Raw genomic sequence first — 114,548 nt, 5'->3', positions numbered from 1 at the left:
CCGAGTGTCCTGGCGCTCGATCGCAGGCGCATTCGCCGGCGGTTCGACGAGAGATTCACAGCTGCATCGATGGCTCAAGCTTACGTTGCGCTTTACGAGCGCGTTCCTGCCGCAACCGGCCGCTTGCCGGCCTCGCGCAGCGACGAAATCCGGCCCGTCCACGAGACCCTCGTCAACTGACGCAGTGGCACTTGCCACTTCAAGCGCCTAACATAGTGGTCCGGCGCGGTCTGTTTTTGAACGGAGTTTTGAGATGGCAATTGCGCCATCGCGGCAGCCGGATCATCCGCCTGAGCACGAGCCTGAGCAAATCCACGCTGAGGCCGATAGTTCGCCGCGAGCCCACGAAACGCTGAAGCACGACGATGCCTTCGTCGTCGTCGATACGCACGGCGATATCGGCGCGTTTGGCAATCACGGAGATGGCTTCTTTTTCAACGACACGCGCTACCTGTCGCGCCTTGAGCTGCTGATAGCGAGGCGCCCGCCGTTGCTCCTCGGTTCGACGCTCGACAGGAAGGACCTTCAGCTCTGCTCCGACCTCACGAATACCGATGTCTACTCGAACGGTTCGCTATGGCTTCATAAAGACGTCGTCCACGTTTTCAGAACGACATACGTCCGTGACGCAAGTCTGCGACAGCGGCTCGTTCTCACGAACCACTCGAATATTGATCTTTACCTGCCGGTATCGGTCTTCTTTGATTGCGATTTCTTGGACATCTTTGAAGTGCGCGGTATGCGCCGCGAGAAGCGCGGAACGGTTCACCGAGCTGTGGATTCCTCAGATTCCGTCAGCTTCAGCTATACGGGGCTCGATCGCATCGTTCGGAAAACGTCGGTTCATATAGACCCCGAGCCCCAATCACTGAGAGAGACGTCTGCATTCTTTCGGCTTCACATCCCGGCGAAGCAGTCGCGACGCATTTACGTGACCGCCTTGGCCGAAGGCGATCGCCTAAGCCCGCCGTGCTCTTACATTAAGGGATTGCACGATGCGTACCTGCGCCTGCGCCGGTCGGAATTGCAGGCGACGAGCATCGAGGTTTCACATCCCGATCTCAACCACGTGCTGAAGCGCTCGATGGCGGATCTGCGATTGCTGATCACGGAAACCGCCGACGGCCCTTATCCTTATGCGGGAACGCCTTGGTATTCGACGACCTTCGGTCGGGACGCGTTGATAACGGCGCTTCAGGTGCTATGGCTCGACCCGTCCATCGCTCGCGGCGTGCTTCGCCGGCTCGCCCGTTTTCAGGCAAGTGAGCACGATGCGGCAGCCGACGCTCAGCCCGGAAAAATTCTCCACGAAATGCGCAACGGCGAAATGGCGGCGCTGCGCGAAATTCCGTTTGGCCTCTATTACGGCAGCGTCGATTCTACCCCGCTCTTCGTTGTCTTGGCCGGAGCCTACGTTGCGGCGACTGACGACAAGGATTTCCTCCGCGAAATTTGGCCGGCAATCCTCAGGGCTCTCGAATGGATCAACGGCCCTGGCGATCCGGACGGCGACGGGTTCGTCGAATATGCACGCGAGACCGAAGATGGATTGTCGAACCAGGGATGGAAAGACAGTCACGATTCGATCTTCAACAAGGATGGAAGCCTCGCAGAGGGTCCGCTCGCGCTGGTCGAAGTTCAAGGCTACGTGTACGAGGCGAAGATTGTTGCTGCGCGCATGGCCTCTATGCTTGGCGATGATGTATTGAGCCGCCGCCTGAAGGCCGAAGCTGTCGATCTCCAAAGAAAATTCGAGGAGAAGTTTTGGTCCCCAGACATCGGCATGTACGCGCTTGCGCTGGATGGGCGCAAAAATCGTGTCGACGTCCGATCGAGCAACGCCGGTCACGTTCTGAGCTCCGGCATCGCCAGTTCGGACCGGGCATCGCGCGTCATCAAGCAAATGTTGGACGCGACCTTCTTCTCTGGCTGGGGCATCAGAACGATCGCGACCACCGAAGCCAGATACAACCCGATGTCCTATCACAACGGGTCGATCTGGCCGCACGACAACGCGATGATCGGTGCAGGTTTCGCGCGCTACGGAAAGTCGGAGCAGCTCGAATCCGTATTTAACGGGCTGCTCGATGCGGCCCTCAACATGTCGCAAGCCAGACTTCCGGAGTTGTTCTGCGGTTTTCGGCGCCGGGCTGGACGCGCTCCCATTCTTTACCCGGTGGCATGCTCGCCGCAAGCTTGGGCGAGCGGCTCGATGCCGTATCTCTTGGGGTCGTTGCTGGGCATCGAAATCGACGGCGCTTCCCGGACCGTAACGCTGAACTCTCCTCATTTGCCGGAGAGAGCAGGTGAGATAACGGTGCGGAATATGCGCGCCGGCGAAGGGGCCGCCGATTTTGTCTTGCGACGGGAAAACGGGGCTGTGAAAATCGATATCACGAAGTGTAGCGGCGGCGCGAAAGTCGTCTTGGCATGAATCCGCTATCAGCGACTGCTGGCCTTACGCCGCCGCCGATTTGAGACGCCGCACCTCGAGATCAACGAGGGATTTGTAGGCGCCGGCCTTGCTGATCAAGGTCTCGGGCGTATCGTCCTGCACCACCTTGCCGTTCTGAATGACGACGATGCGGTCGAAATTCCTCAGCGTCGAAAGACGGTGCGCAATGGCAATTACCGTTCTTCCCTTCATCAGCGTCGTGAGCGCTTCTCTGATCAGCTCCTCTGAATGACTGTCGAGCGCGGACGTCGCCTCGTCGAGAAGAAGTATCGGCGCGTTCTTCAAGAATGCGCGCGCGATCGCAACGCGTTGCCGTTGTCCGCCAGAGAGTTTCGCGCCCCGGTCGCCGACAATCGTGTCGAGACCGGCAGGCAGCTGCTCGATGAAGTTCTCGCACCGCGCCATCCGCGCCGCTTCCATAACCTCGTCGTCACGCGCGCCCGGCCGCCCATAGCGAATGTTCTCTCTCAGCGTACGATGGAAGAGGCTCACGTCTTGAGGGACGACGGCAATGGCTTTTCGGAGAGCGTCGTCTGGCAACAACGCGCCGACTTCGCCATCAATCAGAATTGCGCCGGATTGAACGTCATAAAATCTCTGGATGAGCGAAAAGATCGTCGATTTCCCCGCACCCGACGGCCCGACGATACCAACTCGCATTCCAGGATCGATCTTGAGGTTCAACGACGAGAAAACTTGCTTGCCATCAGGATAGGAGAAGCCGACATCGCGGAACTCCACCGCTCCGCGCGCCGCTGCCACACGCTTTGCGGACGAAACAAGGGGAAGCGCGTGCGGAGTCAGGAGCGTCCGCAAAGCTTCCGAAAAGCGCGCCAAGTGCTGCGTAACATCGACGAGGGCGACGGCCAGATCGCGCGTAGCGCTCAAAATGGAAATGCCGAGCGTGGAGACGAGCACAACGTCGCCGGCGGTCGCCTCGCCTCGCTGCCAAAGAACGATCGACCAAGCGAGAACGCAGCACGTCAGCACTGCCGTCGCGATAGCGTGAAAAATTCGGAGCCGTTCGAGGAAATATAAACTTTCCTTCCGTGCTCGCACCTCCCGGCTGATGACGCCCCCGAGACGGCGATGCTCGCTGCGCATACGCCCGAAAGCCTTCACCACCGAAATATTCGAAATGACGTCGATCATGTCTCCATCGACGTTTGCGGCTTCGCGCGCATAGGCGTGGTGAAGCGGCGTGCCGCGAGCCGCCCAGTAGAACATGAAGACGACAATGACCCCGACAACGCCGGTCAACGTCAATGCCATCGCGACGCTGACGGTCATGAGATAAATGATGGCGACGACAGTCGCGACGAGCGGAGGCATGGCATTGAACGTAACCATGGTCTCGGTCGTGTAGAGCGCGTTTGCGGTGGCTGTGATCCGGCTCGTGAGAGCGCCAGGCGCCTGCCCATGAAAAAAGCTCGGAGCATGTCCGGTCAGATGCCGGAAGAGCTTTCGCCGGACGCGCCCGGAAACGCCGGTAAAGGTCGAGTGACCGATCCACGCCGCGAGGCGCCACGACAGATTATCGGCGGCGATGAAGCCGATGACCATCGCAAAGGCGACCCAAACAGCTCCGTGTTGTGATGGATTTGATAATGCGTCGACCAGCTTCTTCAGGCCGTACTGCGTCGACACGGAAAATGTGACGGCCGCGATGACCGACGCCAGTATTGCGATATGGCTCCAGCGGTAGCTGCCAAGGATTGCAATGATGAAACGGTATGGGTGCTTTGCAAAAGCCGACAAGTCGCTGGTCAAGATGCGCTTCCCTCAAGACTCTGGGCATTTTAATTTGGCGGGCTTGAACTTCGGCCTCAGTTCGCAACGTTCCCGGAAGACGCGGTCGAGCGCCAATTTTAAAAGCTACGTATTTTATTCAACTCTGCAGATGCGGCTATCGAACGTCGCGGGGCTGCGACTGGTTAACCCAGCCTGAGACTGCTGATCATTACGAACATACTCATCCGAAAACCCACTCCGGCTTCTCGTCCGGAACTGTGATTTGGCTCCTAAGTTCCTATGTGAAGATGGGGCGAATAGGATTGAAGTATGATGACGAAATTTTTAATCGCGCTCTCATCCGGCTTGATCGTCGGTATGTCGTCAGCTGCGTTCGCGCAGAGCACGACAGCACCCGTAGGCGCAACGGCGACGACCAGCGCGACGAGCAGCCCGCTGACCCCGACGATTGCCAACCCGCTGCTCACGAACAACGCCACGACCTCGCAATCGAGTTCGCAGCTGCCATCGTTTCTTGTGCAATCCCCCCTCGAGAGGATCAGAATAGATCCGACCGCGCCGAGTTCACTCAGTCTCGTGATCGGCCCCACGAATTCCAACACCGCAGTGCTCAATGGCGACGTGATAACGTCATCGACGCCGCCCGCAACCGGACTCGCACTCAATGCTTTTGTGACTCAGTCAGGACTATCGGCCCCGCCCGCTCCCTCGGCGACTTCTCCGAGCTTCTACCCATCGCCACTTGCTGTACCGGCCTCTACGGCGGCCTTTCTATCGCGGTTTCCTGGCGGTTTGACGGGGATCGGGGTAACCACCGGCAGCGCTTTGCCGCCGGGCGCTAACCCAACCGGGGCGTCTAGCACTCCTGGCGCAACGTCGACCCGAAGCTCAATTGGAATCGGGAGATCATCGAGCCGAAGCTCGGGCCGTTAGCAGATTGCTTCGGCTGGGACATCTCCGCTGACGCCTGCGTTCGTTCGCCGCAAGAAATAGGTTTGAACGCTGTGTTCGGGAACAACCAACCTCAGGCGTTGTTCTTGATCGGCGAGGGGCCAAGGCTCCAAACTTTTGAGGAAAAGCGACCGCGATATTTTCCGCGGGGTTTCTGCATTCACAGAGGAATCGGTGCATGAAGTTGAGCGAATTCACGCGGCGCGCACGTGCGTCCCGGTTGGACAAGAAGGCGAAATATGAGGAGGCCTTTGAGCGGGCTCGCCGCGATTTGAAATTGTCCGAAGGTACGGCGCTATGGTCGCGTCCGGCGACTCATCATACTTTCATAAGAAGCAGTTCTGATGGAGCCGATGGCACAACGTACAGGAAGCGCTGATCTTCCGCTGCATGGCGGCCATGTGCCCGCGTGGCTCTCGGCCCGGATGGCTTCGCTCGGCGCCGTGATCTGCGAGGCGATCGTACAGGAATATGGGCGAGACGAATTACTGAGCCGTCTCGCCCATCCTTTTTGGTTCCAGTCGTTCGGTGCCGTCATGGGCATGGACTGGCATTCATCCGGCGTGACAACCACAGTCATCGGAGCATTGAAGCGCGGGCTTGAACCCGTGCAGGACGAGCTCGGCATCTACGTTTGTGGCGGTCGGGGTAAGCATTCGCGGCGCACGCCGGAGGAATTGAGAGCAATCGGTGAACACGTCGGCATCGATGCCGACGCGCTGACCAAAGCAAGCCGTCTCGTCGCCAAGGTCGACAGCGCGGCCGTTCAGGATGGCTTCGATCTTTATCTCCACGGCTTCTTCGTCACCCGCGAAGGTAACTGGACCGTCGTCCAACAAGGCATGAACACGGATAAGGGACAGGCTCGCCGCTACCATTGGTTTTCCAAATCGCGATCGAACTTCATTGATGAGCCCCATGCCGCAATAGATGGCCCAGCACAGGGTGAAATCGTCAACCTGACCGATCGGCGGGCGAACGCGTCGCGATCGGCACAACTCGACCTGCTATCGACATTAGGGCCGGATAAAGGATAAAATAGTCGCCGAGCTGTTGGACGAGCTGTTGGAGCAGTCGAAGCCCGAACCATCCGAGCAGCTGTCGCTGCCGCATCTCGAGATGCCTGCTCATCACGACGTGCGATCGAGTGACGTCTTCATCCGCCGCCTGCACGGAACGCTGGCTGCCGCTGCCGAGCAAGGTCCTACAGATTTTCCTGACCTGCTCCTGATACCCGGAGTAGGCGCAAGAACCGTTCAATCGCTTGCCATGGTCGCCGAAGTCGTGCACGGCGCGCCGTATCGGTTTCAGGATCCCGCACGATTTTCACTCGCGCACGGCGGCAAGGACAGCCATCCCTATCCGGTTGCAACAAGCGTCTACGACGAAACGATTAAAGTCCTGAAGTCCGCAGTCCAAAAAGCCAAGCTTGGAAATAGCGAAACGCTCGCCGCGCTGAAGAGGCTCGATGATCAGGCAAGAATGCTGGAACGCACGGCCAACGGCCCACTATTCGAAACACATATCGCCCTCGAACGAGCAGCCTCGCCGTCTCTCGGCGGCCGCTCCGTTTTCGGTTGGGAAGGTGTTACGGCGCCGATGACCAAGGCTGGCGGAGCGCGCTAGCTTTTCGGCCGGACTTCAAGACTCGCGATGAGTATTTTCAATCCCGGTTCCCGGACCTTTTTGACCGCATCTTCTTGCGAAAACCACACGCGCGTTCGCTGGTCCTGCTCGCGCCACCGCTTCCGTTCTTTCTTCACCCACAGAACGTAGCAGGTGACGGTGAGGACGCGAATGTGTTCGACCGTTTTCTTCCGGTAGCGATAGCTGCCGACCGGGACGCGGGAGATCTTGCCCGTTACGCCCGCCTCCTGTTTGGCCTCCCGCGCAGCCGCGTCGGGATCGCTCAGCCGCTTCGATGGCCAACCTTTCGGAATGACCCACCGTCCCGTTTCTCTGGAAGATATGAGAAGGATCTCGAAACCGCCGCGCGACTTGCGGACCGGAAGAGCTCCAACCTGTAGAATTGTCATAAATTGTCGTCCATTCCAGCAGACAGGCGATGGCGCCCATATCACCGATTTGACGGAACGGGGCTTTAACGCGTTTCCGGAACCTTCCTCCCACGGGCCCTGTTATTTTGCCAGAGTATCGCTAGAGGAAAATCCATAATGGCTCTCTATACCGATCCCCAAACGGGTCAGCGCCGGGAAGTCGACGATCTTTCGCGCCCCACTACGAGTTCGTCGCTTGGGATCGTTGCACTCTTGATCGTGCTGGCGCTCATCAGCTGGTATTTCTTCGGCCGCGTCAGTCCGACTGTCGATACGACCAATACCGGCGCGTCCACGGTTACCGCCCCCATTCCGTCGCCTCCGTTGCCGAAGGCAAGCCCGACACAGCCGGCTCCATCGCCGAACCCCGGTCCTTAAGAGCGAAAACCAGGGTATGACTGTGGCCCGGTTGCTATCCGGGCCGTCTTTATGAACTAGCGCAACCGGTATTGTGCAACGTCGGACTATTTCGATTTGGATTGTTCGGATTTTGCTTTTTCTGACAGCTTCTCGACGAGATCTTTATCGATAAGGGGCGGTCTGCGATCGATGGGCCGCACAGGTTCGTCCTCCGTGCGATCGACCGCTATCGGATCGCTACCGGGGAAGGTTTCCTTCAAAGCTTCATTCAGCTCTTTGTCCACTTGAGCCTTCGGCTTCTCGTTACTCATTGAGGTTTTCTCCAAGCGCCCACCACCAGCCGATGCGTGGCAGATTAGGCTCCATCTGACCGAACGTTCTAGTCAAAGCAGCAGTTCCGATACGGCGAACGGCCGATTAAGAATAGAAATTCGAGCGCGAGCTGAGAAAAACCGATAAACACAGCACTGAATTTAACGGTCGGAGACCGAAATGAACAGACTGCTGCAAAACCAAGGCTTCAGGATTCACTTGACGGCCTACGTGATCGTCAATGTGATCCTTATAATCATAAATCTGATGAACCCCGAGACGATCTGGTTCTACTGGGTGCTTCTCGGCTGGGGCATCGGTCTTTTGGCGCACGGCTATGCGGTGTGGCGAGCCCCGTCTCGCCCTGTGAGGCCCGTGCGGCCCATACGTCATTGACCATACGAAGCGAGCCCTGACGATCGCAGCGAGTGCTTCGCAAGCCTCCGGCGAGAGATGATCCTGCATGCGCGCATGGCAAGAGATCGGTACGTCCGATCTCTTGCACGCGGCGATATCACAAATGAAATGCAAGCTTTCCGCTTAAGACGGAATTGAGTTTCCTAACCTCCCATTGTGGCTATGAGCTAAGTTCTCCAGCCCAAGCGTTAGTGCTTGAGCCCGAACTTCTGCCGCCGCAGGGAAGGCTATGACACTAGCACATGCGCATATGCTTCGCGGTTCTGTTCATTCGCTAGCCGCCACGTTCGCCATCGCATTTTTTGCAGCTCCCGTCCTTGCGCAAATGCCGACCGGTCCGCCGGTCGTCGGATATACGATTGCCGAAAAGAAGCCGGTCACGCAGGTCGAGGAATTCATCGGCCGCATCGAAGCGGTGAACACGGTCAACGTTGTTGCCCGCGTCACGGGACAGCTGGAAGAGACGACCTTCGTCGAAGGGGCCGAGGTAAAAAAAGGTGACGTTCTTTATCGGCTCGAACGCCCGCCTTTTGAGGCGCTCGTTCAAAACGCACAAGCGGCCGTAAATCAATATAAGGCGCTCCTTCGCAACGCCGTGCTGACCACGGGGCGCGCCAAGTCCCTGCTGTCCGGGCCAGCCGGCCAACAAGCGAGTGTCGACAGCGCAATCGCGCAGCAGCACGCCTATGAAGCTCAGATTCTCGGTGCCGAGGCGCAGCTCAAGACTGCAGAAATCAATCTCGGCTACACGACGATCACCGCGCCGATCGACGGCAAGATCGGCCGCACGGCCGTCAACGTTGGCAACATCGTCGGGCCGAATTCCGGAACGCTCACGAAGATCGTGAGCCAGGACCCGATGTACGTCGTCTTTCCGGTGCCCGCTCCGACGCTTATGGAGCTGCGAAAAATGTACTTGCCGAAAGGCGGCTTCAAAGCGGTCGTTCTGCGCATCCGCTTACCCGACGGCTCGCTGTATCCCCAGAAGGGCAAGCTCGACTTCGTCGATCCAACGGTCGCGACCAGCACCGATACGGTCCTGGTGCGAGGCGAGATTCCCAATCCGCTCGCAAAGCCCGCGAAGCCGGGGGAAATTACGATCCGCCCGCTCATCGACGGTGAATTCATCACCGCGCTCATCGAAGGCGTGGAGCCAGTCATCGCGTTGGCGATCCCGCGGTCCGCCGTCCTGGCGGACCAGCAGGGCGACTATGTGTACGTGATCAACCCGGACGACGTCGTAACGCAACGCCGGATTCAACTCGGTCAGTCGACGCCGGCCTTGGCGATGGTGTCGACCGGACTGAGTGAAGGCGAAAGGGTCGTTACAGAAGGAATCCAGCGAGTCCGGCCGGATATCAAAGTGGTGCCGCAACCGGCCGGTTCCGACCCGACCAAATCCCACGGTCAATAATAATGTTCTCAGCCATCTTCATTGATAGGCCCCGCTTAGCGATTGTCATTGCTCTCATTATTACGATCGCCGGTCTGCTCGCGCTCTCGCAGATTCCCGTCGAGCAGTTTCCAAACCTCGTCCCGCCACAGGTCCAAGTGTCGACGACATTTCCGGGCGCCTCGGCCATCGTGGTTGAATCCTCCGTCGCCCAGCCTCTCGAAGCGCAGGTGATCGGCGTCGACAAGATGCTCTATATGAAGTCGAATAGCGCCAACGATGGCAGCTACGGTCTCACCGTGTCGTTCGAGTTGGGAACCGATCCCGACATCAATACGGTCAACGTCAACAATCGTGTACAGGCAGCTCTTTCGAGACTTCCCCAAGAAGTCCAACACCAGGGCATCACGACGCAAAAGCGATCGTCGGCAATCTTGCAGTACGTTTTTCTTTACTCCGATAACGGCAAGAAAGATCCGCTATTCATAACGAACTACGCGACGATCAATGTTCTTGATCGCTTGTCCCGCATCGATGGTGTCGGCCAAGCGAGCCTCTCCGGTGCGCAGAAATACTCGATGCGCATTTGGTTCAACGCGCAACGCCTCACCAACCTGGGGCTTCAACCGTCCGATGTCGTTGCGGCTGTTCAGGCGCAAAACGTGCAAGCGCCGATTGGACGTATCGGCGCACAGCCCGCCTTGCCGGATCAGCAGTTTCAAATGAACCTGCAGACGCAGGGAAGGCTCGCGACTCCCGAGCAATTTGGCAATATCGTCATTCGTTCAAATCCCGACGGCTCGTTGCTTCGCATACGCGACGTAGCCCGAACGGAGATGGGCGCTCAAAGCCTCGACACTCACAGCCGCTTGAACGGCAAGCCCGCCGTTTCGATAGCCATTTATCTCTCTCCCGGCGCCAACGCGGTGAGGACGTCGGCGAGCGTCGCCAAAGCACTGGATGAGCTGTCCACGAGATTCCCCGAAGGGCTTAAAACGCGCATCGTCTATGATAGCTCGACATTTGTCGGCGATACGATCCACGAAGTCATTCGTACGATTTTCGAAGGCTTTGTTTTGGTTATCCTCGTCGTCTACCTCTTCCTCGGAAGTCTGCGCGCGACGATCATTCCGGCGGTCGCCATTCCAGTCAGCCTGGTCGGCGCCTTCGCCGTCATGGTTGCGATGGGCTATTCGGCGAACACCGTCTCGCTTCTCGCGCTCGTTCTGGCCATTGGCATCGTCATCGACGATGCGATCGTGGTCGTCGAAAACGTTGAGCGCGTGATGGAAGAGGAGCCGGAAATCTCGCCGGTTGAAGCAACTAAGAAAGCGATGCGGCAGATCACGGGGCCGGTGATCGCCATCACGCTCGTGCTGCTTTCGGTGTTCGTTCCCATCGCCTTCATTCCGGGCCTGACTGGCGAACTCTTCCGTCAGTTCGCAGTAACGATTTCGGCGGCAATGCTGATTTCTGCATTGAACGCTCTGACCCTTTCGCCCGCGCTATGCGCGCTCTTTCTCCGGCCTCAGGAGAAGCGCGGCGTGATGGGATACGTCCTCAGATGGATTGACCGCGTGCGGGGCGGATATGGATTGATAGTCCGGCGGTTGGTCCGCGTATCCTTCCTGAGCGTAATAGCGATCATCGCGTGTGGCGTCGGAATATTGCTGATGTCGAAAATCACGCCGACCGGATTCATCCCCGAGGAGGACCAGGGCGCATTCTTCATTTCGGTTCAGTTGCCGGATGGCGCATCCGTCAATCGCACGACCGGCGTCGTCGAGCAGGTCGAAGATGTCTTGAGGGGAATGCCCCAGATCAAAGACATGATCGCAATCATCGGCTTCTCGATCCTGGACAGCGGCGCGCAGCCGAATTCCGCCTTTATGGTTGCCCGTCTGAAGCCATTTGCCGAACGCACGGCCCCGGGGGATTCCGCCCAGGCCTTGATCGCCAAGGTGACGGAAGCCGTGCAACGGATCAGCACCGCGCAAATCTCCGCATTCAATGTGCCGCCCATCGTCGGCCTGTCGACGACCGGTGGTTTCCAGTATCAGCTCGAGAATCTCGAAGGGGCAAGTCCCGAGGCAATGGGCAGCGTCATGCAGGGGTTGATCGCCGCTGCAAATCAGAACCCGGATTTGCGGCGCGTGTTCTCGACGTTCACCGCGTCCAATCCCTCGATCTACCTGGATATCGATCGCGCGAAGGCGCAGGCTTTGGGCTTGGAGATCGCCAGCATCTTCTCAGCCCTCCAATCGACCCTCGGCGGCACCTACATCAACGATTTCAATCTTTACGGACGCACCTGGCAGGTCAACCTTCAGGGCGAGGCAGCCGATCGCAGCAAGATAGATGCGATTTGGAAAATTTACGTTCGCAACAACACCGGCCAGATGGTGCCACTGCGTTCCGTCGCAAACATATCGACAGTCCTCGGGCCCCAGACAATCACCCGCTACAACAACTATCGCTCGATAACGATCAATGGCTCGCCGGCGCCCGGCGTCTCTTCGGGCACCGCGCTGCAGGCGATGACGGAGATTTCGGCGAAGACCCTGCCGCCCGGTTATGGCTTCGAATGGACCGGGACTGCCTATCAGGAGCATGAATCGCAAGAGCAGACCGGCATAATCCTAGGTCTCGCGGTCCTGTTCGCGTTCCTCTTCCTCGTCGGGCTCTATGAAAGCTGGATGATCCCGATTCCAGTTCTCCTTTCGGTTACAGTCGGCGTTCTGGGCTCATACGTTGGAATTAAGCTCGCAGGACTGTCGCTCGACATCTACGCGCAGATCGGGCTCGTCGTTCTCATCGCGCTCGCCGCGAAGAACGGTATCCTGATCGTCGAATTCGCGAAGGAGCGCCGGGATGAGGGTCTGTCGATTCACGAAGCGGCCATCCTCGGCTCCGAGATGCGGTTTCGCGCCGTCATCATGACGTCCATCGCATTCATCCTTGGCCTGCTTCCGCTCGTCATCGCGACCGGGGCGGCAATGATAAGCAGACGCGCCGTGGGAACGCCTGTCTTCGCCGGCATGCTCGCCGCCAGCCTCATCGGAATTTTCATAATCCCGATGCTGTATGTCGTGTTCCAGACGATCCGCGAACGCGCCAAAACCTATTTCGGGCATGGCTCGGCCGACAAGAGCCATCCGGCTGGCTGAGCCCGGGGATGGCAGCGGTCGAGTGGAGGGAAGGCATGAGGGCGAAATCGCGCAGATTTGCCGTTGACGACGGTGTGGTAATCCCACGGCGGCCGGGCTAGAAGCGCCCTATGAATTCCTCTTCCTCAAAAAGCGCAGGGGTCGCCGCTGCGGCCCCGTCCAATGTGGGCTCTGAAGGATCGGTCAGGCCCACGCCGACCCTCGCGGAAGGCTTCGTGCTGCTCGACAACAGCACAAGCCTGGACGCCGTATCGAAGCTCTTCGAGAAGCCGATCGAGATCATTCGCGCCGACGCTCCAGAAGACGTCGAAGCGGCGCTTGCGGCCCTTCAGGCCGGCATTGCCCGAGGCCTGCACGCGGCCGGGTTTTTCTCTTACGAGCTCGGATATCTGCTTGAACCGAGGCTGACGCACCTTCTCCCGGCGCAGCGCAAGGTGCCCCTCTTCTGGTTCGGCCTATACACCGCGCCCCGCGAAATGACGGGCGCCGAGGTCCAGGGCTGGCTGACGCGAGAGGCGATCGGCAATCCGACGCTGGGCGAGCTGGCTCATAGCTGGGATAGCGTCTCGTATTTGAAGCGCTTCGAAGAAGTTCAAAAGAACATCCGAAGTGGCGACATCTACCAGCTCAACCTCACCTTCAAAGCGAAGTTCAATCTCGAAGGCTCGCCGCTCGCCCTCTACCGCGACCTGCGCCTGAAACAGCGCGTCGCTTATGCGGGGCTCGTCGATACGGGCGACGTCACGATCCTCTCCGCGTCGCCGGAGCTCTTCATCGATCTCCATGATCGCCTCATTGAAACTCGGCCGATGAAGGGAACCGCGCCTCGTGCCGGCACGCCCGAAGGCGAGGCGGAAGTGCGCCAGGGACTTTCGACCGACGTTAAAAACCGCGCCGAAAACTTGATGATCGTCGATTTGATGCGCAATGACTTGGGCCGGATCGCCGACCTCGGATCCGTAAGCGTGACGGATCTCTTCACGATCGAGACATTCAAGACCCTTCATCAGATGACATCGGGCGTTCGCGCACATCTGAAGGACGGCGTCGGCATCACCGACATTCTGAAGGCTATCTTTCCGCCGGGTTCCATCACCGGCGCTCCGAAGATCAGGGCGATGGAGCTGATCCGCGAACTCGAAACCGAAGCTCGCGGCGTCTATTGCGGCGCCATCGGAAATTTCTCGCCGGACGGTTCGGCGCAATTCAACGTCGTGATCCGCACGGCTGTGATCGATCGCAAGGGCGCCGGCGAAATGGGCATAGGCTCAGGCATTGTTGCGGATTCCGACGGGCCGAAAGAATATGCCGAGTGCTTGCTCAAGATGAAGTTTCTGACCGACCCCGTTCGCCGCTTCGAGCTGATCGAAACGATGGTCTACGTGCCGGGCGACGGCGTGTGGCTCAGGGGCTATCACCTCGCACGGCTGGCCGCATCGGCGGCTTATTTCGGATTTGCCTACGACGCGACGAAGGTGCGCGACGCAATCGATGCAGCAATCGCGGAACAGCCCGATAACCGGCTGCGCGTAAGGCTCCTTCTCGATGAGGATGGGGCAGTCTCGGCAACCGCAACTCCCCAGCCGGAAACCGCGGCCGATGCCGTCATGCGCTACGTCATCTCCGACACGCGCTTGAACAGTGGCGATTTGTTTCTCTACCACAAGACCACGCGTCGAGAGCTCTATGACCGGGAATGGAAGCACTATTCCGATACGCTCGGCGCCGATGAAGTCATCTACCTCAACGAGAACGGCGAGCTCACGGAAGGCAGCCGCACTACGATCTTCATCGAAAGGGATGGCAAGCTCGTAACGCCACGCCTCGCCGCGGGTCTTTTGCCCGGAACGCTTCGGGCGGCGCTTATCGATGAGGGGAGGGCCGTCGAGGCCCCGCTGAGGATTGAGGATATCAACTCGGCACGCGCGATCTACCTCGGAAACTCGGTGCGCGGACTTGTTCGCGCCGAGCCTCTTGTGCCTCGCCTATCGGGCGACCACAGGCACCAGGACTGATCCTTTGTCGGCGCCGTTATCGACGGGCCATTGCGAGACGGGGCTTACCGTCTTCACGGAATTCTTCGTCTCGTGATGAGAAGCAACGGCGATCGCCGCGAGAGCCGCAAGCGTCAACGCAACAGCAGTCACGATGGCTTTCGATGAAAGCCGCGCGCGCCGTGCAAAGACTTGAGGAATCTCTTTCGTCATGCCTTGACCGATACTCAGCAGCATGACGTGGCTCTAGTCCGCCGGATGCCGCGCGACACCAGCGCACATCGTGAACAGACGGTCTCATAAAGAAGAAAAATTGCTTCAAACCCTCAGTGAACGGTGATCGATTTCGGCGCGCTCTTACATCCCTCGGACCATGCAACCGAGCATAAGGATCGCGTACGAAGTGAGCATCGCCCAGGATTCGTTTCCGGTCAGCCAAGGGATCTCTGCACCGAAGAATTTCGACATCAAAACAATCACCGTCAGGATTACTGAAAGCATAAAAGTTACAATACCTGGCGCCTTCAATCCCATGTCGTGCACTCCCTCCTCGGCTCTAAATCGAACGCGCATGTGTCTGCCCCCCTTGGTCTCATGGGTTCACAATCGCGAATCTTTATAGCAGGCGTCGCTGCGCCTTGAGACCGGCCTCCGGCGATTGCATGTGGAAAGCTTCGAGCGGTGCCGATTTGCCTAGGTGCGGCCAGCCGATGCGCCACCGGGCACCCGCCTCGGACGGAGCAGCCGGGCGAACCAGGCGAGCAGGATCAAGCCGGCGATGCCGGCGCCCGCGACCGCTTGCGGATGCTTGTCCCACAGCAACAGCGGCGCGACACGGCCATCCCAGACGAGCTTCAGATCATCCCCCAGCACCTTGGTGGAATAGCCTGACGATGGCGCGAGCATCATGTCGGCCGCGGCGCCCTGATCGCTGCTTGCTAAAATGCGTTCGCGAACGTGTCGCGAGGCGAGGATTTGCATTTTGGCGGGATCAGCCGAGACGGCCCGCAAAACCTTCTCACGCGGGCCCGGCTTCAATCCTGAGAGGTAACCCGCCAGCGCCCGAAGCTCGTCTTCCGAAAGTGACCTGAGCAGGCTGTCGAGATCGCTCGAGTTGAGCGTGAACAGCATCTCGCGCGCCGCGGGAGGTACGCTCGCGATCCTGATGATCGCAATCCGGTCGTTGAGAGCGAGGATGCGGTCGAGCGAAGCCCGGGTGAGGTCCTTCGGCGACATTCGCTTATGCAACTCGTAGTCGGTTACGCTCCCGAGGCGATCGCCGGCAAGCGCCGTCCAGTCGAGGCCTGCGCCGACCGATTTCAAGTCGCGCGCGATGTCGAGGCCCTTATCGGGCATCAGGTGTACGGCGCTGTTGAGTGAACCGTCCTGAAGACGCTGCAGGATCGACGGCTCGCCTTCTGACGCGACGAGGATCGACACCACCTCATCGAGCCGCGGCAAGGCGTCGGGCTTCACGCCGTCGAGGAATTTCCGGAATTCGCCATTCTCGTCCGCGATCCGAAGCACGAGCGCGTGCGCCCGCCGGAACGTCTGCCAAACGTTGATGACGTTATCGGCTGCCGCGTTCGCGATCGCCGCCACGTGTTCGTTCATCTGCTCTTTGAGAGTATTGGCAAGTTCTTCGCGAACCTTGTCCTTCGTCGCCGGAGCCTTCATTTCGGTGGCGATGATCGGCAACACGCCGTTGCGGAAGTCCCAGAGGTCTTTCGCGATCAGGACCAGGCCGACGCCGCCCGCCACGACCGACACGAGTCGCGAAAGAACGCTGCCGACGATGCGCTGGCCGACGCGCTGGGCGAGATTTGCAAGCTGCCGGCGTACGATCAGGATCGTTGCGCCAGCAAGTCCACCGCTCGTTTCCTTCAGCACCGAACCTGCCCCGACGCCGCCCGATCCTTTGTTCGGATCGACCACGACGCCTTTGCTGGCGTCGCTGGCAAGAGCATCCGCGACGGCGCTTCCGTAGCGCGGACCGACATAGGCTTTGAGGCAATCGAGCAGCGGGCCCGTTGCGTCCGAGCTTGCGAATTCGATGGACTTGCCGACTTCCGCGGCGACGCCGGACGCCAGATCCTCGATGCCGGTCTTGACCGCGTCCGAACGATACACGCGCTCGGCGACCATCGTGGCGAGCTGCTGGGACTTTTCACTGTTGGCGAGGGACTGGAGCCGGTCGGACCAGCTCGTCTCGTTCGTTATCTCCGCGACCGCGATATCGACGCGGCTGTCGATGATCTGGTCGAGATTCCTTTGCCGCCATTGATCCGCGACTAACGCATTGTAGTCGATGGTCTTTGTGCCGTTCGAGATGGCGTCTGTCGCGATAGCGATCACGGCGGCCTTCAAAGCCCCGTCGTCCTTTGCCTGACAGGCCTCATAGTCCGCACGGCTGATCGGGTCTGCAACGGCGATCGGCAGAGGTAGCTGACACAACACCAAAGCCGCGGCTGTCAGCAGCGAAACGGGCAGGCGCAAGGAAACAGTCACTTCAACTCAGTCCCCGGCAGGTCCTACCGGTGGGCTTCCGCGGGACGCGGCCGGTAACGCCAGTTTAAGTATAAAGCATCGTTTCCGCGGGAACAGTGTCTAGAAGCTTTGGGTTGGTCGATAATCGTCCGATGCGGACCCCATTTCCTATTTTCGCGCCCAAAACGCGATCTGGGATGAGCCTGTGACGCGAGGAACTGAAATGAATCAAAGTGTCTGCCAAAAAGTCGCCATTTCGATGCTGCAATGCAGCAACTTCGAGCGGCAAACCGCGGCGCGGCATGAAGTCCACCTTAACCAATCGTCAGTAACCTGACGTCAAAACCTATGGTGTTTTCAGCAACTTCGTAATACCTTCACAAACAAAATCTCAACTGCGGGTATATGCAAAAAAGCTCAAATCTGCGGCGACGCGACAAAGTTGCGTTGGCATCTGAAGCTGCTGCGTCGTAATTAGCGTTCCACAGGGTAATAACGAGTTCAACGTAGGTAATGAAAAACCAAGAAAAATTTCAGCCTCCTCGCGGAAGCGTTTACATTCCCGGTGGGAAGTCGGGGGTTTTGTTGGTCCATTCTCTCGGCGGTTCACCGCTTGAGATGAAGGCCGTTGCGCATGCGCTCTCCCGCAAGGGATTGACGGTTTATTGTCCGGTTGTTCCTGGACTGACGTTTGGCACCGACGTCTCCGGCCTTTCGACGTGGCAGGACTGGTACAAGTCGGTCTCGGACGCTTTCGATCATTTACGCAGCGTATGTGACAACGTCATCATCGGCGGCGCTTCGGCTGGTTCTATCTTGGCTCTGCGGCTCGCGGCCTACCGTCAAGACCAAGCCTGCGGCGTGATGCTTTATGCACCGACGCTTGCTGTTAATGGCTGGGCCATTCCGAAAGCCATCAAGCTTTTCCACCTCGTCACCGACAAGTGGACCGCACGCCTTTTCAAATTCCGCACACCGGCACCTTACGGCATCAAGGATGAGCGCGTACGCAACTTCGCTCTCGATTCGATGCGCGGCAGCGATAACATGCCGGCCGACATCACCGAGCGTGGTGGCGGCACCGTCTACGAATTCTTCTGCCTCGTGCGCAATGTCCGGCCGATGCTGCCGCTCGTGAAGCTGCACACGCTGATCTTCCATCCGCGCCACGACGACCAGAGCGACATCAAGAATACGATGGCACTCCAGCGCCAGCTCGGCGGCATGGTTGAAGTTTCAGTTCTCGACGATAGCTATCACTTGGTCACGCTTGACCGTCAGCGCGGCTATGTCGTTGACCGGACAACGGAATTCGTTGACCGCCTGTTGGCACGCCAGGCCGACAAGGTCGTGGTTCAGAAGCCCGCTTCGACTAATTCGAAGCAGCTGGGGGCGGCTGAGTAGCCGCCTCTTTTACGGCAGCCTTTTTCTTATGTGGCGCAGTCGCGACGTTGGCGCCTCCGAGTTTGGAGGCGTCTGACGCGGACTTCGTCGTCTTCTTCGCAGTGCCTGCCGCCTGCTTTTTCGCATCGCCCTGCTTCACTTGGGTCGGCGCGGCTGCGGCATCAGGAGCGCACGATGGCAAATCTGCCGGTGCTCGCGTCCAGATGAACGATTTGCCTAGAAAACGCATTCCCTTGTAGCCCGTCACCTTGAGGGTGTCGCCGTCGACGAGATCCAAGGCAACATCGTAGGATTTGCCTTCCTTCGGATCGTAAACCCAGCCGTTGTCGAACCCCCCGCCCGACAGCTGCTCGAGGTTGCCCAAAACCGGCAAGCCGCAAATCGGGCGCGTGCGCCGCGAAGCATCGGGATTATATCTGTCGATCTTGGGTTGGCCGTCGGCGGCCATCGGCTCTTGAAGCCAATAGATCTTTCCGCAGAGCGTTGTCGGAGTGCAGATCTCGATCTTGACCGCACCCTTGCCGGTGTCGTCGTACCAGACGCCGACTTCTTTGGGATCAGCCGCCGCCGCAGTCGGGCGGTTGGCGAAACCGAGTAAGCAAGCTGCGGCGACCAGAGCAACGCCTGAACAATTCGCAATGTTCAAATTACGCATGACAATAAACCGCAGATAGAATTTCAACTTCAGTACTCCTATGCCCTGAAAACGGCAAAACATTGGAACTTATTTGTTAATCCGTTGCTAAGGCTTTAGGAGAAAGCCTTTTCCGTCGGCAATTAACCCCGGTGGCATGGTTCGAGGCGGAACGTGACGCGGATCGTTTTCGCGTTTCACTGTGGTCGCGACGAGACAATAGAGCTATATGACCCTGCATGAGGCGCGCCGGTATTGATGCGGAGCTCGCGCCTGTTGCAGGCCCTAAGGCCCAATAGAAACATTCTGAGAGATCCGGCAGATACATGGTTTTTACTCTCGCGCTTCGTAACTTGTTGCACGATCGCGTTCGCTTGGCGGTAACGCTTATCGGAATTCTTTTCTCCATCGTTCTTGTGGCAGTGCAACTCGGTTTGTACCTCGGGTCGAGCCGGATGATCACGGCCAACATTGCCCGCTCCAACGCCGATCTCATCGTAACGACCTTCGGCGCCAAAAGCTTTGAGGACGGCGGGCTCCTTTTGGGCGATCGCGAACGCCACCAAGCCTTGGCGACGCCCGGCGTAGAAAGCGTCGTGCCTCTCGTCGTCGCTTTTGCAGAATGGCGGAAGCCTGAGGGCGGTTCCTCGCGCGTGGTCCTCGTTGGCGCCGATGCCGACGATCAGGGCCTCCTTCCGTGGGGCCTCATTCAAGGGACAGTCGAGGACATCAAAGCGCCTGACGCCATCGCCGTCGATAGCACCTATTTGAGCGAACTCGGCGTCAACGGCATCGGTGACACCGCGCAGGCGGCTGGTGGCCGCGTCAAGATCCGAGCGCTGACGGAAGGTATCCGCTCCTTCACCCAATCGCCGTATGCTTACACGACGCTTAACCGTGCTCGTCAGTTGCTCGGCGCCGATGATGACAAGTCGACGTTCCTTCTCGTGAAGCTTGCCCCGGGAGCGAACATCACGGAAGTTCAGAACGATCTCGCGAAGCGTCTCGATTCAGCTGACGTGTTGACCAAGGATGAATTCGAAAGCCGCAGCCTCAAGCAGTGGCTGTTCCGCACGGGTGCGGGCTTGGCCCTCATCGGCGGCGCTATCCTCGGCAGTCTTGTCGGCACGGTGATTGTCGCGCAGACGCTGTATTCGAGCACGAAAGACCATATTCACGAATTTGCCACGCTGCGCGCGCTCGGATCGTCCAGAGGCTATATCTATAAGGTGATCTTGGCTCAGGCCGGGTTGAGCGCGATCATGGGTTACGTGCTCGGCATGATAATCGCCTTAATAATACTCTACCTCAGTAGGAATTCGTCGTTGCCGCTGGTGATGACGCCGGGATTGGCATTCTGGCTTTTCGCACTGACGCTCTTCATGTGCGCGATCTCGGCGCTTTCGGCCATCGTCAAGGTCACGAAGATAGATCCGGCTACGGTGTTTGCGCGATGACAACGACTCCCGTCATGCAGGCGGACAATATCGTCAAGGAGCTTGGCTCAGGTGCTGGCCTGGTGGTCGCCGTTAAAGGCGTATCGCTGGAACTGGTCCCCGGCGAGCTGACACTCCTGATGGGGCCCTCGGGCTCCGGCAAGACGACGCTTCTGTCGATCCTCGGCGGCATCATGAAACCGACATCGGGATCCCTCCGCATCGCGGATACGGTGATCGACGGTCTCTCCGCCGAAGATCTGGCCAAAGTGCGGCGCGAGCACCTCGGTTTCATCTTCCAGTCCTACAATCTGTTCCCGACGCTGAACGCCATCGAAAACGTTCGCATTGCGCTCGACGTCAGGGGCATCAAGGGCTTCGCTGCCACGAGCCGCTCGGAAGAGGTTTTGCGTGAAGTGGGTCTCGGCCATCGGCTGACCAACTATCCCCGCAACCTCTCGGGCGGCGAACAGCAGCGCGTTGCCGTTGCCCGCGCCATCGCAAGTTCACCGTCGATCGTGCTCGCTGACGAGCCGACCGCCGCTCTGGACAGCGAGAATGGCCACGCGGTGATGGCTCTCCTATCTCGCATCGCCAAGGAACAACATCGCAGCGTGCTTGCCGTAACGCACGACCCGCGAACCTTGGGTTACGCCGATCGCGTCATACGCATCGAAGACGGCAGAATCGTCGGCGAAGAGCGCCGGCCGGAAGGCATAGATGCCCCCGAAATCACGGATTTGACGAAGAGGCGAAAGCTGCATGCTTAAGAAGATTGATCCCACCGTCTCAGCCATTGTGGTTGCTGCGGCCATAGCGCTGTCAGGTGGCTTTGCATTTAATACGCTGACGAAGAGCGAAACGCTTTTCTCCAGCGTCGCGGGCTCGGCACATGCCGACACCACGGCTCCGGCTGCGCAATGGGCGGCATCCGCCACCGCGCGCGTCGAGCCGAAGGATGGTGAAGTCCGCATAGCGAGCGAAGTCGGCGGCAAGATTGCCGAAGTCCTAGCCAACACGAACGACCAGGTAAAGGCCGGCGATCTGCTGATCCGTCTCGACGACGCAGACTATTACAACAAGATTGCCGCCGCCTCCGCCGAAGCGAGCGTTCGCGAACGTGAACGCGGTGAGGAAGCGGCAACCGGTCCGGCACTCGATCGACGCAACGCCGAGGATGCAGTCTCTAAAGCGCAGCGTGGCGTTTTCGCCGCCCATGAGGCTTTCGACGCAGCATTCCGCGCTTCGAAAACCGACAAGGGCAATGCCGAAGCAGTCGACAAGGCCCGCAAGGATCTGGTTGCCAAGCAAGACGCGTTGACGGCTGCGAAGGCGAAGCTCGCGCAGGTCAATGCTCAGGCAAACATGCCGCTGCAGCAGCGTCTGGAATCATCGCTGGCTCTCGCCCGTTCCGATCTGACCTCTGCCGAACTCGCCCTCGAGCGCACGCGCATCCGCGCCCCCGCCGACGGCACCATTCTGAATGTTTTGGGACGCGTCGGCGAAACCGCCGTACCCTCGCCGGAGAGCTCCGTCGTCGTCTTTGGCGACATGTCGAGCCTTCGCCTTCGCGCAGAAGTCGAAGAGCGCGATGCCGCAAGAGTTCATGTCGGCCAGCGCGTCGTCGTGAAGGCCGATGCCTTCCCCGACAAGACGTTCGAAGGCACCGTTACGTCGATCTCGCAGTCGTTGGCTGCTCCCCGGATCGCGACCCGTGGCCCCCGCCGTCCAAATGACGTTGAAGTCGTCGAAGTGATGGTCTCCCTCGACGATCATCCGCCGCTCTTCACCGGCATGCGCGTCGACACGTTCTTCAAGCTCGACAATCAAGCTGCGAACGCATCGGCCAGCACGGCGAAAGCCAACTAACAGTTTAGCCTGACAGCAAAAAGGGCGTCCGCGGTTCTCGCGGGCGCCCTTTTTCTTTGTGTAGCCGTTCGACCGAGCAACAGAGGTTAAGCGGCCGCCTGCCGCGCCGTCGCATCGATCTGCGCTGTTAACTTCGGATCAAGCCTGAGCGCGTTCGCGAGTGACGCCAAAAACCGCTCTTCGGCTGGTGAATTGTCTGCAACGGCAATGCGAGCCGCAATGTAAAGCTGGACAGCTTCCTGAGGTGTGCTGACGGATTGCGCCAGCTCTTCGATGGTTGGCGGATCATTGAGCTCGCTCGCCAGGAACGCTTCGGCCTCGCCGTCGAGGCCTGCCTGCTTGATCCCGCCCATGATCCTCTCTTGCTCGCTGGGGTCTATGCGCCCATCGGCAAAGGCGGCTGCGATCATTGCCTGAAGATAATGGACCGCAGCATCGTTCGTCATCGCAGCCGGCTCGAAGCCCGATCCCGCGGGAGGCGGTTCGGGTGACATCACGGCCTGCGGTGCGCCGGTCTTGTCTGCTGAATCGTCGCCGGTGAGAAGCGGCTTGCCCGCCTCGTAGTTCTGAAGGGCCTTGTAGGCCAAACCCCCGAGCATCGCGAGCGCGCCAAGCTTCGCTGAACTTGCCGCCACCGACCGGCCAGTGCGTGTTCCAAGCAGAAGACCGCCGAGCCCGCCGGCAGCTGCGCTGGATGCATAAGGGTTGTTTTGAATGAGGTCTTTGAGTTTGCCGAGCAGCTGACCCGTTTGCGGGTCGGAGGTTAGCCGCCCGAGAGCATCGCTTGCACCGGTTTCTTGCCCGATCCGTGCTGAACCTTCTTTGACGCCTTGTGTGGCCTGCGCGAGAACTCGCCCCAGAATATCGCCGATGCCGCCGCTCGCTGACACCGAGCCTCCGGCTTGCCCAAGCTTGTCCCTGATCTGACTGAGGATGGCTCCAAGATCGGCGCCGGCATCTCCCGATTGAGTTCCGGTTTGAGCTGGCGCGTCTCCGGGTGATCGAGGCTGGCCCTGCGATAGGCTCCGGCTGATCTGGTTCAGGATATCGCCAACCCCGCCGCTTCCGCCAGGCGCGCTCTGAGTTCCGCCTTGGGGAGTGGTTCCGCTTCCCGCACTCCGGAGAATTTCATTCAAAATATCTCCAATGCTGCTGCCGCCGTTTGGCTGCTGCGTTGGAGTTGATGTCGATGTCGATGTCGATGGTCCCGCGGGCGCTGCGCCGCGAACAACAGCTTCAAGCAACGATTTGGCGTCGAACATATCGGGGGTTCCTTCAGTTGCGGCCGCTGGCTGAAAGGTAGGCACGCACCCTGTCGTCGACAATCCGATGCCGGTACTTTCCTCCCGAATTTATTCCGCCGCGAGAGGCATTGGACGATGGCCCTGCTCGCTCTGATGGCCAGGGGTCCCGGGCGGGGTCCCAGGCGAGCCGTGCGCCGGCTTGGTTTCGTCATCCGGCTCGTCCGTCGGACCGATGAAGCGCCCGAAAATGCGCTGCATCAGCTTGCCGAGGTCATCCATGACGGTGAAGAACGACGGCACGAACACCAGCGACAGCATCGTCGAAACCAAGAGGCCGCCGATCACCGCGATCGCCATAGGCGCACGGAATTCGCCGCCGTCTCCGAGAGCGAACGCGCTGGGAAGCATGCCGGCGGCCATGGCGAGCGTCGTCATGATGATGGGACGCGCCCGTTTGCGGCCAGCATCGATGATCGCCACGCCGCGGTCCACTCCCGCAGCGATCTCCTCGATTGCGAAGTCGACGAGCATGATCGCATTTTTCGTCACGATGCCCATGAGCATCAATAGGCCGATATAAACCGGCATGCTGATCGGATTATTGGTGACGAGCAAGCCCAACGCCACGCCGCCGAACGACAGCGGCAACGACAGCAAGATAGTGATAGGCTGGAAGACGCTGCCGAACAGCAGGAGCAGCAGCCCGAGCACGATCAGAATGCCCGTTCCCATCGCCGTGATGAAACCGTCGGCGACTTCGTCCTGAACTTCGGCATCGCCTGATGGCTGCAACGTTACCGATGCGGGCAGCTTCAGCTCATTGACGACATCGAGAAACTTTTCGCGGGCCGTGCTCAGGGCGACGCCGCGATCGAGATCGACACCGACGACGGCGCGCCGCAACCGGTCGTAGCGTTCGACGGACGCCGGTCCGCGCCCGAATTCGACTGTCGCGACAGCTGTCAACGGGATCGCTTTGCCGGCCGCGTTTGTCACGCGCAACTGCTCGATCTGTTTCAGATCGGTGCGCGTGTTTTCTTCAAGCTGCACGCGGATGGGAATTTGCCGGTCGCCGACCGTAAACTTTGCGAGGTTGAAACCAGCGTCCCCGATCGTCGCGACGCGAATGGCCTCTGCGATCTGATCGGGCGCCACGCCGAGGCGAGCGGCTTCGTCGAGGCGCGGGACGATCCGGATCTCCGGCCGTTCCGTCGAACCGGACGCAGCAACATTGCGGAAGCCCGGAACACTGCGCAACGCCGTCTCCACCTTGCCGATTGCAAGATTGAGATCTTCGCCGCTGCGCGACAGCATCGAGAACGACAGCTCCCGTTCGCCGCGCTCATTGACGTACCAGGCGCGCGTATCGGGAACGTCCGAAATCTTCGCGGCGATGATGGCCTTGAGCTGTTTCTGCGTGAGCTTGCGCTGTGTCTTTGGAACGAGCTTCACGAAAAGCGCCGCGCGGCGAATTTCGAGTTGGCCCGTCGGGCTCGTCCCGCCAAGCACGAACACTTGGCTGACTTCCGGAATGGTCCTCAGCGATTTGACGAGTTGGTCTGTCTTGTCTCGCGTTTCGTTCAGCTGCGTCCCCGGCGGAAGTTCAACTGCAACGACGACGCGAGACGTATCTTCGTCCGGCAAAAAGCCGGTGGGAAGCAGCGTTGTCGCGTAGATCGAAGCGGAGAACAACGCTACGCCCGATAGAAGCGTCAGGTAGCGCCAACGAAGCGTTGCCGAAAGAAAGCGGGTGTAGGCGCGCATGATTGCGCCGTCCACATGCGGTTTCTCTGGAATGGGCCGCAAGAGATATGCGGCCATCATTGGCGTGATGAGGCGCGCGACCAACAGCGAAATGAGCACCGCGACCGCGACGGTCATGCCGAACTGCTTGAAGTATTGTCCGGCAATGCCGCCCATGAACGACACGGGCGCGAAAATCGCGACGATCGTCAGCGTGATGGCGATGACGGCAAGACCGATTTCGTCCGCGGCTTCGAGCGCCGCACGATAAGGGGATTTGCCCATGTGCATATGGCGCACGATATTCTCGATCTCGACGATCGCGTCGTCAACGAGAATGCCGGTTGCGAGCGTTATGCCGAGCAGGCTGACGAGGTTGAGCGAAAAGCCGAGAGAGCTCATTGCCCAGAACGTCGGGATCGCGGCGAGCGGCAGCGCAACGGCCGCAATCGCCGTCGCCCGCCAATTGCGCAAAAAGACGAGCACGACGAGAACCGCCAGCACGGCGCCCTCGATCAGCGTTTCCATCGCCGCGATATAGTTGCCGCGCGTATATGCGACCGCGTCGTCGATCTTTGTTAGCTTGACGTCGGGATACTCCGCTTCGAGCGCCTTCAGAGAAGCGTTGACGGCATCGGAAACCGAAAGGTCGCTCGTTCCCTTCGTGCGGAAGATCGAGAACGAGACGACGGGTTGGCCATTCAGGCGGCCAAACGACCGCTGTTCGCTGGCGTCGTCAATGACGCGGCCGAGATCGCGAAGACGAACCTCGCGGCCTCCGGCAAGAATGATTTTTCCGTCGGCGAAGGCTTCGACCTCGCGCGCGCCGGCAAGCGTCCGGATCGCTTGTTCCTGGCTGCCGACTTCCCCGCGGCCGGATCCGAGATCGACGTTCGTCGAGCGGACTTGGGCATTCACCTGTGCCGCCGTTATGCCATAGGCAAGAAGCTTATCGGGATCGAGATTGACGCGAATTTCTCTGTCGACACCGCCGTAACGCTCGACGCGTCCCACGCCCTTCGTCGCCTGCAGCCTCCGCTTTATGACATCGTCGACGTGCCACGAAAGCTCTTCGAGCGTCATGCCAGGCGACGTCGCCGCAAACGACAGGATCGCTTGTCCTTCGACATCGATGCGCTCGATGACGGGCTCGTCGATGGTGCGTGGCAGATCGGCTCGAATTTTCGCAATCGCGTCTTTGACGTCGTTCAAAGCCCGGTCGGTATTTGTTTCGAGGCGGAATTCCAGGACAGTCGCCGACAAGCCGTCGGTCAGCGTTGACGTGATGTGTTTGACGCCCGTGATGTTCGCCACGGAGTCTTCGATGACTTTCGTCACCTGCGTTTCGAGTTCCGCAGGTGCGGCGCCCGACTGCGTGACCTTCACCGAAACGATCGGCACGTCGATGTTCGGAAAGCGCGTCACGGGCAGCGACTTGAAGCTCAGGACGCCGAGCAGCATCAGGACTGCGAAGAGCACGATGGCAGGGACGGGCCGGCGGATCGACCAGGCTGAGACGTTGATGCGCATTACTTCGCCTCGCTCAGCCGCGGCTCGGGAATAACGGGACGCACGACGTCACCGTCGCGAAGGAATGTCCCGGCTCTCGTCACCACCAGATCGCCCTCGTTGACGCCCTTCTTGATCTCGACGCGATCGCCCGCGATCAGGCCCACCGTGACGGAGTGCTTTTGAACCTTGTCGTCCTTGACGACCTGCACGGACGCGAGACCCTGATCGAATGTCACTGCGGAAGAAGGCACGGCAAGGCCGCGGCTCCGCGCTGTTTCTATCCGCCCGCGCGCATAGGAGCCGATTCGCAGCGAGGGATTGTCGCCGAGGAAAATCTTGACTCGGCCGAGCCGCGTAGCCTTGTCGACTTCGGGCGAGACGAGGCGAACCTTCCCTTCGAAGTCGCCGTTCTGCGGCACCGTCACCACAGCCTTTTGCCCGACTTTGACCCTCTTCAACTCTGTCTCGACGATCTCGGCGTCGAGTTCGATCTCGCCGTTCTGGATGATGCGAAACATCGGCTCGCCGGCCGTCGAAGCCATCGCACCGATGCGCGCCATGCGCCGGCTGATGACGCCGTCCGCAGGTGCCGTCACTTCGGTATTGTTCCGCCGCCACATGAGTTCGCGGCGCTGGGCCTCGACTTGCGCCTTCTCGGCTTTCGCCGCCGTCAACCCATCGCGCGCCGCAATGAGCTGCGCCGCTGTTGTGTGCGCAGCACTCTCGCGCTGGTCGTAGGTGGCGCCCGAAAGATAGCCGGACTGCTTCAGCGGCACCGCACGGTCGAACTGCGCGGCGGCCTCCTTCGACTGCGCTTCGAATTGCACGATTTGGCTTTCGGCCTGCGCGATCGCAGCGTCCGAGCGCGCGAGATTGGCGTCGTTTTGTGCGAGCTGCGCATCGAGCTGCTCCGCGACGAGGCGGGCGAGAACCTGACCCTTTTTGACTTTATCGCCCTCGTCCGCGAGAAGCTCGAGAACCCGCAAACCCTCGACCTCGGGAGAAACGAGGATCTCTTCACGCGGCACGAGCGAGCCAGAAACTGCGGCCGTCTCGACGAAATTGTCGATGCCGACCTTCGAGACGGTGATTGTCGGAGCCGCGACCGGCTTCGCCGCTTCGAGCCTTTCGGCCTGCACAGCGGCTGCGTGTTTTTTCTCGAGGTAGACGTAGCCCCCGCCAGCCACAGCGCTTGCAGCGAGAAGGCCGAAGAAAAACGTTCTCATATTCATCGGCGCGCCTCGCGTGCGGAAACTTTCGAATGGGAAGGCTTCGGCTCCACTGGATTGAGCAATGTGCCGATGAGGTCGATCATGACTGGGAGGACGGCGCGCATGTCTGCCGTCGGATGGATGGCGCGGCGCCAGAACATGCCGTCGCCGATGACATTGAAAACCTTGACCAGTGTCTGGATGTCAGTCCGTGGCGCGATGCGCCCCTCTTCTTGGAGACGGCGAAACAACGCTTCGAAGTTGTCGGAACAGAATTGGTCGACGCTCATGAAGATTTCGGCGATGCGCGGATTGCGCGTCGCCTCGATACCCATCTCGATGACGAACCGCTGCTTCTCGGCGCCCTCGTCGATGAAGTAGTGCTGACCGATGGCGTTGAGAGCCTCGAGGAAGTCCGGCGCGGTGGCGAGCGAAGCGAAACGTTCGGCAAATTCCGCGCGGTCGCGCTCACAGAGCCCCGCGATCAGCGCTTCCTTGCTATCGAAATAAACGTAGAGCGCGCCTGGGCTGACGCCTGCTTCCCGGCAGATCGTCTGCATCGTGGTGGCGTGAAATCCGCCACGAGCAAAGCACGTGAGAGCCGCGTCGAGAATGTGCTCTCGTCGGGCGCGCTGTGTGTCTGGTTTGAGCTTCGGCATCGCGGCGATGGTCCGTGGGTGATCTACGATAAAAACGAACGAGCGTTCCGTTTGTTGGAGGATTGCGGAAAGGTCAAGGCGAACAGGTGTTCGTTTTGTAAAATTTTTAGGGTGATCCCACGGGGCCACGGGGTCGGTGCAGCAGCAACCTGATGCTCCCGCGAGCAAAAATGCGTGGTTGGTCAGCCGGGCCAAGGCAGAAACATCGTCTCTGCAAAAAAGAGGAGCAGTAGGTCCCGCAGCCCACCGCTCCTCTCTCAACCGCCCGAGCCTACGGCCGGGCGGATTCCGCAATCTCGCGATATCGATAGCGCTCTGCAGGCGGCGGCCAAACGGCCCCGCGCAATCGCTGAAATCGATTATGTGATCGAAGAAGTACTTCGCCTCATATGGGCGCGCCTCTAAACGGTAATCCGAACATCGCAAACGGCAATGAAATGCGCAGGCATTGAGTAATTTCGTTCGTCATCGGTATCGCGGGCCCTCGGTGATCGGCAGTGCAATCAACATGGGCGCGTCTAATCCCCCATCTTATAGCGCACTTCCAGGAAGCCCAATTCTTAAATCGCTAAAATGTTTCCCGATAAGCGTTGATTGAATGGAATCCGCGGCGAGGTGAGATTGAAATGCCTCACGTGATCAGGGTGCGCAGGGCTTTCCTGTAAAAATGCACAACGTTCCCGCTGGCCCGGTCAGACAGCGTTCTTCCGTATCTTGAGCGCGCGCCCAATTTGCGAAGTTCGGCCCAAGTTCTGGAATTGCGCGAACCTTTGCACGCCAGTTCGCTCGGGCCTTCGTTTTCGCGAGCCAGACGTAACGGGCTTCTTCGCCTCGCGCGACAACCGGCGAAGAAGCGCAGCTGCCCGCGAGAACCGATATTGGAAAGGCGGCGAGTAGAAAAAGCAAAGCGAGCATCTGAGCCGAGATCCTCGCCAGAGACGTATTCATTTTGTTTATCCCCGAAGATTGCTCCGCCGCTTTGTAATCAATCCATATGACACGGCTCAGTATTGAAAAAGCACATTGACGGTTCCATAGGCCGAGGGATTTTTCGCCGCCCAATTCTCGACCCTCCAAAGCCCGCCTCCGGCTGCTGAAATCTCGCCGCCGCTCCATTCGTAACGCGTGAACAGGCCGGCCCGTCCATTCCAGGCGCCGTCGCCCGTTTCGACATTCTTGTCATAGCGAAGCTCGGGTCCGATCGATAGCTTCGGCGAAACACGCCAGCCGGACCGCCACTGAGACGCGGACTCGTTCCTCGCTGTCGAATAGCTGAGGTCGAGCGATGTCCATGAATCCGCGCTGAGTGTGAGCCAGAATTCGAGCGCGCCTTTGGCGCCGTAACGGGTACCGTCATCGCTGTTATCCGGATCGCTCTTGAGATGATCCTTCGAAGACATCGCAGCACCCGCGAACGCTTTCGCGGTCAGCCGGCCCAACTGCAGATAGTATCCAAGAAGAACCTCGGCGTAGGAATGTCCGACTTGGTAGTGCTTCCGGCTGCGCTCGTCTTCACCGCAAATGTCGTTCGAGGTCGCGTCACCGCAATTCGTGTGCGACTGGATGCTGTCGTAGCCGTACCGGCCATACCCTCCGCCCAGGCGAAGACGCCATCCGTCGCTGTAGATATCCGGGCTGCCGAGGGCGAAAGTCATTCCCGAATAGGCGAGCCACTGATCGCGAGCCACGTCGAACCCGCCGTAAGCTTCTCGCCAGCCGTATTTCTCCTGGACCCAGTCAGTAGGTGGATCACTCGATTGCGCTGAAGCGGCGCTGGCAGCGAAAATCTGTGAGGCCGCGATGACCAGGTTGGCCACAACGGAGAGCAGGCCCGACCGGCACTCCCCCAGACGCAACATTGACGCCGACGCTCTTACAAACGCTTGTATTAACCAAGTTGAACATAACGCTGGATGAAATGAAGAGCGTCAAGAAGAACGCAAGATGAACCAAGCAAAGTTCTTAAGTTCAATTAGAGATAAGTGAAGTTTACGATTGTATAACTATGGTTGTGTAGCGTGTAATTTTCAGCCTACGGACATTTCTCAACTCGATTGCATTTGATCTGAGTCATCGAACTGCAGTGAAGGCAGCGTACAATCCTTAGCGGATCGTAGAGATGCAATTGCTGCCCTTGAATGAATTACCAGAGCACGCATCTGTGAACTGCGGCCCTCGGGCTGCCGTGGTACTGACCCACAATTAGCGCAAGTCAGAGTTATTGGCGCAGAAGCTTTAAAAAGTTGGCCGTCAAAGGCCGCAGCATATTTTGTGTCTGGGAGGACGCAGCAATGGCATATGAAGAGGGCACGCGTACGACGAATACTTCGCTATACTATCCGCTCTATCAGCAAGCCTTTGAATGGGCCGACAGTACATCGATGTTCTGGCAGCCTTTTCTGAAAGCTGCTGGCCGCACGCAGCTTGAGGTCGCGAGCTTGCATGCGCGTCAAGCCCAGGCGTTTGTCCATTGGGCACATCGAATGATGCAGCCGGCGACACCGGTCGACGTTTTCAGTGCGCATGCTCATTTTTGGGCGACGGTCACCGGGCAATACATCGAGACCGTCCCGCGCGTCGCGGCGGCGGTTGAGAAAGCTGCCGAGGCCGTCACGCCGAAGGTGCTGCCCTTGCCGGCCAAGCCGGCTCGGGACGGTTTGATACTTCTGGATCGGCAGCCTTCCGGCGGAACGCCCGAGCGCAGGGTCGCCTGACGTCTGCGTCAGTCAACCGAGACCTACCGATGTAGAGGCCGATTGGTTCGCCAATCGGCCTTCGTCATTTGAGCTCGATCAACGCGTCGCCAAAGCCTTTTAGCGAAATGGGGATGCCGATGCCCGCTTCCTCGGTCTGGAAAATGATGAAGATCGCGGTCTTCCCCGTCTTCAGCTGCTCGACGAGGGAGTCCTCGACAACGACCTGGGCATAGCACGCGAAGCTGTGGCACCGGAGAAATGGTGCATGACCGACATCCTTGTCGTCGATCTTGAGGCCCAGTCCCGGCGGCAGCAGCACGCCGAGCGGCGCAAAAACCCTGAGTACCCGCGTTCCGTTCGAGAATTTCTGGAAGTAGACGGTGAGGCCGATGTTGTTCTTGTCTTCGGCTGTCACGCTCTGAACAAGGGCGCAGATCGGATTCTTGGAACCCGGTGGCGGATCTTTGCAGACGACCTGCCAGTCGCCGTGCTGCGACTTGACCGTTCCCTCCGGCGCATCGACGGCGAACGCTTTGTCCGGCAAGGCAAGCCCGCCCACCAGTTGTGCAATTGCGAGAAGGCCGGCGATCGCGCCCACGATCGGCATCCGGTTAGCGATCATTTTGCGCAAATGAATTGCCGGAGGGCCCCAGAAGCCCGTTTTATGCAGTGACAATCGATGATCCTTGCTTTCGCGGGCGGCGCCCAATTGATAAAGCGACGAAGGAAGAGCGCGCTTCGTCGTCTAGGAATCCGGCCGAATTCTGTCGCGAAAAATCACGCCACTCACCAGGGAGGATGATCGATTCGCCGATTCGGCACAGCTGTTTCGCGAAGAAATGACGCAGAAAGCTTGACTTGAGGCGCGTGAAGAGATTGTGCTCTGTATCAACCCGCCTTAACAAAACGATGAGGCATTCGGTCCGCGACGTCGGCGGGCCATTTCCCAGTGCGCAACTGGGCAATAAAGAACGGGAATGACACGCCGGCCCGGGGTGTCAGGTAAATCTGGGAGGCTGTCGGTCCAGGGGGATCTGAACCGACGAATTGGGAGCGAAGGAATGTCGAATAGGATGTTTGGCGCGGTTGCCATTATGGCGGCCGCGTGTTTGGCAGTTGGCCTTGGTGGGTTGGCCCCAGCGTTGGCCGGGCTCGGGCAGCCCACGGATGGTGAGCTCGGTCTGCAGCTTCCTGCGACCCCGATCATGGGCCAGATCTTCGACCTCTTTCATGTCATCAATACGATCATCACGGTCATCGTTTTGTTCGTTCTCGTGTTGATGGTTTACGTGATGTATCGCTTCAACGAGAAGCGTAACCCCACCCCATCCAGAACCTCGCACAACACGATGCTTGAGGTTGCCTGGACGATCCTTCCGATCCTGATCCTCGTTGGTATTTCGATCCCCTCCTTCCACCTGCTCTTCAATCAATACAATTTTCCCAAGCCCGATCTGACGATCAAGGCAACCGGCAACGCCTGGTTCTGGGAGCATGAGTATGTCGATGACAAGGTGACGATCACCTCGAACATGGTCAACGACGAGGACGTGCTGCGGGCGAAAATCGGCGACGAGGCTTACGACAAGCAGTTCGGCTCGCTCGAAGGCGCCGCACTCCACAACGCTCTCTATCAAGCTTCGCTTCCGATCTGGAACGAAGAGAAGAAGCTCCGGCGCTTGGCGGTCGATCAAGAGATCGCAGTGCCGGTCAATAAGGTGGTCGACGTTCTGGTCACGTCTAACGACGTCATCCATTCCTGGACGATCCCTTCGTTTGGCGTAAAGATGCAGGCCGTTCCGGGTCGCGTCGCGGCTGTTTGGTTCAAGGCGACGAAGGTCGGCTCCTACCACGGCCAGTGCGCGGTGCTATGCGGTAAGCTCCACTCGGCCATGCCGATCGCCGTTCGCGTTGTCGATCAGCCGGTCTATGATGCATGGATGGCGGCGCTGAAAGCCAAGGACAAGAAGAAGGCGCAGCAGATCCTTGATGCGGACACTGCGAGCAAGGCTGAGATTCAGTCGGTAGCTCAAGCGCAGTAACGGCGGTTCATTGATGGCCGGGCAATAGCCCGGCAGATCTGACGCTCAAGAAAAAAAGATCAGACAAAACTTCCGGGACAAGGGCTCTACGAAATGGGAAGCACGGCATACGCAGAAGGCGACGGGCACGATCACGCCCCGCCATTTTTTAAACGCTGGTTCTTTTCGACGAACCACAAGGATATCGGCACCCTCTACCTGTTGTTCGCGATCTTCGCGGGCTGCATCGGCTTGTTCCTGTCGGTGATGATGCGACTGGAACTTCAGGAGCCGGGCCTGCAGTATTTCGCCAACGAAGGCATCTATAACGTCTTCGTCACGGGTCACGGTTTGATCATGGTCTTCTTCATGGTCATGCCCGCGATGATCGGCGGCTTCGGCAACTGGTTCGTGCCGTTGATGATCGGTGCGCCTGACATGGCGTTCCCGCGCATGAACAACATCTCGTTCTGGCTGTTGCCGGCGGCGTTCGCGCTTCTGCTTATTTCGTTGTTCGTGCCGGGCACTGCAGACGCCGATGGCGTCGGCGCAGGCTGGATCCTGGTCGCTCCGTTGTCGGGCAGAATCGGTCACCCCGGTCCCGCGGTCGATTTCGGTATCCTGGCGCTCCATCTTGCTGGCGCGTCGTCGATCCTCGGCGCCATCAACTTCATCACGACGATCTTCAACATGCGTGCCCCGGGCATGACGCTGCATAAGATGCCGCTGTTCGCCTGGTCGGTGCTCGTGACTGCGTTCCTGCTGCTTCTGTCGCTGCCGGTTCTGGCCGGCGCCATCACGATGCTGCTGACGGACCGCAACTTCGGTACGACCTTCTACGATCCGGCAGGTGGCGGCGATCCTCTTCTCTACGCTCACCTCTTCTGGTTCTTCGGCCACCCGGAAGTTTACATTCTCATCCTGCCCGGCTTCGGCATGATCAGCCACATCGTGTCCACGTTCTCGCGGAAGCCGATCTTCGGTTACCTCGGAATGGCGTACGCGATGGTCGCTATCGGCCTCGTCGGCTTCATCGTCTGGGCCCACCACATGTATACGGCGGGTCTGAGCGTCGATACGCAGGCCTACTTCATGTTCGCAACGATGGTCATCGCGGTGCCGACCGGCATCAAGGTGTTCTCGTGGATCGCAACGATGTGGGGCGGCTCGCTTCAGTTCCGCGTGCCCATGCTCTGGGCGCTGGGATTCATCTTCCTCTTCACCGTCGGCGGCGTGACGGGCGTGATGTGCGCTAACGCGGGCATCGATCGTTCGCTGCACAACACGTATTACGTCGTGGCGCACTTCCACTACGTGCTGTCACTCGGCGCCGTGTTCTCGATCTTCGCGGGCTGGTACTACTGGTTCCCGAAGATGTCCGGCTACATGTACAATGAGACGCTCGGCAAGATTCACTTCTGGCTGACGTTCATCGGCGCCAACGTGCTGTTCTTCCCGCAGCACTTCCTTGGTCTGTCGGGCATGCAGCGCCACTACGCCGATTATCCCGAGGCTTTCGCCTACTGGAACCGCATCTCGTCTTACGGCTCGTACATCACGACGCTTGGCGTGGTCGTCTTCCTGTTCGGGATGTTCTACGCCTACTTCATCCGTAAGGAAAAAGCGGCGGCGAACCCGTGGGGCGTCGGAGCGACAACCCTGGAATGGACGCTGTCGTCACCGCCACCGTTCCATTCTTATGAAACGCTGCCGCGGATCGCCGCGACGGACCATCACTGACGATAAATGGGTGAGCGACGGGGCGAGGCATCAGCCCCGTCGCCATCCGGTTACGAAGCTAAATTTCTAAGACGGCGCCCGCGATATGAGCATTCAAAGTGAAGTCGGCCAAGCAGACCTGACGCTGGAACCCAGCGTTAGCGATTTCATCCAGCTGATGAAGCCGCGGGTGATGACGCTTGTCGTGTTTACGGCACTTGCCGCAATGCTCGCGGCCCCGGGCCCGATCAATCCAATTCTCGGCGCCATCGCGATCATATCCATCGCCATCGGCGCGGGCGCTTCGGGCGCCCTCAACATGTGGTACGACGCCGATATCGACGCGCGCATGGCGCGGACGGCCGCTCGACCCTTGCCGCGTGGCCGCGTCACGGGCGAAGAGGCGCTGAACTTTGGCGGCGTGTTGAGCGTTTGCTCCGTTCTGACGCTCGGCGTCTTGGTCAACTGGACGGCCGGAGCGCTGTTGGCGGTTACGATCGCCTTCTATCTTTTCGTTTACACGATGTGGCTGAAGCGGCGGACGCCCTACAATATCGTCATCGGCGGCGCGGCCGGCGCATTCCCTCCGATGGTCGGCTGGGCAGCCGTAACGGGAAGCATCAGCATCGATAGCATCCTGCTGTTCCTCATCATCTTCATGTGGACGCCCCCGCACTTCTGGGCGCTCGCTCTCTATCGCTGCCGTGACTACGAGCGCGTCGGCGTGCCGATGCTGCCGGTCGTTGCAGGCCTGGCCGAGACGCGGAAGCAGATCGTTCTCTACTCCATCATCCTCGTGCCGCTGGCGGTAGTGCCTTTCTTTACCGGTCTCGGCGGAATGACGTATCTCGTCTGTTCAGTGGCGCTCGGAGCAGTCTTCTTGGGGCTCGCCCTTCGCGTCTACGTGACGACGGAAGGCCGTGAAGCCGATACGGCGGCACGGCAGCTTTTCTGGTTCTCGATACTTTATCTCTACGTGCTGTTCGCAGTTCTTTTTGGTGAAGCTATTTTCCATCGTTTTTTTGCGTGAGGCTCCTTTGACCGACGATCCCAAAATTCCCCAACGCCTTGATCCGGCCGCTGAGAAGGTCCGCCGCCGGCGCTCGATCGCGATCGCGCTGACGCTCGGCTTTATGGTTATAGCCTTCTACGTCGCAACGTTTGTTCACCTCGGCGGCAACGTCGCAAAAGGAACGTTCTAAGGCATGACGCAGAACCCACTCGGACAGCAGGACGCCGAAGCCGCCGCAAAGACCGTTCGCCAGAACCGGCGGGCTGTTTATGGCTGCCTCGCAGCCCTCGCAGTGATGGGCTCGATAACCGCGGCCTCGCCGACGCTCTACACGATGTTCTGCAAGGCGACCGGATACGGCGGCACGACGCAGCGCGCCGATGCCAACGACGGTAAGGTGCTCGATCGCACGATCACGGTGCGGTTCGATTCAAACATTGCGCCGGGTCTTGCTTGGACCTTCGAGCCGGACGTTCGAAAGATGGAAGTGAAGATCGGCGAGACGGCGCTGGCTTTCTTCCGTGCAACAAACAATTCCGACAAGCCGGTGACAGGGCAGGCGACGTTCAACGTCACGCCCGAAGCGTTTGGCTCGTACTTCAACAAGATCGAATGCTTCTGCTTCAAGGAGCAGACGCTGCAGCCGCACCAGAGTGTGGAAATGCCGGTGACCTTCTTCCTCGACCCGAAGCTGGTCGAAGACAGTTCCACGGCACTCCAGCCTGAGGTCACGCTGTCGTATTCCTTCTTCGCAGCCGAGCACCCGAAGGCGACAGCCGAGGTTGCGCCCGCGCCGCCGAAGACGGGGGGCTGAAGACGAAATGCAGACTGAAGAAAACACGAAAGAGGATCGAAGGACGAGACGGGGCGTTAACACCGCCGCGTCAAGCTTTCGATCCAAGCAAGAACGGGCCAGAGCCTGAAGGGGACGGAGACGGAAATGGCTGATACGCACGCAAAACACCACGACTATCATCTCGTAAATCCGAGCCCTTGGCCGGTTGCGGCCTCCGTAGCTGCGTTCATCATGGCGGTCGGCGCCATCGCATGGATGCGTACGCACGTCGATGGCGAAGGCGTCCTTGGCGTCAAGGGGCCGTGGCTCTTTGCGGTCGGCGGGTTCGCAGTTTTGGCGGCTGCATGGGCGTGGTGGATCGATGTCATCCGTGAAGCCAATCAGGGATTCCAGACACCCGTCGTTCAGCTGCATCTCCGCTACGGCATGATCCTGTTCATCGCCTCGGAGGTGATGTTCTTCGTCGCTTGGTTCTGGGCTTATTTCGATGCCGCGCTTTTTCCGGCGGGCGTTCACGAACTGATGAACAACCCAGGCCAGATCGTCGGCTTGGTCGCACGTGACGAGCTTTTTGGTGGCCACTGGCCGCCGGCAGCCGTCGATCCGACCTCGGCCATCGTTCCCGGCTACTTCAAGCACACGTTCGACCCCTGGGGCCTCCCGCTCGTCAACACGCTCATTCTGTTGACCTCGGGCTGCACGGTAACCTGGGCGCACCACGCGCTTCTGAAGAACGACCGTCGTGGCCTCGTCATCGGCCTGATCCTCACGGTTCTGCTCGGCCTGTCGTTCACGGCTCTCCAGGCGCTTGAATACAGCCACGCTGCGTTCAGCTTCCCTGGCCATAGCTACGGTGCGACATTCTTCATGGCGACCGGCTTCCATGGCTTCCATGTCATCGTCGGCACGATCTTCCTTGCGGTCTGCTTGATCCGGGCTATGCGCGGAGCATTCACTCCGCAGCAGCATTTCGGCTTCGAGGCGGCTGCCTGGTACTGGCACTTCGTCGACGTCGTCTGGCTGTTCCTGTTCGCCTGCATCTACGTTTGGGGCGCCGGCGCGATCCCGGCGGGCGCGGAATAAGAGGCCGTCACGTCGAGCCAATCGATCTTTCCAAGAGGCGGCCCACAGCCGCCTCTTGTGTTTCAGGCGCGGCACTATTCGGAGTTGCACTGCGGGGCCCGGCGCGCCAGGGTTCTACACAAATTTGAGCCGTCAGAAATCGAGATTGCTGTGGTCACTGCCACCCGGCCCGTTTCACCGCTCGTAACCGGACTGACATGCCGGTGCCCGCGGTGTCGCAAGGGCAAGCTCTTCGTCAATCTCCTGAACATGCGCGACCGCTGCGACGATTGCGGTCTCGATTACAAGTTCGTTGATACGGGCGATGGACCGGCAGTTTTTGCCATCTTCATTCTCGGGTTTCTCTGCGTCGGAGGCGCGCTCATCGCCGAATTCAAGTTCGGCGTGCCGTGGTGGATGCATGTGTTGCTCTGGGGTATTCTCACCCCGGTCATCGCCGTTTTTCTTCTCCGCTTCCTCAAGGCATCGCTGATCGCGCTGCAATTCAAGAATAAGGCCGAGGAAGGCCGTCTCGCCAAGGAGTGACTATGTTCGCGCGCTGGCGCGCCGCAGGTCTGATCGTACCGGCCATTCTGACCCTCGCCATGCTGCCCGTCCTCATAGGGCTCGGCAACTGGCAATGGCACCGGATGGCTTGGAAGGATTCGCTGATCTCAAAGATCGACGAGCGGGTAAAGGCCGACCCGGTTTCCTATCCCGCGGTGCTGTCGGAATACGTCAAATCCGGCGACGTCGAATACAAGCACATGCGCGTCACGGGCACCTTCGACCACAGCCGCGAGCGCCATCTCTATGCCCCGACAACGGCCTCGCAGGGCTGGCACGTCTACACGTTGCTGGTCCCGGAAGGCGGCTTGCCGCCCATTTTCGTCAATCGCGGCTGGGTCCCCGACACGCTGAAGGATCCCTCGAAGCGTGCCGAAGGGCAGGTCTCGGGCCCCGTGACTGTCACCGGCCTCGTGCGCCTCGGCCAGGCCAAAGCGGCGTTCGCCCCCGACAACGATTATGCGGGGAACCACTGGTATTGGCGCGACCTCGACGCCATGCAGTGGGGACCTCAAGGGCCGCCCACGCCGCTGCAATTCAATGCCGAGAAGAGCCAGGCCTACGCACCATTCTCGCTCGATGCCGATGCGCTACCCGCAAATCCGGGCGGCTGGCCGAAAGGCGGCACGACCGAGATCAATCTGCCGAACAACCATCTCCAGTACGTCGTTACATGGTATGGGCTCGCCGCGACGCTGATTGTCGTGTTTGCGATCTTCGCTCGGCAGCGACTTGAGAGTGCGAATAACGACGAAGTACAACCAAAGAAAGAATGATTCGTTCGGCGCGAACCAGGGCTCGGCTGTTCGCTTTCGCCCATCCAACTAGGCTCGCCCGGCAGAATTAGGCAAAGAGAGCAGATTTGAAATACATCTCAACGCGCGGGGAAGTCGAAAAGCTTGGTTTCGAGGACATCCTCCTCGCTGGTCTCGCGCGAGACGGCGGTCTCTACGTTCCCGAAAGCTGGCCCACCCTCGCACCCGCCACGATCGCGTCATTTCCGAAAAAGTCGTTCGCGGCAATCGCCGTCGACGTCATTCACCCGTTCGTGGGAGACGACATAACGCGCGCTGATCTCGCCCGCATGGCTGAGGAAGCCTATGCGACGTTCAACAGCGCCGAGGTTACGCCGATCCACCCGTTGCGGCCCGGACAGACGATCCTCGAACTCTTTCATGGTCCGACGCTGGCGTTCAAGGACGTCGCGATGCAGCTGCTGGCGCGGCTGATGGATCACGTGCTGACCAAACGCAACGCGCGGGCGACGATTGTCGGCGCGACGTCCGGCGACACGGGCGGCGCCGCGATCGAGGCGTTCAGGACCTCAACGCGCGTCGACGTCGTGATCCTCTTTCCCGAGGGCCGCGTCTCCGATGTGCAGCGGCGCATGATGACGACGCCGAAGGAAAAGAACGTTCACGCCATCGCTGTTCGAGGCAGCTTCGACGACTGCCAGGCGCTCGTTAAAGGAATGTTCAACGACCACGCATTCCGCGACCGGGTCGAGCTGTCCGGCGTCAACTCGATCAACTGGGCGCGCATCGTCGCGCAGGTGACGTACTACTTCTACGCAGCGTCGCGTTTGACCGGTCTGCAGGGCCCGCTTTCCTTCTCCGTCCCGACCGGAAATTTCGGCGATATCTTCGCGGGTTATGTGGCGAAGCGCATGGGCTTGCCCGTCGACAAGCTCATCATCGCGTCGAACGAAAACGATATCCTTCCGCGCGCAGTGGAAACGGGCGTTTACGCGATGAAAGGCGTCGTTCCGACGACGTCGCCTTCGATGGACATTCAGGTCTCTTCGAACTTCGAACGCTATCTCTTCGAGGCCTCAGGCCGCGATGCGGCTCTCGTCCGCAGCATGATGGGCTCGCTGGCGGCCAATCGGCGCTTTGAACTCGGCGCCCTCTGGCCGGCGCTCAAGGCCGATTTCGCGGCCGTTGCGGCGTCCGAAACTGATGTGGCGGCCACCATTCGCACGACCGCAACGAAAACGGGTTATGTCGTCGACCCGCACACGGCTTGCGCCCTCTTCGCGGCCGAAAAAGCGCCTGCCGGCGAAACGGTTGTTCTCGCGACGGCCCACCCCGCGAAATTCCCCGATGCCATCGAGGCGATCACAGGCAAGAGACCTGCACTGCCTCAAGGGTTTGAGCACCTTATGACCGACGACGAACGGTTCGAAGTTTTGCCGAACAGCTTGAGTGCAATCCAAGAGTTCGTATTGCACCACAGCCGCGTCGCGTCGGGGGTATAGGGATGGCGACCGACCTCACCACGCTGCCGAACGGACTGCGCATCGTCACGCACCGGATGCCCTCTCTCGAAACCGTCTCGCTGGGCGTCTGGGTCGCGGTCGGCGCGCGCCACGAGCGTGAAGACCAGCATGGGCTCGCGCATTTCCTCGAGCACATGGCGTTCAAGGGCACGAAAACCCGCTCCGCGCGGCAGATCGCCGATGAGATCGAAAGCGTCGGCGGCGACCTCAACGCATCGACCGGCCTCGATACCACCGCCTATTTCGCGCGCGTCCTGAAGGGCGACGAGCCCGTCGCGCTCGGCCTGATCGCCGATATTCTCCTCAATTCGAAATTCGCGACCGACGACCTCGACCGCGAGCGCATCGTCATCCAGCAGGAGATTGCGGCGTCCGACGATAACCCCGACGACATGGCCTTCGACCTGATGCAGGGCGTTGCATTTCCCGGCCAATCGATCGGCAGGCCCATACTCGGCACCAAGGCCAGCGTCGGCCGTTTTACCGCGGCCGATCTCAGATCCTATCTGGATGAGCACTATATCCCTGACACGATTGTGGTTTCTGCTGCCGGCGCCGTCCAGCACAAAGACATCGTCCGCCACGTTGAGGCCCTATTCGGCGGGCTCACTCAGAGGACACGGGGGCTCGACTCAGCGGCGCAATACCGGGGCGGCTTCGCGGCGTCGAGTAAACCGTTCGAGCAGAGCCATGTTTTGATCGGGTTGCCGTCGCCCTCGTATCTGGACCCGGCGTTCTACACGGCGCAGGTGTTCTCGGGGTTGTTCGGCGGTGGGATGTCGTCGCGGTTGTTTCAGGAGATTCGCGAGGATCGAGGCCTTTGCTACTCGATCGACTCGTCGATTTGGGGACTGAGGGATACCGGAATGCTGTCCGTGCACGCAGCGACTGGACCGGAGATGGTCGGCGAACTCGCCGACGTCGTCGTCCAACAGCTGACAGAGATCGCCGAGACCGGCCCGACGGATGCCGAGCTTCAGCGCTCCAAGGCGCAGCTCAAGGCAGGCTTGCTGATGGCCCTTGAGAGTTCTGCCGTCAACGCCGAACAGATGGCGCGCCAGTTGCTTTCGCAGGGGCGCCTCATCCCCGTTGCCGAGTTGATCCGCGAAGTCGATGCCGTTGATCACGAGCGCATCAAGACGTTCGCGCAAACTTTGACTGAAGAGGCGCCGTCCGTCGCGGTTATCGGCTCGGGCCGAAAGTCCAGCGGCCAAGCCTCGCGCATCGCGGGAAGGTTCACGCCGCGCGAAACGCGGATGGCTGCCGCCGACGGGACGAGGTGAGACAGCGTGGCTTTTCTTCGCTCCATCCGCCCTGATGAAGATTTCGAGACCGTACAAGGCCCCGCGCTGACGCTACGTCAGCCGGCGGCGTCGGATTACCCCGAATGGGCTGAGCTCCGGGCGGCAAGCCGAGCCCACCTCACGCCCTGGGAGCCGACGTGGGCGCAGGACGATCTTTCACGCGCCATGTATCGTCGCCGGCTGCGCGCCTACGCGAAGGACGTGCACAACGACATCTCGTATCCCTATTTCATCTTTGAAAATGCGACGGGCGCCTTGATCGGCGGCGTAACGCTCTCGAACGTCCGGCGCGGGTCCGCGCAAACGGCGTCGCTCGGCTACTGGATGGGCGTGAACTACGCAGGCCGTGGCCATATGCGCGAAGCCGTCGGAATGATCCTGCCGATGGCCTTCAATGTTCTGCGGCTGCATCGCATCGAAGCGGCGATCATGCTGACGAATTATGCATCCATGCGTGTTCTCGAATTTGCCGGCTTCCAGCGCGAAGGGCTCGCGCGCGCCTACCTCAAGATCAATGGCCGGTGGGAAGATCACTTGCTGTACGCGCGTCTTGCCGTTGGGCCGGTTCCCAGCGGATCGGAGCGGGGGCGCTGATGGGAGCTGGGGGGATGGACTGGGGGCGATACGGCAAATCCTGGCTGTCCGTGCTGGGCGTTCTGGCGTTGTGCCTCGTGGCGCTCGCTGGACGAGCCGAAGCCCTGACCCCTATTCCCGTGCAAGGCGATCAGGATCGCCTCGAGATCACGACGCTCGGTGAAGCTTACGAAGGCCGCGGCGACAGCCTTCAGGTCGAAACCGCCCCGGGCGCCGACGGCGTCACAGGCCGCATGACGGTGAGAGCCTCCGTGCCGGGCACCAGCCCGAACTGGATGGTGTTCGCGCTCACCAACAAAACCGACAAATCCCTCGAACGGCTGCTGACAGCCGACCGCTACACGATTGTCGGCTCGGGAACGGTCTGGCCCGATCTGGATGCCCGCCGCATTGAAAGCGTCACGCCTTCGGTCGGCTTCGTGCCCGAGCGCATCAAGAGCGACAAGGCGGACGTGTTCCGCATCACGCTCGAGCCGGGTCAGACAATCACCTACGTCGCCGAGCTTGCCGGCGAGCGCTACGCGCGCATGTACCTCTGGCAGCCGATCGATTACGAAATCAAGAGCCGCGACCGTCAGCTGTTCAACGGTGCGATGCTCGGCCTGACCGGCCTGCTCGCGATCTTCCTGACCGCGATTTTCGCAGCCAACCATAAATTGATCTTCCCCGCGGCGGCTCTCGTCGCCTGGACGGTACTCACGTATCTCTGCGTTGATTTCGGCTTCTTCCATAAGCTGTTCAACTTGCGGCCCGAGGATAACGCCGTCTATCGAGCGGCGGGTGAAGCCGCGATGGCGTCGAGCTTCGTCATCTTCCTCACGACATTCCTGCGCCTCGCGTTATGGCACGGCCTCGTCCGTATGATGATCGGCGTCTGGATGGTGGCACAGCTGACGCTCATTGCCGTCGCCGTCATCGATCCTCGTCTAGCGGCAACGTTTGCACGTCTTTCGTTCCTTGCGATCGGAGGCGTCGGCGGCCTCTTCACCGTTTTCCTGGCGGCGAAAGGTCAGGATCGCGCGCTATCGCTCGTGCCCACCTGGCTGCTTTTTCTCGTCTGGATCTTTGCGACGGGAATGACGCTCAGCGGCCGCATGTCGGGCGATGTCGTAGTCGCGAGCCTCGTCGCCGGCCTCGTCCTGGTCGTTATCTTGATGGGCTTCACCGTAACGCAATTCGCCTTCCGCTCCGGCGATACGTCTTACGCAGGGGCGCCAAACGAACTGACAGTAAGATCGCTGGCGCTCGTGGCATCCGGATCGACGGTTTGGGAATGGAACATCCGCCGCGACGAGATCAAGGTCGGACCGGAGGTCGAGGTCGCGCTCTCGTTGATGCCGGGTGAGCTATCGACCAAGGTCGACGAGTTCCTGAAGCACGTCCACCCGACCGACAAGGAACGCTTCCGCGTCACGTTGATGTCGGCGCAGGAACGCTCGGGGATAAGGATCAAGAGCGATTTCCGGCTACGCCACGCGGACAACAGCTGGCGCTGGTTCGAACTCGAGGCAGCGAGCGTACCGAACTCCGATGGCCGGACGCTGCGCTGCGTCGGCCTTCTGCGAGATGTGTCCGATACCAAGCGGGCCCACGAGAGACTGCTGCACGACGCGGTCCATTGCAGCCTGACTGGCTTGCCCAACCGCGAGCTGTTTCTCGATCGCCTCAAGACGATCATGGTCCGCGCCAAGACCGACAACACCGTGAAGCCCGCGGTGATCTATATCGACATCGACAAATTCAAGACCGTGAATGCATCTCTCGGCCTTGTGCGCGGCGACAGCCTGCTGCTGACCGTCGCCCGTCGTCTCCAGCGTCACCTTGGACCGCAAGACACAGTCGCACGCGTGGGCGGCGATCAATTCGCTTTGCTGTTCACCGGCGAGCGCGAAGCCCGCAATCTTCCGGCACTTGCCGAACGCGTGCGCCGTTCGCTGCGCGCTCCCATTCCGCTCGCGAACCAGGAAATCATTCTGACGGGATCGATGGGCATTGCCCTTTGGGACGGCACGCAGGGCGCCGACGGCGATCTTCTGAGGGACGCCCAGATCGCGATGTACCGCGCGAAGCAAGGCGGCACCGATCGTATCGAAATCTTCGAACCCGGAATGCGCCGCGACCGCGATCTCAATTCCGAGGTTGAGGCGGATCTCGCCCGGTCCATCGAAAAAGGCCAGCTGAAGGTCCTCTATCAGCCGATCGTCTACCTTCCGACCAAGGAGCTTGCGGGCTTTGAAGCCCAGTTGCGTTGGGACCATCCGAAGCTCGGTCTCGTGAACCCGCTCGCGGTCATCTCCGACACCGACGACACCGAGCTTCTCATCAAGCTCAATTCTCATCTTCTGCTGCGAGCGGCAAAGGACGTCGCCCGCTGGGTATTGGAGCTGCCGCGCTCCGAGCGTCCGCTGTTCGTGACCGTGAATGTTTCGGGACGCCAGCTTTTCCGGCCCGAGTCGGTGCAGGAAATCCGTCACGTCCTCGGCCGCAACATCGCGCCCGTCGGTACGATGAGGCTTGAGATTTCGGAAAGCCTGCTCATGGATAATCCCGAGCAGGCAGTAGAGGTTCTGAAGCTGTTGCGCGGTTCGGGCGTCGAGCTGACACTCGACGACTTCGGCACCGGCTTTTCCTCGCTCGCTTATCTGCATCGTTTCCCGTTCGACACGATCAAGATCAACGGCGAACTTGTCCGCGGCAGCGGCACGGGCGACGGCGCGGCGATTGTCCGCTCGATGGTCGCGCTGGCTCACGAGCTCACGAAGACGATTGCAGCCGAAGGCGTCGAACGCGCCGACGAAGCAGGTTTCTTGCGCTCGATCGGTTGCGAATACGCGCAGGGCTATCATTTCGGAGAGCCGATCCCCGACCGCGCCGTTTCCCAGCTCTTGAAAATGGTCCGGCGTTCGGAGCGCAAGCTGCAGCCGCGCGGCTTCTTCCGGCCGAAGCCGAAAAGCCCGAGCAAGGAGATTGCGAAGAAGCCCGCACGCGCGCTTCCGTCTCCGGCGCAAACACCATCGCCGGAAGAGAAAACGGTCGACCCGGCCCGAATTGCCGCGGCCGCAAAGCAAGCAGCCCTGCCGTCAGGGTCCGTCGTGCGGCAACGTCAGAAAGCCACACCGGCACCATCACCAGCACCCGTAAACGCCAAGCCGCGCATGAACGGCGCTGCCCCGCTCGCAACGCCTATGAACGGCGCACACAACGGCGCACCGAACGGCGCAGCGAATGCGCCTTCGGATAACCGCCAGCGGATGAACGACGCGCCTGCCGCTCCGCCGATCTCGATGCCGGCGCCGTTCCCGCAAGCGGCACATGCGAAGCAACAGCCGCCGTCACAATCACGGCCTCTTGCAGCCAAGGGAGCTGACGCGCCTCATCTCGGGCCGCCGCCGCCGCCAGCAGGCCTGCAGCCCAATCCACTGCAAAACGGAAGTCCGCTGCCTTCAATCATGCAGCCCCCGAAGGATCGGGCGCCCGAAAGAGCGCCGCCGAATATCGTCTCTCCGCTCGCGAACGCCTTGGCCCGTGCCAGCGCCGCGCCGCCACCGGCCCCGGCGGCGACCACGCCCCCGCTTCCGACCTCGCCTCTGGCTGCTCCGTCGATCGTGCCGGCTTCGCTGAGAAGCGATACGCCGACCATTGTACCGCCGACGAGTGCCCCGCCGCCGTTGCCGTCCAATGGCGCCGGGTTCCCGTCTCAGCCGTCGACACAGCCGGATTTCTCGACGCTGCCGCCCTCGATCGCAGCCAGCCTGGCAAGACTAGCCGGTACGCCTCTGCCGACGGGACGAACAAGCGGCGGCCCGGCTTCGCCCGACGCGACGACGAGCGAGCAGAAGGCAGCCCCCAAGGTGAGCTCGGGAGCCTGAATTAAGAAGGCAACGGGATAGACGGAGGCAGGGAGCCCTAGGCGTGTCCGGCGTCGCTGACGAGGTGCGACAGATCAATTCCCATCTTCGCCAGCGCCCGGGAATATTTGTTCTCGAGATCCTCGTCGAAAATCAACTCGGGATCGGCCGGGCAATGCAGCCAACCGTTGGCCTGCATCTCGATTTCGAGCTGCCCTGGCGACCAGCCGGCGTAGCCGAGCGCGAGCAGCGCCCGGGCGGGACCGCGGCCTTGCGCAATGGCCTTTAAAATGTCGATCGTCGCCGTCAAACAAACGCCCTGCTCGATCGCGAGCGTCGAATCCTCTGAAAAATAGTCGGAGCTATGCAGCACGAACCCGCGACCCGTTTCGACCGGGCCTCCGACTTGAATGGAAAGCGACAGTACCTCGCTCGTGATCTCGTCATCGGGATTGCGGGACGAAATGCCCAGCCGTTCGAGGAGATCCGGCGCCGTGATGTGGTTAGCGCGTTGATTGATGATGAGGCCCATGGCCCCTTCCGGCGAATGCGCGCACATGTATATGACCGAGCGCTGGAATCTCCGGTCTGTCATCGCCGGCATGGCGATGAGCAGCTGCCCTTCGAGCTTTATGTCTGGCCCGCCTGTCTGGCCCGTCTGTCGGCTTGCTTTCATATGGGTGAGACTAACTCCATAGAAGGCCGACGTGAAGATGCCGAAGAGAGCAATAAATACGCCTCTATAACGCTAAGCTTCGCCCGAGCGTATAATTCGAGAGAAAACTTATTCGGCTCGGGAACGCCTCTGAAGGCGCGATCGTGAAACCAATCATGGAAAGGCGAAACGTTGTGATCAGATTGGCTATAGCGTTTTTTGCTCTCAGCACCGTTGCGGCGTGGAGCGAACCGGGCTCCGTCGCTTCCGATTGGCATGAGGGGTTCAACAACAAGGCTCGGCTCGTGGCCGGACGCGCGACGCGGGATCAAGAGCCCGGACTCTACGCGGGCGTCGACGTGGCGATGCCGGAGGGTTGGAAAACATATTGGAAGTCGCCCGGTGACGCAGGCGGCGTACCGCCGGATTTCGACTGGCAGGGATCCGACAACCTTGCTTCGGCGACCGTGCTTTATCCGGCCCCGCATCGCCTGCACGACAAGGCGGGAGATGTCGTCGGTTACAAAAACGGCGGCGTGCTCTTTCCCGTATTGGTGACGCCGAAAGACGCGAGCAAGCCGGTCACGCTCCATGGCAAGGTCTCATATGGTGTCTGCAAAGACATCTGCATTCCTGCAGAAGCCGAGCTGCAACTTGTCATTCCTCCCGACGTTGGAACGTCCGACGAACTGTCGAAGGTCCTGACCCAAGTCCCGGGCGAGAAACCGCGACCTGGGATCGATCCGGCGCTGGCCGCCTGGCGTCTCGATCAAAGCTCCGGAAAGCCGAAGCTCGTGCTGGACGTCGAGACGGCCGCTCCGCCAACCGCCGACGCTTTCGTTGAAGGGCCGGGAGGCATTTATGTGCCGTTGCCGAAACGGATAAAGGACGATGCAGGCAAGGCCGTATTCGAAGTTGATCTGACCGATGGCGTCGACATCAAGGATCTGAAAGGGAAGCCCCTGAAGGTCACGATGATCGACGGCAAGGGCCAGTCCGAGACGACGATTACGCTTGAGTAGCCGTTTCCAGTCGCTACATAGAAACCGCCTGCCATGAGCTGACTGAGCGACATGGGGCGCGCAAACTCAGAGGGACGATATGGCGATCAAAGTCGGAGATCATCTGCCGGACGGCAAGTTCACCGTGATGGGAGCTAACGGACCTGAGCCCAAATCAATCAGCGATGTCTTCTCCGGCAAGAAAGTCGCGATCTTTGCCGTTCCTGGCGCCTATACGCCGACCTGCAGCAAGAGCCACATGCCGGGCTTCGTCGAACGCGTCGACGAACTCAGGGCGAAAGGGATCGACACCATCGCCTGCACGGCCGTGAACGACATTTTCGTTCTGACGAACTGGGCGAAGGATACCGGCGCGACCGGCAAGATTGAAATGCTGGCAGACGGCTCCGGCGATTTCGCCAAGGCCGTTGGCTTGGAGATCGATCTATCGAACTTCGGCCTCGGGTTGAGATCGAAGCGCTACGCGATGCTGGTCGATAACGGAGTTGTCAAAGTCTTGAACGTCGAGGACAGCCCGCCCATCGCGGAGAAGTCGAGCGCGGCGACACTCTGTTCGATGATCGACCGCTCACTTTAAATTGCCGGCAGGCAGACTTGCGCGGCCGCCGGACTTGAACGGCGCCATCGCGATGCGCGCCAGTTCATCGGCGCGCTCGTTTTCCGGATGACCGGCATGGCCCTTCAGCCAATGCCACGTCACGTGATGCTTGTTGCGAAGCGCGTCGAGCTCTTGCCAGAGTTCGGCGTTTTTAACCGGCTTCTTGTCGGCAGTTCGCCAGCCGTTTTTCTTCCAGCCGTGAATCCACGACATGATGCCGTTACGGACGTAGACGCTGTCCGTCCAGAGATCGACCTCGCTCTTCTTCTTCAGCGCTTCGAGAGCTGAGATTGCCGCCTTCAGCTCCATGCGGTTGTTCGTCGTCAGCTTCTCGCCGCCGTTGATTTCCTTGCGGTGCTCGCCCGAAATCAGGATGGCGCCCCAGCCGCCGGGCCCGGGATTTCCGGAACAGGCCCCGTCGCTATAGATCTGAACTTTCGGTCGTTCGTCGGTCATGAAGTGAGCTGTGCCGTGTAGTCGGCGATACTGCCGACGGATTGGTGAAATTTGAGCCGCCGAACATAGTCGGCGGGATCTTTGCGAGCGACCAGCGCATCCTTCGGCGTGTTGAGCCAGTCGTAGCTGCGCGTCAGCAGAAAGCGCATCGCCGCTCCGCGGGCAAGAACCGGCATTGCCGCGCGCTCGGCATCGGTCAAGGGGCGAACGCTATTGTAACCGGCGAGAAGCGCCGCTCCCTTCTGCGGCTCGTATTGCGATTTTGCGTCGAAGCACCAGGCATTGAGGCACACGGCAATGTCGTAGGCGAAGGCATCGTTGCACGCGAAGTAGAAGTCGATGATGCCTGAAAGCCCGTCCTCGACGAAGAAGACGTTATCGGGAAAGAGATCCGCGTGGATGACCCCCTGCGGCAAATCCTTCGGCCACGAGCGCTCGAGATAACGAAGCTCGTCCGCGATCAGATCGTGAAGGCCGTCGCAGATTTCTTCCGTTCGAGATGAAAACTTGTCGAACAGCGGCCGCCAGCCGGCGAGACCCAACGCATTGGCTCGCTTCAACGGAAAGCCTTCGCCCGCGATATGCATTCGGGCGAGCGCCTTCCCAAGCTCCAGGGCATGCACAACCTTGGGCCGCTTCGGCCAAACGCCTTCAAGGAACGTAATGAGCGCTGCCTGCCGCCCCGCAAGCTCGTTGAGAACGCGGCCGCTCTTGTCGCGTACCGGCAGCGGACACGTCACGCCGGCCGCCGAAAGATGTTCCATCAATCCGAGGAAGAACGGCAAGTCGGCAGGATCGACGCGCTTTTCATAGAGCGTCAGAATGAAGGTGCCGTCTGTCGTGTGCACCAGATAGTTGGTGTTCTCGACGCCTTCGGCGATACCCTTGAATGAGAGTAGCCTGCCGAGCGCATATCCATCGATAAAACGCGCAAGTTCGTCGTCGCTGACTTCGGTATAGACGGCCATGTTCCCGCGCGCTGAATGGAGCTAGTGCTGCTGCTCGATGGGAGCGCGCGCGACTCGGACTTCCCGCGGCACATTGAAGATCACGCGCTCCTCGAGCGTCGTGACGACGTCGATGGTGATATCATAGCGGCTGCGGAAGGCTTCGACCACTTCTTCGACGATAATCTCAGGTGCCGAAGCTCCGGCCGTGATGCCGACCGTCTGCGCGCCGTCGAGCTTCTCCCACGGAATGTCCGCCGCGCGTTCGACGAGGAAGGAAAACTTGCAGCCCGCACGCGCCGCGACCTCGACGAGGCGAAGCGAATTCGAGCTTTTCGGACCGCCGACGACTATCAGACCGTCGATCTGCGGGGCCAAGGCTTTGACTGCGTTTTGCCGGTTGGTCGTCGCGTAGCAGATGTCCTCTTTGACCGGGCCGCCAATGCCGGGAAAACGCTCCTTCAACACGGCGACGATCTCGGCGGTATCGTCGAGCGAGAGCGTCGTCTGCGTGACATAGGCGAGGTTAGAAGCGTCTTTGGGTTTGAAGGCGCGCACGTCCTCGACGGATTCGACCAGCGTGATCGCGCCCTCGGGAAGCTGCCCGAGCGTGCCGACGACTTCCGGATGGCCACGATGGCCGACCAGCAGAATCTCGCGGCCTTGCTCGTGGTGACGAGCCGTTTCCATATGGACTTTCGAGACGAGCGGACAGGTCGCGTCGACGACGAACATGTTCCGGCCGCGCGCCGCTTCGGGGATCGCCTTGCTCACGCCATGTGCTGAAAAGATCACGGGCTGCGAGGTATCTGGAATCTCATCCAGCTCCTTCACAAAAACGGCGCCTTTAGCTCTCAGGGAATCAACAACATAACGGTTGTGCACGATTTCATGACGAACGTAGACGGGGGCGCCGAATTTCGTCAAAGCCTGTTCTACGATTTGAATCGCGCGATCGACACCGGCGCAGAAACCGCGCGGGGCAGCGAGTAGGATCTTGAGAGGCGGCTTTTGCACGGTCGCTTCGGTTTGGTTAAGGCCCGACATGGAAGAAAGACGTCCTTTATACTCGTTCGGCAGGCATGAAAATGCATTTGGGGGCCGCAGGTATCGGATGCTACGGTGCTTTTCGGACAATACAAGGGGCCGACACTTTGAACCTTGGGGGTCAACGTTGCTCAATTCGGGTTATCGGCATCCTTATAGCAAGGATGTGACGGCGGCGCGCCGTTTGCTTGCGCCGGCCCGGATGTGCGCGACCGCTTCGCTTGCGGTTACGCTCGCGGCGCTGGGCGGGTGCGGGATGTCGTCTTTGACGTCAGGCCTCGGCGGCGGCATGTTCGGCGGCTCGTCTGAAAATCCACAGATTTCATCGGTGTCTGAGGATAAGTTGCTCGACGCCGCCAAATCTAGCGACCCGACGACGGGCAGCACCTTTGTGGGCGCGGTCGACGCCGGCTGCCCGCGGCTCATTATCGCGCCGCATGACAACTACATCACCTTCTATCAAGCCGGCCACGTGGGCGATGCGCTCGCCGTCGCGCAACGCGGCGAAATCACGAAGACCGCCCGTGAATGCCAGATCGAGCCTGGACGCGTGACTGTGAAATACGGTTTCTCCGGCCGCCTCCTTCTCGGCCCGAAGGGACAACCCGGCAACGTCACGTTGCCGATCACGGTCGCCGTCAACGATTCCAAGCGCACCAAAGTCGCGAGCGACAGCGTGAAGGTCGACGTCAACGTCGGTCTCGACAAGCCGATCAGCTATTTCTCGACTGTGCGAACCGTGACCTTCCCGATCGCGGAAGGAGCGCGGCCCGGAGAATATGAGCTCATCGTCGGCTTCGACAGCCACGCCCCAAGCTCAGGCTGAAGCAAGTTCTGGCTGAAGCCCCGTCCGGCCGAGGCCAGAACCATGGCGACGCTCAGAGCCACTTCATTCACCGCATAACAAAAAAGGCCAAGCGTGAGCTTGGCCTTTTTGATTTCAGATGATGGGAAGCTCGGCTTAGTTGAGCTTGCCCTTGAGGTCGCTGATCGAGCTGGACACGAGCGCTTCGCCGGTAGAGCCGGACGCGCGCGTCTTCAGGATTTCGTGCGCAGCCGCAATCGCCGTATCAATTGCCGTCGAGCGGACTTCGCTCAATGCCTGAGCTTCAGCACGAGCAATCTTATCCTCGGCGATCTTCGAACGCCTCTCGAGGCTCTCTACGAGCGCCTTTCGTGAGTCGGTCGCAAGCGCCTCAGCCTCGATCTTAGCCTGCTCGATGATGGACTTCGCTTCGTTCTCGGCTTCCCGAGCCTTCCGCTGGTAGTCCGAAAGAAGAGCCTGAGCCTCCTCGCGCAGCTTCCGTGCCTCGTCGAGTTCCTTGCGGATCGCGTCAGCACGATCGTCGAGCGCCTTCGTAACGATGGCCGGCACGCCGTAATAAAGCACGAGGCCCACGAATACGACGAAGGAGAGTGCGACCCAGAAAAGCGGATCGTGTGGATCAAACATCTTCTAAATCCTCACTCGCCCGCCACAGGGCGGAGCACCTTCTTCACGTCATCAGACGAAACGTTCTGCCCGATGAGCTTCTCGACGACGGCTCTCGCCGTGTCCGTTGCGATATCGCCGATCGCCGACGTCGCCTTGGACTTCGTCGCGGCGATACGCTTATCGGCTTCACGAAGCTTCGCAGCGATCTGATCGTCGACCCGATGACGCTCCGTTTCCGTTTCGGCGGCAAGCTTTTCGCGCGTGTCCTTGGCAATGCCGGAGGCATTGGAACGAGCGTCGGCAAGTGCCTTTTCGTAATCGGCAAGAGCTTTGTCGGTGTCACCCTTGAGCCGTGACGCGGCGTCAAGATCGCGTTTGATACGGTCGCGACGTTCTTCCAGAACGTCGGCGACGCGCGGCAGCGCAATCTTCCACATGACGAAGAGCAACGTCACGAACGTCAGCACCAGCCAGAAGAGCTGGGGCGCAAAGTGATGCGTATTGAGCTGCGGCAAGCCGACGGACTCGGGTGGCAACGCACCCGATTCGGCGACTTTCTCGGCCGCCTCAGCGGCGGCCGCTAGCAGCATGGTCGTGCCGGCAAACATTGTAGCCTCCGGTTGCTTGGGCGAATTCTAGTCTTCGGCCCAGTCTCAACCGTAAAGAATGATGAGCGCGATCAGAAGACCGAAAAGGCCCGTTGCTTCAGCAAGAGCGAAGCCGATCAGCAGGTTCGTGAACTGGCCGGGTGCTGCCGACGGGTTGCGCATCGCGCCCGAGAGATAGTTGCCGAAGATGTTGCCGATGCCGACGCCGGCGCCGATCAGAGCCGAGCAGGCGAGGCCTGCACCGATCATCTTTGCTGCTGCGAGTTCCATTCAAAGTCTCCCTTTGCTTCGCTTTTTGCGTTGGAATTTCGAGATCCCGTAACAGGACCTGATCAGTGGTGCATGTTCACTGCATCGTTGAGATAGATGCAGGTGAGAACGGTGAAGATGAGCGCCTGAAGGAACGCCACGAGAAGCTCGAGGCCCGTAAAGGCAACCATGAAGCCCGCCGGCGCGATCTTGCCCCACCAGGGAAGCATCACTGCAAAGCCCGCGAAGACTTTGAGCATCGTGTGGCCCGCCATCATGTTGGCGAAGAGACGCACCGAGTGGCTGATCGGACGGATGAAATAGGAGATGAGCTCGATCGGCACGATGACAGGCATCAGCCAGAACGGCACGCCCGAGGGCACGAACAGCTTCAGATAGCCGAAGCCATGCTTCCAGAAGCCGATGAACGTCGCAGTGAGCCAAACCATTGCGGCAAGCGCGAAGGTCACGATGATGTGGCTGGTGACGGTGAAGTTACCGGGGATGAGGCCGATGACGTTCAGCACGAGAATGAAGATGAAGATCGTGAATACCCACGGGAAGAACTTCATTCCCTCTTCGCCGAGGTTCTCTTTGACCATTCCGGCGACGTATTCGTAAACGATCTCGGCGAGCGATTGGATGCGCGTGGGGACGAGCGAACGGGCGCTCATCGCATAAATCATGAAGCCGGAAATGAGAACGAGCGCCACGATCATCATCAGCGATGAGTTCGTGAACGAGATGTCATGACCTAGAAAATTGAGATCCCATAGCTTCCGGATCTCGAATTGTTCCATCGGACTGTGATGTCCGGCACCTTCAGCGGCCAAGATAACCCCCTAGTGTCTCATTCCCCGTCATCGTCATCTTTGACGGACGGTGCCGCTCTTTGTAGCGGCTCGTTTTTTGCCTGCGCCTGTTGAGCGGCGCGGACAACATTCAGAAGACCTGCCGCAAAGCCCATGATCACCAGCAGGACCATCAGCCACGGCGCCGTGCCGAACTGCCTGTCGAGTGCCCATCCGAGCCCGCCGCCGACAACAACACCGACGAGAAGCTCAGCAGCAAACTTGAAGGCTGCTCCATAGGCGGACTGAGATCCGCCCGTTGCCGACCGACCGGCCTGAGACCGCTGCGCTTTTTTCGATTGAAGCGCATCGAGCTTTTGGCCAATTTCCGCCGACCGCTTGCGAATGGCTTCGCGGTCTTCCGGGCTAATTTCACCAGGTTCCGGACGCTGACCCTTGCCATCGGCTGACATGGTTCAATCCTTCCGGAACACGAGTAAATACGGCCTCTCAGGGGAGATCGACGGCGCGGACCATAGATTTGGGGTCTAGGGGTGTCAAGGAATTGGGCAATATGAGCTTCGCCTCAGGGTATGGCTAAACCGCGCAGGCCTGCCATGCCATATTGCGTGCGCTGCAAAATGAAAAAGCCTTCCCGCGATGGGAAAGGCTCATCAACTCGAAGCAGCAACTCGGCTCGCTGCTTTTCGGGTTCGCTTTACGGATTGGATGGGGCCTGCTCAGCCCGTGGATTGGCTTGCGGGGAGGCCGCCCCTGAGGGCTCGGATGAAGGTGCTGCCGACGGCCCTGCTGGCGCCGTCTGCGACGTAGCGCTCGGCTCACTAAGCTTGCCGCCGGACGAAGTGTCCATCCCCTGGGGTGTCGTCTGCCAGAACCCTGCGACCAACACGGCACCGACCACGACCGCAAGCGCCATTGACGCCAACAGAACCCGAAAGTTCGTTTTCCTGGGCGACGCCTGCCGTGCTTCCGTCGGGTCGATCGAGTCGCGTCGCGACCGAGGATCGATTGGTGATTGCATTGGGCGGTCTCCTTTTCTCGATGAAAGGGAACGTCCGCCCGCCGAGAGGGGTTCCCCCCACGGTATCCGGCCCGCTAACGCGCGGCGAAAAATTAAATATAATTCTGAGTTAGCTCGCTTCGCGGAAACTCTGCGCCGTTTGCAGATCGACGGAGACGAGCTGCGAAACGCCTTTCTCGGCCATCGTGACGCCGAACAGGCGGTTCATCCGCGCCATCGTCATCGGATGGTGGGTGATCACGAGAAAGCGCGTAGCGGTCTCGGTCGACATCTGTTCCAGGAGCCGGCAGAAGCGGTCGACGTTGGCGTCATCGAGAGGCGCGTCGACTTCGTCGAGAACGCAGATCGGCGAGGGGTTCGTCAGAAACACGGCGAAGATCAGCGCCAGCGCCGTCAACGTCTGTTCGCCGCCTGATAGGAGCGACAGCGTTGCAGGCTTCTTGCCCGGCGGCTTCGCCACGATTTCGAGGCCGCCCTCGAGCGGATCCTCCGGGCTCTCGATCATCTCGAGGCGCGCCTCGCCGCCTCCGAACAAGTGCGTGAACAATCGCTCGAAATGTGCGTTCACCGTCGCGAACGCTTCGTCGAGCCGCGACTTGCCTTCGCGGTTGAGCTGCTGAATGGCGCCCCTCAGCTTGGCAATGCCCTGTTCGAGATCGTCGCGTTCGGCGACCAGGTTTTCAAGCTGCTTGCTGACCTCGACGAGGTCGTCGTCCGCTTGCAGGTTAACGCCGCCCAGACGTTCCCGGTCGGCCTTGATCCGCATTAGATGCCGTTCGACGTCGGCGAGCGCCGGGATGGCGGATGCCTCGGGAAGTCCCGCGAGCGCAAGACACGCTTCCGGCGCAACGTCGAACGTTTCACGAATATGCCGGGCCGCTTCCTGGCGGCGCTGCCGCGCGTTTTCGAGGCGCGTCTCGATGCGGGCATTGGCTTCCCGCGCCGCCGACACCTCGGCTTGAATGGCTCTGAGGGACTCAGTTGCAGCACGGATCGCGTTCTCGGCCGCAGCCAGATCGTCGGCAGCTGTGCGTCGTTCGTCTTCGGCACGCGAAAGAGCCGACAGCAGCGTTTCGCGCTGGGCCGCGATGCGCGCGGGGAGATCTGCGGTCGCTGTCATTTCATCGCGCGCCTCTTTGAGACGCGCGTCGAGCGATTGAACTTGCGCTTCCGCGCTGTGCTGACGGCCGTGCCAGCGCGTTATTTCGGCGTTGGCGTGGCGGATGCGCTCGGCCCGGATCTGCTTGTCGCGCTCGAGACTGCCGAGACGAACCCGCGATTCCGCCACCTCGCGCCGTGCGTGCTCGGCTTCCGTCTGCGCCGTCTTGAGCTGCGGCTCGAGATCTTCGCCGACGCTCATCGTCACGATATGCGCTTCGATCTCGACATGCCGCGCTTGCGCGTTGGTCAACTCTTCGTCGGCCCGCGCGCGCTGCGCTGTCACTGCCGCAAGGCGCGTCTCGCTTTCGCGCTGAAGCTTTTCAAGAACCGTCAGCTGCTGGCGAACTTGTGCAAGCTCATTCTGCTTGTCGCGCCAAAGCTGGCGCAACCGGCGTTCGTTGGCCTCGGCCTGCTGAGCGGCGTTTGCAGCCATACGTTCCGCATCGATCGTATCCTTGGCTTCGTTCAGAACCGCTTGCGCACTTCGATCGAGTTCCGCCAGCCGGTTCTTGTGGGCAAGGCGCTGGGCAGCGGGAGTAACGCCGCCGGCGGCCGCCACAAACCCATCCCAACGCCAAAGATCGCCTTCCCGCGAAACGAGACGCTGCCCGGTTTTGAGGTGCGGCTGCAGGCGCGCGCCTTCCGACCGCTTGACGACGCCGATTTGACGAAGGCGCCGCGTCAGCTCCTGCGGGGCCTCCACATGCATGATCAGCGGTTCGGCATCGGCCGGCAGCGCGTGATCCTTGGCGGGAAGATCGAGGCTTCGCCAATGCACGCTCGCTTCCGCCGCGATCGGCGCTTCGAGATCGTCACCGAGCGCCGCTCCGAGCGCTGTCTCATAGCCGGGTGAAACGCGGATCAAATCGACAGCGGGCGGATAAGTGCCTTCGTCGGCCCGTGCGAGCAGCTTCGCGATCGTGTCGCGCTCGGTCGAGAACGCATTGGCCGCGAGGCGCACGCGCTGCGCCTCGTCACGCCGGGCCTTGGCGTCAGCCTGTGTCGTCCTGACGTTTTCTTCCGCCGCCAGTGTTTCGGCTTCGATCTTGCTGATTTCCTGGGCGAGTGCCTGGCCGCGATGAGCCATATCGGAAACTTGCTCGCCGTCCGGCGCTTTCGATTTCAAGTCCTCGATCTGCGTGTCGAACGCCGCGATCTGCCACGCAATCTTCGCAACGACGTCCTTCCGCTCGGCGAGCGCGGACTCAAGGCTGCGAAGCCGGGCCCGGGCATCGGCCGCGCGATGCGTGATGTCGGCGAAATGTGCATCCGTCTGAACTCGGCGCGCTTCGGCCGCATCGAGCTTGATTCTTTCCAGATCCTCTTCGTCGATCGCCCTGTCACCGGCCTCGGTGATCGCGGCGAGATCGGCATCGAGATGCAGCAAGGTTTCCTTGGCTTCGTGAATGAAGCCCCGCTCGCGAGCGAGATCGGATTCGAGTTGCTTGACGCGAGCTTCGAGTTCACGCGCGCGTTCTTGAGCCCGGCTCGCCTCGCGCTCGAGGTTTTCCTGCTCGATCTTGAAACGCGCCAAAGCAGCAGCCTTCACGGCTTCTGCTTCGCGAAGCGGCGGCAATCCTTCAGCGAGGCGAAGCTCTTCGCTGAAGGCCTTGGCTTCAGCTTCCGTCGCAGCGCCAAGACGCATCATCGTATCGGTAAGCTGCGCCTCCTCGTTCTCGACACTTTGGTGCGCGTCCTGCCAGGTCAGATGCAGGGCGAGCGCCTCTTGCTGGCGGATGTCGTTCGACAGCTCCTTGTAGCGCCGCGCCTGCCGCGCTTGCCGCTTTAAAGATTCCGTCTGCGATTGAAGCTGCCCGACGACATCGTTCAACCGCTCGATGTTGGCTTCAGCCGCCTTGAGTTTGAGTTCGGCTTCGTGCCGGCGCGTGTGCAAACCCGCGATGCCCGCGGCATCTTCGAGAATGCGACGGCGTTGCTCGGGCTTCGAATTGACGATCTCGCCGATTTGCCCCTGACGCACGAGTGCCGGCGACCGCGCTCCGGTCGCCGCGTCTTCGAACAAGACTTTGACGTCGCGCGCCCGCACTTCGCGTCCGTTGATCCGATAGGCGGAACCGGCTTCGCGCTCGATGCGTCGCGTGATCTCGAGAATGTCGCCGCCGTTGAATTCGGCCGGAGCCTTGCGGGCGCTGTTATCGAGGAACATCGTGACTTCGGCGCTCGACCGTTCGGGCCGCCCGCCGCTGCCCGAGAAAATCACGTCGTCCATCGCCGCGGCGCGCATCGACTTGTGCGAGCTTTCACCCATCACCCAGCGAAGCGCTTCGAGAAGGTTCGATTTTCCGCAACCGTTCGGCCCGACGACACCCGTCAAGCCGGGCTCGATCACAAGCTCCGTCGCGTCGACGAAGGACTTGAATCCCAGAAGCCTGAGCCGGGTGATTTTCATTCGTCTTGTCAGTCCTCGATGCCGTGTCGTCGTGGCTCAGGACCGCCGCGTGCTGCCCCTAGGGGGTTGCAGCCGCCGTTGGCGTGCCGCTTCGACTGGCCTGCTCGACGTAGTCAGCGATCTCCGCGAGCGTCAGCTCTTTCTTGATGAGTTTGGTTCCGATGAAAAAGTTCGGCGTACCAACAATCCCGAGCTTGCGACCACGGTCCTTCACCCACTTCAAGTTCTCGATCATGCCTTGATTCTGCAGGCAAGCGTCAAACTGCGGGCGAGTCATCCCCACCTGTCGCGCAACAGCGTAGATGGCGTCTAGTCGCACTTCCTGCGAGACCCACGACGACTGCTGCTCCATGAATTTCCCGTAAAGTTCCAGGTACTTATCGGGTGGTGCGCAGCGTAGCGCGATCGTCGCGTTGCCCGACGTCTTGCCGATCGGGAACTCGCGGAGGATGTATCGAACCTTACCGGTGTCGATCAGACGGCGCTTTAGTTCAGGGTATGTCTTCTCGTGGAAGTTGCGGCAATGCGGGCAGGTAAGGGACGCGTACTGCACGATTGTCACGGGCGCATCAGGCCGCCCCCAGCTCATTTCGGGCAACGGGCTCGGCGCCATCACGTCGGCGACCGTTGGGTTCTGAAGAACCTCGCGGCCGCCGGCGCCGGAAGCAGTCGCATTTGGATCGCCGAAGGGGCTCGGCATGCCATCGGGCTTTTCAGATCCGATGGTGGGATAGGCAGCGCCTGAGGCGCTGCCGTCGGCGGAAATGCTCGCCGTCGCGCCCGGCGTAAGCGACGGAATGGCCGCGCCGCAGCCCGACAGCCAACCAGCGACGAGGAGGATGGCGGTAAGGCCCAGCGAACGGACGAGCATCAATGATTTTCCAGTTACTTCGCCGCCAGCAGCGGCTCCAGCACCTTATCAAACGCTTCGACCGAAGGGGCCTCTTGCAAGCGCTTGCCGTTGATAAAGAAAGTTGGTGTGGCACTGACGCCAAAGGTATCGCTCGCACGCGTACGCTGCGCGGTGATCTGATCCAGAAGTTTCTGGTCCGTCAGGCACTTATCGAAGCTCTCCTGCGTGAAACCGGCCTGCTTCGCGATATCGAACAGCTTCGGCACCGGGCTTCCCTGGGCGAACGCCCAATCCGCCTGCTTCTCGTAGAACGTCTCGATCAGCGGAAAGACTTTCTCATCGCCCGCGCAGCGCGCCAGCATCGAAACGGCGGCGGCAAGATTATCGAGCGGGAACTCGCGGTAAATGAAGCGGACCTTGCCCGTATCGATGTACTTTTTCTTGATCGGCTCGAAGACGTCGGTGGAGAAGTGCGCGCAGTGCGGGCACGTCATCGAGGCGTATTCAACGATGGTCACCTTCGCGTCCTTGGGCCCGATGGCGAGGTCGGGAAGATCCGTCGGCTTCATCAATTCTTCGACCGGAACCTCGGCGGGTCCCTTGCCTGCAGCAAAACTCGAGCTGGCGCCCGCGAACGCCAATCCGGCAACGGCTGCCAAAGCCAACAGGCCAAAGCGAACGCCTCGCTGAGAGGACAGGCCCGGCATAAAATTTCTGAACTCGATCAAGGTCCAACTCCTCATCGCGATGCATACCGTTGGGGGAACGGCGGTCAATGAATGCCGCCTAGCACGGATCTGCCGCCGGAATAAGCCGAAACCGCGGGCGATGGCAACTAAAGGGCCGGTAATATCCGAGTAATATCGGGAACGGCGTCAGCGCGCCGACGCGGCCGCAACGCTTCTGCCGAGGGCTTCGAGGGCCGCGGCGATGTCCCCCGGAGCGGCGGCGGCGCTTTCGGCCGGAGGTTTGGGCTGAGCTGGCTTCGGGGCCGATGCCGCTTTTTCGACGCGGGGAACCTGATGAACCTTGAGCTGGCCGATCGCGCGGTATCCGAAATACCGGTTGATCCGGTCGATGATTTCCTTGTGACGGTATGAGACCTCGAGCGCGAATGCCGGGTCGCAGGCAACGATCAGTGTCGCGCCCGCGCTTTGCCCGGCGTCATCTGCATCGACCGGCGCCCTGGCGCCACGCGGCCACTTGATCGTTTCGGGACGCGTAAGCCTCGCCACATCGGCGCCGACGATCGTTTCCCACGACGACAAGATCTCGGCGCTGTGAAAGCCATATTTCTCGAACGCCGCCGACGTCACTTTCGGCACGAACGAGCCGACCGCCCGCGCAAACTGGCCTTTTACGGTCCGGACATCCGGAGGTAATGGCCGCATCTGAGCTGTGGGTTGTTTCGTGCTCAATGGCGTCGCTCGTCCCGGCAGGCTTGTGGTGACGTGAATGAGGTCTACCATTGTCGATGCGATTCGAGGGTTCCGCGCAACCGGAGATGAAGAGCGCATGGGCGCGGTCCAGGAAAATGCAGCTCTCCGCCGGCGACAGCAACAGCTTCCGTTGCGGCCGGCTGGCCCGTTGACCGTCAAGGCGCTGCTCGCTTGGTATGAAGCCGAGCGCCGCGATCTCCCCTGGCGTTACGGTCCCCGCAAAAAAGCCGATCCCTACCGCGTCTGGCTGTCCGAGATCATGCTCCAGCAGACAACGGTGAAGGCCGTCGTTCCGTATTTCCAGAAATTCGTCGCCCGCTGGCCGACGGTTACTGCGCTAGCGGGAGCCCAGTTGGAGGAAGTCCTGCAGCACTGGGCGGGCCTCGGCTATTACTCGCGAGCGCGCAACCTCAAGGCCTGCGCCGATGCGATCGCGCGCGACTACGGCGGCGAATTCCCGAAGAGCGAAGCTGAGCTTCTGAAGCTGCCGGGCATCGGCCCGTACACAGCTGCAGCCATCTCGGCCATCGCGTTCGGTGAAAAGGCGACTCCGGTCGATGGCAACGTCGAACGCGTCGTCTCGCGATTGTTCGCCGTCCGCCAGCCGCTTCCCGGCGCGAAGCCCGAAATTCGCAGGTTAGCCGCGACGCTCACGCCGCAACGGCGGGCCGGAGATTTCGCGCAGGCCATGATGGATCTCGGCGCCGAAATCTGCACGCCGCGAAAGCCGTCATGTCTTGTCTGCCCGCTTCAGCAGGACTGTTCGGCAAGCGCGCAAAACCTCGCCGAGCTTTTGCCCATGCGCGGCGCCAAGGCGGAACGCCCGTCGCGATACGGAATTGCTTTCCTCGTGCAAAGGGAAGACGGCGCCGTGCTTTTACGCCAGCGCCCCGAGGCAGGCCTTCTCGGCGGCATGCTCGAGGTGCCGTCGACGCCCTGGGGTGACGCCTTGCCGGCCAAAAAGGAAGCGATGCGGGCAGCCCCCGTGACGACTGCGTGGCTACCGGTGCCGGGTGCCGTCGTTCACGTCTTCACGCACTTCCGGCTTGAGCTGATCGTCTACCGCGCACTCGTTCCAATCGATGCGAGCTTCACACTCTGGGCCGAGCAGGAGCGCTGTCGATGGGTTCATCGCCGCGACCTCCACGCTCAAGCCCTGCCGAGCGTGATGAAGAAAGTCATCGCGCACGGCTTGGCTGATAACTGAGCCTGCGGCTCCTCGGACCTAAATCGAGATGCGACTGCCGAGCCCGAGCTGACGCTTTGCTTCCGAGCGAAGGTCGTCGATCGGCTTCAGCTTTCCTTCCGCCTCGAAGTGCCAGTACGTCCAGCCGTTGCACGCGGCCTTGCCCTGGACGATAGCGCCGAGGCGATGAATGGACGCCTGCTGGCCATCGTAGAATAGCGTGCCGTCTGCGCGCACTTCCGCGCGAACTTCCCGCCGCGGACCGAACAGCTTGCGGCCGGGCTTGATGATGCCCAGTTCCAGAATCTGTCCGAAGGGAATGCGCGGTTCGCTGCGCTTCGACGGCAGCGTTTCGATGGCTTCGGTTTCGAGCGGCTGCACTTTGGCGATCCGCTCATCGGCGGCCGTCGCATAATCGAGATCGCGTTCGATGCCGATGAACTTGCGGCCGAGGCGCTTTGCCACCGCGCCCGTCGTGCCGGTTCCGAAGAATGGATCGAGCACGGTGTCGCCCGGCTTCGTCGATGCGATCAGGATGCGATGGAGCAACGCTTCCGGCTTCTGCGTCGGGTGTGCTTTGCGGCCGCCGTCGTCCTTCAAGCGCTCCGGTCCCGAGCAGATGGGGAACAGCCAATCCGAACGCATCTGCAGATCGTCGTTCGAAGCCTTGAGGCTTTCGTAATTGAACGTCACGCGCGATTTGCGATCGCGACCGGCCCAGATCATCGTTTCATGCGCGTTGGTGAAGCGCTTGCCGCGGAAGTTCGGCATCGGGTTCACTTTGCGCCAGATGACGTCGTTCTGAATCCAGAAGCCCAAGTCCTGGATCGCGGCGCCGAGGCGGAAGATGTTGTGATAGGAGCCGATGACCCAGATGGCGCCGTCGGGCTTCAGCACGCGGCGCACCTCGGTGAGCCATGCGCGGCAAAATGAATCATAGGCCGCGAAGTCGTCGAATTTGTCCCATTGGTCGTCGACGCCATCGACCTTCGTATTGTTCGGACGCATGAGATCGCCGGCGAGCTGCAGATTGTACGGCGGATCGGCGAAAACGAGATCGACACTCGCGGTCGGGAGCTTCTTCAGCTCGGCAATGCAATCACCAACGAGAATCTTTCCACTCTGCGAGCGGACTTTGACGCGACGCGAACCCATGTACTGAACCTGCTACGCTACGAATTACAAAACGCGCGCCTCAAACTCATGAAGCGAGCCTGCACGCTTTGTACATGATCGGAAGCGCGCGTGAATACACGTTCGACACACGCAAGCGATTTATATTTTTTGATTCGATGTGCAACTTAAAACGCTTGCGGACTAAGCGTCGGCGAGCCTAAGTCCGAGCGCCGGTCCGAGACCGAGTGCAAGCTGCACCGGTTTGAACGATCGCCGGTGCATCGCTGAGACGCCGAGCTTGTCGATCGCCGCCTGATGTTCCGGCGTGCCGTAGCCCTTGTGGCGCTCGAAGCCGTAACCCGGATAATCGCGCGCCATCTCCATCATCAGACGGTCGCGCGTAACCTTCGCGATGATCGATGCCGCTGCAATCGAAAGGCATTTGGAATCGCCTTTGACGATCGTTCGCGTCGCCATCGCGACTCTCGGCGCCTTATTGCCGTCGACGAGCACCAGTTTCGGAGTCTCAGTAAGCTGGCCGATGGCCTGTCCCATCGCCCAGAGAGTGGCGCCCAGGATATTCTCGCGATCGATCCGCTCGACGTCGGCGACGCCCACGCCGACAATCGCGACCTTCATGATGCGTCTGTAGAGATAGGCGCGGGAGTCTTCGTCGAGAATTTTGCTGTCGTCGATATTCGCCGGAATCTTATCGGGATCGAGGATGACGGCCGCCGCAACAACGGGTCCCGCCCAGGGTCCTCGGCCCGCTTCATCCACGCCTGCAATCGGCCGCGAGCCCAGAAGATGCTCCGCGGCTTCGAGTTCGAACGTCGGCTTGATCCGCGAATCGGCAATCTTCATTCACAACTTTGATCATCGCGTTTACCACGATGTCAAAGCAGTGAGAGCTGTTGTCCCCCGTTTCCGGGCCTAATGAAAAGATCGGTACGAAGTGGAACGCGCTCTTCGCCGAGACCGAGCCGCTTCTTCGTAAGCCGGAAGCGGAGTGCAATCTGCGAAGCATAAGGACCTCGCCCGCGTTGGCGGACGCCGAAATGAGCCGTGTAGTCACGTCCGCCGTGCATCGAACGAAGCAGCGAGATGACTTTGTCGGCGCGATCGGGAAATTCCTCTCGGAGCCATTCGCGAAAGAGATCTTTGATCTCGAGCGGCAACCGCAGCAGCACATAACCCGCATCGCGCGCGCCGGCTTCCCGCGCCGCCTCGAGTATCGGCTCGATTTCATGATCCGTCAGGCCCGGAATGATCGGCGCCACCATGACGGTCACCGGAATTCCGGCATCCGCGAGCCGCTTGACCGTATCGAGCCGTTTCGAAGGCGTCGCAGCGCGGGGCTCCATCGCGCGGGCAACGTGACGATCGAGAGTCGTTATCGAGACAGCCACTCTCGCCAAATTCTTGGCAGCCATCGGAGCCAGAATATCGATATCGCGCGCGACGAGCGCCGACTTCGTGATGATGCCGACCGGATGATTGGCCGTCGCCATGACTTCGAGGATCGCGCGCGTAATCCGGCGTTCGCGCTCGATCGGCTGGTAAGGATCTGTGTTGCCGCCGATCGCAATCGTCTCGGGCTTGTAGCCCGGGCGTTTGAGTTCGCGCTCTAAAAGAACAGCGGCGTTGGGCTTCGCATAGAGCTTCGTCTCGAAATCGAGACCTGCCGAATGTCCGAGATAGCAATGGCTCGGCCGCGCATAGCAATAGATGCAGCCGTGTTCGCAACCCCTGTACGGATTTATCGAGCTGTCGAAGGAAACGTCGGGGCTGTCGTTATGCGAGATGATCGACTTGCTCGTGTCCTCGAAAACCTCGGTCTTGAAGGCTTCGAGTTCGCCGAGCGTCTCCCATCCGTCGTCGAATTCTTCATGCGCCTGAGATTCGAAGCGCCCCGTCCTGTTGGAACGCGCGCCCCGGCCGCGGCGGCGCTCGGAATCCACCACGTCTTGCATCGCCGGATAATCTGAAAGGTCTCTGTCTGAAGCCATTTCCCGACCGAACTCTCGAACCGCGGAGTCGATTAGCAGCTTTTGAAGAACAAATAAAGAACAAACGGCTGTCTGAGGTCGTTGCCATGGTTAAGACCCGCGACGTGGCGCGCCTTGCCGCAGGGTCTCTGGCGTGCCAGGAAATGAACATGATCTCGGTAATAATTCCCGCGCGTAACGCTGAGCATAGGTTGGCCGCCACGCTAGCCGCGCTGGTTCCGTCGGCAATCGACGGTATCGTCAAGCAGGTCATCGTGGTCGATGCGGGGTCGACGGACCGTACTGCTGAGGTCGCAGATCAGGCGGGAGCCGACGTTGTCGAGAGCGCTCCGGGGCGCGGCGGGCAGCTGGCACAGGGCGCGGCTCTTGCCCGCTTTCCATGGCTCCTCTTTCTCAACGCCGATACCGTCCTCGAAGATGGCTGGGAACGCAGCGCAACGGCCTTCATGCGGCGCGTCGATTGCGGTGAGCGTTCGATGGCTGCAGGTGCCTTCACATTCCGCCTCGACGACAAAGGCATTGCTCCGCGCCTTCTTGAGCGTCTCGTTCATCTGCGGTGCAAGATCTTGCGCGTGCCCTATGGTGATCAGGGCCTGCTGATCCCGCGCCAGCTCTTCGACGCCGTCGGCGGCTACAAAAATCTGCCGATCATGGAAGATATCGATCTGGCTCGCCGTCTTGGCCGCAGACGTCTCGCGATGCTCGACGCGTACGCCATAACATCGGCCGAGCGATACAAGCGTGACGGATATCTGTCGCGTTCCTTGCGCAACCAGATCTGCCAAGTGCTCTACGGCGCCGGTTTGCCGATCAGCGTCGTCGCACGCCTGCACGGATCGGTCGAAACCACTCCGTAAGCGTTCACCCGAGTCCCGCTCAACCGGATTTACGGTGCTCCTCGAGCCGGGGCATGATCTCGACGAAATTGCACGGACGATGGCGGGCATCGAGCTGCAATTTCAGAATTCCGTCCCACGCGTCGCGGCACGCTCCCGTCGATCCCGGCAAGCAGAAAATAAACGTCCCGTGCGATACGCCCCCGCACGCCCGCGACTGGATCGTCGACGTGCCGACCTTCTGAAACGACAGCATGTGAAAAAGGATCGCGAAGCCTTCGATCTCTTTTTCAAAGAGCGGCTTGATTGCTTCCGGCGTGACGTCGCGCCCGGTAAAGCCGGTGCCGCCGGTGGTGATAACGCAATCGACGGACGGGTCGTTGATCCAGCCTTCGACGATGCTTCTGATGAGGCCCGTGTCGTCTTTGACCAACCTGCGGTCGGCGAGAACATGCCCCGCTTCGCCGATCGCCTTCTCCAGGAAATCACCTGACGTATCTTCAGCAAGCGTCCGTGAATCGGACATGGTCAGGATGGCGATCCTGACGGGGACGAACGTGCGTTCGGCATCGATGCCGGCCATGACGGTTCCTCAGAGTTTTGAACGTATCTGCAACAAATCGATCCACGCGAGCTGCTTTGCAGCCGGCGTCCTGAGCAGATAAGCCGGATGCAGCGTCGCGATCGCCGGAATTTTCCGGTCGCCGATCTCAATTTCCCGCCATTTGCCCCTGAGCCGCATGATGCCTTCGCTGGCGCCAAGCATCTCCTTGGCCGCCGAGCCGCCAACAGCAACGAGGATCTTCGGAGCAACGAGCTCGATCTGCCGTTCGAGGAAGGGGCGGCACGCGAGCGCTTCCTGCGGTGTCGGCGTGCGATTGCCGGGCGGCCGCCAATAGACGACGTTGGTGATGTGAACGTCGGCTTCCGTTCGCCCGATGGCATGGAGCATCTTGTCGAGCAGCTGCCCGGCGCGTCCGACGAACGGTTTTCCGGCTAGGTCCTCATCGCGGCCCGGAGCTTCGCCAATGATCATCAGGTCGCTGTTCGGAGCGCCCCGGTAAAAGCAGAGCTTGGTCGCGGTCGATTTCAGGCCGCATCCGTCGAAATTCTGCAGCGCAGCTTCGAGTTCCTGAAGCGAATTGGCCGCTCGCGCGATGCGCCGCGCGCCGGTCTCGGCTTCGCTCGCACCGAGGGGGGTGACGGCGCGGGGCCGGGTAACCTGGGGCGACCCTGAAGCCCCGGAGGGCCGGGCGCGAACCGGCGACTGAACCGCATCCGCCCCCCGAGCGGGGTGTGGCGCCGGCCGGCCCGGTGATGCTGCCTCATCCCGGTCGGGCCAAGCGAATGCCGCCCCTGGCGCGTCGTTTCCGCGCTGAAGCCAGTCCTGCGCTGTATCGCCCACAGCGGCATCGGCCCCCATGGCCTGCAACCAACTGAGCAGCGAAAGCATTTCGTCTTGACCGTTCGATCTCACCATCGCAGCCGAGAATAGAGGTGCGGCAAGACAATTGCACGCGGCTGCACGCCGCTACCATGTGGAGCCGCTGCCGGTACCGTTGGCTTGACGCCTTCTGTGCCGGGACCTAATCGAGGACAAATGGTTTTTCAGCAAGCAAATCGAGGGTGACTATGTCCGCTGACGAGGCCGATCTGCCGCCGCGTGAGGCAATGGACTTCGATGTTTTGATCGTCGGCGCTGGGCCCGCGGGTCTGTCGGCAGCCATACGTTTGAAGCAGAAGGCCGCAGAGACGGGCTCCGATATCTCCGTCGTCGTCGTCGAAAAGGGCTCCGAAGTCGGAGCGCACATCCTTTCGGGCGCCGTCATCGATCCCATCGGCATCAACCGCCTCTTCCCGGACTGGAAGGAACGCGGCGCTCCGATCGAGACGCCCGTGACCGAGGACGTGTTTCTTGTGCTCGGTCCGGAAGGCGACCTTCGCCTGCCGAACTGGCCGATGCCGCCGATGATCAAGAACCACGGCAATTACATCGTCAGTCTCGGCGCGGTCTGCAAATGGCTTGGCGAGCAGGCAGCCGAACTCGGTGTCGAAATCTATCCGGGCTTCGCCGCGAGCGAAGTTCTATACGACGAGAACGGCGCTGTTGCAGGTATCGCGACGGGCGACATGGGGGTCGGCCGCGACGGCAAGCCGACGGATAATTTCGTTCGCGGCATGGAACTGCGCGCCAAGTACACTTTGGTCGCCGAAGGCGCCCGCGGTTCGCTCTCGAAAGGTTTGATAAGCCGTTTCGAACTGGCGAAGGGTCACGAGCCGCAGAAGTACGGCATCGGCCTCAAGGAGCTTTGGCAGATCGCGCCCGAGAAGCATCGCCCCGGATATGTGCAGCACACGTTCGGATGGCCGCTCGACAGCCGCACCGGCGGCGGCTCATTTCTCTATCACTACGGAGACAATCTCGTTTCCGTCGGCTTCGTCGTGCACCTGAATTACGCCAATCCCTATCTCTCGCCGTACGATGAATTCCAGCGCTTCAAGACTCATCCCGCCATCCGGGACGTTTTCGAAGGCGGCAAGCGCATCGGCTACGGCGCACGCGCCATCACCGAAGGCGGCTGGCAGTCGATGCCGGATCTCGTGTTCCCCGGCGGAGCCCTGCTCGGTTGCGCAGCAGGCATGGTGAATTTGCCGCGCATCAAGGGCAGCCATAACGCCATGCTGTCCGGCATTGCGGCCGCAGACTCGGTCGTGGATGCCCTCGCCGCAGGCCGCTCACACGACAAGCTCGGCGACTACGAAAAAGCGGTGCGCACGGGCGATATCGGACGTGATCTGAAACGAGTGCGCAATATGAAGCCGCTCTGGTCCCGCTTCGGCACGTACATTGGTGTTCCGCTCGGCGGCGCCGATCTTTGGCTCAACACAATCATTTCCGGTGTCGGCCTCGGCTTCACCCTGAAGCACGGCAAGACGGATGCCGCAGCGACGGGACTAGCAGCGGATTACAAGCCGATCGCGTACCCGAAGCCCGACGGAAAGCTGACGTTCGATCGTCTGACGAACGTATCCTTCTCGGCCACCAATCACGAGGAGGATCAGCCGGTACATTTGAAGCTGCTCGATCCGTCCGTCCCGATTGCGATCAATCTGCCTGAGTACGCCGAGCCGGCGCAGCGCTACTGCCCAGCCGCCGTATACGAAATCGTAACCGACGAGTTGGGCCAGCCGAAATTTCAGATTAACGCCCAAAACTGCGTACACTGCAAAACCTGCGATATCAAAGATCCGAGCCAAAATATTAATTGGACGTGCCCGGAAGGCGGCGGCGGGCCCAATTACGCCGGAATGTGACGATCAAAGACCTGGGGGGATGTTGTCCCCCCAGTGCTTTCAGCAACATAACGGGTGCGGCAGGTTGCCATTTTTCTTTGTTGCGCGTTTGCAATGTCCATAACAGTTAGCAATTTCGGATCATGTCCCATTTTTCACGCGAAGCGTGTCGCCAACCGCGCGATAACTTTGCTAGGCTCGGATCCGCAGGAATCGAATTGGCTTCCGGCAGCAAAGGAAAAATGTCGATGCGGGGACCCCTCGGGCGCGTGCTGAGTGTAGGCCTTGGTGCGATCGCTATGACGATCGCCGGGTTTTTCAGCGAGGCTCCGGCCCGCTCTCAAGACCAGGACCCGGGTCAGGACGAGATTTCGACCTCTGTACTCGGGAACTATTTGGCGGGGCGCTTTGCCCGGGCCGCGCAGGACACCAAAGAAGCCGCAGATTTTTACGGCAAAGCCCTCGAACGCGATCCAACGAATGAGGTGCTGCTCGAGCAGGCCTTCCAGATGGAGACGATGTCGGGCAACTGGCCGAAAGCCATTCCTCTCGCCGAGCAGCTGGCGGCAACCCGCCAGTCGCATCGGATGTCCCAGTTTCTCTTGGGCGTGACCGCATATAAGGCAGGCGATTACGCGAAAGCCGAAAAGCATTTCACCGCCGCCTCCGAAAATCCCATTGGCGAGCTGACGAGCGCCATCGCTGTCGGCTGGACGCGCCTTGCAGCGGGAGACGCAGACGGAGCTGTGAAGGCTCTTGATCTTCCGAAGCAGCCTGACTGGGCGCAGTTCTACCTGCGCTATCACCGGGCGCTGATTACCGACCTCGCCGGCCGCAAGGCAGATGCTCGCGCGTCCTACGAAAAAGTCTTCAAGCAGGACAGCCGCACGCTCCGGACGTCGCTTGCCTACGCCCAGTCTGCCGCCCACTACGGAGACTTCAAGACCGCGCGTCAGGTGATGAAGGAGCAACTCGCGAAAACCCAGGGCGATGCACATCCGCTCGCGAAAGAGATGCTCGACATCATCAATCGCAAAGAGAAGCCGCCGCTCTTGATCTCCAACCCGACGGACGGTCTGGCAGAAGTATTTTACGGGCTCGGCGAGGCGCTCGCGGGAGAAGGCGGCGTCAGCCTCGGAACGATCTATTTGCAGCTCGCTCTCGATGCCAAGCCCGATCACGCCTTTGCGCTCGCAGCGCTTGCCAACGCTCTTGAAGCCGTGAAGCGCTACGACGACGCCATCGCGACCTATGACAGGATCCCGAAGGGAACGCCTCTCCAAAGCGCGATCGACATTCGCAAGGCGTTCGACCTCAACTCTCTCGATAAGCCCGACGAAGCCAAAGCGATCCTGACCAAGCTTATCGAAGCCGACCCGAAGGACGTCCGCCCGCTCGAGGCACTCGGCAACATCATGAGAGCCCGCAAGGATTACGCGGGCGCCGTCACGTACTTCACGAAGGCCCTTGCTGTTCTGAATAAGAACGACCCGCGCAATTGGGGTTACTACTATGCGCGCGGCACATCTTATGAGCGGCTGAAGAACTGGCCCGCAGCCGAAGCCGACCTGAAGCGCGCACTCGCGCTCGCTCCCGATCAGCCGCTGGTTTTGAATTATCTGGGCTACTCCTGGGTCGATCAGGGCAAGAACCTCAAGGAAGGAACGCGCCTGATCGAGAAGGCCGTGCAGCTGAAGCCCGATGACGGCTACATCGTCGATAGTCTCGGATGGGCGCACTACAAGCAGGGTAACTTCAAAGAGGCCGTGCGCTTCCTCGAGCGTGCCGTCGAGATCAAGCCCGAAGATCCGACGTTGAACGATCACTTGGGCGACGCTTTCTGGAAAGTCGGTCGCGAACGCGAGGCCCGCTTCCAGTGGAACCAGGCGCTGTCTCTCGATCCCGAGCCGCAAGACGTCGACAAGATCAAGGCGAAAATCGAACGCGGTCTCGATGCGAAGGGCGAAGCCAAGAACGCCGAGAAGACCCGGCAGGTTCAAAGGGACGATGCCTCGCGCCGGCGCAGCGAAAACAAGGCTGGATCGCCGCAAAGCCGGGCCGTGGAGTAAATCGCCGCAAAGCTGGATCAACAAATCACGGGCGCCATTGGCGCCCGTTTTCATGCTGCTGAGATCTCATGCCCCTGAAGCCGGAATTCGCTCCCGCCAAGATCAACCTGACGCTCGAAATTCTCGGCCGGCGTAGCGACGGCTACCACGAGCTTCGAAGCCTCGTAGCATTCGCAGCCGACGCCGGCGACCGCCTGACGCTGACCAGCGACGCGCCGGCCTTGACGAAAGTCGAGGGGCTGTTCGCAAACGCGCTCGGCCACGCCAATCTCGTCGACGCCACCGTCGAGACGCTCACGCGCATTCTTCCCAATGTCATTCTCGGCGGCTTGACGCTCGAAAAAAATCTGCCCGTCGCCGCCGGCATTGGCGGCGGATCGGCGGACGCGGCAGCAGCGCTCAGGCTTCTGAGCGCAGCGCATCCGGAAATCGCCGGGCTCGATTTGACCGTGATCGCGCGCACCCTCGGCGCCGACGTTCCGGTCTGCCTGCGCAGCCGCAGCGCGATAATGACAGGCATCGGCGAGACGATTGTCGATTTCGAACTGCCGGGCGAGATCTTCGCGATCCTCGCCAATCCGCTCATCGAAGTGCCGGACAACAAAACGGCGGAAGTTTTTCGTCTCCTCCGCGCTCAGCCGTTGCCAGCCGATGCCACGAGCGAACGGCCGCCGGTCTTGTCGTCCATCGGCGAGCTGATCAGATACGCAGCAACACGCGGGAATTCGCTTGAAGCGCCCGCACGCGAGCTTTTCCCTCAAGTAGGCGCGATGCTCTCGGAGCTCGCGAAGCTGCCGCGATGCCGGCTCGCCCAGCTCTCAGGCGCGGGACCGACCTGCTTCGCCCTCTTCGATACCCAGCAAGCGGCGTCGCTCGGCGTGCGCATCCTCAAAGCCAGCTGGCCCCAGTGGTGGGTCGCCGCGACGCGCCTTATCTGATCCGTTCTCGATCAAGCTGCCGAGTAGGCCTTCTCAGTGAGTGCGGCTGATGCAGAAGCCGATGACCTGCTCCAGCGCATCCTTCTCCCGGCTCGCCGGAAAAATCGCGAGCGCATCGCGCGCGATTGAGCCATAGGAGCGCGCCCGCTCGAACGTCGCTTCGATGGCCTTGTGCTTGCGCATGAGGCTGACCGCGTGTTCGAGGTCGCCGTCCGCTATCTCGCCCTCAGCGATGGTCCGGTTCCAGAACTGGCGCTCATCGTTCGAGCCGCGCCGGAACGAAAGAATGACCGGCAGCGTGATCTTGCCTTCGCGGAAATCGTCGCCGACGGACTTGCCGAGGCGGCTGCTGTCGCCCGCATAGTCGAGTGCGTCGTCGACCAGCTGAAACGCAAGGCCGAGATTCTTTCCGTAGGATCGAAGGGCAGCCTGCTCTTCCGTGGGCCGCTGTGCAAGCGCTGCACCCGACTCGGCCGCAGCCGAAAAGAGTGCGGCCGTTTTGGAATTGATGATCGAGAGATAATCGTCTTCAGTCGTCGATGTATTCTTCGCGGCCGCAAGTTGCATGACTTCGCCTTCCGCGATTGTCGCCGCTGCGTTGGACATGATGCGAAGAACGGTCAGCGATCCGACGTCGACGAACATCTTGAACGCCTGGCCAAGAAGAAAATCGCCGACGAGCACGCTCGCCTGATTGCCCCATATCATGCGCGCCGTTTTACGGCCCCGCCGCGTCGCGCTCTCATCGACGACGTCGTCGTGAAGCAGCGTCGCCGTATGCATGAATTCGACGGCCGATGCGGTTCGGATGTGGCCGTTTCCGCCATAGCCGCACAACTTCGCCGAAGCGAGGGCCAGCATGGGCCTCAGGCGTTTCCCGCCGCTATCGATGAGGTGGTGAGCGAGCTCGGGTATCATGTCGACATCGGACACCGCCTTGTCGAGAATGATCCGGTTTATGGCCTCGAGATCATCGGATACGAGATCGAGAAGCGGTTGCAGCTTCTGACCTGTCTCACGAACGTCTTCGAGTGGAATCACGCGACCCAAGTTGGCCCCCAATTTTTACACCATGCTAATATAGGTAGTTGCCTTTAGGCCGTCACCCAGCCTTCGCCGGCCAGATCTGATTGATAGTTTAGGATTGGCCATGCGCGAGTTGATTGTGACGAATGACCCCGTACTCATTAGCTTCACCGAAGCACTGCTAAGAGATCAGGGTATTGAGGCGGTGGTATTTGATCGAAATATTAGTCTTATGGAAGGGTCAATCGGTGCTTTCCCGCGACGTCTTGTCGTTCCGGACGAGGTATGGGCCAAGGCAGCCGAATTTCTGAAAGCGGCCGGACTGGGCGATTGGGTGGTCGGAAATGAAAGTAAGTGAGCCTGACCTATCCATAATTGAGACGGCCAGCGAAGACATCTTTTTGGGTGACGCTTTGATGGTGCGCCAGCCGCGGAATGGTTACCGGGCAGGAACAGATGCCGTTCTGCTCGCGGCATGGATCAATCCCGAGGCCGCCGGTAAAGGACCGGTACTCGATGTCGGATCAGGTGTCGGCGTCGTCGGACTATGCGTCGCGGCGCGTTGTCCAAACGCGCGAGTTCTGCTCGTCGAGCGCGAACCCGATCTCGCCGTGCTTGCCCGCCATAACGTTGAGCGCAACGGTCTGGAAATGCGCGTTTCGGTTGTCGAGGCCGATATCGCGCGCTCATCAGATGCGCTTTTCCGCTCAGGGATAGCTTCAGAGACGTTTCCGATTGTGCTCGCCAATCCGCCTTATCACGAGGAAGGCCGAAGCACGGCCGCGCCGAGCCCGCTGAAGGCTGCAGCGCATCAGATGGCGCCCGATGCACTCGATACATGGGCGCGCTTCATGAATCGCATGGCGCTCCCGGGTGGACGCGTCGCGATGATTCATAAGGCCGAGGCGTTGCCCCGAATTTTATCTGTTTTCGAAGGGCGCTTTGGCGGCATTAACATCCTGCCGATTTATGCGCGCGCCGGTGCACCGGCAATCCGGGTGATCGTCAGCGGAATTAAGGGCAGCCGTGCGCCGATGTCGATCAAGCCCGCGCTCGTTCTGCATGGCCCCGAGCAGGCCTTTCTGCCCGAGATCGAGGCTGTCTTCAGGCATGGCGCCGCACTTCCGGCAAGATTCGGCGGCTGATCGCCTCTGGCAAGCTGCCTGCGGTTGCACTAGATCATGCAACTCCCATCCTTAACGCAACGTCAGAGCAAGTTGCTCGCAGGAGTGAAGCTTCATGTGGCCGTTCTCGCGTCAGCCCGTCGTCCCCGTTTTACGTTTCAGCGGTCCGATCGGAATGGCAACTCCGTTGCGTCCGGGCCTGTCGCTTGCGGCCTACGCGGGGGCGATCGAAAAGGCATTTTCGCTTTCGAAGCTTCCGGCGGTTGCGGTTGTCATCAATTCGCCGGGCGGCTCGCCTGTACAATCCAACCTCATCTTCAATCGCCTTCGCCAATTGGCGGCCGAGAAGGAGAAGCGCGTCTACGTCTTCTGCGAGGACGTGGCCGCATCCGGCGGCTATTTTCTCGCGATCGCAGGCGATGAAATATACGGCGATCCTTCCTCGATCATCGGGTCGATCGGCGTCGTCTCGCGCAGCTTCGGCTTCGTCGACTTACTGCAGCGTCTCGGCATCGAGCGTCGCGTTTATACGGCGGGTACCGACAAGAACCAGCTTGACCCGTTTCTGCCTGAAAATGCCGACGACATCTCGCGCCTCAAAGCCATCCAACAGGATGTGCACGACGTTTTCATCGGCCTTGTCAAGGAACGCCGCCTCGGCAAGCTGAAAGCGCCGGACGCGGAGCTTTTCTCGGGCGCTTTCTGGTCCGCATCGAAAGCCGTCGACTTCGGCCTCATCGATGGAATTACCGATGTTCGCACCAAGATGCAGATGCTGTTCGGCGACAAGGTGAAGCTGAAGGTCGTCGAGCCCGAAAGGGCGGGACTGCTTTCGCGCCTGCGCCGTGCGCCCGGTGCTTCGGGGCTAGGCAACGGTCTTGCTTTTGCCGACGATCTGGTGTCGGCTGTGGAGGAGCGATCGCTCTGGTCGCGCTTTGGGATCTAAGGCGTCACGGAGGGCCTCGTAATGCCCCCAGTCATGTTTCTTGCGGTCGTAGGATTGGCAGGGTTTGCCGGCTACCGGCTTCTGTCCGCCTTGGCGCGCAATGCTCAGTCCGGCACCCGGAAGGCTGACCAGGCCATGCGGCGTGCGGCAGCGCATGTACGCGACCTCGGAAATCTCGAATGGGATGAAGCCGCAGGGGTTTACCGGCCGCGGGCGCAATCAAAAGACTGAGAATTACCGTCGTCAGAGGCTAAGTCGGCAGCTGGCTGAAGCCGTGCTTGCGCGTGGTGCAGGAAAGCCCCATTACCGCTTCTCCGAGCGTGACAAGGTGCCGTTAACGCGTATATTGCCCGCCAATTAAGCCCGAACGAGCAAAAGACAAATGCCCCAAACGACGGTTTCCACGAGGGCCGCACGGCTCCATGCGTTGCGCCCCAAAGAAGCCTTTCAGGACCTCATTCTGACGTTGCAGAGCTTCTGGAGCGCCCAGGGCTGCGTCATCCTCCAGCCCTACGACATGGAGGTGGGAGCGGGCACCTTTCACCCGGCAACGACATTACGCGCGCTGGGCCCGAAATCCTGGTCCGCCGCCTACGTGCAGCCCTCGCGCCGTCCGAAAGACGGCCGCTACGGGGAAAACCCGAACCGGCTGCAGCACTACTATCAGTTCCAGGTCATCATGAAGCCGTCTCCGGCGAATATCCAGGAGCTCTATCTCGCGAGTCTCGAGGCAATCGGCATCGATACAACGCTGAATGATGTTCGCTTCGTCGAAGACGACTGGGAAAGCCCGACGCTCGGCGCCTGGGGTCTCGGTTGGGAGGTCTGGTGCAACGGCATGGAAGTATCGCAATTCACCTACTTCCAGCAGGTCGGCGGGTTCGACTGCAATCCGGTCGCCGGCGAGATCACCTACGGTCTCGAGCGGCTCGCCATGTACGTCCAGGGCGTGGATCGGGTTTATGATCTCAATTTCAACGGCCGCGACGATGACAAACGCCTGACATACGGCGACGTCTTCCTGCAGGCCGAGCGCGAGTATTCCCGTTTCAACTTCGAGCACGCCGACACCGAGGTGCTGCTTCGCCATTTCAAAGACGCTGAGGCCGAGTGCAAAGCATTGCTCGAGGCCGGGGCGAAAGGTGGCGAGGAGCACTTGCTCGCGCTTCCCGCCTACGATCAGTGCATCAAAGCGAGCCATATCTTCAACTTGCTCGACGCTAGGGGCGTGATTTCGGTCACAGAGCGTCAGAGCTACATCCTGCGCGTCCGGGACATGGCGAAAGCCTGTTGCGCCGCGTGGCTAAAGACAGAAGGAGGAGGACGCGCATGAATGACACGACCCTCGGTATAATCGCGGCTGCCGTACCGCTGCTTGTAATCGGTTTCTTCGTCCTACGGCGAATGCCCTGGATCTTGGCATTTTTCGTAGCTCTCGTCGGCGTCGGCATCGGTTACCTCCACACGACCGGCGCAACGCGCGACATCGGCCATCAGGTCAGAGCGGCGCTTCCTGCGGGCATCCTGCCGGAACACAAGAAGGCGGCGGACGAAGGCGCGGCCGTGAAGGCGGAAACACCACCGCCCGCGCCCGCAGCCGAGCCTGCCCCGGCGGCTCCCGCACCTGCGGCTCCGGCGGCGGCACCGGCACCCGAAAGCACGCCGGCTCCAGCTCCGGAAACTCCGGCACCAGCGCCGGCGCCGGCCAACCCCTAACGGCTCACTCTCCCCGTTGCGTCACACAATGGGGAGAGGCCTCTGGTGAGGGGCCGCTAAATGCGGCCTGCATCTCTCCCCCTCGCCCCGCTCTTTCCTGTAAGACGGGACGAGAGCCATTTTTACCGAGAACGATCTTGCATGTCTGAACTTCTACTTGAGCTCTTGTCGGAGGAGATTCCGGCGCGCATGCAATCGCGCGCAGCGGAGGATTTGAAGCGCCTCGTAATCGACGGCCTCAAAGCGCGCGGTCTCGACGTCGGCGAAGCGCGCAGCTTTTCAACGCCGCGGCGGTTGACGCTCGTCATCGAGAATGTTCCCCAAGGCTCTCCCGCGACCTCGGAAGAAAAGAAAGGTCCGCGCGTCGGCGCTCCGGATCAGGCCGTGCAGGGCTTCCTGAAGTCCGCAGGCCTCGCCTCGATCGGCGACGCAACGATCGTCAAGGATGCGAAGAAAGGCGACTATTACGTCGCCAAGATCGAAAAGCCCGGCCGCCCCGCGCCTGAAATCATCGCCGAGACGGTGACAGACGTCGCAAACAAATTCCCGTGGCCGAAATCGATGCGCTGGGGATCGTCGCCCTTCCAGTGGGTGCGCCCGTTGCAGTCCGTGCTCTGCTTGCTCGGTGGCAAGGTCGTGCCGTTCGAGATCGCAGGCCTGCCCACAGGCAACGAAACACGTGGCCATCGCTTCCTCGGACCGGGACCCTTCAAGGTCAAGAACTTCGCCGAATACGAGGAGAAGCTGTTCGCGCATCACGTGGTGCTCGATCCCGCGAAGCGCGCAGCCACGATCTCCGATCAGGCGCATGCGCTCGCGAAAGAAGCAAAGCTCGAACTCGTCGCGGACGAGGCGCTGCTGGCCGAAAACGCGGGCCTCACGGAATGGCCGGTCGTGCTGATGGGCGCATTCGACAAATCCTTCCTGGAAGTGCCGGGCGAAGTCCTGATGACGTCGATGAAGACGCATCAGAAGTGCTTCTCGCTGCGCGATCCGAAATCGAAGAAGCTCGCCAACAAATTCCTGCTCGTGTCGAACCTCGTCGCAGCAGACGGCGGCGCGCAAATCGTTTCCGGCAACGAGAAGGTCATCCGCGCGCGTCTCTCGGACGCCAAGTTCTTCTGGGATCACGATCTCAAGCATCCGCTCGGCGAGATGGCGGGCAAGCTCGCGGGCATCACGTTTCACGAAAAGCTCGGGAGCCAGAAGGATCGCGTCGATCGCATCGAGCAGTTGGCGTTCGAGCTTGCAGGCGCATGCGACGCTGATCCTCAGGACGCGCGCCGCGCCGCTGGTCTCTGCAAGGCGGACCTGGTTTCCGAAATGGTTGGCGAATTCCCGGAGCTTCAAGGCTTGATGGGCCGCTACTACGCAGAGCATGTCGGCACCAAGCCGGAAATCGCCCGCGCCATCGAACTGCACTACAAACCGAAGGGCCCGACCGATATCGTGCCGCGCGAAGACCAGGGCGACGCCGTCGCCGTTGCCGTCGCGCTCGCCGATAAGCTCGATACGCTCGTTGGCTTCTGGTCCATCGACGAAAAGCCGACAGGATCGGGCGACCCCTATCAGCTTCGCCGCGCCGCGCTCGGCGTCATCCGCATCGTGCTTGAAAACGATCTGCGCGTTCCGCTCGGCAAGCACATAAAGCAAGGCCTTGCTCTACAGAAGAACACCGTAAAATCCGCTTCAGGATTAGCCGACGACCTCCTCGCGTTCTTCGCCGATCGACTGAAGGTCTTCCTTCGCGAGCAAGGCAAGCGTCACGACTTGATCGACGCCGTGTTCGCGCTCGGCGGCCAGGATGATCTTGCGCTGATCGTCCGCCGCGTTGAAGCGCTCGACGCATTCCTGAAAACGGACGACGGCGTCAACCTGCTCGCCGGCGTCAAGCGCGCCGCGAACATCCTCGCCATCGAGGAGAAGAAGGACAAGAAATCGCACGCCGGTTCCTACGACCTCTCGCTCCTGAAAGAGAAAGAGGAAGTGGCTCTCGCAGCCGCTATCGAGGCGGTGAAGCAGGATACGGTCGGGGCAATCCAGGTCGAGAATTTCGCAGGTGCCATGCGCGCGCTTTCTGAATTGCGCGGGCCCGTCGATCAGTTCTTCGACAAAATACTCGTCAACGTCGCCGATCCGAAATTGCGCGAGAACCGTCTGCGGCTCCTGTCTGAAATCCGCGCCGCAACGCTGACCGTCGCCGACTTCTCGAAGATCAGCGGATAAAAAAACGTCATCCTCGGCATTATGCTGAGGATGACCCAATCGATCTGCGATGTCAGTTGCCCCGGGAGAAGCCCCGGGGACTATGAAACGCGAACGGCGATCAGTTCTTGACGCCCGCGGTCTCGGTGGTCGGCAGCGTTGTAAATTTCGTCGGCGCAGTAATCGTCTCGCTTGGACGAGCAATGGGCTGCGTCGTCGACGCGAAGTAGTTCGGACCGGCGACAGCGTGGAGCCAACGAACGGTGATGTTGGCCGCATAAGCAAACGTGATGATTGCGATAACGACCGCTATCGAAAGCATCGCGACATAAGCAAGGTATTCAGAAACCACCAACTTTGCGCTCGCGGCGTGTGCGCGAGGCCGGTTCGTGCGATTGAGCGGGTGATAGACGAATTTTTGCTGCATGGCTGTTCTCTACTAGCGCAGTAACGCGGGGGGCACTGGATCTGCGCGACATCTGAACGTCTCCAAACTTAAATGGGTTCCGAACCCCCTTTCGTCCAGATGCGGCCAGATGTGAATAGTCGCGGCGAATTCGCCTAAACCCGATGACGTGGGTGCGCTGAACTTGCCGTCTAGGCTTCGACGGCGGCGGACGTGCCCTCGTAGTCCTCCGTTGCAGCTAACCAAGCATCTTCCGCCACCTGCAGCTCACGGACCAACTGACCGCGCTTCAATGCGGCGGCCTGTGCACGCGGAGGATCGGCGCTGTAAATTTCGGAATCTCCGAGCACCGCGTCGAGAGCCGCGATTTCCTTCGTGAGCTTATCGACCTGCTTCTCGGCGGCGACCATCGCCTTTTTCAACGGTGCGAGTTCGGCCCGCTTTTCGGCGGCCGCCCGGCGCTGGTCGGTGCGGGAGGAACGGCCGTCGGAACTCCCTTCGTCTCGCCGCTCTGAAGTTCGCGCGCCGCGCTCCTCGAGCAGAAGCGAACGATAAGTATCCATGTCTCCGTCATAGGAGGAGACGGCGCCGTTGCGCACGAGCAAGAGCCGATCCGCAGTCGCTTCGATCAGATGCCGGTCGTGGCTGATCAGAATGACGGCGCCGTTGTATTCCATCAGCGCGTGGATCAGTGCCTCGCGGCTGTCGACGTCGAGATGGTTCGTCGGCTCGTCGAGGATCAGCACGTGCGGACCATGGAAAGCAGTCAGCGCCAGCAGCAGTCGCGCCTTCTCGCCGCCCGAAAGTTTCGCGCACGCCGTATCCGCCTTATCGGCGCTGAAGCCGAACGTGCCGAGCTTGGTCCGCCGTTGCGCCTCGGTGGCGTCCGGCATCAACTTCAGCATGTAGTCGTAAGGCGTCGCATTCGGCAGCAAATCATCGAGCTGATGCTGCGCGAAATATCCGACCTCGACCTTCTGCGCGCCGAACACATTCCCCGATAATGGCTTGAGGCGTCCCGCAATCAGCTTCGCGAGCGTCGACTTGCCGTTGCCGTTCTGCCCAAGCAGCGCGATGCGATCATCGTTGTCGATGCGAAGGTCGATACCGGAAAGAATGGGCCGCTCCGCCTCATAGCCGGCGCCAGCCTTTTCGATGCGCAAGATAGGGCTCGCGATGATCTTCTGCGGATCGGGAAAGTGGAACGGCACGACCCGGTCGTCGACCTGCGCCGCAATCGGCTGCATTTTTGCGAGCGCCTTGACGCGGCTCTGCGCCTGGGCGGCCTTGGTCGCCTTCGCCTTGAAGCGATCGATGAAGGCCTGCAAATGCCGGCGTTGCTCGTCCTGCTTTTTCTTCAGCTTCATTTCGAGGCGCTGCTTCTCGCGGCGCGTCTCCTCGAAATCATCGTAGCCGCCGGAATAAAGCGTCAGCTTACCCTTATCGAGATGCATGATCGTCGACACGGCGCGGTTGAGAAGATCGCGATCGTGGCTGACGATCAGCACGGTATGCGGATAGCCCTTGAGATGGTTCTCGAGCCAGAGCGTGCCTTCGAGATCGAGGTAGTTCGTCGGCTCGTCGAGCAGCAGGATGTCGGGCTTCAGAAACAGGATCGCGCCAAGCGCCACACGCATGCGCCAGCCGCCGGAGAACTCGCGGCAGGCGCGCCGCTGCGCTTCCTCGTCGAAGCCGAGGCCGGAAAGAATGCGCGCCGCACGAGACGGCGCCGAATGCGCGTCGATGTCGGTCAGCCGCATTTGTATTTCAGCGATGCGCTCGGGATCTGTCGCATGCTCGGCTTCCGCGAGCAGGCTTGCCCGTTCCGTGTCGGCGGAAAGCACCCAATCGATGAGGCTCGCATCGCCGCCCGGAGCCTCCTGCGCGACGTGGCCGAGGCGGGCATTTCGCGGAATGGAAATCGATCCGTCGTCAGGCGCGATCTCACCCTTCAGCAGCCGCAGCAGCGTCGTCTTGCCCGCGCCGTTGCGGCCGACGAGCCCGACCTTATGGCCAGACGGAATAGCGGCCGTCGCCGATTCCAGGATCGGTTTGCCTTCGATTCGATAGGTGAGATCGTTGATATGAAGCATAGGCGATGCGGATAGCTGGTCCGCTGCGTCCTGTCACTGGGTCAGAGAGCTACGCCAAAGCGCGCCAGAAGCTGGGACATGAGAGCATAGGCAGCGAACGTCGCGGCGCAGGCAATCGCGAGGCTCAGCCAGAAATCGAAGCCCCGCGCCAGTAACAGGGGTAAAACGATAAACAGTACGAGCGACGGCAGAACGTACCAAAAGATGCTGTAGGAAAGGCTGGCGACCTTGGCGGCGTCGCCGGTTTCACCATAAAGCCAGATGAATGCCAAAAGCGACGTGATTGGCAGAGAAGCTAGTATTCCGCCGAAAAGCGTTGAGCGCTTCGCCACTTCGGAAATCGCTACTACCAGAACCGCGGTCACAAGAACCTTGATCCCGGTGTAAAGCATCGCGTCAGCCCGATACGACGGGCTTCAACGTTTCGAAGAGCAGCCGGTCTCGGACCGCTTTGTCCTGCACCGCGAGGTGCGCGACGAACCAATCCTGCACCATCTTGCAAACCTGCTCCGGCTCGCGCTTCGCAAGCAGCTTCGGATTTGAGAAGACCTGCAGATCTTCTTCCTTCCAGCCGAGCTTGCTGAGCTCCTTGATCAGAAGGTCGTAATCGCTCTTCACAGCCGAGTCATGCTTGACCGGAGCCTTGGTGCCTTCCGAGATGGCTTCGAAGATGGCGCCGGCCTGCGCGTTGAGGGCGGTCGCCGTTTCCGGATGTTCCATCATCTGCACGACGGCCGGGCTCGTCTCGCCTTTCGAAATGAAGCCGAAGCAGGCGCTGACGCTCTGCTGTCTGAGCGACTTCAGATGATCGAGGAAAGCCTGCGCGATTGCCTGCAGCCTGTCCGAACTCGCGAGCAAAGCCTTTTCGGCATTCTTCCGCCGGAGATCGACAAGGCCCTGCGCCAACAGAGCGGCGACTTCGTTATCGGACTTGTTGTCGGCGACGAGCTTGTTCGCGTCTCCGATCTGAGAGGTATACCAGCTCGGATATTCTTTCTTGATCAGCGCCCACACCGCTACTTTCTGCAAGCGCTGATCGAGCGGCGAACCATCGACGCCCGTCGACGGCGCCGCGACCGGCGGTTGCGTATCGATAGCCGCGACTTGCGTCTGAGCGTTCGATGTATCGGCGGCAGGCGGCGGATCAGGTTGCGGCGAAGGCGTCGATACGGACGCGGTCGTCGTCTCGCTTGGCGACGGGGATGGCGGACTGCTTATGACGTCGTTTGCGCTGGGCGCCGCCGATGCGGTGACAGACGCTTGATCGCCGGGCTGAGTGCCCGTCGTCTGCGTGTCTGCAAGCGTGTTCGTGGCATGCGCGTCGGGCGGGGCGGAAACGATCGGCGCGTCGTCGGCCGATGTACCGGTGGAAGAACCCGAAACCATTTCGGAGATCGGCCCGCGATACGTCGCAAGCGCAAAGGCACCGCCCCCGATGAGCGTAATGGCGACGCTGGCAAGCGCCAGCCGCTTCACGATGTTGCGCTCTGGCCGCGCTGCCGCTTCCTGGGCGTAGTCGGCCCCATGCGCGTCTTGAGGCGGCGGAGCAATATTATTGGAATAACGCGCCGGCTGACTGAGCGCGCTTGGGCTTGGCGCCTGCGAGCGGGCGGGAGCTGGCTTCGGTTCCTCGCCGAGTGCTTCGAACGCGGTCGGAAAAACGGTCGGAGCCGATTGCCACTCGGGCATACCCGGCCGCCAGATGAGATCGCTCAAACGAAGATAATTGTGCGCGACAAACGTGCGCATTTCCACGTCAGTCAGCGGCCCGTGCTGCTTACCGTCGCGGGCGATATACCACTGAATTTCGTTGGCCTGTACCGTCATCATCGCTTCTTCGCACACGTAGGCGTCAATGCCTAACCTCCCGACCGTGCGCTTTGCGCCGGCCCACACTGTTCATACGCAATTGCGCCCGTCAATCGGGCGATTATGCGGTAAACCAAGACTTTTACGTACGACGTGCAACCGATTGCTTCGAAGCGGCCACGTCGGGCGCTTGCTGCTGGCGGTTCGCATCGCTATAAGCCCGCTCACCCCACATAAAATCCGCAAAGCGAGACAGACTTATGGCCATCGAACGCACGTTTTCCATTATTAAGCCGGACGCAACGCGCCGCAATCTCACCGGCAAAATCAACGCCGTGATCGAAGATGCCGGCCTGCGTATCGTGGCTCAGAAGCGTGTACGGTGGACCCGTGCGCAGGCTGAGAAATTCTATGAAGAACACAAGGCACGGCCATTTTACGGCGAACTCGTAGATTTCATGACATCCGGCCCCGTCGTCCTCCAGGTTCTGGAAGGCGAAAACGCCATTGCGAAATACCGTGAAGTCATGGGTGCGACCGACCCGAAAGAGGCAGCTGAGGGCACGATCCGCAAGCTTTTCGCCGAATCCAAGGGCTCGAATTCGACCCACGGATCTGACAGCGCCGCTGCTGCTGATCGCGAAATTGCCCTCAATTTCCGCCTCGATGAAATCGTCGGCTGAACGATAAGACGTCGGCCGCCCTCGTTCGGATTATAACTCCCGGAGAAGACGGCCGATGATCTCGCCAAGCTATGTTCGCACTCTGGCGCGCTATAACAGTTGGCAAAACACCAACATTTATGGCGCGTCGGAAAGCCTCAGCGACGCGCAGCGCAAAGAGGATCGAGGCGGTTTCTTCGGCTCGATCCACGCCACCCTGAACCATATCCTGTGGGCCGACCAAACTTGGTTACACCGGGCTCAGCGCTTGCCCGCCCCCTGCGAAAGGGACCATACCCGATGGCCTTGCGCTCTTTGAGCACTGGGAAGCTCTGAAGGAAGAGCGCATTCGTTTCGATGGCGTCGTTCAGAAGTGGGCGGATGGACTCGAGCCCCGGGCCCTCGAAGGTGATCTGACTTGGGTCTCGGGTGCGACGGGGCGCGAACTGACAAGGCCGAAGGCACTACTCGTCGCGCACCTCTTCAATCATCAGACCCACCACCGGGGTCAGGTACACGCTCTGCTGACGGGATTTGGCATCAAGCCGGGCATCACTGATTTGCCCTTCGGAGAGAACATCTACGCCGGTTGAGCGGCTTCTCCCTGCTCGGCGGCCGGCTCTTGGGACGAGAGCCGCCGAGCGCAATCAAAAAAAACCTCAGGCGGCCGCGACCCAGCTTCCGGCGACAAATCCAAACGCAACGGCATCGGGATTGCGACGCGCTGTTTCAAGAAGCTGCTCAGGCGCTTCGACTTCGACGGAGGCCGAAGCATGGCCTTTCGTTTTGCGAGACTTCGCGCCCGTCAATAAGAAAACAGGCTTTCCTAGCACTACGGTTCTCACGGACTCCATGGTGGGGGCCTCCTGGAGTTGGAACGTATGTGAACGTCACTGGGGGAAGTGACGACGAAATATCCTATTAAATCGCTAACGTGCCGCCAATATGACAGCATTAACCCACGTTGAATACCGGGCCGGTTCGCATCTGCGAGCCCTGTACAACCCGATTCTGGATTTCATCGAGCAGCTGGAGCGCCGAAGAGCCCGTCGATAGGGTGTGGATGAGCTGTGGAAAACGTCTTTTCGGGCACTTCGACCCAAAAACTTCAAATCGCGTTTCACGAGATGTCGAATAGCTCACGAGAGACCATCGCGCGCGTCGCCCCAGCCGCCAGAATTGAAGCCGCCGGAATTGAAAAAGGCCGGAACGCTGGTCCCGGCCTTCTCCAAAACGCTCAAGCTCAGCTGAAGTATCAGCTCAGTTCTCTGATCTTGAAGGGCAGCCCGCCCTTCGGCGTCAATGTCACGGTCGCATTGAGACCCGCGGGATACTTGCCCACGTACTCCGGCCGGAAGCGGCGGAGCAGCAGCGACAGCGCCAACGTGTTCTCGACCTGGCTCATGGCGCCGCCGATGCACGACCGCTTGCCTGCGCCGAACGGTATGTAGCTGTATTTCACTTGCTTCTTGGCATTGCCCGCCATCCAGCGCTCCGGCTGGAAGGACTCAGGGTCCGGCCAGAATTTCGCATTGTGATGGGCGCCGTAAGCGAAGAGCGTCACCCGGTCGCCCGGATTGATCTTAACGCCGCCGATCTCGTCTTCCGCCTGAGCGACGCGGATCAAGCCCCATACGGGCGGATAGATCCGCATCGTTTCCTGGATCACCGCGCGCGTATACGCGAGGCCCGAATAATCGGCGGCGGTCGGCTCGCGGTCGCCATAAACCTGTTCGCCTTCGCGGCGAATGCGCTCGGCAGCCTCTGGCCGCCGCGAGATCTCGTAAAGAGCCCAGGCAAGGGTCAGCGCCGTCGTCTCGGTGCCGGCCCAGAGATATTGCTTGAGTTCGTCGACCGCCTGATCGCGATCGAACTCCGGAACGGCTGGATCGGCGACAGCCGCTTCGATCATCTTCAGAAGCGTGCGCTCGCGCTCTTCACGCGCGTCGGCACCCATGACCGCCGGCGGAACGCTCGCCCAGATTTCCATGGCCTTCGCGGGATCTTCTTCAGTGATCTCGAAGACCTCGCCAGCCTGCTTGCGGAGGCGAATCTCGCGATGGTTCATCACGTCCGTATAGGTCTTCACGCATTTGAAGACGACGTGAGGATTGAACGGCATGTCGCGGTCGAACAGTGCCTTGCAAATCATGTCGGCGGCGAGCGTCCAGGTCTGCTCGACCATTTCGACCGTATCGCCGGACTTCGCGAGCTCGCTCCAAAGGTCCATCTTCGTCTGGATGGCCTTGAGGAAGTACGGAATGTATTCGGCGAACATGTCCGGATGAAACGCCGGCTGCTGCGGCATGCGGATCTTCTGCCAGAGCGCGCCGTCGTTCGTGATCATCGACTTGCCGAAGATCGGCTTCAGACCGTCGAAATATTTGGTGTAGCTGTCGGCCTTCGTCACAAGCACGTGCTTGAAGTACTCAGGCTCCGAAATCAGCACGACGCGCTGGTTTGCCATGGTAACGGGCAGAACCGGGCCGTAGCGGTCCATCATGTGCATCAGAATGCGCATCGGGTTTTCAGGATCGCCACGCAGCAGCGGCGTCAACTTGAACCAGATGCTAGATTCATCACCGAGTCCCAGAGCAGTACTGGGGGTCGTTTCCATAGGCATTTCTCCATTCGGGATCCGGCGGAGCCGTGAGCGTGCGCGCCCGAAGGGCACTTCGAACAGCTCGAGAACTGCGCGCTGCACTTCAGATCGCCGGATCTCCCCTTCCGGAAGTCACAGAATTACCATGGTTCGGGGGGTGCCTGTCCATGCGACGGCCAGCGCAAGGTAACTATCGAAATCGACTGTGTCTCAGATTACAGGGGAAAACAGCGAGTTCATTTCGCCAGAATGCTGATTTATAGTTACTTTTTCTTGGTCATTGGGCACCTGACCTGCGGCGACAAGTCTTAACGCCGCTGGGTAAACCCGATGTTCGATTGCAAGCACGCGTGCCGCGAGCGTTTCGGGACTGTCCCCTGGAAGCACCGGAACCGCTGCTTGAGCGATGATCGGACCCTCGTCCATCTCGGGGCGAACGAAGTGCACAGTGCAGCCCGTGATCTTAACGCCCGCTTCGATTGCGCGCTCATGCGTGTGCAGTCCCTTGAAGCTCGGCAATAGCGACGGGTGAATGTTGATCATCCGGTCGCGCCAGTGCTCGACGAACGCCGGCGTCATCAGCCGCATGAAGCCCGCAAGCGCCACAAGCTCCACGCGCTGCTCGTCGAGGATGGCTTGCAGCGCGCCCTCGAAAACCGCACGCGACGGGTAGTGTTTGTGATCGATGATGGCGGTTCGCAGCCCCTGAGCCTTGGCCCAGGCGATGCCCGGCGCCTCCGGCCTGTTCGAGGCGACAAGCACGATCTCGGCCGGATAGTCGGCCGCGCGTGAAGCCTCGACGAGCGATTGCATGTTCGAGCCGCGGCCCGAGATCAAAATGGCGGTGCGTTTTTTTGTGCTCATGGCGCGGGTCTAGCAGAGCCCGCCGCGCCGCGCGAGGGCGTCCGCTACTGAGACCTGCCAGCCACGCCACAGCGCGCTGTTAGCCAACGTTATGCTCAGACGTTGCGGGGAAGATTCACCTACCGCATGGTGATGGCGATCGGGTTCACGATCGCCCGAATGGGGCAGGGGAAAAGTCCGCAGCGTTCCAATCGCTGACGGTTAATGCAATTGGATGGCAATGGCGCGCAGGATTTCTCTCCTCACCGTCGGAACCCTGGGCGACGTCGAGCCCATGGTCTCACTGGGTCTGGCACTGAAAGAGGAGGGCTACGAGGTCAGCCTCGCCGTTCCGGAGGACTTTCAAGATTTCGTCGAGGAGCGCGGGCTGGAATCGCGCCGCTGTGGGAGCGACTTCTCCAAATTCATGAAAGACGGCGAAATGGCCGAAGTCGCCGGGCGCCATACCCTCGTGATGATGAAGAAATGGCTTTGGCCGGGTCGCGATATGCGGGCTTTGTTCGAGGGCATTTATCGCGATGCCGTGAAAGCCTCCGCCGACGCCGATGCGATCCTTTTCCACCCGGTCATTTCGGTGGGAGGCGAAATAGCTGAGGCGAAGCGCATTCCTGGAATCCTCGTTGGCCTCGGATCGGTTTCACCCTCGGCGGAAGCGCTTCTCTCTTGCATCCCTGGAACCGGAAAGCCCGCCTGGAACAGGCACGGCTATTCGGTATTGGGCCTGCAGAGGCTCGCCTATTTCTCAGTCATCAATGAAATCCGCTCGTCGCTCGGGCTTCGGCGAACCTACAGGCTGAAGCATCCCCATTACGTCGATGGCCGCCGCGTGCCGGTGCTGTACCCAGTCAGCCCGGTTCTGCAGCTGCGTTCGAATACCGCCGGCGATGAGATTCATTTCACGGGCTACTGGTCCCGCCAGACGGCGTCGGCCTGGCACCCATCCAAGCGACTGGCCGACTTCCTGTCGGCCGGCCCGCGCCCGATATATATCGGCTTCGGCAGCATGCCGGCGCTCGGGCTCGAGCGCTCGGAATTGATCTTGCGAGCCTGCGAAGCCGCAGGACAGCGCGCCATCATCGGCAATGGCCGAGGCGAATTCCATCGCCTGCCCCTTTCGGACAATTTCTATCTCCTTGATGAGTACGCGCCCCACGATAAACTTTTCCGGGAGGTCGCCGCAGTCGTTCACCATGGAGGCATCGGCACGACGCACTCGGCCCTGCGCGCGGGCCGCCCAAGCTTCGTCTGTCCCTTCATGCTCGATCAGAAATATTGGGGACACACCGTCTTCAAGCTCGGCGCCGGACCCGATCTCCTCGAAATCCAAAATTGGACTGAGGAGGCCCTGACGGAGCGAATCCGCGACGTCGCAACCAATCCGAAATATGCCGTCCGGGCCGGAGAAATCGCCCGCGCGATGCAGCACGAAAACGGCGCCGCTCACGCCGTCGAAATCATCAGGGGTATTGTCGGCGATCCATTTGGCGACGGCGAAGAGCCCGAACTCGCGGACGTCCCGGTCAAGGAAGTCGTTAGCTGATCAATAGCTAATCTAACTAGCGGGCCGCGCGCTGGGCTTGATATGCGGAACGCCGTCTCTCGCTCTGAACAACCGTCTGCCAAGGCCGGTCGCTCGCCGCGCCTGATGAACGTTGGCCAAGAAGATGTTCGCGACACGCGCCCAGTCGCGCTGCATCGCCTGAACGCGGATCTGATCGCGGTCGAGTTTCAGGCAAGCGAGTGCCGCAGATTTCAGGTCCTCGTCGAGATATCCGGTAACGCCCAGCGTAACGACGTCGATCGGCCCGGTCACGGGATAGGCGGCAATGCCGAGGCCCGATGCCATCGCCTCGAGCAAGACGAGCCCAAACGTGTCCGTCCGGCTTGGAAAAACGAAAACGTCGGCGGCCGCATATTCTCGAGCAAGTTCATCGCCGGTCTTCGCGCCTTTGAAGATGACGTCTGAATACTGCCGGCGCAGCGATTCAAGGATGGGTCCATCCCCGACCACGACTTTCCGGCCCGGCAGGTCGAGATTCAAAAACGCTTCGACGCTTTTCTCGCGAGACACGCGTCCGACGTAGAGGAACGTCGGCTCCGACTTCTCGGCGGCAGTTCCCCCATCGCAAGCCGGACGCGGTTCAAGGCGTGGCTTGAATTGATTTGTGTCGACGCCGCGCCCCCAAAGCATCAAGCGGCGAAAGCCGCGCCGCGACAGGTCCGCTTTGAGAGAGGGGGTCGCCACGAGCGTGCCGATGCTCGGCCGATGGAAGCGCCGCTGAAACGCATAGCTGATCCAAGCCGGTAGCCCCGTATACGTCTCGATGTACTCGGCAAACCGCGTATGGAACGACGTCGTGAAGCGAATGCCTTTTCGCAAACAGACCGCGCGCGTCGCCCACCCGATCGGCCCCTCCGTTGCGATATGAACATGGTCGTAGCCGCCGTCGCGCAGCAGCAAGGCAATCGACGACCGTCGCGCCAACGCCAGCCTGATTTCGCGGTAACCGGGGCACGGAAGCGTCGCGAAATCGAGAGGCGACAGGATGGTGACGGTGTGACCCGTCGCTTCGAGTTCGCGCTTCAGGTTCTCATAGGTGCGCACGACACCGTTGACCTGCGGCTTCCAGGCGTCCGTGGCGATGAGGATTCGCATGACGCTACCTCGGTGTTGGGCCGTGATCCCCTGGGGCAGCGGATTGCACGCGACAGCCGAGCCCGAGGGAGCACATAACGAGAGGCGGTTCCGAATCTGGTCCGGTCCCTCCCGCTTCTGACGCTTGCACTTTTCGTTTGTGTGACAGCCGAGGAAAAATACCGCAGACGCCGCATCTTAATCATATTGCCGTTAACCGCGGGCGCCCGCGAAGCGAGGGGCGCCGTGCCCGGAAATCCGGCGCCACGTCATGTAAGGGCGAATATCCGTAAATTGCCCGTCCGCGAGCCGGGCCACGGGCGGCGCGTCGTAGTCCTGGTGAATGATCTCGGCAACGAACCACCGGTCCGAAAGCAGCGGCTCCCCGCTGTCCTCGTAAGATGGCTGGGGCACGCGATATTTGATTTCGATAATTTCTCCGACCACGAGGTCAGCTACGTCACCGGACATGTAGTCCCTCCGATAAGCGCGTTGATTCCGGGGGCAAACTAGCTCGGAATTTTTTCAGTTCCGTGGCGTACTTTTGCTCGGCCCTGATGCAAGCGGCTAATGCGTGGATTGAGCATCAGCCCATTCTACGGGGCGTCGAGCGCCGCTCGCCTGCGCTTCTGCTTGCCGCCTTTTAAATTTTTCAATTCCACAGCTCCTGTTAGGAGATGTGCTCGAAGTCCGGATTTCGATGAAATCTGGAATGGGGACTCGTTCGGAGGACTGGAATGAAGAACTGGCTGGCCGTCACGCGGGCCCTGGCGATTGTTGCCGCACTGGCGAGCTTCGCGACGGCGGCGCAAGCCAACCGGGACGTGATCGCGCATTCGAACGATCCGGCCGACTGGGCCGTGCAATCCGGCGATTACAGCGGTCAGCGATATTCCAAGCTCGCCGAGATCAACAAAGATAACGTCGGAGACCTCAAAGTCGCGTGGACGTTCTCGACTGGCGTCCTCCGCGGCCACGAAGGCGGCCCGCTCGTCATCGGCGATACGATGTATCTCGTGACGCCATTCCCGAACGCCGTGATGGCCCTCGACCTGGCCCACGATCAAAAGATCCTTTGGAAATACCAGCCCAAGCAAGACCCTTCCGTCATCGGCGTCATGTGTTGCGATAGCGTCAATCGCGGCGTGCAATATGCGGAAGGTAAGATCCTCGTTCACACCGCCGACACGTCGCTCATCGCGCTCGATGCCAAAACCGGCATGGAGCTATGGAAAGTGACTGACGACGATCCGAAGAAAGGCGCAACGGGCACCGGCGCTCCGCTCATCGTCAAGGACAAGGTGATCGTCGGCGTCTCGGGCGGCGAATTCGGCGTTCGTTGTTACATCACCGCCTACGACTTGAACTCCGGCTACAAGGTTTGGCGGGCATACGCGATGGGCCCCGACGAGGATGTCCTCGTCGATCCGGAAAAAACGCTCGTCCTCGGCAAGCCCGCCGGAAAGGATTCCTCGCTGAGCACCTGGAATGGCGATCAGTGGAAGATCGGCGGCGGCCCGACGTGGGGCTACATGGCCTACGATCCGGAGCTGAACCTCATCTATTACGGAACGGGCAATCCCTCGACCTGGAATCCCGTTCAGCGCGCAGGCCCAGATCGCAAACCGATCGATCAGAAATGGGCGATGACGATGTTCGCCCGTGACGTCGATACGGGAATTGCGCGGTGGGCCTATCAAATGACGCCGTTCGATCAATGGGATTACGACGGCATCAATGAGCCGATCCTCGCGGATCTCGAAATCAATGGCTTCCCGCGCAAGACCGTGACGCACTTCGATCGCAATGGCTTTGCCTACACTTGGGATCGCGCAACGGGAGACCTTCTCGTCGCTGAGAAATTCGATCCCGCTGCGAACTGGGCGACGTCGATCGTGATGGACAAAAACGATCCCCACTACGGACGCCCGGCCGTCGTCAAAAAATATGCGCCGTTTGAAACTGGAACGGACGAAACGACGAAAGGCATCTGCCCGTCGTCGCTCGGTTCCAAAAACCAGCAGCCTGCGTCCTATTCTCTGGCGACGGGGCTCTTCTACGTTCCGACGACGCGAATGTGCATGGACTACGAGCCGTTCAAGGTTTCCTACACGGTCGGCCAGCCCTATGTCGGCGCAACGCTCACGATGTATCCGGTGCCCGACAGCCAAGGCGCAACCGGCGGTCTCATCGCTTGGGACGGCGCGAGAGGAAAGATCGTCTGGTCAAAACCGGAACGCTTTGCAGTCTGGTCTGGCGTGCTGACAACGGCCGGCGGAATAGCGTTCTACGGTACGCTCGAAGGCTATTTCAAAGCCGTCGACCAGAAAGACGGCACGGAATTATTCAAGTTCAAGACGCCGTCCGGGATCGTCGGCAATCCCATGACCTATAGGCACGCAGGCAAACAGTACGTTGCCGTGTTCTCCGGCGTCGGCGGCTGGGCAGGCATCGGTCTCGCAGCCGGCCTCACCAATCCGGACGACGGATCAGGCGCTGTCGGAGGCTTCGCGAGCCTCTCCGGCTACACGAGCCTCGGCGGTTCGCTGACTGTTTTCGCGTTGCCCTGAACCGACGCTTCCGGCCGGCTCGCGGAACGCGTGTCGGAAGCGTCAAAGCAAAAAGCCCGGCGCGCCGCACGCGTGTCGGAGGCGTCAACTAAGACTCAGCTTGCCTTCGTACTTGACGGCCCAGGCTTCGCCTTTGCCCTTTGCTTCCGACTTTTCGCCCGTCGGAGGGATGACATCGCCGATGATCAAGGGCTCTTCGCCGGCCGCCTTCAGCTTCGTGATTACGTCGTCAACTTTCGCTTTCGAGACGACCGCGATCATGCCGATGCCGCAGTTGAACGTCCTGAGCAGTTCGGTGGGCTCGATGTTGCCGGTCTTGGCGAGCCACCCGAAAACGGGCGGCACATCGAACGATGAAAGATCGATGCGAGCGCCCATGTCTTTCGGCATCACGCGAGGCACGTTCTCGGAAAGTCCGCCGCCGGTGATATGCGATAGCGCCTTGATCGCGCCGTTCATGCCCGACCCGCCCGTTGCCCGGATAGCGGCGAGAAGCGGTTTGACGTAGATGCGCGTCGGCGTGAGCAGCGCTTCCGCGACTGATGTGTTCGCGGCAAACGGGGCAGGCGCATTCCAATCGAGGCGCGCATGCTCGACGAGCTTGCGCACGAGGCTGTAGCCGTTCGAATGAACCCCCGAAGACTTGAGCCCGATCAGAATGTCGCCGACGGCGATATCGGCACGCGGCAAGATTTCATCGCGCTCGACGGCGCCGACCGAGAACCCTGCGAGATCGTAGTCGCCGCTCTTGTAGAGGCCCGGCATCTCGGCGGTTTCTCCGCCGATGAGCGCGCAGCCCGCATCGCGGCAGCCATCCGCGATCCCCGCGATGACGTCGCGCGCGGCGGCGACATCGAGCTTGCCGACGGCAAAGTAGTCGAGAAAGAACAACGGCTCCGCGCCTTGCACGACGAGATCGTTGACGCACATCGCGACAAGGTCGATTCCGATTGTCGAATGACGGCCGGTCTCGATGGCGATTTTGAGCTTCGTGCCTACACCGTCGTTCGCCGCGACCAGGATCGGATCGCGAAAGCCGGTGCGCTTCAGATCGAACAGGCCGCCGAAGCCGCCGAGATCCACATCCGCGCCAGGGCGGCTCGTCGAACGCGCAAGCGGCTTGATGGCCGCGACCAGCGCGTTACCCGCATCGATATCGACGCCAGCGTCGGCATACGTGATGCTCTTATTCGAATTCTCGTCAGCCGCCGGCATTCGTCCTCGTCGGGGGAATTGTGTTGGATGGAAGCCGCGTCCATGAATGGCGCAGTGGGGAGGGCATCGGTTAAACTCACTTTTGCCCCATTGCCAACCCGTGATGGGGGTCGTAGCAGCGACTGGCCCTGAGAGCAACGAAGGGATCGTTGGCGGGGTTCCGCGGTTGCGTATCCTTGCCGGCCATATACATCGCCTGAAAACGGGAAACGGGGGATTAAGGTGTCCGTTGGTCGCTGCTTCGCCATTGCCATAGCCATCTGGACGGCGGCTGTTGGGCTCGAAACGGCGCCTGCAATCTCGGCGGGCGCAGATGCTGCCTATACCGTCGCGAATTATCCGGTCGAAGCGACCGCGGCCAACGCCGTTGCTGCGAAGGAGCAGGCGATGGCAGACGGTCAGCAAGCGGCGTTCCGCTCCCTTCTGAAGCGCCTCGTGCCGGTCACGGCCTATAAACGGCTGTCGACAGTCGCAGATCTCAAAGCCGGAGATCTCGTATCGGGCGTCTCCGTGCGCTCGGAACGCAATTCCGCAACCGATTACATCGCCAGCCTCGACTTCTCGTTCCAGGCCGACGCAGTGCGCTCCGCGCTCTCGCGCCAAGGCATTCCTTATGTCGACCAGCAGGCGCCGCCGGTAACAGTCTTGACCGTGCTGCAGCAGGGCAACCCGCCAACGGCGGGCGGTGACGCTGGGCTATGGCGCCGCGCCTGGACGGGCCTCGACCTGAAACACACGATCACCCCGATAACGATCAAGGATCTGAAGCCGACGATCCGCCCCGATACGGTCAACCAGATGCTCGCCGGCGACGACAACGGCTTGCGCGCGCTCACGGGCGAATATGGAACGGGCCTCGTCGTAATGGCTGTCGCCGAGCCGGACATGGCATCTAAAAAGTTGACCGTGACGCTCGCCGGACGGGATGCCGCCGGTCCGCTGCTGTTGAAACGGACCTACCGCATCTCGGACGGTGATCTCGATTACGCCTCCCAGCTCGCAGCGGTTGTGGCCCTGGGCGTGATCGAGGGCCGCTGGAAGGCCATCAAGTCCGCCGCTCCCGTGCCCGCCTCCGCTGGAGCGGACATGCCCGTCTGGGCTGCCTCGACGGGTGGCAGCGGCGAGGACGTGACCCTTCTGGTTGAGTTCTCGAGCTCCGATCAATGGGATCAGATGCGCGCACAACTCCTGGACACTCCGGGTGTCGACGGGCTCAACATCGCCGACGTCACGGAAAGTAGCGCCGACATCACCTTGAAATATCCGGGTGGTGCAAGAAGTCTGGCAAATGCTCTAGGCGCTCGCGGTCTCAGCCTCACCGGCACGGACCAAGGCTGGGTTCTTCGCTCAAGCTATTGAAATAATTTATATATATCTCGTTCGTTTCGAGGGGCGCTGCGGTGCGCAGTGGTTGACGCGCCCTTTCGTTGCTGCTGCATTACTGCAGTGCAAAGGAGGATGTTCTCGACGAGATAAACTTCCAAGGGCTAGGGTCGCGCCGCCTAATCGGTTTCAACTTCGCCCAGGCAGAGAAAGACGGGGACAGTTTCGGCGTGAGCATTCCAAATCTAATTACGCTCGGCCGGGTCATTCTCGTACCCGTGGTCTTCTGGCTGCTGCTGACGGGCGAACTCCAGGCGGCATTCCTGGCTTTCGTCGTGGCGGGCATCTCCGACGCCGTCGACGGATTCCTCGCCAAGCGCTTCAGTTGGGAGACCGAACTCGGCGCGTATCTCGACCCCATTGCGGACAAGCTGCTTATCGTCTGCATCTTCATAGCGCTCGGCGTAACGGCGCGTCTGCCATCGTGGCTGGTCATCCTGGTCGTGTCGCGCGACGTGCTGATCGTTATCGCGGTCGTCCTGTCATGGCTGCTCGATCACCCGACGCCAATGAAACCCCTTGCCGTCAGCAAGATGAACACCGTTGCCCAGATCGTGCTGGCCGCCACCGTGCTGGCAGATGAGGGCTTCGGCTTGCGGCTGAAGGGGCCCGTGCAGCTATTGACGCTTCTTGCAGCTGCGACGACGATCATCTCGCTTGTGGCTTATTTGCGCGTGTGGCTGAAACACATGACGTTTTACGAAACCACCGGCTCGAAAAGCTGAGTGTTCCGGGGCATGTTTCAGCCCGGCTGACGATTTGAGGATCGAACGACATGTATTTTGAGCGGCACGCGCTGTTTTGGACCGCGGCTGCGCTGCTGTTCGCCTACATCGTTCAACTCGTAGCTCCGGCGCTCGTCCCATTCGTGATTGGGCTGACGCTGGCCTATTTTCTCAATCCCGTCGTTGACGCCATGGGCCGTGCCGGCATCCCGCGCTGGGTTTCTGCCATTCTGCTTCTCGCGGTGTTGGTGTGCATCATCACTTTGATGCTCGTGTTCCTCGTGCCCGTCCTCGCCCAACAGGTGGCCGGCCTCGTCGAGGCGGCCCCGCGAGAAATCGGACGGCTCAAGGTTACGCTTGAGATGGCCGCGCGTGAGAATCTGGGAGTGCGATACCCGCAGGCCGAAGCGGCCGTTCGATCCGCTCTGGAGTCCTTCACATCCTCTGCGCCATCTTTTCTTGGGACCTTCGTGCAAGGGATTTGGAACCAGAGTACCGCCGCGGTGAACTTCTTCACCGTTGTCCTTATAACGCCGGTCGTCTTTTTCTACGTCGTCAAGGATTGGCCGAAAATGGTGGCCACGATCGACGCTTGGCTCCCGCGTCGCGATGCGGACCAGATCCGAGCCCTTGCCATCGAAATCGACAGCCGCATCTCCGCGTTCATCCGCGGACAGGGCGTGGTGTGCATCCTTCTCGCACTCTACTACGCGATTGCGCTCAGTCTCGCCGGACTGGACTATGGCATGCTCGTTGGAATTCTGACCGGCCTCGCCTCATTCATTCCAATTTTCGGATGGTCGCTCGGCGCCCTGGCAGCCATGATCATCGCCTTCATCCAGTACTGGCCCGATCTCACCCACATTCTGATTATCGCGGGTGTCATGCTCGGCGGACAGGCGCTGGAATCCGGGGTCCTGAGCCCCTACATCATCGGCTCCGAAATCGGCTTGCATCCCGTCTGGTTGATCTTCGCGCTGTTGACCTTCAGCTATCTGTTCGGATTTCTCGGCCTCCTCGTCGCCGTGCCGGTTTCTGCCGCAATCGGCGTGCTCGTACGCTTTGCGCTCCGCGCCTATCTCGAGTCATCCGTGTATCAAGGCGAGGTTGAGCTGACCCTGAAGGATAAGCCTTGAATAGCCCCATGACCACGATCCCTGAGCAGCTTGTCTTTGAACTGCCGCACAGAACGGCGATGGGTCTTGAGGACTTCCTTGTTTCAGAATCGAACGCCGCCGCCGTTGCGCTCGTCGATCGCTGGCCGGATTGGCCCATCGGCGCCGCCGTGATCGCCGGCCCGCGGGGAAGTGGAAAAACCCATCTCGCCAACGTTTGGCTGAAGCGGGCCGGAGCTACCCCATTCGAGGCATCCGCGATCTCACGTGAGGCCGTCCCGGCAATGGCGTCAGCAGGCGCCCTTCTGATCGAGGACGTCCAGAAGATTACCGATGAGGCGGCGCTGTTCCATCTTTTGAACCTCGTCCGTGAACAGCGGCTGCAAATTCTCCTCACGACTGAAACCGTGCCGGGGGACTTGGCGATTGCGCTTCCCGATCTGCGCTCGCGGTTGAAAGCCCTGCCCTTGGCGACCATAGAGCCGCCCGATGACGCCCTGCTTCGCGCTGTCCTGGTGAAGTTATTCGCCGACCGCCAGTTGAGCGTCGAGCCGCAATTGGTGGACTACGTTCTCGTGCGGATGGAGCGGTCTATGCTTGCAGCCGAACGGTTCGTCGCAGAGGCAGATCGTCGTGCACTCGTGCTGCAGCGCCGGGTAACGCGCCCCATTGCCGCTGCAACGCTCGACGTACTCGGCTACTAATCGTCTTATACTGAGGATTAAGACACCCGCGCGTCATTTGGGTGTAATCTAACACCCACATGTCTCGACCGGATTTTCGGAGCAATCCCCCTAAGATGGCCACCGCGAAAAGCAGAACCAAAACCGATGTCGATATCGTTCCGCAAGGGCCGGAGCGTTTCTACAACCGCGAGCTGTCTTGGCTTCAGTTCAACCGCCGCGTTCTTGAGGAAGCGGGCAACGAACATCATCCGCTCCTCGAGCGTCTGCGCTTCCTATCGATAGCGGCAGACAACCTCGACGAATTTTACATGGTTCGCGCAGCCGGTGTTTATGGCCAGATCCGCGCCGGCATCACGACGCTGTCGCAAGATGGCTCGACGCCGATGCAGCAGCTTGCAGCAATCAACAAGTTCGCGACGGGCCTCGTCGCCGATAAGCAGGCGAGTTGGCGGACGATCAAAACCGAACTCGCAGGCGCCGGTCTTTTTGTGTTGCAGCCCGACGATCTGACGGAAGCGCAGCGCGATTGGCTCGAGCGTCGGTTCATGACGCAAATCTTCCCGATCCTGACGCCGATCGCAGCCGACCCCGCCCATCCGTTTCCCTTCATTCCCAATAAGGCGATGACCATCGTCGTCGAGATGGTGCGCCCGATCGACGGCAAAACCATGAATGGGCTCATTCCCATTCCCGGTCAGCTGGAGCGGTTCATTCGTCTCGAAGCGGAGCCCGGCAAACCGAAGGAAATTCGGTTCATTCAGCTCGAGTACGTCATCGGCATGTTTCTGACCGAGCTGTTCTCCGGCTTCGAGATCAAGAGCAAGGGTACGTTCCGCGTCCTCCGTGACAGCGACATCGAATTGCAGGAAGAGGCCGAAGACCTCGTTCGCTCCTATGAAAGCCAGCTGAAGCGGCGGCGCCGCGGCAACGTCATCCGGCTCGAAATAGAAGCCAAGATGCACGAACGCTTGCGCAAGTTCGTCATCGACGAACTCGAGGTTCGCGAAGAAAGCGTTTTCGTCAAAGAAGGCATCTTGGCCCTCGCCGATACCTCGCAGCTGATCGTGCCCGACCGGCCGGATCTTCTCTTCAAGCCCTTCACGATCCGCTTCCCCGAGCGCATTCGCGAATTCAGCGGTGACTGCTTCGCAGCTGTCCGTAACAAGGACATCGTCGTCCACCATCCCTACGAGAGCTTCGACGTCGTCGTTCAGTATTTGCGCCAGGCCGTCGCCGATCCGAACGTGATGGCGATCAAATGGACGCTCTATCGAACCTCGCGCGATAGCCCGATCATTCAGGCGCTGAAGGAGGCGGTCGAAGCCGGCAAATCCGTTACCGCCGTCGTCGAGCTCAAAGCCCGCTTTGACGAAGCAGCAAACATCCGCTGGGCGCGCGACCTTGAAAGCGCAGGTGTTCACGTTGTCTACGGGTTCACCGAACTGAAGACGCACGCCAAGCTCGGCCTGATCGTCCGCCGCGAGGGCACCGAGCTGACGACGTACTGTCACATCGGCACCGGCAACTATCATCCGCAAACCGCGCGCGTTTACACGGACCTGTCGCTCTTCACCACCGATCCGGCGATGGCGCGCGACATCACCCGAATTCTGAATTTCGTGACGGGTTACGGCGAGCCGGTTGAGCTCGAGTGCATGGCGGCGAGCCCGCACGGCATCCGCAACCGGATTATGACGCACATCGCCGAGGAGATAAGAAACGCCAAGGCCGGAAAGCCGTCCGGCATCTGGTGGAAGATGAACTCGCTCGTCGACGCTCAGATCATTTCAGCGCTCTACGACGCGAGCAATGCCGGAGTGCCGATCGATCTCGTCGTGCGCGGCATCTGCTGTCTGCGCCCGGGGATCCCGGGTCTTTCGAGCAACATCAGAGTGAAAAGCATTATCGGGCGCTTCCTCGAGCATGCCCGCATTTACTGTTTCGCCAATGGTGAGGCCTTGCCTTCGGCCAATGCCGCCGTCTACATCAGCTCCGCCGACATGATGCCGCGCAACCTCGACCGCCGCGTCGAGGCACTGGCGCCCGTCAAGAACCCGACCGTCCATGAACAAGTGCTGGCACAGATCATGGTTGCGAACTTGAAAGACAATCAACAGAGCTGGCGGATCAATTCCGACGGTAGCTCGACCCGGATTCAACCGGGTCCCGGTGAGGAAGCCTTCAATGCGCACAAGTACTTCATGACCAATCCTTCGCTTTCGGGACGCGGGCAATCTCTCAAGGAGAGCTTCCCGCAACGTTTCCGCCAGCCCGGTTGAGCCGGGAGTTCAATTTTGACACGTTGGAAAGAACTCTCGGGCGCAAACGAGCGTACCGCGGAAATGGAACCTATCGGCGTCGTCGATATCGGTTCCAACTCGGTTCGGCTCGTCATCTATGAAGGTGCGGTTCGTGCGCCGACACCCGTCTTCAACGAAAAAATTCTGTGCGGTCTCGGACGCTCGGTCGCATCCACCGGCAGCCTTGGCATTGAGGCCGTTGACCGCGCGCTGGCAGCACTCTCGCGCTTCAGGATCATTGCGAAGATTCTGAGCGTCAAGAATCTGAAGGTCATCGCCACGGCCGCTGTTCGCGATGCGCAGAACGGCCGTGACTTCATCGAGCAGGGCCAGCGGGCCATCGGCGCCAGGATCGAGGTTCTGTCCGGCGATACCGAAGCGCGCCTGGCGGCCCAAGGCATCATGATGGGTTTCGTCGATCCCGATGGGGTCGTCGGCGACCTCGGCGGCGGCAGCCTCGAACTGATCGATCTCACGCAGGAGCGATTGAAGGAGGCTGCAACATTGCCTCTCGGCGGTTTGCGCCTGATCGACACGACCGGCAACAAGATCGAGCGCGCGACTGACGTCATCGACGCCGCCATCGCAAGCCTTCCTTGGGTTAGAAACGGCGCGGGCCGCACGTTCTATGCCGTCGGCGGCACGTGGCGTTCGCTCGCCAAGCTGCAAATGGACCGCGTCGATTATCCGCTGCGCGTAATGCAGGGATACAAGCTGACGACGCGGGAAGCGCTCGACCTCTGCGAGCAGTTTCGCAAAGCCAAAAAGCCTCTCGATATTCCAGGCATCGCCGGTGTCGCCAAAGCGCGTCGCGAAGTCCTGCCGTTCGGCGCGCTCGTCTTGGAGCGGCTGCTGCGCCAGATGGAGCCACGGCAGATCGTCTTCTCCGTATTCGGAATTCGCGAGGGACTGATTTACGGTCTCCTGCCGCCATTCGAGAAGGCGCGCGATCCGCTGATCAGCTTCTGCGAAGATTACGCCGCCCTGCGGTCGCGATCCGTCGCCCATGCCTTTGAACTCTGCGACTGGACCGACCAGCTCTTCGCCGACCCGGCTCAGGAGGAGACGGCCGATGAGCGGCGTCTCCGCCACGCCGCATGCATCCTCTCCGATGTCGGCTGGCGAGCCCATCCCGACTACCGCGGCGAGCAAAGCGTCAACACGATCGCGCACGCGGGCCTGGGCGGGGTCGATCACCCGGGCCGCATCTTCCTCGCCCTCTCCGTCTTCCACCGCCATGAGACGTCAGAGGAGGAGGGCGGCGGCCAGCTCTCCGACCGGCTCCGCAGTCTGGTCACTAAACGCGTTCAGCGGCGGGCGAGGATCGTTGGCGCAGCGATCAGGACTGCCCATATGCTTTCGATCGGCATGGCCGGCGTTATCGACCAAACGTCGCTCAGCTACGAAAACGGCACGCTTGTCTTGACGATACCGGCGGCCTACGCAGCACTGGACGGGGAAAGGCTGCGACGCCGATTCGAGACACTTGCGGCTTTGGTCGGCAAAAGGCCGGAAATCCGAATTACCGGTTGAGAGGCAGTACGCCTCGCTTGCAACGCAGCATTTTCTGATAGTCTATAACAAAAGTTCCCAGGATGAAGTCAGCCTCCATGGCGGAAGATCTTTACGACATTCTCGGCGTCTCGCGGGGAGCCACAGAGGATGAAATACGCAGCGCGTTTCGTAAGGCGGCCAAAGCCAATCATCCGGACGTCAACCCCCACAATGCCGGGGCCGCTGAACGATTTAAGAAGATCACCGCCGCCAACGATATCTTGAGCGACCCCGAAAAGCGCCGCCAGTACGACGCGGGCGAGATAGACGCCAAGGGCGACCCGCGCCGGCCGCAGTGGAACCGGTCTGCAGGCGCCCAGCGAGGCCCGTTCTCGGCACGGGGTTTCGAGGGCCGCCCCGGAGCCACCGGATTTGACGATTTCAGCTTTTCCGACATTTTTTCCGATGTCTTCGGCGCGGGCGGAGGCGGTCGGCGTGCCAGTCATGGGCACCGCGGGCAGGATCTGCGCTACTCGCTGGAAGTCGATTTTCTCGAAGCCGTGCTTGGCGCCAGGAAGCGCGTGACGCTGCCGGATGGCGGCGTGCTCGACCTCGCCGTGCCGGAAGGCGTGACCGACGGCCAAACGCTACGGCTGAAGGGTAAGGGCACGCCCGGAGGGCCGGGCTCCGAGCCCGGAGATGCTCTTGTCGAAATAAAGATCCGCCAGCACCCGGACTTCAAGCGCGACGGCGACGACATTTTGCTCGAACTGCCGATCACCGTCGACGAAGCCGTCCTCGGCGGCCGGGTCGAAGTCCCGACCCCGACCGGCCGGGTCCAGCTCAATATTCCGAAGGGCACAAGCTCGGGAAAGACGTTCCGCCTCAAAGGCAAGGGCGTTCGCGGCAAAAACGGCGTGCACGGCGATCAGCGTGTGACGGTCAAGATCGTACTGCCGCACGATATCGACGACAGCCTCTCATACTTCTTTTCCGAATGGCGTCAGAAGCACGCCTATGACCCGGGCCGGAAGTAAGCATCGCTTGGCGGCCGGCGCGCGGAACGCGTGTCGCCAAGCGCAATTAAAAAATCTACCTCGCGGCAGGCACCGCGCGAACTTCGCCATCTACCAGCGTCAACGCCAGTTCACCGCGCTTGAGCTTCAGTGCGGATTCGCCGAAGAGCGTCCGTCGCCAGCCTTGAAGCGCCAGGATGTTCGCTTCATCGGACGTTGCAAGCTGTTCGAGATCGTCGCTGTCCGCGATGATGCGAGGCGCGACGCCGTGTTCCGCGGCGGCGGCCTTGAGGAGCACTTTCAGCAATTCGAGTGTTGCGCTGGCTTCAGCCGACAGCGCTTCGTTCCGTTCGATTTGCGGCAACGTCTTGGGATCGCGCGCGAGACCCGCCTTGACGACGTCGACGATTTCCTTCGCCCGCTGCGATCGTGCAAACCCGTCCGAAAGCGTCCGGAGTTGACCGAGTGAATCCGCGCTCGCCGGAAGCTGGTTGGCGATGTCGTACAGAGCGTCGTCCCGGAGCACGCGCCCGCGCGGCACATCGAGCGATTGCGCCAAGCGTTCCCGCCAGGCCGCAAGTTCAATAAGCACCGCAAGCGATTTCCGCCCTTTGACGCGAAGCTTGAGGCGTTGCCAGGCATTTTCGGGCTTCGCATCGTACGTGGCAGGGCTCGTGAGAACTTCCATCTCTTCCTGCAGCCACGGGGTACGGCCCGTCTTTTCGAGTGTCTGCTTCAGGCGCTGATAGACGTCTCTGAGATGCGTCACATCCGCGAGCGCATAGTCGAGCTGCTTGTCCGAAAGCGGCCGGCGGCTCCAATCGGTGAAGCGCGAGCTTTTGTCGAGATCGATGGACGTCGTCTTCTTGACGAGGTTCACATAGCTGATGCTGTCGCCATAACCGCAAACCATCGCCGCAACCTGCGTGTCGAACACGGGCGTCGGCACGATCTCCGCCTTCAGGAAGATGATTTCGATATCCTGGCGGGCGGCGTGGAAGACCTTGACGACCGAGGTGTCAGCCATCAGCTGATAGAACGGCGTCAGGTCCAGACCTGGGCTCAGCGGGTCGACGACGGCTTCGGCATCGGGGCCCGCGAGCTGGATGAGGCAAAGCAATGGCCAGAACGTCTGCTCACGCAGAAATTCGGTGTCAACAGCAACATATTCACTTTTGGCCAGCACTTCACAAAGTGCCGCCAGCTCTGACGTGGTCGTGATCATTCGCATCAAGGCAGCCCTATAGCGCATGGTCTCAAAGTTGTCGCCATCAGTTCGGTGCCGGAGGTAGGGCGTTTTTTCGCAAGGGGTTTCCGGCAGCTGCGGCGACGGCCCGCTATGTCGAAGGTTTGGCCTCGAAGGAAGCCCCGGGAACCTTCCTCAGTTAACGTGTTGGGTGCTAACCTTGACTTTCGAACGGCCGCATGCGCTTTTCCGCGGCGATTTTCACCCACATCGATCAAAGGGTTTCCGGCCATGGCCGAGGCTAAGCTGCATCGTTATCGCTCGCACACATGCGGCGCTCTGAGGAAAACCGACGTAGGCTCGCACGTGCGGCTTTCCGGCTGGGTGCATCGCGTCCGCGACCACGGCGGCGTCCTCTTCATCGATCTCCGCGACCATTATGGGTTGACGCAGGTCGTCGCAGACCCCGACAGCCCCGCCTTCAAGGTCGCAGAAACGTTGCGGTCGGAATGGGTCGTACGCATCGACGGCAAAGTGCGCGACCGGCCCGAAGGCACGGTCAATTCAGAGCTTCCGACGGGAGAAATCGAGCTTTACGCAACCGAGATCGAAGTGCTCTCGGCAGCGAAGGAATTGCCGGTTCCGGTCTTTGGCGAGCCTGAATACCCCGAGGATCTGCGCCTGCAATATCGCTTCCTCGATCTTCGCCGCGAGACGCTGCACGCCATCATCATGAAGCGGCTCGAGATCACGCGATCGATTCGCCGGCGCATGCACGACGAAGGCTTCAACGAATTCCCGACGCCGATCCTGACGGCCTCGAGCCCCGAAGGCGCACGCGACTTCCTGGTGCCGAGCCGCATCCATGCCGGCAAATTCTACGCGCTCCCGCAGGCTCCTCAGCAGTATAAGCAACTCTTGATGGTGTCGGGCTTCGACCGCTATTTCCAGATCGCACCGTGCTTCCGCGATGAAGACCCGCGCGCCGACCGGCTGCCGGGCGAATTCTATCAGCTCGACGTCGAGATGAGCTTCGTCGAGCAGGAAGACGTCTTCGCGACGATGGAGCCGGTCATCACTGGCCTCTTCGAAGAGTTCGCGGAGGGTAAGCCCGTGACGAAGGGCTGGCCGCGCATCCCCTACGACACGGCGATCGCCAAGTACGGCTCTGACAAGCCGGATCTGCGCAACCCGATCGAGATGGCAGACGTCACCGAGCACTTCCGCGGTTCGGGCTTCAAGGTCTTCGCGGGCATGATCGAGAAGGACCCGAAGGCGCGCATCTGGGCCATCCCCGCGCCGACGGGCGGCAGCCGCGCGTTCTGCGACCGCATGAACTCATGGGCGCAGAGCGAGGGCCAGCCGGGCCTCGGCTACATCTTCTGGCGTGAAGGCGAGGAAGGCGGAGCCGGTCCCGTTGCAAAAAACATCGGCCCGGAACGCGCGACCGCGATAAAATCGCAGCTCAGCCTGAAGGAAGGCGACGCTGCGTTCTTCGTCGCCGGCAACCCGGCGAACTTCTACAAATTCGCAGGTCTCGCACGCGACCGCGTCGGCCAAGAGCTGAAGCTCGTCGATGAGAACCGGTTCGCGCTCGCATGGATCGTCGACTTCCCGTTCTACGAATGGAACGAGGAAGAGAAGAAGATCGACTTCTCGCACAACCCGTTCTCAATGCCGCAAGGCGGCGGCGAGGCGCTCGACGCGGCGACGACGACCGAAGAGCGCCTGAAGCTCAAAGCCTACCAGTACGACATCGTCTGCAACGGCTATGAGATCGCGTCGGGCGGCGTCCGCAATCACAAGCCGAACGATATGATCAAGGCGTTCGGCATTGCGGGGCTCGGTCCGGAGGTTGTCGAGCAGCGCTTCGGCGGTCTCTTCCGCGCCTTCCAGTACGGCGCGCCTCCGCACGGCGGCATGGCGGCTGGCATCGAGCGCATCGTCATGCTGCTGACGGGCGGCAAGACCGTTCGCGAAGTGGCACTGTTCCCGATGAACCAGCAAGCAGCCGATCTGCTGATGGGTGCCCCGAGCGAAGCCGCGCCGAAGCAGCTCCGCGAACTCTCCATCCGCGTCGTCGCGCCGGAAAAGAAGGGGTAAGCAAAGTGCTCAGAGCAGTTGCGATAAATCTCGCAATTTGCCTGAGCATCATTTTTGTACCCGATATTGGCACAGCCAAGAGTCTAATCATCGAGATTGCAGACAAAACCTCCAACGGAAACGGGATAGTGGCCATGCCGCTGGAAGAGTTTTGGAGCTTGATAGAAAAAGTAGATCATGACTCCCTTCGCATGGGCGAGGGTTTCGATCGCCAAGCGGTGGCACCGCTTGCTCTAGCTCTTTCCAGCCACTCGAAAGAAGACCTGGAAGCGTTCGAAGAGCGTATGGCGCAGGTCCTTTACGCGCTCGATGGAAGGCGCTTTGCAGAGGCTGCCGGGATGAATGGTAGTTCGGATAGCTTTCTGTACGCGCGGGCTTACGTGGTCGCAAACGGCAAAGACTATTATGAGCGTGTTTTGCGCGATCCCAGCCTGATGCCAAAGTCCGTCGAGCAATGGTGCGAGCCACTGATTTTTGTTGCTAGGGACGTCTGGAGGGCGCGCACTGGGCGAGACCTTAACTATGCGGCGAGCGTCAGTTTTGAGACGGGCTCAAATAAATCGCAGTGGTAGAAAATCGGCACCCCTCCACGAACAGAGGGCGCCGATTTTTTTTGAGTGTGAACGGAAGATTATTCCGTCGTGACCGTCGCGGCACGCGGCGCGACGACTGTGACGACTACGGTCTTTCCGTCCTTTGTTGCTGTGCCCACCCAGCGGCCGGAATCATCGCGGTGAAGCGGTGAAATCGCCGTATAGCCCTGGTGAGCCAGCTGCAACCGCGCCTGCTCGGAATTGGCGGCGCTTGCAAGTTCGGCGCTAAATGCCGCCGATTTCCCGGCGTCGATCGAGGAAGCCTCTTCCGCAAGGGCCGGAAGCGCAAAGCAGGCGGTTGCCAGTCCAATTGAGATTATGCGGATCATGTAAACTCCATTATGTTTCGCTGCGGATCTCTCTCCGCGTCAAACTTCAAATAGGAAGCTTCTCGCCTTTCCGCCAAACAACTCACCGTGCTTGAAAACTTGCCAATCGTGAAATGATGTGATCATGGCGTTAGCCATCCCGCCACGCCGGACTTTTCGGGACATTACCGTCTAGACAGAAAGCGAGCTTAGCGATCGATGCGAATTCTCTTCCTCGGCGCCGGGGCAACCGGCGGATATTTCGGCGGCCGTCTTGCAAAGGCCGGCGTCGATGTGACGTTCCTCGTTCGGCCGAAACGCCGCGATCAACTCCTGCGCGACGGCATCAAGATCGAAAGCCCCGTCGGCAATTTGGCGACGCCCGTGAAGGCGATCACGCGCGACGAGATCAGCGCTCCGTTCGATGCCGTCGTTCTAAGTGCCAAGTCCTACGATCTGAGTGAAGCGATCCAAACGATCAAGCCCGCCGTCGGCGAAAGCAGTTTGGTCTTGCCGTTGCTCAACGGTATGAAACATCTCGCAGCTCTCGATGATGCATTCGGAGCCGTGCGCGTGCTCGGAGGGATGTGCCAGATCAGCGTCACGCTGGGCGACGACGGCACGATCCACCACTTCGGTCCTTTCGCAACGGTCACGCAGGGACCGAGATTTCCCGAACAGAAGGACGGATCGGCGAAGCTTCACGATGTCCTCGCGCAGGGCTGCGACGCGCGTCACTCAGCCGACATCATCGCCTCGATGTGGGAGAAGTGGTTTTTCATCGCGGCTCTTGCGTCGTCCACATGCCTGATGCGCGCAACTGTCGGCGAAATCAATTGCACCGGTGGGGGCCCTGAGTTCATGACCAGCCTGGTGAACGAATGCATAGCCGTTGCGTCCGCAAACGGTTACCCGCCGAAACAGGCTATGCTCGATTTCGCGCGTACCCTGATGAGCGACCGGAATTCGAAAATTTCCGCGTCGATGCTGCGGGATATCCAACGCGGCGGGCGGATCGAGGCCGATCAGATCGTCGGAGACATCATTCGCCGAGGCCGGGCCAGGAACGTCGCAACGCCCCTTCTCGATACGGCCTTCATTCATTTGCAAGCTTACGAAAGCCAAATTCTGAAAAGCGCCTAGCCGGGTCGTTGAATGGGGCAGATAGCCTGTCGTTAAATTCGGGCTGCCTTGCGCCCCACCGGCAAAAGCAGAAAAAGAGCACAAGCGTTGGAGACTGAAGCATGATCCGTTCACTTGTCTGCGTCGCGCTCTTGTTGGCGGCGTTGCCGTTCGCGGCCCTGGCTCGAACGGCAGACCATGCGCGCGATTGGAATGGCGCTGAGATCAACTGGCGCGACGCCCGCTCGGGCATCTACGAAGCATCGAAGACACGGCGACCCGTTTTGCTGGTCTTCCACGCGACGTGGTGTTCGGTGTGCAAGCAGTTCCGGCAAATCTTCAAAGACCCGAGGATCGTCGAAGCCTCGCGCGATTTCGTCATGATCCTGGCGGACGCCGATAAAGAGAAAGAGCTCAACAGCGAATTCGCGACCGACGGTTCGTATGTGCCGCGCACGCTCTTCATCGATCCGGACGGCAACGTTTCCGATAAGCTCGTCGGCTCAGACCGGGAGTACCCTCATTCGCTGAACGTCGAAAAGCCCGATGAGCTCCTGGGCCTGATGAAGAAGGCTCGCAGCGTCTTCGACATGGCCCCCGCGGCGGCGCCGCCGGCCAACAAGGAGCCAATCTGATACCCGCGACGAATGTTTACATCCAGGATGTTGCGCTTGGCCGTCCGACTCGCCATAAGTCCGACCGGCGCGGACGTGGTGGAACCGGTAGACACACAGGACTTAAAATCCTGAGACGGTAACGTCGTGAGGGTTCGAGTCCCTCCGTCCGCACCAAACTGATATTCCGCACAAACAAGCCGACACCCGCGACCGAGCCCATCGCTTTCAGGAGGTCGCGGAACAGATCTTTTGAATCTTCTGCTATTGGCCTTCACATGCGGCAGGGTGGGCCTCGCCGCTTTTTGTCGATTACGCGGCGTCGCCTTGCCCCAACGCTACAGCTGAAGCGCCGCTAGCGGTCCAATGTTGCAGGATCGCCCAGCCAGCGCGACGCAGCCTGGGCAAGACCTTCGTCATCATCGACGCCCTCGCTCGCCCAGGCGACAAAACCATCCGGTCGAACAAATATTGCGCTCAAGCCGAATGTGTTTTCCGCACGACCCGAGATATAGTTGATCCGCCCATCCCAGCGGCGCCCAAGCGCCTGTCGCGGCGCGCCGGGGTCGAAGTCGAGCAGCAGGCCCTTGCCGTCGCGCAAGAGGCTGCCGGTGCTCGTCCCGCCGGCAAGCTCGAAATCGGGGGAGCTACGGCCAACTAATGGATGGGCATCGCCGAGATCATACCGCATTGATACCCCCCACATCTTTTCGGCGAAGTACGTTGCGCCGTCGCGCGTGTCCATGAGATCGCGAATGATAGTCTCAAGTGCGCGGGTACTCCGGGTGGGCCGCATGAGCGCAACCTGCGCCCGCGACCAATCGAGAATCCGCGCTCCTTCCAGATGCCGTTCGATGAAGTAGCTGTCGAGAAGCCCAGCCGGAGCATCCCCGCGAATCGTCGCCGCGAGCTTCCATCCTAGGTTCATGGCGTCGCCTACCCCGAGGTTGAGGCCCTGGCCGCCAAGGGGCGAATGAATATGCGCGGCATCTCCGGCGAGCAGCACCCGCCCGTGGCGGTACGCCGTCGCTTGATTGGCCCGATCCGTCCAGGTGGTCGCCAGCCGAAGGGCGGTCACCGTGACGTCGATGCCTGTGACCCGACGCATGTCGGCTTGGACGTGCTCCCGCGATAATCGCCAAGCGATTAACCGACCCAGTGCCGCGCGTTCGCTTGGACGTAGCTGCTAGGCAATTATTCCAAAATCAGCGCCCTTACTCGCACCGCAAGGCTGCAATCGGATCAAGCCGCGAAGCCCGAAGGGCCGGATAGAGTCCGAATATGACTCCGACACCTCCTGTAAATGCCCACGCAATAACCGCTGCGGTGGGACTGATGAACACGGGCCAGTCCATCGCCCATGCCGTCGTTCTGGCGATAGCGATGCCTGCTGCAATACCAATTGCCCCGCCGGCTAACGCCATCATTGCCGCTTCGATCAGAAACTGCCTCAAAATATCACGCCGGCGTGCACCAACCGCCATTCTGAGCCCGATTTCGCGTGTCCGCTCGATGACTGATGCGAGCATCACGTTCATAATGCTGATGCCGCCAACCAACAACGATACCGACGCGATAGAAATGAGAAGCGTCGTGAGCGCCCGTTGCGCCTCCATTCGCGCAGTCAGAATGTCAGCCGGATTCTGAATTGCAAAATCATCTGCAGCATCGTTTCTCAACTGATGCCGTTGGCGCATAAGTTGGCCGATGTCATTCATTAGAGCGGGTACATCGTCGGGGTCTGCCTCCTTCACGATAATGAAATTGAGCGCCGAGCGCCGGCCCCCCAGGACACTCCCAAGAACGCGGCTCCTGGCTGTGGCCAACGGAATAAACACAACGTCGTCTTGACTACGGCCAGCCGCGCCTTGCCCTTTCTTATCTAAGACGCCGATCACCTCGAACGGAACGTCGCCAATTCGCAATGTTACGCCTGGTTCGACATCATCCGCGAACATTTGATCGACAATCGTCGCCCCTACGATCGCGACTTTGGCGCCCACGGCGAGTTCATCAGCAGTAAAGGCGCGGCCCTTCGCGATCGTCCATTCGCGAGCCATGAGATAGTCGTCATTGATCCCGGCGACGAGCGTTGCCCAATTCTTGTCTCCGTTGACCACTTGGAGCGGGCGAGAAATGAGCGGTGCTACCAGTTTTGCCCCTTGGACTTCGTCGGCGATGGCCCTCGCATCATCTTCAGTCAATGTGCGTCCCGAACCAGCTTCGAGGCGGGCGCCGCCTGACGTCTGCGTCCCAGGAACTACAACCAAAAGATTGGCTCCAAGCGTTCTGATTTTTTCAGACACCTCTGCTTGTGCACCCTCTGCCAAGGAGACCATGCAGATCACGGCGGCGATACCAATCACGATACCAAGAGCGGTCAGGCCGCTTCGCAGCCGGTTGGCATTAAGCGCGCGAAGCCCAGCTCTGCAGCTCTCGATGAAACCGGCGCCACCCCTTGTACGGGTGAGGTTTTGCGACACCTCCGACCGCGGAGGCCCCACAGTTGCTTCGGGCGCTGTGAGCTGGCCATCGTGTAATCGAATGCGGCGTTCAGCGCGTTCGGCCACGTCATCTGCATGCGTCACGACGACAATCGTGTGGCCATCCTTGTGCAACTTACTGAAGATCGAGAGGACGTCTTGGCACGTCGTACTATCAAGGGCGCCCGTTGGTTCATCGGCCAGGATGAGATCAGGCTTGGTGACGACTGCACGCGCGATTGTCACGCGCTGCTGTTCTCCGCCTGAAAGCTGGTTTGGCCAATGATGTAGTCGATCGGTCAACCCAACAGTTTCGAGGGCGGCTTTCGCGCGACTCATGCGCTCGGTTAAGGGAACACCGGCGTAGACGAGAGGTAGCGCAACGTTCTCGAGCGCGCTGACGCGCGGCAGCAGTGCAGGATGCTGAAATACGAAGCCGATCCTGCGACACCTCATCTCGGCGCGAGCATCTGCGGATAGACGCGCGACGTCCTCGCCGTTGAGCAGATAGAGCCCACTGTCGGGGTTGGCCAAGAGTCCGATCACGTGCATGAGTGTTGATTTGCCCGAGCCTGAGCGGCCGACGATCGCAGCAAACTCGCCTCTGCAAATCGACAAGGAAATGTTCGAAAGAGCGCTGACGGCCGTACTTCCGGACGCGTACCGTTTCGAAATTCCAATGGTGTTTACGAGTGGCTCAGGCACATCAAAGGCCCATTTGTGCATTGGCGAGGTTGCGCTCTGGGCTCAGTACGCCGACGATCAACGCTTCGCCTTCTGTCAGCGGACCGTCGAACAGCAGCGCGCCTTTTGCGTCTCGCGGTCCAATACGAACGGCAATAGGCAAGGAGGCTCCCTCTCCGTCGGGGATCCAGACAAGGGCCGGCGAGCCGGCACCTGTGGCAGTCAAGTCTTGCGTTAGCGGACGACGGGCCGAAGAGTCCGCGGCCTTGAACGCCACCGGACGAAAACGCAGTGCCTCATTCGGAATTTTCAGCGCCACGACGCCATCGCTTACAGAAACGCGAAGAGCTGCTGTCATTCCTGGCAGAAGTGAAAGATCGGGATTCTGGGCTGATATGATCGCCGTATACGTCACGACGTTCTGCGTGGTCTCGGGAGATTTTCTGACTTGCTGGACTTCTCCGCTGAACATTCGATCCGGATACGCATCGACAGTGAATGTCGCCGCTTGCCCTGGCCTCAGTTGGCCGACGTCGGCTTCGTCGATCCTCGCATGAATTTCCATTTCCTTGAGGTCGTTCGCAATCTGGAAGAGCGTCTTGGCCTCCATTGTAACTGCGATCGTTTGGCCGGGATTGACGTCTCTCTTCAAAATGACGCCATTGATTGGAGCTCGAAGCACGGTGCGATCGAGGTCGAGCCTCGCTTGATCGAGTGCCGCCTGCCGCTGTTTGATGGTCGCTTGCGCATTGTGCAGCTCGGCGCCTGCCATTTGCAGTTCGGCTTCTGCGATCGCGACCGCTTCCTCTTTGAGATGAATCACCTCGACTGCAGCTTTTGCGTCGGCAGCTGCCGTTTCCTTGAGAGCCTGCGTCTGAGTGAGTTCGCGTTCAGATGCGACACCAGTCTTTGAGAGGGCGAGTTTGCGATTGAGCTCGCGCTCCGCTTCTGCCAGCCTGGCGTTTGCTGCCTCGCATTGAGCCTCGGCCAACTTTTGTGCCGTGCGCGAACTGCTTACCGCGAGGCCGGCTCGGGCGACCGCTGCTTGTTGTACCTCAGTGGAGGCGGTTGCGACGTTCAGCGCAGCAGCGGCCTCGGTCACGCGGGCTCCAAAAATTGCTCGGTCCAAGCGCGCAATCGGTTGTCCCGCTCTAACTGTATCGTTGAAACTGACGAATACCCCCCCAACACGGCCGGAGAGCTGTGAGCTGACGTCTACCGTTAGACGCGCCTCGACAGTCCCGGTAGCAGTAATGGTCTTGGATAGCGTGCCGCGCTCCACACGCGCCGTGATGAATTTCTGGGACGGCAAAACGTCATTATGAGCGAACGTCAATCCAGTAATGAGTGTGGAGACTCCGGCAACGACGGCAGTAAATCGCAACATCGTACTTCTCCCGGTTGAGCGGAAGAGCGCAGACGACGCTGAAGGGCGATAAGAATTTTTGCAGCGTCGCCCGCGCGTTCAATAACTATGCGTTCAAAATATGAAACTATGGAAGCTGCTTCTGCGATTGCTGGAAGCAAGCCACATCGTATTGGCCCACAGCTTTGGGGTTTCCGTTCGCAGCCGACGGCGTGCCCGGCTGGCCCGCATAGTGGAAGGTGGAGTTGCCTGGTGTCACATCATTGAAAGGCGAACCCGGCGCGAAAAAAGAGTTACCCGGGCGGAACGTGCTGACACCGGTGCCACCGGTGTCCTCGCACGACTGACTTGGCTGGCCGGTCGTGCCACCGGTATGCGGGTT

104 protein-coding genes, 1 tRNA gene and 2 pseudogenes (2 of these 107 running past the window's edge) are annotated in these 114,548 nt (G+C 60.5%); 57 read left to right on the top strand and 50 right to left on the bottom strand.

All coding sequences use genetic code 11. The features are described from left to right. Positions 1-180, top strand: partial view of a glycosyltransferase family 4 protein gene (locus tag BM399_RS14370; RefSeq protein WP_092868456.1) — the end only. The gene continues 912 nt to the left of window position 1, outside the view; only the last 180 of its 1,092 coding nucleotides appear in the window; the start codon falls outside the window, past its left edge; its stop codon occupies positions 178-180. Between the two features lie 73 nt (positions 181-253). Continuing rightward, a complete protein-coding gene (locus tag BM399_RS14365) occupies positions 254-2,434 on the top strand; it encodes an amylo-alpha-1,6-glucosidase (RefSeq protein ID WP_092868455.1) in 2,181 nt (726 codons plus the stop codon). 24 nt (positions 2,435-2,458) lie between these two features. On the opposite strand, the gene BM399_RS14360 is transcribed toward BM399_RS14365, so the two are convergent. Both BM399_RS14360 and BM399_RS14355 read right to left on the bottom strand, forming a co-directional pair. Further along, positions 2,459-4,225 carry an ABC transporter ATP-binding protein gene (locus BM399_RS14360; RefSeq protein ID WP_177228170.1) on the bottom strand — a complete coding sequence of 589 codons (1,767 nt, stop codon included), beginning with the start codon at positions 4,223-4,225 and terminating at the stop codon, positions 2,459-2,461. Between the two features lie 251 nt (positions 4,226-4,476). Then, positions 4,477-4,872, bottom strand: coding sequence for a hypothetical protein (locus tag BM399_RS14355; RefSeq protein ID WP_143117830.1), 396 nt, complete (start codon positions 4,870-4,872; stop codon positions 4,477-4,479). Positions 4,873-5,511: 639 nt separating this feature from the next. Between BM399_RS14355 and BM399_RS14350 the strand changes: the two are divergent. Continuing rightward, positions 5,512-6,784 (top strand): annotated as a pseudogene (locus BM399_RS14350) (DUF763 domain-containing protein). Here BM399_RS14350 and BM399_RS14345 read toward each other — a convergent pair. After that, a complete protein-coding gene (locus tag BM399_RS14345; protein WP_092868452.1) occupies positions 6,781-7,194 on the bottom strand; it encodes an NUDIX hydrolase in 414 nt (137 codons plus the stop codon). The pseudogene BM399_RS14350 and the gene BM399_RS14345 overlap by 4 nt on opposite strands. A gap of 138 nt (positions 7,195-7,332) precedes the next feature. Here BM399_RS14345 and BM399_RS14340 point away from each other — a divergent pair, with 138 nt between their 5' ends. Further along, positions 7,333-7,593, top strand: a complete 261-nt coding sequence (locus BM399_RS14340; RefSeq protein WP_092868451.1) for a P-loop NTPase family protein — start codon at positions 7,333-7,335, stop codon at positions 7,591-7,593. 86 nt (positions 7,594-7,679) lie between these two features. Here the strand turns inward: BM399_RS14340 and BM399_RS14335 are convergent, their stop codons facing one another. Continuing rightward, on the bottom strand, positions 7,680-7,886 hold the full coding sequence (locus BM399_RS14335) for a hypothetical protein (RefSeq protein WP_092868450.1): 207 nt from the start codon (positions 7,884-7,886) through the stop codon (positions 7,680-7,682). Positions 7,887-8,067: 181 nt separating this feature from the next. Between BM399_RS14335 and BM399_RS14330 the strand changes: the two genes are divergently transcribed. The 4 genes from BM399_RS14330 (at position 8,068) to pabB (ending at position 14,879) form a co-directional block, all read left to right on the top strand. Then, a complete protein-coding gene (locus BM399_RS14330) occupies positions 8,068-8,283 on the top strand; it encodes a 2TM domain-containing protein (protein ID WP_092868449.1) in 216 nt (71 codons plus the stop codon). Between the two features lie 250 nt (positions 8,284-8,533). Continuing rightward, positions 8,534-9,718: an efflux RND transporter periplasmic adaptor subunit gene (locus BM399_RS14325; RefSeq protein WP_244531267.1), complete on the top strand. Its 1,185-nt coding sequence runs from the start codon at positions 8,534-8,536 to the stop codon at positions 9,716-9,718. A 2-nt stretch (positions 9,719-9,720) separates the two neighbouring features. Further along, a complete protein-coding gene (locus BM399_RS14320) occupies positions 9,721-12,864 on the top strand; it encodes an efflux RND transporter permease subunit (RefSeq protein ID WP_092868448.1) in 3,144 nt (1,047 codons plus the stop codon). 110 nt (positions 12,865-12,974) lie between these two features. Beyond that, the gene (pabB, locus tag BM399_RS14315) at positions 12,975-14,879 is read left to right on the top strand and encodes an aminodeoxychorismate synthase component I (RefSeq protein ID WP_092868447.1); all 1,905 of its coding nucleotides are present in this window, start codon (positions 12,975-12,977) and stop codon (positions 14,877-14,879) included. Here pabB and BM399_RS14310 read toward each other — a convergent pair. Both BM399_RS14310 and BM399_RS14300 read right to left on the bottom strand, forming a co-directional pair. Further along, positions 14,850-15,095: a hypothetical protein gene (locus BM399_RS14310; RefSeq protein ID WP_244531266.1), complete on the bottom strand. Its 246-nt coding sequence runs from the start codon at positions 15,093-15,095 to the stop codon at positions 14,850-14,852. The genes pabB and BM399_RS14310 overlap by 30 nt on opposite strands. Before the next feature lie 456 nt (positions 15,096-15,551). Beyond that, positions 15,552-17,366, bottom strand: a complete 1,815-nt coding sequence (locus BM399_RS14300; RefSeq protein ID WP_092868445.1) for a hypothetical protein — start codon at positions 17,364-17,366, stop codon at positions 15,552-15,554. 564 nt (positions 17,367-17,930) lie between these two features. Here BM399_RS14300 and BM399_RS14295 point away from each other — a divergent pair. After that, positions 17,931-18,749, top strand: coding sequence for an alpha/beta hydrolase (locus BM399_RS14295; protein ID WP_244531265.1), 819 nt, complete (start codon positions 17,931-17,933; stop codon positions 18,747-18,749). Here the strand turns inward: BM399_RS14295 and BM399_RS14290 are convergent. After that, positions 18,718-19,431 carry a DUF2147 domain-containing protein gene (locus tag BM399_RS14290; protein ID WP_092868443.1) on the bottom strand — a complete coding sequence of 238 codons (714 nt, stop codon included), beginning with the start codon at positions 19,429-19,431 and terminating at the stop codon, positions 18,718-18,720. The two genes, BM399_RS14295 and BM399_RS14290, sit on opposite strands and share 32 nt — an antisense overlap. Before the next feature lie 278 nt (positions 19,432-19,709). Between BM399_RS14290 and BM399_RS14285 the strand changes: the two genes are divergently transcribed. The 3 genes from BM399_RS14285 to BM399_RS14275 are packed head-to-tail and all read left to right on the top strand — an operon-like array spanning position 19,710 to position 22,688. Continuing rightward, positions 19,710-20,840, top strand: coding sequence for an ABC transporter permease (locus tag BM399_RS14285; RefSeq protein ID WP_092868442.1), 1,131 nt, complete (start codon positions 19,710-19,712; stop codon positions 20,838-20,840). Beyond that, entirely contained in the window at positions 20,837-21,589 is a 753-nt protein-coding gene (locus BM399_RS14280) for an ABC transporter ATP-binding protein (protein ID WP_092868441.1), read from the top strand. Before BM399_RS14285 ends, BM399_RS14280 begins: the two co-directional genes overlap by 4 nt. After that, positions 21,582-22,688, top strand: a complete 1,107-nt coding sequence (locus tag BM399_RS14275; RefSeq protein WP_092868440.1) for an HlyD family secretion protein — start codon at positions 21,582-21,584, stop codon at positions 22,686-22,688. Before BM399_RS14280 ends, BM399_RS14275 begins: the two co-directional genes overlap by 8 nt. An 86-nt stretch (positions 22,689-22,774) precedes the next feature. Here BM399_RS14275 and BM399_RS14270 read toward each other — a convergent pair whose 3' ends face one another. From BM399_RS14270 to bcsS, 6 genes are all read right to left on the bottom strand, one after another. Then, entirely contained in the window at positions 22,775-23,950 is a 1,176-nt protein-coding gene (locus tag BM399_RS14270) for a tellurite resistance TerB family protein (protein WP_092868439.1), read from the bottom strand. Between the two features lie 90 nt (positions 23,951-24,040). Beyond that, on the bottom strand, positions 24,041-27,205 hold the full coding sequence (locus tag BM399_RS14265) for an efflux RND transporter permease subunit (RefSeq protein WP_092868438.1): 3,165 nt from the start codon (positions 27,203-27,205) through the stop codon (positions 24,041-24,043). Then, complete coding sequence (locus tag BM399_RS14260; RefSeq protein ID WP_092868437.1) at positions 27,205-28,419, bottom strand: efflux RND transporter periplasmic adaptor subunit; 1,215 nt, start codon at positions 28,417-28,419, stop codon at positions 27,205-27,207. The genes BM399_RS14265 and BM399_RS14260 overlap by 1 nt, the downstream gene beginning before the upstream one ends. Then, positions 28,416-29,057, bottom strand: a complete 642-nt coding sequence (locus BM399_RS14255) for a TetR/AcrR family transcriptional regulator (RefSeq protein WP_092868436.1) — start codon at positions 29,055-29,057, stop codon at positions 28,416-28,418. The genes BM399_RS14260 and BM399_RS14255 overlap by 4 nt, the downstream gene beginning before the upstream one ends. 639 nt (positions 29,058-29,696) lie before the next feature. Continuing rightward, on the bottom strand, positions 29,697-30,005 hold the full coding sequence (locus tag BM399_RS14250; protein ID WP_244531264.1) for a hypothetical protein: 309 nt from the start codon (positions 30,003-30,005) through the stop codon (positions 29,697-29,699). Positions 30,006-30,061: 56 nt separating this feature from the next. Continuing rightward, on the bottom strand, positions 30,062-30,916 hold the full coding sequence (bcsS, locus tag BM399_RS14245; RefSeq protein ID WP_092868435.1) for a cellulose biosynthesis protein BcsS: 855 nt from the start codon (positions 30,914-30,916) through the stop codon (positions 30,062-30,064). Between the two features lie 432 nt (positions 30,917-31,348). Between bcsS and BM399_RS14240 the strand changes: the two genes are divergently transcribed. Continuing rightward, the gene (locus BM399_RS14240) at positions 31,349-31,771 is read left to right on the top strand and encodes a hypothetical protein (RefSeq protein ID WP_092868434.1); all 423 of its coding nucleotides are present in this window, start codon (positions 31,349-31,351) and stop codon (positions 31,769-31,771) included. Positions 31,772-31,835: 64 nt separating this feature from the next. Here BM399_RS14240 and BM399_RS14235 read toward each other — a convergent pair whose 3' ends face one another. Then, positions 31,836-32,375 carry an invasion associated locus B family protein gene (locus BM399_RS14235; protein ID WP_425284097.1) on the bottom strand — a complete coding sequence of 180 codons (540 nt, stop codon included), beginning with the start codon at positions 32,373-32,375 and terminating at the stop codon, positions 31,836-31,838. Positions 32,376-32,814: 439 nt separating this feature from the next. On the opposite strand from BM399_RS14235, the gene coxB reads away from it, so the two are divergent. The 12 genes from coxB (at position 32,815) to BM399_RS14175 (ending at position 46,975) form a co-directional block, all read left to right on the top strand. Then, positions 32,815-33,795 carry a cytochrome c oxidase subunit II gene (gene coxB, locus BM399_RS14230; protein WP_092868433.1) on the top strand — a complete coding sequence of 327 codons (981 nt, stop codon included), beginning with the start codon at positions 32,815-32,817 and terminating at the stop codon, positions 33,793-33,795. A 93-nt stretch (positions 33,796-33,888) separates the two neighbouring features. Then, positions 33,889-35,514 (top strand): cytochrome c oxidase subunit I, encoded by a 1,626-nt coding sequence (gene ctaD / locus BM399_RS14225; RefSeq protein WP_092868432.1) that lies wholly within the window; start codon positions 33,889-33,891, stop codon positions 35,512-35,514. Positions 35,515-35,599: 85 nt separating this feature from the next. After that, positions 35,600-36,523, top strand: a complete 924-nt coding sequence (locus tag BM399_RS14220; RefSeq protein ID WP_092868431.1) for a heme o synthase — start codon at positions 35,600-35,602, stop codon at positions 36,521-36,523. A gap of 7 nt (positions 36,524-36,530) precedes the next feature. After that, positions 36,531-36,695 (top strand): protein CoxF, encoded by a 165-nt coding sequence (locus BM399_RS14215; protein ID WP_092868430.1) that lies wholly within the window; start codon positions 36,531-36,533, stop codon positions 36,693-36,695. Positions 36,696-36,698: 3 nt separating this feature from the next. Then, positions 36,699-37,319, top strand: coding sequence for a cytochrome c oxidase assembly protein (locus BM399_RS14210; RefSeq protein WP_092868429.1), 621 nt, complete (start codon positions 36,699-36,701; stop codon positions 37,317-37,319). Positions 37,320-37,445: 126 nt separating this feature from the next. Then, a complete protein-coding gene (locus BM399_RS14205; protein ID WP_092868428.1) occupies positions 37,446-38,384 on the top strand; it encodes a cytochrome c oxidase subunit 3 in 939 nt (312 codons plus the stop codon). Positions 38,385-38,534: 150 nt separating this feature from the next. Continuing rightward, on the top strand, positions 38,535-38,909 hold the full coding sequence (locus BM399_RS14200) for a DUF983 domain-containing protein (RefSeq protein ID WP_425284082.1): 375 nt from the start codon (positions 38,535-38,537) through the stop codon (positions 38,907-38,909). Between the two features lie 2 nt (positions 38,910-38,911). After that, positions 38,912-39,706: an SURF1 family protein gene (locus BM399_RS14195; protein WP_092868427.1), complete on the top strand. Its 795-nt coding sequence runs from the start codon at positions 38,912-38,914 to the stop codon at positions 39,704-39,706. A gap of 86 nt (positions 39,707-39,792) precedes the next feature. After that, the gene (gene thrC / locus BM399_RS14190) at positions 39,793-41,187 is read left to right on the top strand and encodes a threonine synthase (protein ID WP_092868426.1); all 1,395 of its coding nucleotides are present in this window, start codon (positions 39,793-39,795) and stop codon (positions 41,185-41,187) included. Positions 41,188-41,189: 2 nt separating this feature from the next. Further along, on the top strand, positions 41,190-42,491 hold the full coding sequence (locus tag BM399_RS14185) for a M16 family metallopeptidase (protein WP_092868425.1): 1,302 nt from the start codon (positions 41,190-41,192) through the stop codon (positions 42,489-42,491). A 6-nt stretch (positions 42,492-42,497) separates the two neighbouring features. Beyond that, complete coding sequence (locus tag BM399_RS14180; protein WP_092868424.1) at positions 42,498-43,106, top strand: GNAT family N-acetyltransferase; 609 nt, start codon at positions 42,498-42,500, stop codon at positions 43,104-43,106. 14 nt (positions 43,107-43,120) lie between these two features. Further along, positions 43,121-46,975: an EAL domain-containing protein gene (locus tag BM399_RS14175; RefSeq protein ID WP_244531262.1), complete on the top strand. Its 3,855-nt coding sequence runs from the start codon at positions 43,121-43,123 to the stop codon at positions 46,973-46,975. A gap of 37 nt (positions 46,976-47,012) precedes the next feature. On the opposite strand, the gene BM399_RS14170 is transcribed toward BM399_RS14175, so the two are convergent. Then, the gene (locus tag BM399_RS14170; RefSeq protein WP_092868422.1) at positions 47,013-47,630 is read right to left on the bottom strand and encodes a YqgE/AlgH family protein; all 618 of its coding nucleotides are present in this window, start codon (positions 47,628-47,630) and stop codon (positions 47,013-47,015) included. Between the two features lie 173 nt (positions 47,631-47,803). Between BM399_RS14170 and BM399_RS14165 the strand changes: the two genes are divergently transcribed. Continuing rightward, positions 47,804-48,631: a protein-disulfide reductase DsbD domain-containing protein gene (locus BM399_RS14165; RefSeq protein WP_092869109.1), complete on the top strand. Its 828-nt coding sequence runs from the start codon at positions 47,804-47,806 to the stop codon at positions 48,629-48,631. A gap of 79 nt (positions 48,632-48,710) precedes the next feature. Beyond that, positions 48,711-49,208: a peroxiredoxin gene (locus BM399_RS14160; RefSeq protein WP_092868421.1), complete on the top strand. Its 498-nt coding sequence runs from the start codon at positions 48,711-48,713 to the stop codon at positions 49,206-49,208. On the opposite strand, the gene rnhA is transcribed toward BM399_RS14160, so the two are convergent. Genes rnhA through ispH form a run of 3 tightly spaced genes read right to left on the bottom strand, consistent with a single transcriptional unit; the run spans position 49,200 to position 51,679 of the window. After that, positions 49,200-49,685 (bottom strand): ribonuclease HI, encoded by a 486-nt coding sequence (rnhA, locus tag BM399_RS14155; protein ID WP_092868420.1) that lies wholly within the window; start codon positions 49,683-49,685, stop codon positions 49,200-49,202. The two genes, BM399_RS14160 and rnhA, sit on opposite strands and share 9 nt — an antisense overlap. Continuing rightward, positions 49,682-50,653, bottom strand: a complete 972-nt coding sequence (locus BM399_RS14150; RefSeq protein WP_092868419.1) for a homoserine kinase — start codon at positions 50,651-50,653, stop codon at positions 49,682-49,684. The genes rnhA and BM399_RS14150 overlap by 4 nt, the downstream gene beginning before the upstream one ends. A 21-nt stretch (positions 50,654-50,674) precedes the next feature. Next, positions 50,675-51,679, bottom strand: a complete 1,005-nt coding sequence (gene ispH / locus BM399_RS14145; protein ID WP_092868418.1) for a 4-hydroxy-3-methylbut-2-enyl diphosphate reductase — start codon at positions 51,677-51,679, stop codon at positions 50,675-50,677. A 256-nt stretch (positions 51,680-51,935) separates the two neighbouring features. On the opposite strand from ispH, the gene BM399_RS14140 reads away from it, so the two are divergent. Beyond that, positions 51,936-52,505, top strand: a complete 570-nt coding sequence (locus BM399_RS14140) for a hypothetical protein (protein ID WP_244531261.1) — start codon at positions 51,936-51,938, stop codon at positions 52,503-52,505. A gap of 135 nt (positions 52,506-52,640) precedes the next feature. Here the strand turns inward: BM399_RS14140 and BM399_RS14135 are convergent, their stop codons facing one another. The 10 genes from BM399_RS14135 to BM399_RS14090 all read right to left on the bottom strand — a co-directional run bounded on the left by BM399_RS14135 (position 52,641) and on the right by BM399_RS14090 (position 61,646). Continuing rightward, on the bottom strand, positions 52,641-53,132 hold the full coding sequence (locus BM399_RS14135) for a F0F1 ATP synthase subunit B family protein (RefSeq protein ID WP_092868417.1): 492 nt from the start codon (positions 53,130-53,132) through the stop codon (positions 52,641-52,643). An 11-nt stretch (positions 53,133-53,143) separates the two neighbouring features. Then, entirely contained in the window at positions 53,144-53,722 is a 579-nt protein-coding gene (locus BM399_RS14130) for a F0F1 ATP synthase subunit B family protein (RefSeq protein WP_092868416.1), read from the bottom strand. Positions 53,723-53,767: 45 nt separating this feature from the next. Beyond that, positions 53,768-53,992, bottom strand: a complete 225-nt coding sequence (locus BM399_RS14125; RefSeq protein WP_045835060.1) for a F0F1 ATP synthase subunit C — start codon at positions 53,990-53,992, stop codon at positions 53,768-53,770. Positions 53,993-54,054: 62 nt separating this feature from the next. Next, complete coding sequence (locus BM399_RS14120) at positions 54,055-54,771, bottom strand: F0F1 ATP synthase subunit A (RefSeq protein ID WP_177228205.1); 717 nt, start codon at positions 54,769-54,771, stop codon at positions 54,055-54,057. Positions 54,772-54,821: 50 nt separating this feature from the next. After that, positions 54,822-55,235 (bottom strand): AtpZ/AtpI family protein, encoded by a 414-nt coding sequence (locus BM399_RS14115; protein ID WP_092868414.1) that lies wholly within the window; start codon positions 55,233-55,235, stop codon positions 54,822-54,824. A gap of 245 nt (positions 55,236-55,480) precedes the next feature. Further along, positions 55,481-55,804, bottom strand: a complete 324-nt coding sequence (locus tag BM399_RS14110) for a hypothetical protein (protein ID WP_177228169.1) — start codon at positions 55,802-55,804, stop codon at positions 55,481-55,483. 109 nt (positions 55,805-55,913) lie between these two features. Further along, positions 55,914-59,375, bottom strand: coding sequence for a chromosome segregation protein SMC (gene smc, locus BM399_RS14105; RefSeq protein ID WP_092868413.1), 3,462 nt, complete (start codon positions 59,373-59,375; stop codon positions 55,914-55,916). A gap of 58 nt (positions 59,376-59,433) precedes the next feature. After that, complete coding sequence (locus BM399_RS14100; RefSeq protein ID WP_092868412.1) at positions 59,434-60,246, bottom strand: DsbA family protein; 813 nt, start codon at positions 60,244-60,246, stop codon at positions 59,434-59,436. A 14-nt stretch (positions 60,247-60,260) separates the two neighbouring features. Next, entirely contained in the window at positions 60,261-60,935 is a 675-nt protein-coding gene (locus BM399_RS14095; protein WP_210186972.1) for a DsbA family protein, read from the bottom strand. Positions 60,936-61,103: 168 nt separating this feature from the next. Continuing rightward, positions 61,104-61,646 (bottom strand): DUF721 domain-containing protein, encoded by a 543-nt coding sequence (locus BM399_RS14090; protein WP_092869107.1) that lies wholly within the window; start codon positions 61,644-61,646, stop codon positions 61,104-61,106. Positions 61,647-61,743: 97 nt separating this feature from the next. Here BM399_RS14090 and mutY point away from each other — a divergent pair, with 97 nt between their 5' ends. Continuing rightward, positions 61,744-62,874 carry an A/G-specific adenine glycosylase gene (gene mutY / locus BM399_RS14085; protein ID WP_092868410.1) on the top strand — a complete coding sequence of 377 codons (1,131 nt, stop codon included), beginning with the start codon at positions 61,744-61,746 and terminating at the stop codon, positions 62,872-62,874. Between the two features lie 18 nt (positions 62,875-62,892). Here mutY and BM399_RS14080 read toward each other — a convergent pair whose 3' ends face one another. The 3 genes from BM399_RS14080 to BM399_RS14070 form a co-directional block, all read right to left on the bottom strand. Further along, positions 62,893-64,008 (bottom strand): site-specific DNA-methyltransferase, encoded by a 1,116-nt coding sequence (locus tag BM399_RS14080; protein WP_092868409.1) that lies wholly within the window; start codon positions 64,006-64,008, stop codon positions 62,893-62,895. 162 nt (positions 64,009-64,170) lie between these two features. Then, positions 64,171-64,833, bottom strand: a complete 663-nt coding sequence (locus BM399_RS14075) for a ribonuclease HII (RefSeq protein WP_092868408.1) — start codon at positions 64,831-64,833, stop codon at positions 64,171-64,173. A 32-nt stretch (positions 64,834-64,865) separates the two neighbouring features. Then, positions 64,866-65,978, bottom strand: coding sequence for a PA0069 family radical SAM protein (locus BM399_RS14070; RefSeq protein ID WP_092868407.1), 1,113 nt, complete (start codon positions 65,976-65,978; stop codon positions 64,866-64,868). 86 nt (positions 65,979-66,064) lie between these two features. Here BM399_RS14070 and BM399_RS14065 point away from each other — a divergent pair, with 86 nt between their 5' ends. Further along, positions 66,065-66,835 (top strand): TIGR04283 family arsenosugar biosynthesis glycosyltransferase, encoded by a 771-nt coding sequence (locus BM399_RS14065; RefSeq protein ID WP_425284081.1) that lies wholly within the window; start codon positions 66,065-66,067, stop codon positions 66,833-66,835. Between the two features lie 19 nt (positions 66,836-66,854). On the opposite strand, the gene moaB is transcribed toward BM399_RS14065, so the two are convergent. Together moaB and BM399_RS14055 are read right to left on the bottom strand one after the other, a co-directional pair. Then, positions 66,855-67,397 (bottom strand): molybdenum cofactor biosynthesis protein B, encoded by a 543-nt coding sequence (moaB, locus tag BM399_RS14060; RefSeq protein WP_092868406.1) that lies wholly within the window; start codon positions 67,395-67,397, stop codon positions 66,855-66,857. A gap of 9 nt (positions 67,398-67,406) precedes the next feature. Continuing rightward, the gene (locus BM399_RS14055; protein ID WP_092869105.1) at positions 67,407-68,267 is read right to left on the bottom strand and encodes a uracil-DNA glycosylase; all 861 of its coding nucleotides are present in this window, start codon (positions 68,265-68,267) and stop codon (positions 67,407-67,409) included. A gap of 179 nt (positions 68,268-68,446) precedes the next feature. On the opposite strand from BM399_RS14055, the gene BM399_RS14050 reads away from it, so the two are divergent. The 3 genes from BM399_RS14050 (at position 68,447) to BM399_RS14040 (ending at position 73,115) form a co-directional block, all read left to right on the top strand. After that, positions 68,447-70,129, top strand: coding sequence for an electron transfer flavoprotein-ubiquinone oxidoreductase (locus BM399_RS14050; RefSeq protein WP_092868405.1), 1,683 nt, complete (start codon positions 68,447-68,449; stop codon positions 70,127-70,129). Between the two features lie 227 nt (positions 70,130-70,356). Then, positions 70,357-72,177, top strand: a complete 1,821-nt coding sequence (locus tag BM399_RS14045) for a tetratricopeptide repeat protein (RefSeq protein WP_092869104.1) — start codon at positions 70,357-70,359, stop codon at positions 72,175-72,177. Positions 72,178-72,245: 68 nt separating this feature from the next. Further along, positions 72,246-73,115, top strand: coding sequence for a 4-(cytidine 5'-diphospho)-2-C-methyl-D-erythritol kinase (locus tag BM399_RS14040; RefSeq protein WP_092868404.1), 870 nt, complete (start codon positions 72,246-72,248; stop codon positions 73,113-73,115). Positions 73,116-73,148: 33 nt separating this feature from the next. On the opposite strand, the gene BM399_RS14035 is transcribed toward BM399_RS14040, so the two are convergent. Further along, positions 73,149-74,165: a polyprenyl synthetase family protein gene (locus BM399_RS14035; protein WP_092868403.1), complete on the bottom strand. Its 1,017-nt coding sequence runs from the start codon at positions 74,163-74,165 to the stop codon at positions 73,149-73,151. A gap of 100 nt (positions 74,166-74,265) precedes the next feature. Here BM399_RS14035 and BM399_RS14030 point away from each other — a divergent pair, with 100 nt between their 5' ends. The 7 genes from BM399_RS14030 to glyS all read left to right on the top strand — a co-directional run bounded on the left by BM399_RS14030 (position 74,266) and on the right by glyS (position 80,153). Next, a complete protein-coding gene (locus tag BM399_RS14030; protein WP_092868402.1) occupies positions 74,266-74,499 on the top strand; it encodes a putative signal transducing protein in 234 nt (77 codons plus the stop codon). Then, complete coding sequence (locus tag BM399_RS14025) at positions 74,486-75,286, top strand: tRNA1(Val) (adenine(37)-N6)-methyltransferase (RefSeq protein WP_092868401.1); 801 nt, start codon at positions 74,486-74,488, stop codon at positions 75,284-75,286. The genes BM399_RS14030 and BM399_RS14025 overlap by 14 nt, the downstream gene beginning before the upstream one ends. 94 nt (positions 75,287-75,380) lie before the next feature. Continuing rightward, complete coding sequence (locus tag BM399_RS14020) at positions 75,381-76,211, top strand: S49 family peptidase (RefSeq protein WP_092868400.1); 831 nt, start codon at positions 75,381-75,383, stop codon at positions 76,209-76,211. Positions 76,212-76,232: 21 nt separating this feature from the next. Beyond that, the gene (locus BM399_RS14015; protein ID WP_092868399.1) at positions 76,233-76,442 is read left to right on the top strand and encodes a hypothetical protein; all 210 of its coding nucleotides are present in this window, start codon (positions 76,233-76,235) and stop codon (positions 76,440-76,442) included. A 151-nt stretch (positions 76,443-76,593) separates the two neighbouring features. Then, a complete protein-coding gene (locus BM399_RS14010; protein ID WP_092868398.1) occupies positions 76,594-77,544 on the top strand; it encodes a glycine--tRNA ligase subunit alpha in 951 nt (316 codons plus the stop codon). Then, entirely contained in the window at positions 77,541-77,927 is a 387-nt protein-coding gene (locus BM399_RS14005; RefSeq protein ID WP_092868397.1) for a hypothetical protein, read from the top strand. Before BM399_RS14010 ends, BM399_RS14005 begins: the two co-directional genes overlap by 4 nt. A 141-nt stretch (positions 77,928-78,068) precedes the next feature. After that, positions 78,069-80,153 (top strand): glycine--tRNA ligase subunit beta, encoded by a 2,085-nt coding sequence (gene glyS, locus BM399_RS14000; protein ID WP_092868396.1) that lies wholly within the window; start codon positions 78,069-78,071, stop codon positions 80,151-80,153. A gap of 100 nt (positions 80,154-80,253) precedes the next feature. On the opposite strand, the gene BM399_RS13995 is transcribed toward glyS, so the two are convergent. The 4 genes from BM399_RS13995 to BM399_RS13980 all read right to left on the bottom strand — a co-directional run bounded on the left by BM399_RS13995 (position 80,254) and on the right by BM399_RS13980 (position 84,461). Next, the gene (locus BM399_RS13995; RefSeq protein ID WP_092868395.1) at positions 80,254-80,559 is read right to left on the bottom strand and encodes a hypothetical protein; all 306 of its coding nucleotides are present in this window, start codon (positions 80,557-80,559) and stop codon (positions 80,254-80,256) included. A gap of 170 nt (positions 80,560-80,729) precedes the next feature. After that, a complete protein-coding gene (locus BM399_RS13990; protein WP_092868394.1) occupies positions 80,730-82,631 on the bottom strand; it encodes an ABC-F family ATP-binding cassette domain-containing protein in 1,902 nt (633 codons plus the stop codon). A 41-nt stretch (positions 82,632-82,672) separates the two neighbouring features. After that, a complete protein-coding gene (locus BM399_RS13985; RefSeq protein ID WP_092868393.1) occupies positions 82,673-83,023 on the bottom strand; it encodes a DUF3147 family protein in 351 nt (116 codons plus the stop codon). A 4-nt stretch (positions 83,024-83,027) separates the two neighbouring features. Further along, positions 83,028-84,461, bottom strand: coding sequence for a DUF4339 domain-containing protein (locus BM399_RS13980; protein WP_244531260.1), 1,434 nt, complete (start codon positions 84,459-84,461; stop codon positions 83,028-83,030). Between the two features lie 239 nt (positions 84,462-84,700). Here BM399_RS13980 and ndk point away from each other — a divergent pair, with 239 nt between their 5' ends. Genes ndk through BM399_RS21555 form a run of 3 tightly spaced genes read left to right on the top strand, consistent with a single transcriptional unit; the run spans position 84,701 to position 85,695 of the window. After that, positions 84,701-85,123 (top strand): nucleoside-diphosphate kinase, encoded by a 423-nt coding sequence (ndk, locus tag BM399_RS13975; RefSeq protein WP_092868392.1) that lies wholly within the window; start codon positions 84,701-84,703, stop codon positions 85,121-85,123. Positions 85,124-85,178: 55 nt separating this feature from the next. After that, positions 85,179-85,421, top strand: a complete 243-nt coding sequence (locus tag BM399_RS21515) for a DinB family protein (RefSeq protein ID WP_280140565.1) — start codon at positions 85,179-85,181, stop codon at positions 85,419-85,421. Continuing rightward, complete coding sequence (locus tag BM399_RS21555; protein WP_342028759.1) at positions 85,327-85,695, top strand: DinB family protein; 369 nt, start codon at positions 85,327-85,329, stop codon at positions 85,693-85,695. Before BM399_RS21515 ends, BM399_RS21555 begins: the two co-directional genes overlap by 95 nt. A gap of 66 nt (positions 85,696-85,761) precedes the next feature. Here the strand turns inward: BM399_RS21555 and BM399_RS13965 are convergent, their stop codons facing one another. The 3 genes from BM399_RS13965 to purN all read right to left on the bottom strand — a co-directional run bounded on the left by BM399_RS13965 (position 85,762) and on the right by purN (position 88,568). Then, a complete protein-coding gene (locus tag BM399_RS13965) occupies positions 85,762-85,956 on the bottom strand; it encodes a hypothetical protein (RefSeq protein ID WP_092868391.1) in 195 nt (64 codons plus the stop codon). 401 nt (positions 85,957-86,357) lie between these two features. Then, positions 86,358-87,719 carry a cytochrome P450 gene (locus BM399_RS13960; protein ID WP_092869102.1) on the bottom strand — a complete coding sequence of 454 codons (1,362 nt, stop codon included), beginning with the start codon at positions 87,717-87,719 and terminating at the stop codon, positions 86,358-86,360. 195 nt (positions 87,720-87,914) lie between these two features. Next, on the bottom strand, positions 87,915-88,568 hold the full coding sequence (gene purN, locus BM399_RS13955) for a phosphoribosylglycinamide formyltransferase (RefSeq protein ID WP_092868390.1): 654 nt from the start codon (positions 88,566-88,568) through the stop codon (positions 87,915-87,917). Between the two features lie 220 nt (positions 88,569-88,788). On the opposite strand from purN, the gene BM399_RS13950 reads away from it, so the two are divergent. Beyond that, the gene (locus BM399_RS13950; RefSeq protein ID WP_177228167.1) at positions 88,789-90,108 is read left to right on the top strand and encodes a glycosyltransferase; all 1,320 of its coding nucleotides are present in this window, start codon (positions 88,789-88,791) and stop codon (positions 90,106-90,108) included. A 12-nt stretch (positions 90,109-90,120) separates the two neighbouring features. On the opposite strand, the gene BM399_RS13945 is transcribed toward BM399_RS13950, so the two are convergent. Beyond that, positions 90,121-91,224 (bottom strand): glycosyltransferase family 4 protein, encoded by a 1,104-nt coding sequence (locus BM399_RS13945; protein WP_092868388.1) that lies wholly within the window; start codon positions 91,222-91,224, stop codon positions 90,121-90,123. 192 nt (positions 91,225-91,416) lie between these two features. Then, positions 91,417-91,674, bottom strand: coding sequence for a hypothetical protein (locus tag BM399_RS13940; protein ID WP_092868387.1), 258 nt, complete (start codon positions 91,672-91,674; stop codon positions 91,417-91,419). Between the two features lie 266 nt (positions 91,675-91,940). Here BM399_RS13940 and BM399_RS13935 point away from each other — a divergent pair, with 266 nt between their 5' ends. Continuing rightward, on the top strand, positions 91,941-93,773 hold the full coding sequence (locus tag BM399_RS13935; protein ID WP_092868386.1) for a methanol/ethanol family PQQ-dependent dehydrogenase: 1,833 nt from the start codon (positions 91,941-91,943) through the stop codon (positions 93,771-93,773). A gap of 84 nt (positions 93,774-93,857) precedes the next feature. On the opposite strand, the gene purM is transcribed toward BM399_RS13935, so the two are convergent. After that, positions 93,858-94,988 carry a phosphoribosylformylglycinamidine cyclo-ligase gene (gene purM, locus BM399_RS13930; protein ID WP_092868385.1) on the bottom strand — a complete coding sequence of 377 codons (1,131 nt, stop codon included), beginning with the start codon at positions 94,986-94,988 and terminating at the stop codon, positions 93,858-93,860. A gap of 222 nt (positions 94,989-95,210) precedes the next feature. Between purM and BM399_RS13925 the strand changes: the two genes are divergently transcribed. From BM399_RS13925 to BM399_RS13895, 7 genes are all read left to right on the top strand, one after another. Continuing rightward, the gene (locus BM399_RS13925; RefSeq protein WP_092868384.1) at positions 95,211-96,347 is read left to right on the top strand and encodes a DUF2066 domain-containing protein; all 1,137 of its coding nucleotides are present in this window, start codon (positions 95,211-95,213) and stop codon (positions 96,345-96,347) included. Positions 96,348-96,541: 194 nt separating this feature from the next. Then, on the top strand, positions 96,542-97,096 hold the full coding sequence (locus BM399_RS13920; protein ID WP_092869101.1) for a CDP-alcohol phosphatidyltransferase family protein: 555 nt from the start codon (positions 96,542-96,544) through the stop codon (positions 97,094-97,096). A 50-nt stretch (positions 97,097-97,146) separates the two neighbouring features. Further along, positions 97,147-98,232: an AI-2E family transporter gene (locus BM399_RS13915; RefSeq protein ID WP_092868383.1), complete on the top strand. Its 1,086-nt coding sequence runs from the start codon at positions 97,147-97,149 to the stop codon at positions 98,230-98,232. A gap of 8 nt (positions 98,233-98,240) precedes the next feature. Continuing rightward, positions 98,241-98,915, top strand: coding sequence for a P-loop NTPase family protein (locus BM399_RS13910; RefSeq protein ID WP_092868382.1), 675 nt, complete (start codon positions 98,241-98,243; stop codon positions 98,913-98,915). 95 nt (positions 98,916-99,010) lie between these two features. Then, entirely contained in the window at positions 99,011-101,176 is a 2,166-nt protein-coding gene (locus BM399_RS13905; protein WP_092868381.1) for an RNA degradosome polyphosphate kinase, read from the top strand. Between the two features lie 15 nt (positions 101,177-101,191). Continuing rightward, positions 101,192-102,730 (top strand): Ppx/GppA family phosphatase, encoded by a 1,539-nt coding sequence (locus BM399_RS13900; RefSeq protein WP_092868380.1) that lies wholly within the window; start codon positions 101,192-101,194, stop codon positions 102,728-102,730. A 77-nt stretch (positions 102,731-102,807) separates the two neighbouring features. Next, entirely contained in the window at positions 102,808-103,728 is a 921-nt protein-coding gene (locus BM399_RS13895) for a DnaJ C-terminal domain-containing protein (RefSeq protein WP_177228166.1), read from the top strand. Positions 103,729-103,783: 55 nt separating this feature from the next. On the opposite strand, the gene rnd is transcribed toward BM399_RS13895, so the two are convergent. Beyond that, positions 103,784-104,938: a ribonuclease D gene (rnd, locus tag BM399_RS13890; RefSeq protein ID WP_092868378.1), complete on the bottom strand. Its 1,155-nt coding sequence runs from the start codon at positions 104,936-104,938 to the stop codon at positions 103,784-103,786. Between the two features lie 261 nt (positions 104,939-105,199). Here rnd and aspS point away from each other — a divergent pair, with 261 nt between their 5' ends. Beyond that, positions 105,200-106,996: an aspartate--tRNA ligase gene (aspS, locus tag BM399_RS13885; protein ID WP_092869100.1), complete on the top strand. Its 1,797-nt coding sequence runs from the start codon at positions 105,200-105,202 to the stop codon at positions 106,994-106,996. Between the two features lie 5 nt (positions 106,997-107,001). Next, complete coding sequence (locus BM399_RS13880) at positions 107,002-107,568, top strand: DUF4240 domain-containing protein (RefSeq protein WP_092868377.1); 567 nt, start codon at positions 107,002-107,004, stop codon at positions 107,566-107,568. Between the two features lie 59 nt (positions 107,569-107,627). Here BM399_RS13880 and BM399_RS13875 read toward each other — a convergent pair whose 3' ends face one another. Beyond that, positions 107,628-107,918, bottom strand: coding sequence for a hypothetical protein (locus BM399_RS13875; RefSeq protein WP_092868376.1), 291 nt, complete (start codon positions 107,916-107,918; stop codon positions 107,628-107,630). Positions 107,919-108,116: 198 nt separating this feature from the next. Between BM399_RS13875 and panE the strand changes: the two genes are divergently transcribed. From panE to BM399_RS13860, 3 genes are all read left to right on the top strand, one after another. Continuing rightward, the gene (gene panE / locus BM399_RS13870; RefSeq protein WP_092868375.1) at positions 108,117-109,040 is read left to right on the top strand and encodes a 2-dehydropantoate 2-reductase; all 924 of its coding nucleotides are present in this window, start codon (positions 108,117-108,119) and stop codon (positions 109,038-109,040) included. Between the two features lie 101 nt (positions 109,041-109,141). Next, the gene (locus BM399_RS13865; protein WP_092868374.1) at positions 109,142-109,654 is read left to right on the top strand and encodes a thioredoxin family protein; all 513 of its coding nucleotides are present in this window, start codon (positions 109,142-109,144) and stop codon (positions 109,652-109,654) included. A 69-nt stretch (positions 109,655-109,723) separates the two neighbouring features. After that, positions 109,724-109,810: transfer RNA gene (locus BM399_RS13860), tRNA-Leu, on the top strand. 178 nt (positions 109,811-109,988) lie between these two features. Here BM399_RS13860 and BM399_RS13855 read toward each other — a convergent pair. The 4 genes and pseudogenes from BM399_RS13855 to BM399_RS20965 form a co-directional block, all read right to left on the bottom strand. Further along, a pseudogene (locus BM399_RS13855) lies at positions 109,989-110,768 on the bottom strand (FAD-dependent monooxygenase); the annotation flags it as partial. A 79-nt stretch (positions 110,769-110,847) separates the two neighbouring features. Then, positions 110,848-112,842, bottom strand: coding sequence for an ABC transporter permease (locus BM399_RS21215; protein WP_143117829.1), 1,995 nt, complete (start codon positions 112,840-112,842; stop codon positions 110,848-110,850). Continuing rightward, complete coding sequence (locus tag BM399_RS13835) at positions 112,823-114,187, bottom strand: efflux RND transporter periplasmic adaptor subunit (RefSeq protein WP_092868372.1); 1,365 nt, start codon at positions 114,185-114,187, stop codon at positions 112,823-112,825. The genes BM399_RS21215 and BM399_RS13835 overlap by 20 nt, the downstream gene beginning before the upstream one ends. A 106-nt stretch (positions 114,188-114,293) precedes the next feature. After that, on the bottom strand, positions 114,294-114,548 hold the 3' portion of the coding sequence (locus BM399_RS20965) for an adenylate cyclase (RefSeq protein WP_143117828.1). 75 nt of this gene lie beyond the right edge of the window; 255 of the gene's 330 nt are visible here — the last part of the coding sequence; its start codon lies off the right edge, out of view — the gene reads right to left on this strand; it ends in the stop codon at positions 114,294-114,296.

This window comes from Hyphomicrobium facile (genome assembly GCF_900116175.1).
Taxonomy (GTDB): Bacteria; Pseudomonadota; Alphaproteobacteria; order Rhizobiales; family Hyphomicrobiaceae; genus Hyphomicrobium_B; species Hyphomicrobium_B facile.
This window is presented reverse-complemented; position numbering and strand designations above follow the sequence as displayed.

Excerpts from the sequence above, each read along its gene's own strand:
- BM399_RS14015 (WP_092868399.1), top strand. The coding sequence starts at position 76,233 with ATGCCCCCAGTCATGTTTCTTGCGGTCGTAGGATTGGCAGGGTTTGCC.
- rnd (WP_092868378.1), bottom strand. The coding sequence starts at position 104,938 with ATGCGAATGATCACGACCACGTCAGAGCTGGCGGCACTTTGTGAAGTG.
- ndk (WP_092868392.1), top strand. The coding sequence starts at position 84,701 with ATGGCCATCGAACGCACGTTTTCCATTATTAAGCCGGACGCAACGCGC.
- BM399_RS14020 (WP_092868400.1), top strand. The coding sequence starts at position 75,381 with ATGTGGCCGTTCTCGCGTCAGCCCGTCGTCCCCGTTTTACGTTTCAGC.
- BM399_RS14310 (WP_244531266.1), bottom strand. The coding sequence starts at position 15,095 with ATGCTGCTGAGTATCGGTCAAGGCATGACGAAAGAGATTCCTCAAGTC.
- BM399_RS13875 (WP_092868376.1), bottom strand. The coding sequence starts at position 107,918 with ATGATCCGCATAATCTCAATTGGACTGGCAACCGCCTGCTTTGCGCTT.
- BM399_RS14150 (WP_092868419.1), bottom strand. The coding sequence starts at position 50,653 with ATGGCCGTCTATACCGAAGTCAGCGACGACGAACTTGCGCGTTTTATC.
- moaB (WP_092868406.1), bottom strand. The coding sequence starts at position 67,397 with ATGGCCGGCATCGATGCCGAACGCACGTTCGTCCCCGTCAGGATCGCC.
- BM399_RS14025 (WP_092868401.1), top strand. The coding sequence starts at position 74,486 with ATGAAAGTAAGTGAGCCTGACCTATCCATAATTGAGACGGCCAGCGAA.
- BM399_RS14095 (WP_210186972.1), bottom strand. The coding sequence starts at position 60,935 with ATGCCGGGCCTGTCCTCTCAGCGAGGCGTTCGCTTTGGCCTGTTGGCT.
- BM399_RS14130 (WP_092868416.1), bottom strand. The coding sequence starts at position 53,722 with ATGTTTGCCGGCACGACCATGCTGCTAGCGGCCGCCGCTGAGGCGGCC.
- BM399_RS13915 (WP_092868383.1), top strand. The coding sequence starts at position 97,147 with ATGTATTTTGAGCGGCACGCGCTGTTTTGGACCGCGGCTGCGCTGCTG.
- BM399_RS13940 (WP_092868387.1), bottom strand. The coding sequence starts at position 91,674 with ATGTCCGGTGACGTAGCTGACCTCGTGGTCGGAGAAATTATCGAAATC.
- BM399_RS14335 (WP_092868450.1), bottom strand. The coding sequence starts at position 7,886 with ATGAGTAACGAGAAGCCGAAGGCTCAAGTGGACAAAGAGCTGAATGAA.
- coxB (WP_092868433.1), top strand. The coding sequence starts at position 32,815 with ATGTCGAATAGGATGTTTGGCGCGGTTGCCATTATGGCGGCCGCGTGT.
- BM399_RS14065 (WP_425284081.1), top strand. The coding sequence starts at position 66,065 with ATGGTTAAGACCCGCGACGTGGCGCGCCTTGCCGCAGGGTCTCTGGCG.
- BM399_RS13985 (WP_092868393.1), bottom strand. The coding sequence starts at position 83,023 with ATGCTTTACACCGGGATCAAGGTTCTTGTGACCGCGGTTCTGGTAGTA.
- BM399_RS14250 (WP_244531264.1), bottom strand. The coding sequence starts at position 30,005 with ATGAATACGTCTCTGGCGAGGATCTCGGCTCAGATGCTCGCTTTGCTT.
- BM399_RS14185 (WP_092868425.1), top strand. The coding sequence starts at position 41,190 with ATGGCGACCGACCTCACCACGCTGCCGAACGGACTGCGCATCGTCACG.
- BM399_RS14235 (WP_425284097.1), bottom strand. The coding sequence starts at position 32,375 with ATGATCGCTAACCGGATGCCGATCGTGGGCGCGATCGCCGGCCTTCTC.
- BM399_RS14260 (WP_092868437.1), bottom strand. The coding sequence starts at position 28,419 with ATGAATATGAGAACGTTTTTCTTCGGCCTTCTCGCTGCAAGCGCTGTG.
- glyS (WP_092868396.1), top strand. The coding sequence starts at position 78,069 with ATGTCTGAACTTCTACTTGAGCTCTTGTCGGAGGAGATTCCGGCGCGC.
- BM399_RS13935 (WP_092868386.1), top strand. The coding sequence starts at position 91,941 with ATGAAGAACTGGCTGGCCGTCACGCGGGCCCTGGCGATTGTTGCCGCA.
- BM399_RS14210 (WP_092868429.1), top strand. The coding sequence starts at position 36,699 with ATGACGCAGAACCCACTCGGACAGCAGGACGCCGAAGCCGCCGCAAAG.
- BM399_RS14175 (WP_244531262.1), top strand. The coding sequence starts at position 43,121 with ATGGACTGGGGGCGATACGGCAAATCCTGGCTGTCCGTGCTGGGCGTT.
- BM399_RS14120 (WP_177228205.1), bottom strand. The coding sequence starts at position 54,771 with ATGGAACAATTCGAGATCCGGAAGCTATGGGATCTCAATTTTCTAGGT.
- BM399_RS14365 (WP_092868455.1), top strand. The coding sequence starts at position 254 with ATGGCAATTGCGCCATCGCGGCAGCCGGATCATCCGCCTGAGCACGAG.
- ctaD (WP_092868432.1), top strand. The coding sequence starts at position 33,889 with ATGGGAAGCACGGCATACGCAGAAGGCGACGGGCACGATCACGCCCCG.
- BM399_RS14265 (WP_092868438.1), bottom strand. The coding sequence starts at position 27,205 with ATGCGCATCAACGTCTCAGCCTGGTCGATCCGCCGGCCCGTCCCTGCC.
- BM399_RS13965 (WP_092868391.1), bottom strand. The coding sequence starts at position 85,956 with ATGGAGTCCGTGAGAACCGTAGTGCTAGGAAAGCCTGTTTTCTTATTG.
- BM399_RS13950 (WP_177228167.1), top strand. The coding sequence starts at position 88,789 with ATGGCGCGCAGGATTTCTCTCCTCACCGTCGGAACCCTGGGCGACGTC.
- BM399_RS14320 (WP_092868448.1), top strand. The coding sequence starts at position 9,721 with ATGTTCTCAGCCATCTTCATTGATAGGCCCCGCTTAGCGATTGTCATT.
- BM399_RS14070 (WP_092868407.1), bottom strand. The coding sequence starts at position 65,978 with ATGGCTTCAGACAGAGACCTTTCAGATTATCCGGCGATGCAAGACGTG.
- BM399_RS14045 (WP_092869104.1), top strand. The coding sequence starts at position 70,357 with ATGCGGGGACCCCTCGGGCGCGTGCTGAGTGTAGGCCTTGGTGCGATC.
- mutY (WP_092868410.1), top strand. The coding sequence starts at position 61,744 with ATGGGCGCGGTCCAGGAAAATGCAGCTCTCCGCCGGCGACAGCAACAG.
- BM399_RS14160 (WP_092868421.1), top strand. The coding sequence starts at position 48,711 with ATGGCGATCAAAGTCGGAGATCATCTGCCGGACGGCAAGTTCACCGTG.
- BM399_RS13945 (WP_092868388.1), bottom strand. The coding sequence starts at position 91,224 with ATGCGAATCCTCATCGCCACGGACGCCTGGAAGCCGCAGGTCAACGGT.
- BM399_RS14100 (WP_092868412.1), bottom strand. The coding sequence starts at position 60,246 with ATGCTCGTCCGTTCGCTGGGCCTTACCGCCATCCTCCTCGTCGCTGGT.
- BM399_RS13980 (WP_244531260.1), bottom strand. The coding sequence starts at position 84,461 with ATGATGACGGTACAGGCCAACGAAATTCAGTGGTATATCGCCCGCGAC.
- pabB (WP_092868447.1), top strand. The coding sequence starts at position 12,975 with ATGAATTCCTCTTCCTCAAAAAGCGCAGGGGTCGCCGCTGCGGCCCCG.
- BM399_RS14255 (WP_092868436.1), bottom strand. The coding sequence starts at position 29,057 with ATGCCGAAGCTCAAACCAGACACACAGCGCGCCCGACGAGAGCACATT.
- BM399_RS13865 (WP_092868374.1), top strand. The coding sequence starts at position 109,142 with ATGATCCGTTCACTTGTCTGCGTCGCGCTCTTGTTGGCGGCGTTGCCG.
- BM399_RS14075 (WP_092868408.1), bottom strand. The coding sequence starts at position 64,833 with ATGAAGATTGCCGATTCGCGGATCAAGCCGACGTTCGAACTCGAAGCC.
- purN (WP_092868390.1), bottom strand. The coding sequence starts at position 88,568 with ATGAGCACAAAAAAACGCACCGCCATTTTGATCTCGGGCCGCGGCTCG.
- BM399_RS14125 (WP_045835060.1), bottom strand. The coding sequence starts at position 53,992 with ATGGAACTCGCAGCAGCAAAGATGATCGGTGCAGGCCTCGCCTGCTCG.
- BM399_RS14240 (WP_092868434.1), top strand. The coding sequence starts at position 31,349 with ATGGCATATGAAGAGGGCACGCGTACGACGAATACTTCGCTATACTAT.
- BM399_RS14140 (WP_244531261.1), top strand. The coding sequence starts at position 51,936 with ATGTCGTCTTTGACGTCAGGCCTCGGCGGCGGCATGTTCGGCGGCTCG.
- BM399_RS14170 (WP_092868422.1), bottom strand. The coding sequence starts at position 47,630 with ATGAAAGCAAGCCGACAGACGGGCCAGACAGGCGGGCCAGACATAAAG.
- BM399_RS14280 (WP_092868441.1), top strand. The coding sequence starts at position 20,837 with ATGACAACGACTCCCGTCATGCAGGCGGACAATATCGTCAAGGAGCTT.
- smc (WP_092868413.1), bottom strand. The coding sequence starts at position 59,375 with ATGAAAATCACCCGGCTCAGGCTTCTGGGATTCAAGTCCTTCGTCGAC.
- BM399_RS14285 (WP_092868442.1), top strand. The coding sequence starts at position 19,710 with ATGGTTTTTACTCTCGCGCTTCGTAACTTGTTGCACGATCGCGTTCGC.
- BM399_RS14040 (WP_092868404.1), top strand. The coding sequence starts at position 72,246 with ATGCCCCTGAAGCCGGAATTCGCTCCCGCCAAGATCAACCTGACGCTC.
- BM399_RS14195 (WP_092868427.1), top strand. The coding sequence starts at position 38,912 with ATGTTCGCGCGCTGGCGCGCCGCAGGTCTGATCGTACCGGCCATTCTG.
- BM399_RS14135 (WP_092868417.1), bottom strand. The coding sequence starts at position 53,132 with ATGTTTGATCCACACGATCCGCTTTTCTGGGTCGCACTCTCCTTCGTC.
- BM399_RS14275 (WP_092868440.1), top strand. The coding sequence starts at position 21,582 with ATGCTTAAGAAGATTGATCCCACCGTCTCAGCCATTGTGGTTGCTGCG.
- BM399_RS21215 (WP_143117829.1), bottom strand. The coding sequence starts at position 112,842 with ATGCACAAATGGGCCTTTGATGTGCCTGAGCCACTCGTAAACACCATT.
- BM399_RS14340 (WP_092868451.1), top strand. The coding sequence starts at position 7,333 with ATGGCTCTCTATACCGATCCCCAAACGGGTCAGCGCCGGGAAGTCGAC.
- BM399_RS13990 (WP_092868394.1), bottom strand. The coding sequence starts at position 82,631 with ATGCTTCATATCAACGATCTCACCTATCGAATCGAAGGCAAACCGATC.
- BM399_RS14330 (WP_092868449.1), top strand. The coding sequence starts at position 8,068 with ATGAACAGACTGCTGCAAAACCAAGGCTTCAGGATTCACTTGACGGCC.
- panE (WP_092868375.1), top strand. The coding sequence starts at position 108,117 with ATGCGAATTCTCTTCCTCGGCGCCGGGGCAACCGGCGGATATTTCGGC.
- BM399_RS14115 (WP_092868414.1), bottom strand. The coding sequence starts at position 55,235 with ATGTCAGCCGATGGCAAGGGTCAGCGTCCGGAACCTGGTGAAATTAGC.
- BM399_RS13835 (WP_092868372.1), bottom strand. The coding sequence starts at position 114,187 with ATGTTGCGATTTACTGCCGTCGTTGCCGGAGTCTCCACACTCATTACT.
- BM399_RS13895 (WP_177228166.1), top strand. The coding sequence starts at position 102,808 with ATGGCGGAAGATCTTTACGACATTCTCGGCGTCTCGCGGGGAGCCACA.
- BM399_RS14010 (WP_092868398.1), top strand. The coding sequence starts at position 76,594 with ATGCCCCAAACGACGGTTTCCACGAGGGCCGCACGGCTCCATGCGTTG.
- BM399_RS13910 (WP_092868382.1), top strand. The coding sequence starts at position 98,241 with ATGACCACGATCCCTGAGCAGCTTGTCTTTGAACTGCCGCACAGAACG.
- ispH (WP_092868418.1), bottom strand. The coding sequence starts at position 51,679 with ATGTCGGGCCTTAACCAAACCGAAGCGACCGTGCAAAAGCCGCCTCTC.
- BM399_RS14080 (WP_092868409.1), bottom strand. The coding sequence starts at position 64,008 with ATGGGTTCGCGTCGCGTCAAAGTCCGCTCGCAGAGTGGAAAGATTCTC.
- BM399_RS13905 (WP_092868381.1), top strand. The coding sequence starts at position 99,011 with ATGGCCACCGCGAAAAGCAGAACCAAAACCGATGTCGATATCGTTCCG.
- BM399_RS14270 (WP_092868439.1), bottom strand. The coding sequence starts at position 23,950 with ATGTTCGACGCCAAATCGTTGCTTGAAGCTGTTGTTCGCGGCGCAGCG.
- bcsS (WP_092868435.1), bottom strand. The coding sequence starts at position 30,916 with ATGTTGCGTCTGGGGGAGTGCCGGTCGGGCCTGCTCTCCGTTGTGGCC.
- purM (WP_092868385.1), bottom strand. The coding sequence starts at position 94,988 with ATGCCGGCGGCTGACGAGAATTCGAATAAGAGCATCACGTATGCCGAC.
- rnhA (WP_092868420.1), bottom strand. The coding sequence starts at position 49,685 with ATGACCGACGAACGACCGAAAGTTCAGATCTATAGCGACGGGGCCTGT.
- BM399_RS14030 (WP_092868402.1), top strand. The coding sequence starts at position 74,266 with ATGCGCGAGTTGATTGTGACGAATGACCCCGTACTCATTAGCTTCACC.
- BM399_RS21515 (WP_280140565.1), top strand. The coding sequence starts at position 85,179 with ATGATCTCGCCAAGCTATGTTCGCACTCTGGCGCGCTATAACAGTTGG.
- BM399_RS13960 (WP_092869102.1), bottom strand. The coding sequence starts at position 87,719 with ATGGAAACGACCCCCAGTACTGCTCTGGGACTCGGTGATGAATCTAGC.
- BM399_RS14110 (WP_177228169.1), bottom strand. The coding sequence starts at position 55,804 with ATGCAATCACCAATCGATCCTCGGTCGCGACGCGACTCGATCGACCCG.
- BM399_RS14205 (WP_092868428.1), top strand. The coding sequence starts at position 37,446 with ATGGCTGATACGCACGCAAAACACCACGACTATCATCTCGTAAATCCG.
- BM399_RS14055 (WP_092869105.1), bottom strand. The coding sequence starts at position 68,267 with ATGCTTTCGCTGCTCAGTTGGTTGCAGGCCATGGGGGCCGATGCCGCT.
- BM399_RS14220 (WP_092868431.1), top strand. The coding sequence starts at position 35,600 with ATGAGCATTCAAAGTGAAGTCGGCCAAGCAGACCTGACGCTGGAACCC.
- BM399_RS14325 (WP_244531267.1), top strand. The coding sequence starts at position 8,534 with ATGACACTAGCACATGCGCATATGCTTCGCGGTTCTGTTCATTCGCTA.
- BM399_RS14050 (WP_092868405.1), top strand. The coding sequence starts at position 68,447 with ATGTCCGCTGACGAGGCCGATCTGCCGCCGCGTGAGGCAATGGACTTC.
- BM399_RS13995 (WP_092868395.1), bottom strand. The coding sequence starts at position 80,559 with ATGCAGCAAAAATTCGTCTATCACCCGCTCAATCGCACGAACCGGCCT.
- BM399_RS14345 (WP_092868452.1), bottom strand. The coding sequence starts at position 7,194 with ATGACAATTCTACAGGTTGGAGCTCTTCCGGTCCGCAAGTCGCGCGGC.
- BM399_RS14005 (WP_092868397.1), top strand. The coding sequence starts at position 77,541 with ATGAATGACACGACCCTCGGTATAATCGCGGCTGCCGTACCGCTGCTT.